Genomic DNA, 114,030 nt, shown 5'->3' with positions numbered 1-114,030 from the left:
GATTCGGCGGACTCGGGGCGGCCGTCCGGCTCCGGCGCGAGGGGGTCACGGACTTCGTGGTCCTGGAGCGCGCGGACTCGGTGGGCGGGACCTGGCGCGACAACGACTACCCGGGGTGCGCGTGCGACGTGCCGTCGCACCTCTACTCCTTCTCCTTCGCCCCCAACCCCGACTGGCCGCGCACCTTCTCCGGCCAGCCGCACATCCGCGCCTACCTGGAGCACGTCGCCGACACCTTCGGCCTGCGCCCGCACCTCCGGCTGAACACCGAGGTCGAGATGATGCGCTGGGACGCCGACGAGCTGCGCTGGGAGATCGAGACCTCCCGGGGCTCCTTCACCGCCGACATGGTCGTCTCCGCGACCGGGCCGCTGTCCGACCCGAAGATGCCGGAGATCCCCGGGCTCGCCTCCTTCCCCGGCAAGGTCTTCCACTCCGCGCGCTGGGAACACGACTACGACCTGCGCGGCAAGCGCGTCGCGATGATCGGGACCGGCGCCTCGGCCATCCAGATCGTGCCCGCCATCGCGCCCGACGTGGAGCGGCTGACCCTCTTCCAGCGCACCCCGCCGTGGGTGATGCCGCGCACCGACCGCGCCATCAGCGCAGGGGAGCGCTGGCTGCACCGCCAGCTGCCCTTCACCCGCGCCGCGCGCCGCGGGCTGCTCTGGGGCATCCGCGAACTCCAGGTCGGCGCCTTCACCAAGCACCCGGGCCGGCTCGGCCTGATCGAATCCCTGGCCAAGGCCAATATGGCCCGTTCCATCAAGGACCCGGCGCTGCGGGCCAAGCTGACGCCGTCGTACCGCATCGGCTGCAAGCGGATCCTGCTCTCCAGCGAGTACTACCCGGCGCTCGCCCGGCCGAACGTGGACCTCGTGGCCTCCGGGCTGAAGGAGATCCGCGGCTCGGTGCTGGTCGCCGCCGACGGTACGGAGACCGAGGCCGACGCGATCGTCTTCGGTACGGGCTTCCACGTCACGGACATGCCGATCGCGGACCGCGTGGTGGGCGACGGGGGCAGGACCCTCGCGGAGGAGTGGAAGGACGGGATGCAGTCCCTGCGCGGGGCCACCGCCGCGGGCTTCCCGAACTGGATGACGATCATCGGGCCGAACACCGGGCTCGGGAACAGCTCGATGATCCTGATGATCGAGTCGCAGCTGAGCTACATGGCCGACTACGTCCGCCAGCTCGGCCTCCTCACGACGAACCGGCCCGGCGGGCGCACGGCGCTCGCCGCGCGCCCCTCCGCCGTGCACGCCTGGAACCGGCGCGTGCAGGACCGGATGAAGCGGACCGTCTGGAACACCGGCGGCTGCACCAGCTGGTACCTCGACGCGAACGGGCGCAACACCACCGTGTGGCCGGGGACGACCGCGGAGTTCCGGCGCGAGACCCGGTCGGTGGACCTCGCCGAGTACGAGGTCCTGCGCGGCCGGGAGAAGGGCCGGGAGCCCGCCCCCGCACCCGAAGCCGCCGGAGTCCCCGAAGTGGTCACCGGAGCGGTCTCCGTCGGCGCCGAGGACGGCGCCGCGTGAGCGCCCGGCGCACGCCCCACGTCACCACCGGTGCCTACGCGCCCCCTCCCGCGCGCCGCACCCTGGAGGCCGTCTCCGCCGACGGCTCCCGGCTCCACGTGGAGGTGCACGGGGCCGAGGACGCCCCGGCCGTGGTCCTGGCCCACGGCTGGACCTGTTCCACCGCGTTCTGGGCCGCGCAGATCCGTGACCTGGCCGTCACCCACCGGGTGATCGCCTACGACCAGCGTGGCCACGGCCGCAGCCCGGCCGCCCGCAGCTACACCGCCGACGCCCTCGCCGACGATCTGATCGCGGTCCTCGCGGCCACCCTGGCCCCCGGGGAGCGCGCGGTGGTCGCCGGGCACTCCATGGGCGGGATGACGGTCATGGCCGCCGCCGGGCGGCCCGGCTTCGACGAGCGGGTCGCCGCCGCGCTGCTGTGCAGCACGGGCAGCTCCCGGCTGGTCGCGGAGGCACGGGTGGTGCCCCTGCGCGCCGGGCGCGCACGGACCCGGATGACCGGCGCGGTCCTCGGCTCGCGCGCCCCCCTGGGGCCGGTCACGCCGGTGGCCAGGGCGATGCTGAAGTACGCCACGATGGGCCCCGGTTCGGCTCCCGACCGGGTCGAGGCCTGCGCCCGTATCGTGCACGGCTGCCCGACCGCGGTACGGCACGGGTGGTCGCAGGTGCTCGCCGGGCTGGACCTGGACGACCGGCTCGCCCGGCTCACCGTGCCCACCGCCGTCATCGGCGGCACCGCGGACCGGCTCACCCCGGTCGGGCACGCCCGCGCCCTCGCCGCCGCGCTGCCGCACTGCGTCGGGCTCACCGAGCTGACCGGCATGGGGCACATGACCCCAATCGAGGCCCCCGAGGCCGTCACCCGGGTCATCCGCGAACTGGCCGCGATCGCGGCCACCCCGACCACGACCCCCACGAAGGAGAAGACGCCGTGAGCGAGCGCAGGAGTCTGGAAGGCCAGGTCGCCGTCGTCACCGGCGCCGCCCGCGGCGTCGGCGAGCTGCTCGCCCGCAAGCTGTCCGCGCGCGGGGCCAGGGTCGCCCTGGTGGGCCTGGAGCCGGAGGCCCTCAAGGAGGTCTCCGAGCGGCTGCACACCGACAGCGACCACTGGTACGCCGACGTCACCGACCACGAGGCGATGGCCCGGGTGGCCCAGGAGGTCAAGCAGCGCTTCGGCAAGGTGGACATCGTCGTCGCCAACGCCGGGGTCGCGGCGGGCGGTCCGTTCGCCGACTCCGACCCGGACGCCTGGCGCCGGGTGATCGAGGTCAACCTGATCGGAGGGGCGGTCACCGCCCGCGCGTTCCTGCCGGTGCTGAGGGAGAGCCGGGGGTACTTCCTCCAGATCGCCTCGCTCGCCGCGATCACCCCGGCGCCGATGATGACGGCGTACTGCGCCTCCAAGTCCGGGGTGGAGGCCTTCGCGCACTGTCTGCGCGCCGAGGTCGGTTACCAGGGCGTCAAGGTGGGCGTCGGCTACCTGTCCTGGACCGACACCGACATGGTGCGCGGGGCCGACGAGAACGAGGTCATGCGGGAACTGCGCCAGCGGCTGCCGTGGCCGTCGAACCGTACGTACCCGCTCGGGCCCGCCGTGGACCGGATCGTCGCCGGGATCGAGCGGCGCTCGGCGCACGTGTACGCGCAGTGGTGGCTGCGCGGGATGCAGGGCGTGCGCGGCTACCTGCCGGGGATGATCGCGGCGGTCGGGCAGCGCGAGATGAAGCGGTTCGAGCCGCGGCTGGCCGGTGTGTCCAAGGGGCTCGTGGGCGCGGGCGGGGCGGCGGACGAGCAGGAGCGGTCCCGGCGGGCGTGAGCATGCCGAAGGGGCGTGACCGGGGGAGGGCCGGGTCGCGCCCCTTCGGGCTCAGCCGGTGACGGCTGTTCTATCTCTCGGAGGCTTCGTCGAAGGGCTGGTCGAAGGTGGCGCGCGCCCGTTCCTTCGCCCGCTCGGAGACCTGCGGCGCCTGCTCGGAGGCCTTGTCCCGCTGCCTCTCCGCGGCCGCCTTGGTCTTCTCGGCCAGCTCCTTCGCCTTGTCCTGGAACTGCTCTCTTATTCCCATGCGAACAGACTTCCATGAGCGGATAAACCGCGCATTTCGATCAGTTTTCGATCAATCTCCGGACCGGGGCGGCAGCTTCGGGCGGCGCCGGTCCGGTACGTCCGCGTAGCCGGGCGGTACGGCCGCCGGGTCCTGTTCCAGCAGCTCCAGCGCCAGGTGCACCGCGTCGTCGAGCTCCGCGTACCGCCCCTCCGCCCAGTCGAGCGGGGTGCGCAGCATCGCCAGGTCCGGCTCGACGCCGTGGTTCTCCACGGACCAGCCGTACTCGGGGAACCAGGCGGCGTTCATCGGGACCGTGATCACCGTGCCGTCGCCGAGGGTGTGACGGCCGGTCATGCCGACCACCCCGCCCCAGGTGCGCTGGCCGACCACCGGTCCCAGCCCCAGGAGCTTGAAGGCCGCGGTGATCATGTCCCCGTCGGAGGAGGTGGCTTCGTCGGCCAGGGCCACGATTGGGCCGCGCGGCGCGTTCGAGGCGTACGAGACGGGCTGGGCGTTGCGGGTCAGGTCCCAGCCCAGGATGGATCGGGTCAGCTTCTCCACCACCAGTTCGCTGATGTGCCCGCCCGCATTGCCGCGGACGTCCACGATCAGGGCGGGCCGTGACACCTCCAGGCGCAGGTCCCGGTTGAACTGGGCCCATCCGGAGCCGCCCATGTCGGGGATGTGCAGGTACCCGCACCGGCCGCCGCTCAGCTCGCGGACGACCGTGCGCCGCTTGGCCACCCAGTCCTGGTAGCGCAGCGGCCGCTCGTCGATGAGGGGGACGATCGCGACCCGGCGGGAGCGGCCCTCGCCCTCGGCGGGCTGGAAGGTCAGCTCCACGGTGGTGCCGCCCGCCGCCGACAGCAGGGGGTAGGGGCCGGTCACCGGGTCCACCGGCCGCCCGTCGACATGGGTGAGCACCGCGCCGTCGCGGATCCCGGTGCCCGCCAGGGGGGAGCGGGCCTTGGAGTCGGAGGAGTCGCCGGGCAGGATCCGGGTGACCACCCAGGCGCCGTCCCGGGGCACGAGGTTGGCGCCCAGCAGCCCGATCGCGCGCTGGTAGTGCGGGGGGCCCTCGTTGCGGCGCGCGGGGGAGACGTAGGCGTGGGAGGTGCCCAGTTCGCCGAGGACCTCGCGCATCAGGTCGGCGAACTCGTCGGGGGACGCGACCCGTTCGACCAGGGAGCGGTACTGGCGCAGGATGCCGTCCCAGTCGATCCCGCACATCTTCGGTTCCCAGAAGTAGGCGCGGATGATCCGCCCGGCCTCCTCGAAGGCCTGGCGCCACTCGGCCGCCGGGTCCACCTCGTGGTGGATCCGGCGCAGGTCGAGGTAGACCGTCGAGTCGCTGTCGCCCGATTCGGTCGCCGGTACGGCGCGCAGGTCCCCGTCGTCATTGACGACGAGGCGGGTCCCGTCGCCGCTGACTGCGAACCAGTCCAGCCCGGAGGCCAGTTCGGTCTTGCGCGCCTTGGTGATGTCGAAGTACTCCAGCGTCGGCTTCCCGCTGGTGTCGGCGGGATTGGCGAAGGTCTCGCCGAGCGCGCCGGAGATGGGCCAGCGCAGCCACACCAGCCCGCCACCGCTCACCGGGTACAGGGCGGAGTACTTGGAGGCGGTCACCGGGAAGGGCGTGACCCGGCTCTCCAAGCCTTCCACCTCCACCGTCACGGCCCCGTCACCCGCATCGGCGTCCCCCTCCACCGGGTCGAGTCCGCCCGCCGCGGGGCGTCCGTCCGGCGACAGCGCGAAGGGCGAGGGGGTCGCCGAGGACAGCGGCACCAGGTAGGGGCGGCAGCCCAGCGGGAAGGACAGGTCCCCGGTGTGCACGTCGTAGACCGGGTCGAAACCGCGCCACGACAGGAACGCGAGGTAGCGCCCGTCCCGGGTGAAGACCGGGTTCTCGTCCTCGAAGCGGCCGTTGGTGACGTCGACGATGGTCCGCCCGCCGGGCCCGGAGATCCGGGCCATCTTGATCTGCCGCAGCGAGCGCCCGATCCCCGGGTGCGACCAGGTCAGCCAGCACCCGTCGGGGGAGAAGGCCAGGTCGGTGACCGGCCCGTTGACCGACTGGATCAGCTCGGTGACCTCCCCGTTCGACCCGTTCGACCCGTCCGACCCGTTCGGCTCCTCCGTGCCCGCGGCGGCAGCCGCTTCTTCGGACACCGTGATGAGCAGGACCCGGCCGTCGTTCGAGGCGATCGCGAGCCGCTCCCCGTCCGGGTCCGAGACCATCTCCAGTACGCGCCCCAGCGCGCCCGAGGCGAGCCGCCGCGGCTCCCGCTCCCCGCTGGCCCGGGGCAGGTAGGCGATCTCGACCGCGTCCTCGCCCTCGGCGTCCGTGACGTAGGCGACCTGGCCGCCGCTGCCCAGCATCTCCGGCATCCGCACCCGCACGCCCGGGGTGTCGGCGATGGTCCGCGCGGGCCCGTCCCGGTGGGTGAGCCAGTACAGGCTGCCGCGCACCACGACGGCGCTGGCCCGCCCGGTGGCGTCCACGGAGAGGGAGTCCACGTGGCTGGCGGCCGGGACCTGGTACGTACGCCGCCCCGCGCGCGGCCCGCCGAGGCGCACCTCCAGCTTGCGCGGTACGGATCCGGGCGCGAGGGAGTCGACGAGCCACAGGTCGCCCGCGCACTGGTAGACCACGCGGGTCCCGTCGCTGGAGGCGTGGCGCGCGTAGAACTCCGCGTGGTCGGTGTGCCGGCGCAGTCCGGTGCCGTCGGGCAGGCAGGAGTACAGGTTGCCGATGCCCTCGTGGTCGGAGAGGAAGGCGATCCGGCCGTCCACGAACATCGGGGAGTCGAGGTGGCCCTCGATGCCCTCCAGCAGCCGCTCGCCGTGCAGCCAGAGCCGTCCGGTGGCGCCGCCGCGGTAGCGCTTCCAGGCGGCGGGCTCGTGCGGCGGTTTGCCGGTCAGCAGCAGGGTCCGGCGCTCGCCGCCGTCCGCCTCGTGGACGGCGATGTCGGAGACCGGGCCCCAGGGCAGCCGGCCGCCGGGGCTGCCGTCGGTGGGCAGGCTGTAGGCCCAGGAGAAGTAGGAGAAGGGCTGGCCGTGCGAGGAGACGGCCAGGATGTCGCTGCGGCCGTCCTTGTCGGGCGGGGTCCAGCCGCAGACCCGGGTGTCGGTGGAACCCCAGTGGGTCAGGCGGCGCCCGGGGCCGCCCTCGACGGGGGCGAGGTGGATCTCGGGGTCGAGGCTGCGCCAGGTGGTGTAGGCGATGTGGCGGCCGTCCGGGGAGAAGCGCGGATGGCCGACCCGGGTCCGGTCGACAGTGATCCGCCAGGCCCGGCCGACCGGTTCTCCAGGAGGAACCAAGGGCGCCACCCAAAGATCGTCCTCAGTGGCGAAACACAGCATGTCGTCGTGCAGGTGCGGGAACCGGAGGTACGCGACGTCGTGACTCACCCCCCAATGCTTTCCGCGCCGAGGGGGCCTGGCAACTCGTACAACTGATCCACGCGTGACACACGCCACTGCCGCGATCGAAACGGAACGGTTTCGTTTCGTTAGGCTCGCGGGTATCGTCTGTGGAGTACGAGCTGTATCCGTTCGGGACGCGACCGGTGGAAGGGGCGTGGAAATGACCGAAGAGGTCTTGTCACGACGCAGCCGGATCACCCCCGAGCGGGAGGCCGAACTGCACGGAGCGGTCCTGGACCTGCTCCGCGAGGTCGGCTATGAAGCACTCACGATGGACGCGGTCGCGGCCCGCACCAAGTCCAGCAAGGCCACCCTCTACCGCCAGTGGGGGAGCAAGCCGGAGCTGGTCGCCAAGGCACTGCGATGTACCCAGCCGGTCTCGCTGCGGGACATCGACACGGGCAGCCTGCGCGGCGATTTCGCGCTGATGGTCGAACACTCCGACGACGCCCAGATGGCGAAGGACACCGCACTGATGCGGGGCCTGGCACACGCCGTCCACGAGAGTCCCGAACTCCACAAGGCGCTGCGCGACCTGCTGGTCGACCCGGAGATCAACGGTCTCCAGACGATGCTGCAGCGCTCGGTGGAACGGGGCGAGATCGCCGCCGACTGTCCCGCGCTCGACTTCGTACCGCACATGCTCATCGGGGCGTTCATCGCGCTCCCGCTGATCGAGGACCGCTCGGTCGACCGGACCTTCCTCGCCGACTTCATCGATGCCGTGGTCTTCCCCGCCCTCGGCGTTTGAGGCACTTCCCCAGGCCCTCACGACCCCTTCCTGCTGCTCCTGACACGCCGCTCTCGTCGTCGGGCCGGCTCATCACGCCCTGATCCATCCCGGATCCATCCCACGACCCGAACGGGAGAACCGCCGACGTGGCCACCTTCCTCTACCGGCTCGGCCGGGGCGCCTTCCGGCGCCGCCGCTATGTCGCCCTCGCCTGGGTGGCGCTGCTGTGCGCCGCCATCTTCGGCGCGGCGACCGCTGCCGCGCCCACCTCCGGATCCTTCTCGATACCCGGCACGGAGGCCCAGAAGGCCTTCGACCTGCTCGACCAGCGCTTCCCGGGGATGGCCGCCGACGGCGCCACCGCCCGCATCGTGATCAAGGCCCCGGCGGGCAAGAAGGTCACCGACCCGGCCGTCAAGACCGAGGTCGAGAAGATCGTCTCGGGCCTGAAGACCGGTCCCGGCGAGGCCCAGATCGCCTCGGTCACCGACCCGTACCAGGCGCAGGCCACCAGCCAGGACGGCTCCACCGCCTACATCAGCACGAAGTACAAGGTCAGCGGCATGGAGCTGACCGACAAGACCCGTGACGCGCTGAAGGAGTCCGGCAAGGACGCCCAGGCCCACGGGCTGACCGTCGAGATCGGCGGCGACGCGCTGATGACGGCGCCCGAGACCGGCTCCGGCGAGATCATCGGCATCGCCATCGCGGCGATCGTCCTGGTCATCACCTTCGGCTCGCTGATCGCGGCCGGACTGCCGCTGCTGACCGCGCTGATCGGCGTCGGCATCGGGGTCTCCTCGATCACCGCGCTCGCCAACGTGCTCGACCTCGGCTCCACCACCTCCACGCTCGCGATGATGATCGGCCTCGCGGTCGGCATCGACTACGCGCTCTTCATCGTCTCCCGCTACCGCGCGGAACTGGCCGAGGGCCACGCGCGGGACGAGGCCGCCGGACGGGCCGCCGGAACCGCGGGCTCCGCGGTCGTCTTCGCCGGTCTGACCGTGGTCATCGCCCTCGTGGGCCTGGCCGTCGTCAACATCCCGATGCTCACCAAGATGGGCTTCGCCGCCGCCGGAACCGTGGTCATCGCGGTCCTGGTCGCCCTCACCCTGGTCCCCGCCATCCTCGGCTTCGCGGGCCGCAAGGTGCTGCCCGCCGGTACGAAGAGCAAGCTCTTCGGCAAGGGCAAGCCGGTCCGCACGGACAAGGACGGCAAGCCTGAGGAGCGCCCGAACGGCGGCACCCGCTGGGCCCGCTTCGTCCTGCGCCGCCCGGTCATGGTGCTGCTGGTCGGCGTGATCGGCCTCGGCGCGATCGCGATCCCGGCGAGCAGCCTGCAGATGGGCCTGCCGGACGACGGCGCCCAGCCGGTCTCCACCACCCAGCGCAAGGCCTACGACATGCTGTCCGACGGCTTCGGGCCGGGCTTCAACGGCCCGCTGATGGTCGTCGTCAACGGCGGGCAGAGCCTCGCCGACAGCACGGTCGAGCGGATCAAGAAGCTCGACGGGGTCGTCGCGGTCATGAAGCCGACCCTCAACGAGGCCGGCGACGCCGCGGTGATCACGGTGATCCCGGAGGACCGCCCGTCCTCCAAGAAGACCGAGGACCTGGTCCACGAGATCCGCGCGGGCAACGGCGACAACGTCTACGTCACCGGCGCGACCGCCATGAACATCGACTTCTCGCAGCGGATGAACGACGCGCTGCTGCCGTACCTGGCGCTGGTCGTCGGCCTCGCCTTCCTGCTGCTGATGCTCGTCTTCCGCTCGATCCTGGTCCCGCTCAAGGCGGCCCTCGGCTTCCTGCTCTCCGTCGTCGCCGCCCTCGGCGCGGTCGTCGCGGTCTTCCAGTGGGGCTGGCTCGGCTCGCTCTTCGGGGTGGAGCAGACCGGTCCGATCATGTCGATGATGCCGATCTTCATGGTGGGCGTGGTCTTCGGTCTGGCCATGGACTACGAGGTCTTCCTGGTCACCCGGATGCGCGAGGCGTACGTCCACGGCGAGCGCCCCGGACAGGCGGTCGTGACCGGCTTCCAGTACAGCGCGCGGGTCGTCGTGGCCGCCGCCGTCATCATGATCGCGGTGTTCTCCGGCTTCATCGGGGCCAGCGAGCAGATGATCAAGATGATCGGCTTCGGCCTCGCGATCGCGGTGTTCTTCGACGCCTTCGTGGTCCGCATGGCGATCGTCCCGGCCGTACTGGCGCTGCTCGGCCACAAGGCCTGGTGGCTGCCGGCCTGGCTGGACCGGATCCTGCCCAACGTGGACGTGGAGGGCGAGAGCCTGCGCAAGCACCTCGCCACGACCGGCGCCGGTGCCGAGGGTCCGGACGCGGACCGCGAGCTGGTCAAGGTCTGAGTTCCGCGACGCGGCTTCGACGGCCCGGCCCCGCACCCCTGAACGAGGGGGTGCGGGGCCGGGCCGTTTCCGTCGGGCCCGGGTACGCCTACCGGGTGAGGGGTCCGTACGTACGGCGCAGGAAGCGGCGCAGTCCCGCGATGTCGAACTGGACCACCGCGACCCCTTCGGGCGAGTGGAACTCGACGACCGCCTGCACCCGTCCGCACGGCCACACGCGGACGTCGCCGGTGCCGGTCGGGGCCTGGAGGCCCGCCTCCAGCAGGGCGCGCGGGAAGACCCACTCGTTGTCGGTGCCCTCGGGGGAGAGGTCCGCGGGGAAGACGATCCGCACGGCCAGGGGCTCGTCGGGGGTGAAGCGCAGCGCGACCGGGATCTTCCGGTAGAGGGGATCGTCGGTGATCACGCGTGCGGTGACCCGGACCTCGACGGCGGTCGCGACGGCGGTCGCGCGGGGATTCTCGGCGGTGGCAGACATCGACCGGTCTCCTCAAAAGCGGAACAAATGCGTCCGTATTTACCCCAGCCTCGCATATTCCGACGAACATGCGAGACGCCTTTTGTGTCTCACACGCTCTTGCCAATGATTCGCAACTGGGCACTATTCTTGAACGGCTCAAGAGTTCGACGGCTTCACCGCCTTCGGCCGATCACCGCAGGATCACCGCAGGAAGCGGAGCAACGCCCATGCATGTGCCCGACGGCTTCATCAACGCCCCCGTCTCGATGGCCGCCGGAGTCGCCGCCGCGGGCGCCGTCGCCATCAGCCTGCGGGGCGCCCGCCGGGAACTCGACGAACGCACCGCGCCGCTCGCCGGCCTCGTCGCCGCCTTCATCTTCTCCGTCCAGATGCTCAACTTCCCGGTCGCCGCCGGCACCAGCGGTCACCTCCTGGGCGGGGCGCTCGCCGCGGTCCTCGTCGGGCCCTACACCGGGGTGCTGTGCGTCTCGGTGGTCCTGCTCATGCAGGGGCTGCTCTTCGCCGACGGCGGCCTGACCGCCCTCGGCGTGAACGTCATGAACATGGCCGTGGTCACCGTGATCGTCGCCTACGCCGTCTTCCGCGGGCTGCTCAAGGTGCTCCCGGACACCCGCCGCTCGGTGACCGCCGCCGCCTTCACCGGCGCGCTCCTCTCGGTCCCCGCCGCCGCCGGCATGTTCACCCTGCTCTACGCGCTGGGCGGCACCACCGACGTGCCCGTCGGCAAGGTCTTCACCGCGATGGTCGGCGTCCACGTCCTGATCGGCCTCGGCGAGGCCGCGATCACCGCCCTCACCGTCGGCGCCGTGCTCGCCGTCCGCCCCGACCTCGTCCACGGCGCGACCGGCCTGGTCACCCCGCTCAAGCTGCGCGTGGACGGGCGACTCGTGGACGCGCCGGTCGCGCCCGCCGCGGCCAAGGCCCCCGCCGCCGTGCCCCTCGCCGCCCGCTCCACCAGGAAGGTGTGGGCGACCGGCCTGGTCACCGCCCTGCTGCTGGCCGGGTTCGTCTCCTACTACGCCTCCTCCAGCCCCGACGGCCTGGAGAAGGTCGCCGCCGACCAGGGCATCGACCAGAAGGCCGAGCCGCACGCCGCCGCCGACTCCCCGCTCGCCGACTACGGCGTCAAGGACGTCAGCGACGCCCGCCTGTCCGGCGGCCTCGCCGGGGTCATCGGCGTCGGCGCGACCATCGCGGTCGGCTCCGGCGTCTTCTGGGCGGTCCGCCGCCGCCGCGGCGCCGACGACCGTACGCCCGTGTCCACCGCCACGGCGCTCTGACGTGGGCGCGGGTCACGCCCACAAGCTCTACCGGCAGGGGCACACCGCCGTCCACGCGCTGCCCCCGCACTGCAAGCTCGCCGCCGCGTTCTGCTTCGTCGTGGTCGTCGTGTCCACCCCGCGCGAGGCGGTGTGGGCCTTCGGCCTCTACGCCGTCCTGCTCGCGGTGGTGGCCGCCGCGGCCCGGATCCCCGCCGGGTTCCTCCTCAAGCGGATGCTGATCGAGGTCCCCTTCGTCGCCTTCGCCGTCCTGATGCCCTTCGTGGCGCGGGGCGAGCGGGTCGACGTGCTCGGGATGTCGCTCAGCGTCTCCGGCCTGTGGGGCGCATGGAACGTACTGGCCAAGGGCACCCTCGGGGTCGCCGCGTCCGTCCTGCTCGCCTCCACCACCGAACTGCGGGCGCTGCTGCTGGGCCTCCAGCGGCTCAGGATGCCGCCCCTGCTCGTCCAGATCGCCTCGTTCATGCTCCGGTACGGCGATGTGATCAGCGACGAACTGCGCCGGATGTCCATCGCCCGCCGCTCGCGCGGCTTCGAGGCGCGCGGGATCCGGCACTGGGGCGTCCTCGCCAAGACCGCGGGCGCGCTCTTCATCCGCTCCTACGAACGCGGCGAGCGCGTGTACCTGGCGATGGTCAGCCGCGGCTACGCCGGTTCCATGCCGGTGATCGACGAGGTGACCGCCACCCGCGCCCAGTGGGCGTACGCGGCCGTGCTCCCGGTGACGGCCCTTGCCGTCTGCCTGATGGGATGGACCCTGTGACCGACTCTGCTTCCTCCGCCGCTTCCGCCCCGTCCCTCGCGGTGTCCGGGCTCGCCTACGCCTATCCCGACGGGCACCAGGCCCTCTTCGGGGTCGACCTCACCGTCGGACGCGGCGAGCGCGTCGCGCTGCTCGGGCCCAACGGTGCGGGCAAGACCACGCTCGTCCTGCACCTCAACGGGATCCTGACCGGCGGCGTCGGCTCCGTCACCGTCGCCGGGCTGCCCGTGGAGAAGCGGAACTTCGCCGAGATCCGGCGCCGGGTCGGCATCGTCTTCCAGGACCCCGACGACCAGCTCTTCATGCCGACCGTCCGCGAGGACGTCGCCTTCGGCCCGGCCGCCGCCGGGATGCGCGGCGCCGAGCTGGAGGCCCGGGTGCGGGGCGCCCTGGAGCGGGTCGGGATGGCCGACTTCGCCGACCGGCCGCCGCACCACCTCTCCTTCGGGCAGCGCCGCCGGGTCGCCGTCGCGACCGTACTGGCCATGGAGCCGGAGATCCTGGTCCTGGACGAGCCCTCGTCCAACCTGGACCCGGCCTCGCGGCGCGAACTCGCCGACATCCTGCGCTCGCTCGACGTCACCGTGCTGATGGTCACCCACGACCTGCCGTACGCCCTCGAACTCTGCTCCCGCGCCGTGATCCTCAGCGAGGGCGTCATCGCGGCCGACGGACGCACCCAGGACCTGCTGTGCGACGACGCGCTGATGCGGGCGCACCGGCTGGAGCTGCCGTTCGGCTTCGATCCGCGTTCGGTGTCCGTGGGATAGGTGTCCGTGGCATAAGCACGGATCCGTTGACGTTGGACCGCTCGTGGACATTCAGGGTGAGGTGGCGGACGGCTTCGAGCCGGTCCGGGACGCTTTCGTACGCAACTTCGAGGTGCTCGGGGACCGGGGCGCGGCCGTCGCCGTCTACCGTGACGGCCGCAAGGTCGTCGACCTGTGGGGCGGCGTCCGGGACGCCGATGCCACCGGCGCCGACGCGGCCCCCTGGGAACGGGACACCGCGCAGATCGTCCGCTCCGCCACCAAGGGCGTCGCCGCCGCCGTCCCGCTGCTCCTGCACCAGCGGGGGCTGCTCGACCTCGACGCGCCGGTGGCGGAGTACTGGCCCGAGTTCAAGGCGGGCGGCAAGGAAGGCGCCCTGGTCCGCGACGTCCTCGCGCACCGCGCCGGGATACCGGCCCTGGACCGGCCGCTGACCCCCGCGCAGGCCGCCGACGGGATCTCCGGGCCGCGCGCCGTCGCCGAACAGGCCGCCTTCTGGGCGCCCGGCACCGCGCACGGCTACCACCCGCACACCTTCAGCTGGCTGCTGGGCGAACTGGTGCTGCGGGTCACCGGGGCCTCGCTCGGCAAGTGGCTGGCCGAGGAGGTCACCGGTCCGCTCGGGCTGGACTTCTGGATCGGGCTGCCGGATTCCGTGGCGGGGCGGGTGGGTCGGAGCGCGGCGGCCGAACCGCCGCGGACTTCCAACGGGCTGAAGACCCGGCCCAGGCGGGAGGTCTCCGAGGCCTACGCCGACCCCGGCTCCCTCACCCGGCGCGCCTTCGCCGCGATCAGCCCGCTGCCCGACGAGAACGACCCCGGCTACCGGGCCGCCGAGCTGCCCGGCTCCACCGGGATCGGCACCGCGCGCGCCCTGGCCGGGTTCTACGCCGCCACGCTCGGCGACGTGGAGGGCGGCGGGCGGCGGCTGTACACCCCGGAGACGGTGGCCCTGGCGGGCCGCGAGCTGTCCTCCGGGGCGGACCGGGTGCTGGTCGTCAACACGCGCTTCGGGCCCGGCTACATGCTGCACGGGCCGGCCTCGCCGCTCCTCTCTCCGGCCTCCTTCGGGCACCCCGGGCGCGGCGGATCCCTCGGCTTCGCGGACCCCGAGGCCGGGATCGCCTTCGGCTACGTCACCAACACCCTGGCCCCCTCGGTCACCGCCGACCCCCGAGCCCAGGCCCTGGTCCGGGCCCTGAGGTCCACCACGCCCTGACCCGGGCCGGGCCTAAACCGCTGGCGCGGCTGGGGAGCCATTCCAGCCTGCCCGGCGCTTGAGGGCCCGCCGGAGGCCCCACCGGGCGCTGCCCGCCCCCGCGCCTCAAGTGCCGGCGGGGCTGGGAATGCCCCGGGCCGGAGGGTGCCCGCCGGGCCGGGTTCGGGCGCTGCCCGCGCCCGCGCCTCAAACGCCGGCGGGGCTGGGAATGCCCCGGGCCGGAGGGTGCCCGCCGGGCCGGGTTCGGGCGCAGCCCGCGCCCGCGCCTCAAACGCCGGCGGGGCTGGATGTGCCGGCCCGGGGCCGGAGGCGCGACCCGGCGGGGCTGGGAATGCCCCGGGTCGGAGGGTGCCCGCCGGGCCGGGTTCGGGCGCCGCCCGCGCCCGCGCCTCAAACGCCGGCGGGGCTGAAATGCCGCCCCCGGGCCAGGAAGGCGGCCCCCGGGCCCCGGAGGGGTCAGCCGGTGGTCAGGATCTGGGCGACGAGGGGGCCCGCCGCGTCGGTGCCGTGGCCGCCGGACTGGACCAGGGCCGCGGCGGCCAGGTCGTCGCTGTAGGCGGTGAACCAGCTGTCGGGGCTGGCCGCGCCGTCGACCTCCGCCGACCCGGTCTTCGCCCCCTTGTCACCGCCGACCGAGGACATCACCCGGGCCGCCGTGCCACTGGTCGCGGTCTGCCGCATCATCTGGGTCAGCTGGCGGGAGGTCCCGGGCTTCATCTGGCGCTCGGCCCGGGCCAGGACGCGTTCCCCGACGCCCTCCTCGATGATCACCGGCTGGCGGAAGACCCCCGTCTTCGCCGTCGCCGTGACGGAGGCGATGTTCAGCGGGCTCATCCGGATCCGCCCCTGCCCGATGTACTCCGCGGCCGCCTCCGGGCCCGAGGCCGCCGGGACGTCACCGTCGAAGACCGGGATGCCCGCCTTCCACTCCAGCCCGAGACCGAACACCCGCCGCGCCTCGTCCGCCATCGCCGACTCGTCGCCGACGGCCTTCATCTGCCCGATGAAGGCCGTGTTGCAGGACTTGGCGAAGCTGGTCGCGAAGTTCGCGCCCTTCAGTTCCATGTTCTCCAGGTTGTGGAAGGACCGCCCGCCGCCCGACACCGTCTTCGGGCACTCCACCACCTTGTCCGCGCTCACCACGCCCCGGCCGATCAGCATGGACGCCGTCACGATCTTCATCGTGGAGCCCGGCGCCCGGGTGCCCTGCACCGCCGCGTTGAAGCCGTCCGCGCGGTGGTTGGCGATCGCCAGGATGTGCCCCGTGCTGGGCTGGAGCGCGACCACCGAGGACTCCGGGTACGCGGCGACCGCCTTCTCCGCGGCCGCCTGCACGTCCGCGTCGAGCACGGTCTTCAGCAGGCCCGGCCTGCCCTCGGCCAGGGTCAGCAGGACCCGCTTGGGGGCGTCCGGCGCGGCCGGTTCGATCCAGGTCTCGGCGCCGGCGGTGCCGCCCGAGGTCTGCCCGTAGGTCTTGCGCAGCTGTTCCAGGACCGGCCTCAGCGAGGGGTACTTCTCCGGCGTCAGCTCCGCGCCGTTGCGGTCGACCGCCTTGACCGGCGGGGCCGCGGGCGTGCCCGTGCGCAGCTTCTCGTCCTTCTGCAGCTGCGGGTGCAGGATCGTGGGCTGCCAGTCGACGAGCGCCTTGCCGCTGGTGAGGCCGCGGACCACGGTCAGTTGGGACTCGTAGGCCAGGGGCTTGGTGACCCCCTCGTAGGTCACCTCCGCGGCGACCGTGAAGGGCACGGTGGTCCCGCTCGGCGTACCGGGCGTGATGACGGCCTTCGACACGTACGCCTTCGTCTTGAAGTCGCCCACCGCGCCCTGCGTGACCGCCGGATTGTTCGTCAGGTCGGCCGCGGCCCGCGCGTCCCCGGCGGCCCAGGCCGCCAGGAACGCCTTGGCGGTCTCGGCGGTCTCCTTCGCGTCGGGCGGCCCGGTCCGTTTCTCCGACCGGGCCGTGGTCCCGCTGCCGCCCCCGCTCCCGCCCGTACTCCCCGATTCCTCGCCGACCAGCGAGTACACCCCGTATCCGGCCGCACCGACCATCGTGAGGAACACCCCGCCGACGATGGCACCCTTCGCCGCCCCGTTCATACGTCCCCTCCCCAGGAGTCACATGTCTGAACATTCGTCTGAACATGTTCAGTACGTGTTCAGACCCATGGTCCGGGGGCTACACCCAGGTGTCCAGCCACATCCGGCCTCTCCAGGAGTCCAGGGGGATCGACTGGCCGGTATAGAGGGGCCAGAAGTAGATGAAGTTCCACACGATGAGGAGGACGAGGACCCCCGCTCCGATGGCCCCCACCGCGCGCCGTCTCTCCGATGATCCGGCGGGCCCGAGCAGCGCCCCGATCATCATGGCCACCGCCAGGCACAGGTACGGGACGAAGACCACCGCGTAGAAGTAGAAGATCGTCCGCTCCTGGTAGTTGAACCAGGGCAGCAGACCCGCCGCCAGCGCGCAGGCGATCGCGCCGGCCCGCCAGTCGCGCCGGAACAGCCAGCGCCACAGCACGTAGAGGAGCGCGAAGCAGCCCGCCCACCACAGCAGCGGGGTGCCCATCGCCAGGACCTCGCGGGCGCACTTGCCCGCCGCGGTCGACGGGCAGCCGTCGGTGCCGGGCGCGGGGGACTCGTAGTAGAAGGAGACCGGGCGGCCCAGGACCAGCCAGCTCCAGGGGTTCGACTGGTAGGTGTGGCCCGAGGTCAGGCCCACGTGGAACTTGTAGACCTCCGTCTCGTAGTGCCACAGGCTGCGCAGCCACTCCGGCAGGAACGACAGCGAGCTGCCCTGGTCCTGCGTCCGCGCCCAGTCGCGGAAGTAGCCGCCCTTGCCGTTGTCCGGGCTCAGGATCCAGCCCGTCCAGGAGGCCAGGTACACGGCGACCGCCACCGGCACGGTGGAGAGGAAACCGGGCAGCGCGTCCCGGCGAAGCATCGCCGCGTACGGGGCGCCCGCGCCCGCGACGCGGCGCGCGGCGGCGTCCCACAGCACGGTCATGACGCCGAAGAAGGCGAGGACGATCAGCCCGTTCCACTTGGTGCCGAAGGCGAGGCCGAGGCAGACGCCCGCGAGGAGCCGGTACGGGCGCCAGCCCAGCCGCAGCGTCTCCGCGACCAGCGGATCCGGCCGGCTACGGCCCTCGTCGTCCACGGGCAGCGCCGCCGCGAGTCTGGCCCGGGCCTTGTCCCGGTCGATCAGCAGCGCCCCGAAGGCCCCGAGCACGAAGAACATCAGCACCAGGTCGAGGAGCGCGTTGCGGCTCATCACCAGGTGCAGGCCGTCCACCGCCAGCAGCGCGCCCGCCAGGCAGCCGAGGAAGGTGGAGCGGAAGAGGCGCCGCCCGATCCGGCACAGCATCAGCACCGACAGGGTGCCGAGCAGCGCGGTCATGAACCGCCAGCCGAAGGGGTCGAAGCCGAACATCCACTCGCCGAGCCCGATGACCCACTTGCCGACGGGCGGGTGCACGACGTACCCCGGGTCGGAGGGCAGCACGACCCCGTCGGGGTTCGCGAGGATCGCCTTGTCGATGTCCTTGGGCCAGCTGGCCTCGTAGCCCTGCTGGATGGTGGCCCAGGCGTCCTTCGCGTAGTACGTCTCGTCAAATATCACCGCCTTCGGGCTGCCCAGGTGCGCGAACCGCAGCACCCCGGCCACCAGCGCCACCAGCAGCGGCCCGGCCCAGGACAGCACCCGCAGCACCATGTCGTTCGCGGAGGGCGGCACCCCGAGCGCCGTCCACAGCGCCTGCGAGGGCTTCGCGTACGGCGGCACCAGGCGGTCGCGGACATCGGCGCCCGGCGCCGCGGACCGCGGACCCCACCCGCCCCCCGGACTCCCCGCGCCCGGCGGCGCGTAGCCGAAGCCGCGCAGGCGGCGCAGCCAGGTCGGCGGCTCGTTCTCGCCGTCGCCGGGCGGCGCGGGCGGGGCCCCCGCGGGGCTGGGTTGCGGCGTCGCGGTACTGGTCACCGGGTCATCGTAGGGAACAGCCCTGTGGGAACCCCAGCACCGGGGGCCGCCGGGCCTGGCCGGGAAGCCCGCCCGGGCCCGGCCGGGACCGGGCGGGCGGCGGCGCCGAGAGGACGCGGCCGTGGTGCTGAGAGGATGTGCGGGTGACCACTGCGCAGCCCCGAGCCACCGAAGCCGCCCACCCGACCACCGACCCGGCGGGTGTCCTCGTCCTCGCCGGGACCCCGATCGGGGATCTCGCGGACGCACCGCCCCGGCTCGCCACCGAACTGGAACGCGCCGACGTGATCGCCGCCGAGGACACCCGGCGGCTGCGCCGCCTCACCCAGGGCCTCGGCGTGCACACCACCGGGCGCGTCCTGTCGTACTTCGAGGGCAACGAGTCCGCGCGCACCCCCGAGCTGGTCGAGGCGCTGCTCGCCGGGTCCCGGGTGCTGCTGGTCACCGACGCGGGCATGCCCTCGGTGTCCGACCCCGGCTACCGGCTGGTCGCCGCCGCCGTGGAGAAGGACATCAAGGTGACGGCCGTACCCGGCCCGTCCGCCGTGCTCACCGCGCTCGCCATGTCCGGGCTGCCCGTGGACCGGTTCTGCTTCGAGGGCTTCCTGCCGCGCAAGGCGGGCGAGCGCCTCAGCCGGCTGCGCGAGGTCGAGGGCGAGCGCCGCACCCTCGTCTACTTCGAGGCCCCGCACCGCCTCGACGACACCCTCGCCGCGATGGCCGAGGTCTTCGGCCCCGACCGCCGGGCCGCCGTCTGCCGCGAGCTGACCAAGACCTACGAAGAGGTCAAGCGCGGCGGACTGGCCGCGCTCGCCGAGTGGGCCGCCGAGGGCGTACGTGGCGAAATCACGGTGGTCGTCGAAGGCGCGCCGGACGCGGCGCCGGGCGACATCGACGCCGACGAGCTGGTGCGCAGGGTGCAGGTGAGGGAGGAGGCGGGGGAGCGGCGCAAGGAGGCCATCGCGGCGGTCGCCGCCGAGGCCGGCGTACCCAAGCGCGAGGTCTTCGACGCGGTGGTGGCGGCAAAGAATGCGGCACAAAAGGTGCCGTCAGTCGGTAAAGAGCTAGGCTGAAAAGCAAAGCTCAGACCGCGCACAGGGCGCTTTGGGCATGCTTGGCCCAAAGGCCGTCCAACACTGGACAGGGCCTGATGCGCTCCCGCCGGAACAGGCGTCCACTGGCTAATGAAACACCAGCGGACAAGAGGAGCTGGCATGAGTGAGATCGCAGACACCCCGGTTCCCGCGGCCCCGCCGGTCGCGCCCGCACCGCCGACCGTCGCCGCCGCCAGAACCGCCACTCCGACCGCCACACCCGTGACGACCGTGCGCGAGGCCTACTCCTTCGCGTGCATGAAGTGCGGGTACGGCTGGGAGCAGGCGTACGAGATCGAACACCACGTGGACGGCAAGGGCCATCCGTTCATCGTGTACACCGTCAAGGGTGGCGAACGGGTCCCGTCCCCGCTGTCCAACCCCACCTGTCTGAACTGTGGCGGGCACGTCGTGCGGATCATGCGGGAGGGGCAGGTCTCCTCGGTACTCGGCATGCTCGACCAGCTCTACCACCACCGGGTCGCGCCCGGCATCGCCGGACCCGTCCCTGCCGGGGCCAACGTCCCGCGCCACGCGAAGGAGCCGAAGGAGCCGAAGGAGCCGAAGGCGTCGCGGATGGCGAAGCCGCACGAGACGGGCCGGGCGCACGACGCACACGACGTACCCGGGCCGGTCGCGATCGACCCGCAGGCGCGGGACGCGAGCGAGGGCAGGGGCCTGCTGGGCCTGCTGGCACGGCTCTGGCGGCGGATCCGCGGGGCCTGAGGCCCCGGCGGCACCCGGTCACCCGGTCATAAGATCGACCGTATGAGTGCCAGCCCCGCCAGCCCTTCTCCTGCCAGCCCTTCGTCCCGTTCCGACCGTTCCGACCGGGACACCCCGCCGCCGCTCCCGGAGCCCCTCCGGGTGGCGGTGGCGGACTCCCACACCCACCTCGACATGCAGAGCGGCACCGTCGAGGAGGCCCTGCGCAAGGCCGCCTCGGTGGGCGTCACCACCGTCGTCCAGGTCGGCTGCGACGTGAAGGGATCCCGCTGGGCGGCCGAGACCGCCGCCGCGTACGAGAACATCCACGCGGCCGTCGCCCTTCACCCGAACGAAGCCCCCCGGATCGTGCACGGAGACCCCGACGGCTGGTCCCGCCAGGGAGCCCGGCCCGGCGGCGGCGAGGCGGCCCTGGACGAGGCCCTCGCCGAGATCGAGGCGCTGGCCGCCCTGGACCACGTGAAGGCGGTCGGCGAGACCGGACTCGACTACTTCCGCACCGGCCCCGAGGGCATGGCCGCGCAGGAGCGTTCCTTCCGTGCCCACATCGAGATCGCCAAGCGCCAGGGCAAGGCCCTGGTCATCCACGACCGCGAGGCCCACGCCGACGTCCTGCGCGTGCTGCGCGAGGAGGGCGCGCCCGAGCGGACCGTCTTCCACTGCTACTCCGGCGACGCCGAGATGGCGCGCGAGTGCGCGGCCGCCGGGTACTTCATGTCCTTCGCCGGGACGGTCACCTTCAAGAACGCGGCGGCGCTGCGCGAGGCGGTGGCGGTGGCCCCGGCCGAGCTGCTGCTCGTCGAGACGGACGCGCCGTACCTGACCCCCGCGCCGTACCGCGGACGGCCCAACGCGCCGTACCTGATCCCGCTCACCGTCCGCGCGATGGCCGCCGCCCGTGGCATCGACGAGGACACCATGGCCAAGGCCCTGGCAACGAACACGGCCCGCGCCTTCGGGTACTGACCCGGGCCGCCCTTGCGCCCGCCCCTGCACCCACTGGCCCACCTGGCCGGGGCCTTCGCCGACTGCCCCACCCGGCCGGGCCGTTCCCCGGGCTGCGCCCCTGTCCCTTGGGGCGAGCAAACCCAGCCGTGCCCGGGGGCCATTTCAGCCTCGCCGGCGTTTGAGGCGCGGGCTGCGCGCTGGGCCGCTGGTGCGGCAAATCCAGCCTCGCCGGCGTTTGAGGCGCAGGGTCTGGGGCGGAGCCCCAGTGGGCGACCTGCGGCGCCGCCTCTCAGGGCTCCGCCCCGAACCCCGCGCCTCAAACGCCGGCGAGGCTGAGGGTGGCGGCGCCGCCTCTCAGGGCGGGGCTGAGGGTGGCGGCGTCGCCTCTCAGGGCTCCGCCCCGAACCCCGCGCCTCAAACGCCGGCGAGGCTGGGATGCCCCGGCCGGGACGCGCCCCCGGGCGAGGCTGGATTGGCGCCGGCCGGGACGTGCCCCCGGCGACACGCTGTGTGTTCGACTGACTTTGTTGCGTGACGGGCGCTCCGCTAGGGTGCCGTGCCCGAACCAACGGGACCGGACCAGTGGAGCGAGCGTCGTGAGCGATACCCAGGGCAGCCACCGCCGTGGCGGCAGGGACGAGCCGGATGCCGCCGCGCCGACGGGCTGGCTCGACTCGGCCCTGTCCGCCGACCCGGCCCCCGGGCCCGTCCCGGCCCCCCGTACCGGCGACCGCAGGGCCGCGCGCCGCCGCAAGGCGGACGGTCCCGGCGGGCGCCGGGCCCGCGGCCGCTCCCCCCTCCCCGCGGCACCCGGCGTCCCGGCGGGAGCCGTCGCCACGGCCTGGCCGGACGCCGAAACCGTCCTCGACGACCTCGACCTGGACGTCGACCTCGACCTCGACCTGGACCTGGAACTCGACCTCGATTTCGGCCCCGCCTCCGCCCCCGGCACGGACGCCGCCCCCCGCCCGGAACCCGGAGGCACCGCCACTCGGGCCCGCCGGGGCAGGGGCAGCAAGGCCGGGCGCGGCACCGCCAGCTGGCGCCGGATCGTCCCGCAGGCCCTGGTCGTCGCCTTCCTCGCGGGCGGCACCACCGCCTTCGTCGCCGCCGACAAGGCGGTCCGCCTCACCGTGGACGGCGTACCCCGCACCCTGCACACCTTCGCCGACGACGTCGACGAGCTGCTCCAGGCCGAGGGGCTGGGCGTCGGCGCCCACGACCTCGTCGCCCCCGCCCCGGCCACCGCGCTGGACGACGGCGACGAGGTCGTCGTCCGCTACGGCCGCCCCCTCCAGCTCACCCTCGACGGGCAGCGCCGCCAGGTGTGGACCACCGCCGCCACCGTGGACGGCGCGCTGCGCCAGCTCGGCGTCCGCGCGGAGGGCGCGTACCTCTCCGCACCCCGCACCACCCCCGTACCGCGCCGCGGCCTCACCCTGAACGTCCGCACCGAGCGCAGCGTCACCTTCATGGCCGACGGCCGCGAACGCACCATCCGCACCAACGCCGCCACCGTCCAGGAGGCCCTCGACCAGGCCGGGATCACCCTGCACGCGCAGGACACCACCTCCGTGCCGCCCGCCTCCTTCCCGCGCGACGGCCAGACCGTCACCGTGCTGCGCATCACCGGCACCCGCGAGGTCCGCGAGGAGCGCATCCCGTTCGAGATCGAGCGGGTCAAGGACCCGGACGGCTTCGCCGGGACGGAGGTGGTCGAGCGGGTCGGCCGCCCGGGTGCCCGCCGGGTCACCTACACCCTGCGCACCGTCAACGGGGTCCGCCAGAAGCCCCGCCGGATCGCCGAGGAGACCCTCCGCGAGCCCGTCTCGCAGCTGGTCAAGGTCGGCACCCGCCCGCTGCCCGACTCGGTCGCCGGGGCGGACGGCCTGGACTGGGGAGCGCTGGCCCAGTGCGAGTCCGGCGGCCGCGCCGCGGCCACCGACGCCTCCGGCACCTACGGCGGCCTCTACCAGTTCGACGTCCAGACCTGGCAGACCCTCGGCGGCTCCGGCCGGCCGCAGGAGGCGCCGGGTGCGGAGCAGACGTACCGGGCCAAGAAGCTCTACGTGCAGCGGGGGGCGAGTCCGTGGCCGCACTGCGGCCGTAGGCTTTACCGGTGAGCACCGCAGAGCACGACACCGCAGAGCACGGCAACGAGCAGCAGGACGACAGCACCGGGCAGCAGGACGACGGCGCCGTGAAGCAGGCCGGCGCCCCGGCGCAGGGGGCCGACGCGCTGTTCGGCGCGGCCGACATCCGGGAGCTGGCGGCCGTACTCGGCGTGCGGCCGACGAAGCAGAAGGGCCAGAACTTCGTCATCGACGCCAACACCGTGCGCCGGATCGTGCGCACGGCCGAGGTGCGCCCCGATGACGTGGTCGTCGAGGTCGGTCCGGGCCTGGGCTCGCTGACGCTGGCGCTGCTGGAGGCCGCGGACCGGGTGACCGCCGTCGAGATCGACGACGTACTGGCCGCCGCGCTGCCCGCGACCATCGAGGCGCGGATGCCCGCGCGCGCCGACCGGTTCGCGCTGGTGCACTCCGACGCGATGCTCGTGAAGGAGCTGCCCGGCCCGGCGCCGACCGCGCTGGTCGCCAACCTGCCGTACAACGTGGCCGTGCCGGTGCTGCTGACCATGCTCGACCGGTTCCCGAGCATCGAGCGGACGCTGGTCATGGTGCAGGCGGAGGTCGCCGACCGGCTCGCCGCCAAGCCCGGCAACAAGGTCTACGGCGTGCCCTCGGTGAAGGCCGCCTGGTACTGCGACGTCAAGCGCGCCGGATCGATCGGCCGCAACGTCTTCTGGCCCGCGCCGAACGTCGACTCCGGGCTCGTCTCCCTGGTGCGGCGGGCCGAGCCGGTCAAGACGACCGCCACCAAGCGGGAGGTCTTCGCGGTCGTCGACGCCGCCTTCGCGCAGCGCCGCAAGACGCTGCGCGCCGCGCTGTCCGGCTGGGCCGGGTCGGCCGCGGGCGCCGAGAACGCGCTGGTCGCGGCCGGGATCTCGCCGCAGGCCCGCGGCGAGGGGCTGACGGTCGAGGAGTTCGCGCGGATCGCCGAGAACAAGCCGGTGGCGGAGAGGGCGGCCCTCTGATGAGTACCCGTGGAGTCCGTGCCCACGCCGTCACCGTTCGCGTGCCCGCCAAGGTCAATGTGCAGCTGGCGGTGGGCGCGGCCCGCCCGGACGGCTTCCACGACCTCGCCAACGTCTTCCTGGCGGTCTCGCTCTACGACGAGGTGACGGTCACCCCGGCCGACACCCTCACGGTGACCTGCTCCGGCGCCGACGCCGACCAGGTCCCCCTCGACCGTACGAACCTGGTCGCGCGGGCGGCCGAGCTGCTGGCCGCCCGGCACGGCCTGGACCCGGCGGTCCACATCCACATCGCGAAGCACATCCCCGTCGCGGGCGGCATGGCGGGCGGCAGTGCGGACGGCGCGGGCGCGCTGCTCGCCTGCGACCTGCTGTGGGGCCTTCAGAGCACGCCCGCCGAGCTGCTGGAGATCTGCGCCGAGCTGGGCAGCGACGTCCCGTTCAGCCTGGTCGGCGGGGCCGCGCTCGGCACCGGGCGCGGCGAGCAGCTCGCCCCGCTGGAGTCGGGGATCTTCCACTGGGTGTTCGCCGTGGCCGACGGGGGACTGTCGACCCCGGCGGTCTTCCGCGAGTTCGACCGGCTCGCGGCCGAAGCCGGTACGGACATCCCCGTGCCCGAGGCTTCGCCCGCGCTGCTGGCCGCGCTGGCCGCCGGGGACCCGGACGCGCTGGCCGCGACCCTGGCCAATGACCTCCAGCCCGCGGCGCTCTCGCTGCGCCCGCAGCTGCGGCAGACGCTGGACGCGGGCCTGGGGGCCGGGGCGCTGGCCGCCCTCGTCTCGGGCTCCGGCCCGACGACGGCCTTCCTGGTCCGGGACCCCGAGTCCGCGGTGAAGGTCGCCGAGGCGCTGGCCGCCTCCGGCACCTGCCGGACCACCCGGGTGGCCACCTCCCCGGCCCCGGGCGCCACCCGCCACTAGGGCGTGTTTTAAAAGTAGCGCCGGGCGCCCGGAGGGCGCGGCCCGCGGCGTCTGGTGCCGTGCATCGCAAGGCGGAGGATCGCCCGCCTACTGGACGTAATCGGGCGTTCCGACAACGCAGCGAGGCGCGGTGCCAGGCGTCGCGGGCCAGGCGGGACTTTTAAAACACGCCCTAGGCACCACACCAGGGCAGGGCACCCGCCCGGCCGCTCGCGCAGCGGTCGGGCCGGGCGGGGAAGGTTAGGGTAAGGGGCTGATCCACCCCTTTCCCTGGAGCGCGTCTGATGGCCGTCAATCTGGTCAATGTCGAGGCAGTCAGCAAGGTGTACGGAACCCGTACCCTGCTCGACGGCATCTCCCTCGGCGTATCCGAGGGGGACCGGATCGGTGTCGTCGGACGCAACGGCGACGGCAAGACCACCCTCATCCGGATGCTCGCCAAGCTGGAGGAACCCGACACCGGCCGGGTCACCCAGAACGGCGGACTGCGGATGGGCGTGCTCACGCAGCACGACTCCCTGGACCCCGCCGCCACCGTCCGCCACGAGATCATCGGCGACATGGCCGACCACGAGTGGGCGGGCAACGCGAAGATCCGCGATGTGCTGACCGGCCTCTTCGGCGGCCTGGACCTGCCCGGCTTCGAACAGGGCCTGGACACCGTCATCGGCCCGCTCTCCGGTGGCGAGCGCCGCCGGATCGCGCTCGCGCAGCTGCTGATCGCCGACCAGGACCTGCTCGTCCTCGACGAGCCCACCAACCACCTCGACGTCGAAGGCATCTCCTGGCTGGCCAAGCACCTCCAGGAGCGCCGCTCCGCGCTCGTCTGCGTCACCCACGACCGCTGGTTCCTCGACCAGGTCTGCACCCGCATGTGGGACGTGCAGCGCGGTGACGTCCACGAGTACGAGGGCGGCTACAGCGACTACGTCTTCGCCCGCGCCGAGCGCGACCGGATCGCCGCCACGGAGGAGTCCAAGCGGCAGAACCTGATGCGCAAGGAGCTGGCCTGGCTGCGCCGCGGCGCCCCGGCCCGCACCTCCAAGCCGCGCTACCGCATCGAGGCGGCCAATGAGCTGATCGCCGACGTGCCGCCGCCGCGCGACAAGTCCGAGCTGATGAAGTTCGCCAACGCGCGCCTGGGCAAGACGGTCTTCGACCTGGAGGACGTGACCGTCCAGGCCGGGCCCAAGACCCTGCTCCAGCACCTGACCTGGCACCTCGGCCCCGGCGACCGCGTCGGCCTGGTCGGCGTCAACGGCGCGGGCAAGACCTCGCTGCTGCGCGCGCTGGCCGAGGCCAACCGCACCCAGGGTGACGTACAGCCCGCGGCGGGCAAGGTGACCGTCGGCAAGACCGTCCGCCTCGCCTACCTCTCGCAGGAGGTCGGCGAACTCGACCCGTCCCTGCGGGTCCTGGAGGCCGTACAGCGCGTGCGCGACCGGGTCGACCTCGGCCAGGGCCGCGAGATGACGGCGGGCCAGCTGTGCGAGCAGTTCGGCTTCACCAAGGAGAAGCAGTGGACGCCGGTCGGCGACCTCTCCGGTGGTGAGCGCCGCCGCCTGCAGATCCTGCGCCTGCTGATGGACGAGCCCAACGTCCTCTTCCTCGACGAGCCCACCAACGACCTCGACATCGAGACCCTCACGCAGCTGGAGGACCTCCTCGACGGCTGGCCCGGGTCGATGGTCGTGATCTCCCACGACCGGTTCTTCATCGAGCGCACCACGGACACCGTGATGGCGCTGCTCGGCGACAAGAGCCTGCGGATGCTGCCGCGCGGTCTGGACGAGTACCTGGAGCGCCGGCAGCGGATGATCGCCGAGGCGTCGCCCGCGCCCGCCCCGGCCGCGGCCGCGGCGAAGTCGACCTCCTCCGGCGATTCGCGCGCCGCGAAGAAGGAGCTCCAGAAGATCGAGCGCCAGCTCAACAAGATGTCGGACCGCGAGACGAACCTGCACGCGCAGATCGCCGAGAACGCCACCGACTTCGACAAGGTCGCCAAGCTCGACGCGGAGCTGCGCGAACTCATCTCAGACCGGGACGAGTTGGAAATGCGCTGGCTGGAGCTGGCGGAGGACGCGTAGGTTCCGCCGCCTCCGCGCACCAACTGGCCGGATAACGACGGAGTCACGGGCCGGTCCTCCCTTGGGCACAGGGGCTGGACCGGCCCGTCCGTCGTGCGCCCGCAGTGATACAAAGGTCATCCCCCGCGCCCGACCGACCCCGAAGGTACAGCTGATGACCGAGCCGCCGAGTCCGCCGACGCCGCCGAACCAGCCACCTGTACCTCCCGGTTACGGACACCTGCCCGGGCCCCCGCCGCCCTCCGCCCACGGTTTCCCGCCACAGGGCGACAATCCGTACGCGCAGCCGGTGGGTCAGCAGGCCCCGCAGGCCCCGTACGGGCAGCAGCCGCAGCCCGGATACGGATATCCGCCGCCCCCGGCCACGGTGCCGATGGCGGCCCCCGGCGCGCCCGCCGCACCCCGGGGCCGGATGCACCTCCTCGTCACGGCCTCCGTGGTCGTCACGCTCGTGCTCGGCACCGGCGCGTACTTCACCTTCGCGGGCGACGACGGCGGGAAGGGCGACGGCGGCAAGAAGCCGGTCGCGGGCGGCGGCTCCGCGCCCGTGGCCCAGCCCTCCGGCTCGGCGTCCGTCGACCAGGGCGACGGCAAGGGCACCGGCATGAGCGACGCCGACCTGAACTCCGGCCGCAAGCCCGGCGAGAGCAAGGTCCTGTGGCTGAGGACCAACTCCACCCAGCTGCCGGGCGGCGGCGGGGACGCGACGGGCCAGTGGATCGTGGGCGACACCGTCGTCAAGTCCTTCTACAAGTCGCTCACCGGCTTCGGCGTGAGCGACGGCAAAGAGAAGTGGAAGGTCACCTTCCCCACCAAGGTGTGCAGCACGCCCCCGCAGACCACCACCGACGGCAAGGTCGTCGTGGGCATCATGGACGGCGAGTCCGACTCCGCGACCTGCAACCAGCTGAAGCTGGTCGACCTCAAGACGGGCAAGGAGGGCTGGACGAAGGAGATCCCCAAGGAGGGGATGTTCGACATCATGGTCACCCCCAGCCTCGCCATCACCGGTGACACCGTCACCGCCAGCCGCGTCGGCGCCGCCAGCGCCTTCAAGGTGAGCACCGGGGACCGGCTCTTCGGCTCCAACGTCCCCGAGGGCTGCACGCCCGGCTCCTACGCGGCCGGCCAGGGCAAGATCGTCGCCGTCGCCACCTGCGCAGACGGCATCGAGGAACTCCAGGGCACCGACCCGGTCAGCGGCCAGAAGAGCTGGACCTACCGCTTCCCGCAGGGCTGGAAGGTCAGCAAGGTCTACTCCGTGGACCCGCTCGTCGTCGACGTCAAGCAGCGCGACAAGAACCAGCGCTCCATCATGGTCCTCGGCCCCGACGGCAAGCAGCGCTCGCAGCTCAGCGGCGAGGGCCAGTTCACGCCCCGCTGCGACGACCCCATCCTCGACCGGCCGCTCCAGGACTGCTGGGGCGTCGTCGTCGACGCGGGCTCCGACACCATCGTCCTGCCCACCGAAGGCGCCTCCAACGAACTGGTCGCCTTCGACCTCGGCACCGGAAAGCCCAAGTGGCGCACCCCGGCGGGCGACAAGCGCGCCCTGGTCCCGCTGAAGGCCGAGGGCGGCAAGCTGTACGCCTACAACTCCGCGGCGGACCGCGCGACCGGCGGCGAGGTCATCTCCCTCCCGATCGGCGCCGGAGGCAAGCCCACGACGGTCCTGCACAATCCGTCCGGGCCCGCCGCGCCGCTGGAGAACTCCTTCTACACCCCGCAGATCGCCTATGTGGACGGGCGGCTCTTCATGTCCTCCACGCACATCACCGGCGAGGGCAAGGACGAGAAGTTCCTGATGGTCTTCGGCAAATGAATCCTCCTCAAGTGACCGTGTCCGCCGCCCCGTCGTCCCCCAGGCCGCCCATGAGAGGCAGAAGCACCCGATGAGTACCCCGCCGCCCCCGAACCAGCCCCCGTCGGGCGGCTTCGGCGCGCCCCAGGACCCGCCGCCGGGCGGCTTCGCGCCGCCGCCGGCCGCACCGCCCGTACCGCCCGCGCCCCCGCAGCAGCCGCCCCACCAGCCGGGCGCCGCCTACGGCTACCCGCAGCAGCAGCCCGCCTACGGCTACCCGCAGGCCCCGCAGCCGCCGCAGACCGTGCCCGCGCCCGCCTACGTCCCGCCTGCGAGCGGCGGCGGGAGCGGCACCGGTGGCACCGGCGGCGGGAGCAACGACCTGCGCAACCAGATCCTCATCGTCGTCGCCGCGATCGTGGCCATCGCCCTGATCGTGGGCGGCGGCTTCTGGTACGTCGGTGACGACGGCGGCAAGCAGGACGTCAGCAAGAGCCCCACCGACGGCAAGAGCCCCGGCGCGACCGGCGACGGCGACAAGCCCGGCGGCGGGCCCGCCACCGAGAAGGCCCCGGCGAACACCAAGGCCAAGACCCTGGTCAACCTGGATCAGCCGAAGGTCGCCGACATCACGCACGTCGAGGGCTCCTGGGTCACCGACACCGTCTACGTGAAGTCCGATGTGGCCAAGATCGTCGGCTACGACCTGAACACCGGCGCCCAGAAGTGGTCCATCCCGCTCCCGGCCGAGATCTGCGGAGCCAGCCGGCACGCCAGCGGCGGCAAGACGGCGGTCCTCTTCCAGGAAGCGCTGGCCAGCGACGCCAACAAGTACCCCCGCTGCAACCAGGTCGGCGCCATCGACCTGAACACGGGCAAGCTGCTCTGGTCCACCTCCATCAAGGCCGCCACCAGCGGTGACAAGCCGGTGGAGTTCAAGGAGGTCACGGTCAGCGGGACCACCGTCGCCGCGGGCGGCCTCCAGGGCGGCGCGGGCTGGAACATCGCCGACGGCAAGAACCTCTGGCCCGCCAAGGTCGACGGCGAAGGCTGCTACGACGTCGGCTACGGCGGCGGCGAAGCCCTCGCGGTCATCCGCAAGTGCGGCCCGTACGGCAGCCAGTACCTGATCGCCCAGAGCCTCGACCCGGCGACGGGCGCGCCGAAGTCCTCGTACAAGATGTCGCAGGGCATCGAGTACGCGCACATCGTCTCCACCAAGCCGCTGGTCGTCGGCGCCGACATCGGTGACGTGGCCAAGGGCGGCAGCAGCGTCAGCGACCTCTTCGTCCTCGACGACGCGGGCGCGCTGAAGTCCCGTATCCCGGTCTCGTCCGGCAACTACGACGTCGATTGCGGGGCCACCGAGGTGGAGACCTGCAAGAAGATGGTCGTCGGCAACGGCAAGGTCTACGTGCCGGCCGCGCAGCACCAGGGCAAGGACACCTACGGCAAGACCAACGAGCTGCTGTCCTTCGACCTCAGCACCGGCAAGCAGACCACCGACCGCGCCGACGCGGGCGAGCAGTACACGATCATGCCGCTGCGCATGGACGGGCCGAACGTCATCGCCTACAAGCTGCCCCCCTACAACAAGGGCGGACAGATCGTCAGCATCGACGGCACGACCATGAAGGAAACCCTCCTCATGGAGATGCCGGAGGACAAGAACATCCGGCGCCCGGAGACCAGCTTCTCGTCCCTCGGAGCCGAGTACTGCTACCACAACGGGCGGTTCTTCATCTCCCAGACGCTGATCAGCAAGCCCTACTCGGACACCGCCGAAAAGTCGTACCTGTTCGTCTCGTTCACGACGGGCTGAGCGCGTACTGCGTAGCGCGAACCGCAAGCAGTGAACCAGAGCCCCCCGGAGGAAGCCTCTTCCTCCGGGGGGCTCTGGCGTGCCGCCTCGGACAAGCGGACCGGGGCGGGGCTAGCGTGGGGGAGGTGACGGGAAGCGATGCCGATCGGCTGTGGTCCGAGTCCATGCCGGAGGCCTACGAGCGGTACCTCGTGCCGGTGCTCTTCCGGCCCTTCGCCGTCGATCTGGCCGCGCGGGCGGCTGCGCTGCGGCCGCGGCGGGTCCTCGAACTGGCCGCCGGTACGGGTGTGGTGACGGCAGAGCTGCTCGCCGCGGCCCCGTGGGCCGAGGTGACGGCCACCGACCTGAACGACGCCATGGTCGCCTTCGGGGCGGCCCGGGCCCCCGGCGCGGTGTGGCGGCAGGCCGACGCGCAGCGGCTGCCGTTCCCGGATGCGGGCTTCGACCTGGTGGTCTGCCAGTTCGGCGTGATGTTCTTCCCCGACCGGGTCGCCGCCTTCGCCGAGGTCCGCCGGATGCTGGCCCCGGAGGGCCGCTTCCTCTTCAGCACCTGGGGCCCGATCGCCGCGCACGCCTTCGACGCCGCGACGCAGGCCGGGCTGGAGCGGGCCTTCCCGGCCGACCCGCCGCGCTTCCTCGCCACGGTCCCGCACGGCTACGCCGACCCCGCCCTCGTGACCGCCGACCTGATGGCCGCCGGGTTCACCGTCGAGGAGCAGCGGGAGCTGACCCTGGAGGGCCGCGCCGCCTCCGCCGCCGACGTCGCCACCGGATTCCTCACCGGGAGCCCGGTCCGCGCGGCCGTCGCGGAGCGCGGCGGTGGTTCGGCCGAGCGGGCTGTCATCATCGAGGAAATGACCGCCCGGCTCGGCCCCGGCCCGGTCACCGCCCCGATGACGGCGTACGTCTTCACCTGCGCGGCCTGACCGCGCGCGGACCGCTGTCACACGGGCCAGGATCCCGCCGGATCGTCCAGCCAGACGGCCTGCCCGGCCGCCGTGAGGGTGAGGCCGAAGCGCTCGTGACCGGGCCTGCCCATCTCCGTCCACCAGGCGTACGCCGATGCGGCCTCGTCCCACAGCCGACGGGGGCCGGACTGCCAGACCGTCGCCGTGGCTCCGTCGCGGAACAGTACGCAGGCCCACGACCGGTCGCCGAGCCCGTAGAACCACACGGGCCGGGCGCCGTCGCGCTTCTCGGCGACCACGTGCACGCAGTCACGGACCCTGAGCCCCAGGGCGAACCGCTGGGGGCTGAAGCGCTCTCCCAGGAACTCCTCCTCGGTGCAACCGGTGGACGACTTGTCGTGGCCGTCCACCCCGTCCGTGACGTAGTCGGAGTGCGCGACGGGCGGTAGCCGTTGGGCGCGCGCCTTCATGAACTCGACCGGCCCGGTGAACCCGCCGCAGGCACTCGCGCCGTCGTCCGCGACCGTGAGCCGGGCCACGGCGTCGCCGTTGCCGTAGTGGGTTCCCCACGGCGCCACGATGACCCCGCCCGGCTCGCACTGCCCGACCCAAGCGAAGGGGAGTTCCCGGAGGCCGCAGGTCGCGATGATCCGCTCGTACGGGCCTCCCTCGGGGTGGCCCTTGAGCCCGTCGCCGGTCACGACCCGGACGGACGCCCCGAACGCGGTGAGCGCGGTACGTGCCCCGGCCGCCACGGCGGGATCGAGCTCCACGGTGACGACGTTCCCGGCGCCCACCCGGTGCGCCAGCAGCGCGGCGTTCCATCCGGTGCCCGTACCGATCTCCAGCACCCGGGTGCCGGGCCGCGCGTCCAGGTCCCGGAGCATCCGGAGGACCACGCTCGGCATGGACGCCGAACTGGTGGAGACCTGCCCGGGCTCCGGCCCGGTGTGCGCTCCGTCGTCCCACTGCGTGACGACGGGCACGTCCGCGTCCGCGTAGCCGTACCAGGCCTCCGGCTCCGCCGCCCGCGAGACGGCGACGCTCTGACCCGTCCCCATGTCGAAGGGCCAGATGAGATCCGGCAGGAACGCCGAACGCGGGACGGCGGCGAAGGCGGGTTCCCAATCCATGGTCATGACCTCTCCTCGTCCTTGGAGCCTTCAGCGGAGTGTGGTGGCCGTCGTGGACCAGCGCTCGTGGTCGGGGTCGGTGAGCTGCCAGGTGTGCCCGCCGGGGTGGAACCGGAACTCCGCGCATCCGGCCCCGGTCCCGCCGCTGCCGGTGTCTCCGACGGGGCAGTCGGGGCGGACGAACACCGCGTGGCAGCTCCTGCCCTCCGGCCAGCGGGCCCACAGCGCCGTCGGCGCCTGGTTGTCCACGAGTAGGGCCCAGTGCGGGCCCGTGGTGTGTTCGAGGGTGCACCGGATCGGCAGTGGTGTGGGGATGAGGTCGCGGTACGGCTCGTGCCCGGGGCCGAGGGCGTCGAGGGCGGCGATCAGGGCGGGGCCGAGCAGGAGGGTCTGTGCGCCGCAGACGCGGCGTTCATGGGGCATGGCTGATGCCTCTCCGTAGTTGAAGCGCAACCGAGGAGAGTCACGGTGGCCTAAAGTCAGAAAGTCTTCAACGTGTCAACTTGTCAGAAGCGAAGGAAGGGTTGGTACGAGCCTGTGAACGTCAAGGAGTTGAACCCGGGCAGCTCGCAGCAGGCCGCGTTCGGAGCGCGGTTACGCAGCGCTCGGGAAGCGCGGGGCTGGACTCAGGACCACTTGGCCCAGCGGACCGGGTACTCCAGCCAGCACATTTCAGCGGTCGAAACTGGTCGCAAGTCTCCAACCCTGCGGTTTTCGCGCAGTGCGGACCGCGCGCTCGACGCCGATGACACGTTCGAACGCGCATGGCGCGAGATTCGGCACGGTTCGCTGCTGGAGGGCTTCCAGGAGTACGTCGACTACGAGAGCCGGGCCGTGGAGATCCGGAAGTTCGAGATCGGCATCATCCCCGGCCTGTTGCAGACGCCCGAGTACGCGCATGCGCTGGCGGACAGCGATGTGCAGCGGGGCGCCATCACCGCCGAACGCGCGGCCGCGCGGGTCGCGTTGGTGGCGAAGCGGCAAGCGGCGCTGGAGCGGGCCCGGCCGCCCATGATGTTCACGGTGATGGACGAGAGCTGTCTCCATTGGCTCGTCGGCGGCCCCAAGGTCATGGCCGCCCAGCTCGAACGCTTGAAGGAGTTCGCCGCCCGCCCGAACACGGTGCTCCAGGTGGCCCCGTTCAGCATGGGCAAGCGTCGCTCGATCGGCCTGCCGGTCGTCTTGCTGACGCTGCCCGACCGGTCCGTGGTCGGCTATGCCGAGTCCTGGTTCCGGGGATGGGTGGACCGGGAAAGCACCACGGTGCTGCCCGTGCTGACGGCGTTCCACCAGCTGCAGGCCGAGGCGCTCTCGCAGGCGGAGTCCGTGGCCTTGATCGACGACCTGCGAAAAGGGCACATGTGACGACCTCTGACGTCAAGGCCGGGCGGGCCCGGACCCCCTGACGGGGGCTTCTGCGCGGTATCCACCTCGCGGCGTCGAACAAGCGTGTAGCTTGCCGGGGCAGAAGGGTCGGGGGTGAGTGCCGCAATGGGCGTACGGGTCATGGTCGTTGACGATCACCGGCTGCTGGCCGAGGCGCTCGCCTCGGCGTTGAAGCTGCGGGGGCACCGGGTGCTGGCCGCGGCCGCGCCGGCGGCCGGGGCGGCCGAGCTGGTGATCAGCCGTGCCCCGGAGGTGTGTCTGCTGGGCACCGCCACGCCCGCCGAGCCGGGGATCTTCGAGCCCATCACGCGGATCCGGCGCGAGCGCCCGCAGATCGCCGTCGTCGTGCTGGGCCCGGTGCCCAGCCCGCGGGGGATCGCCGCCGCCTTCGCCGCGGGCGCGTGCGGGTACGTACGCCAGGACGAGCGGATTGAGGGAGTAGAGCGGGCGCTGGCCAAGGCGCGGGCCGGGGAGGCGGCGGTGTCGCCGCAGTTGCTCCAGGGCGCCTTCGCGGAACTCCTCAACCCCACCGCCCAGCCGGACGACGAGGGCAGCAGGCTGCTGCGGCTGCTCACCCCGCGCGAGGTGGAGGTCCTGGTCCGGGTCGCCGAGGGCGAGGACACCCGGCTGATCGCGGCGGGCATGGCGATCGCCCCGAGCACCGCGCGCACGCACGTCCAGCGGGTGCTGATGAAGCTCGGCGTGGGCTCGCGGCTGGAGGCGGCCGCGCTGGCCGCCCGTACCGGTCTGCTGGACCGCGCGGCCCACACGTAAGTGCTCGCGATTTCCCCGGGGGCGCGGAATCGGGTAAGCCAGGGGGGAACGGGTCGCGCGGGCGTGCGGCCGTGCGACTTCGAGAGGTAGTAGGCGAGTGAGCAAGTACCTGGTCACCGGTGGCGCCGGATACGTGGGCAGCGTCGTCGCGGCCCATCTCCTGGAGGCCGGACACGAGGTCACCATCCTCGACGACCTCTCCACCGGCTTCGAGGCGGGCGTCCCGCAGGGCGCCACCTTCATCAACGGCGGGATCCAGGACGCCGCCGAGCACCTCGACGCCTCCTTCGACGCGGTGCTGCACTTCGCGGCCTTCTCGCAGGTCGGCGAGTCCGTCGTGAACCCGACCAAGTACTGGCACAACAACGTCGGCGGCACCCTCGCGCTGCTCACCGCGATGCGCGAGGCCGGGGTGAAGAAGCTCGTCTTCTCGTCCACCGCCGCGACCTACGGGGAGCCCACGGAAGGGCTGCTGACGGAGGAGTCGGTGACCAAGCCGACCAACCCGTACGGCGCTTCGAAGCTGGCCGTCGACCACATGATCAGCGGCGAGTGCGCGGCGCACGGGCTGACGGCGGTCTCGCTGCGCTACTTCAACGTGGCGGGCGCCTACAAGGAGTTCGGCGAGCGCCACGACCCCGAGACCCACCTGATCCCGCTGGTGCTCCAGGTCGCCCTCGGGCAGCGGGAGTCGATCTCGGTGTTCGGCGAGAACTACCCGACCCCGGACGGCACCTGCGTGCGCGACTACATCCACGTCGCCGACCTGGCCGAGGCGCACCTGGCCGCGGTGGCCGTGCCCGCCACCGGGGAGCACCTGATCTGCAACCTGGGCAACGGCAGCGGCTTCTCGGTCCGCCAGGTCATCGAGACCGTCCGCAAGGTGACCGGGCACCCGATCCCGGAGGTCCTGGCCCCGCGCCGGGCCGGCGACCCGGCGTTCCTGGTCGCCTCCGCGGCCACCGCCAAGGCCCGCCTCGGCTGGACCCCCTCCCGCCCGGACCTCGCGGGCATCGTCGCGGACGCCTGGGCCTTCGCCCAGCGCTGACCCGGGGCACGAGAGACATACGAGAGCCGCCACCGCACCCGCCGGTGGCGGCTTTCGCGTATCCGTACTAGGGAGCGTGGGGGAGCGTGGGGGAGAGGCCCGTGCGCCGGGCCAATGCATCGTGCGCGGGCGCCCGGCGTGCGCACGCTGCGTGAAATGCCCCCCGCGCATCTGCCCGTGGCACAGGCATAAGCGGAAACGGGATTCCGGCCCGAACCCACGGGCGATATCAAGCCACACACAGCCGTCTCACAGGGCGGCGCACCGGAAAATGCCTCGGAAAACTTCTGCTATTCGGCCAACCACCCACCGCCCCCGGCCCTACGCTGATGCGTGACACCGGTGGGGGCCGGTGTTGATTCAGGGGTCGAGACGAGTCGGGTACGACGTCCGCTCCGGGGTAGTGCAGAGGTGTCACGGCGGCGGCCGCGGCAGCTGCGGATCACCCGGTCCGGGCGCCGTACCCGCAGTTGTCCGTTCCCCGACCCTTGGGGGTTCTGTGGTTCGTATCCGGGTTCTCGTGGTGGACGATCACCGCATCTTCGCCGAGTCGCTCGCCGCCGCGCTCGCGGCCGAGCCGGACGTGGACGTGTCCGCGGCCGGCAGCGGCCCCGCCGCGCTGCGCTGCCTCGAACGGGGCGCCAACGAAGGGCGCCGCTTCGACGTGCTGCTCGTCGACTCCGATCTCAGTGGCGCCCCCGGCCTGCCGGGCGGCGTCGGCGGCGGGTTCCCCGCGCAGCGGGAAGCGGGGTCCGGCGCGCCGCCGGGCGACGGGATCGCGCTGGTCGCGGCCGTCCGCACGGCCCACCCGGGAGTGCGTACGGTCGTCCTCGCCGAGCGCGACGAACCGCGCCGGGCCGCCCTCGCGCTCCAGGCCGGGGCCTCGGGCTGGGTGGCCAAGGACTGCTCGCTGTCCCGGCTGCTGGCCGTGGTCCGGGGGGTGCTGCGCGAGGAGACCCACCTGCCGCCCGCCCTGCTCACGGGCGTGCTGCGGGAGCTGACCCAGGCCCGCAAGCACCGCACCGACAGCGAGCGCCTGGTGGAGTCCCTGACCCCGCGCGAGCACGAGGTGCTGCGCTGCATGGTGGCGGGACTGGGCCGCAAGGACGTTGCGGCGCGGCTGTTCCTGTCCCCGCACACGGTGCGCACCCACATGCAGAACGTGCTGGGCAAGCTCGGGGTGCACTCCACCCTGGCCGCCGTGGCACTGGCCCGGCGGGCGGGCGTACGACCGGCGGACCTAGCCGGGGATGTTGTCGAACGGAGCGGTCAACTGGCGTAGCAGCGACGCCAGGTCGCCGCGCTCGGACCGGGAGAGCTGGGCGAGGATCGCCCGCTCCTGGGCGAGCAGCCCGGCGAGTGCCTGGTCGGCGCGGTCGCGCCCCTCGGGGGTCAGCCGGACCAGCACGCCGCGCCGGTCGTTGGGGTCGGGCAGCCGCTCGACCAGGCCCTTCTTCGCGAGCCGGTCGATCCGGTTGGTCATGGTGCCCGAGGTGACCAGGGTCTGCGTCAGCAGCTGCCCGGGGGAGAGCTGGTAGGGCGCTCCGGCCCGGCGCAGCGACGTCAGGACGTCGAACTCCCAGGGCTCCAGGCTGTGCTCGGCGAAGGCGAGCCTGCGGGCCCGGTCCAGGTGGCGTGCGAGCCTGCTGACGCGGCTGAGCACCTCAAGCGGTTCCACGTCGAGGTCAGGGCGCTCGCGCCGCCATGCCGCGACCAATCGGTCGACCTCGTCCTCCATGCGGATCAGTGTAAGGGGTATGTCGACGTGAAGTCTCTTGATGTGGAGTCTCTCGACATCGAGGCTCTTGATATCGAGTCTCTCGTCTTCAAGTCTCTTGACATCAAGATATATTTCGCGTGACCATGGGGCATGGAGGGGCCGGAACCCCTTGAACGCTTCCACCCGTACCACCCGCAGGGAGGCTCGACCATGCATTCCCACACCGCTCCGGCCGACGAGCAGGCGGCGAAGGCCACCACGCCCGCCCCCACCTGGGACCCGCAGCAGTACCTGCGGCACGCGGACCACCGGGCGCGGCCCTTCCTGGACCTGCTCGCCCGGATAGCGGCACTGCCCACCGAGCCGGGCCGCCCCGCCCGCATCGCCGACCTCGGCTGCGGCCCCGGCAATGTCACCACCCTGATCGCCGACCGCTGGCCCGACGCCCGGATCACCGGCTTCGACCTCTCCCCGGAGATGCTCCAGCGCGCCACCGAGGAGTACGCGGGCCCCACCCCCGGCGGCGGCTCCCTCGACTTCGCCCACGCCGACCTCGGCGCATGGGTCCCCGAGGAGACCTACGACCTGATCGTCTCCAACGCCGCCCTGCAATGGGTCCCCGGCCACCCCGGCTCCTTCGCCGCCTGGATCAACGGCCTGCGCCCCGGCGGCACCTTCGCCTTCCAGATCCCCGGCAACTTCACCGCGCCCAGCCACGCCCTGCTGCACGCCCTGTGCGACACCCCGCGCTGGCGCTCCCGCCTCGCCGGGCTCGGCGCCCGCTACATCCACATCCTGGAGCCGGCCGAGTACATGGACCGGTTCACCGGCCTGGGCTGCGCCGTCGACGTCTGGGAGACCACCTACTACCAGCTGCTCACCGGCCCCGACCCCGTCCTCGACTGGGTCAAGGGCACCGCGCTGCGGCCCGTGCTCACCGCGCTGGGCGACGACCGGGTCGCCGTCGAGGCGTTCCTCGCCGAATACCGCGACCTGCTGCGCGGGGCCTACCCGGCCGGGCCGCACGGCACCGTCTTCCCGTTCCGCCGCATCTTCGCCATCGCCCGCAAGGAGAAGTAAGGCCGTGCTCAGCGCCGTCGACCACGTCCAGCTCGCCGCGCCGCCCGGCTCCGAGGACGCGCTGCGCGCGTACTACGGGAGCGTGCTCGGCATGACGGAGATCCCCAAGCCGCCCGTCCTGGCCGCGCGCGGCGGCTGCTGGTTCGCCGCCGGGCCCGTCCAGCTGCACCTGGGCGTCGAGGAGGACTTCCGCCCGGCCCGCAAGGCCCATCCGGGGCTGCGCGTCACCGGCATCGAGGCCTACGCCGAGCGGCTCACCGCCCGTGGCGCCCTGGTCGTCTGGGACGGCAACCTCCCCGGGCACCGGCGCTTCTACTCGGAGGACCCGGTCGGCAACCGGCTGGAATTCCTGGAGCCCGACCCGGCGGTCTGAGCACGGCCGTATGGACATACAGCGGCGCCCCGCCACCGGATCACCGGTGACGGGGCGCCGACGTATGCCCGTACGGCCGTACGCACTCAGCTCTTGCGGTGGCCCACCAGGCGCGGCTTCGACTCCAGCCGGTCCAGCCCGTGCCAGGCCAGGTTCACCAGGTGCGCGGCGACCTCCGCCTTCTTGGGCTTGCGCACGTCCAGCCACCACTGGCCGGTCAGCGCGACCATCCCGACCAGCGCCTGCGCGTACAGCGGGGCCAGCTTCGGGTCGAAGCCGCGCGCCTTGAACTCCAGCCCGAGGATGTCCTCGACCTGCGTCGCGATATCGCTGATCAGCGAGGCGAAGGTGCCCGTCGACTGGGCCACCGGCGAATCGCGGACCAGGATCCGGAAACCGTCCGTGTACGACTCGATGTAGTCCAGCAGGGCGAAGGCGGCCTGTTCCAGCAGCTCCCGGGGGTGCCCGGCCGTCAGCGCGCCCGTCACCCCGTCCAGCAGCTGGCGCATCTCGCGGTCCACGACGACCGCGTACAGGCCCTCCTTGCCGCCGAAGTGCTCGTAGACCACCGGCTTGGACACCCCGGCCTTGGCCGCGATCTCCTCCACCGACGTGCCCTCGAAGCCCTTCTCCGCGAACAGGGTGCGACCGATGTCCAGCAGTTGCTGGCGCCGCTCGGCGCCCGTCATCCGGACCCGGCGGATGCGCCGGGGCTTGTCGCTGCTGGAAGTACCGCCGTCGATCGCCACGTCACCCATCATGCCGCGCTCGTGGCCTTTTCCTTGCGCCGGGCATCGATCCTGGACGCCGAGGGCCAGCGGACGTCGCTCGCCCAGCCCGCCAGCTCGAACCAGCGGATCAGCCGGGCACTGGAGTCGATCTGCCCGCGCAGCACGCCGTGGCGCGCCGAGGTCGGGTCGGCGTGGTGCAGGTTGTGCCAGGACTCGCCGCAGGAGAGGACGGCCAGCCACCAGACGTTGCCCGAGCGGTCGCGGGACTTGAAGGGGCGCTTGCCCACCGCGTGACAGATCGAGTTGATGGACCACGTCACGTGGTGCAGCAGCGCCACGCGGACCAGGGAGCCCCAGAAGAACGCGGTGAAGGCGCCCCACCAGGACATCGTGACCAGCCCGCCCACCAGCGGCGGGATCGCCAGCGACAGCATCGTCCAGTAGATGAAGTCGCGCGAGATCCGCCGGATCGCCGGGTCCTTGATCAGGTCCGGGGCGTACTTCTCCTGGTTGGTCTGCTCCTCATCGAACAGCCATCCGATGTGGGCCCACCAGAGGCCCTTCATCAGGGCCGGGAGCGTCTCGCCGAACCGCCACGGCGAATGCGGGTCGCCCTCGTGGTCGGAGTACTTGTGGTGCTTGCGGTGATCGGCCACCCAGCGCACCAGCGGACCCTCCACCGCCATCGAGCCCATGATGGCCACGGCGATCCGCAGCGGCCGCTTGGCCTTGAAGGATCCGTGCGTGAAGTACCGGTGGAAGCCGATGGTGATCCCGTGGCAGGCCAGGAAGTACATGAACACCATCAGGCCCAGGTCCAGCCAGCTCACTCCGCCCCAGGCGAAGGCCAGCGGGATCGCCGCCAGCACGGCCAGGAACGGCACGGTGATGAACAGCAGCAGTGCGATCTGTTCGACGGACCTCTTCTTCTCACCGCCCAGGGTCGCGGACGGCTGCGATGCTCCGGAGTCCGCCGAGGCGTCCTCGAAGAGATCGGGGCTTACGGTCATGGGGTCCCCTGGGGGGTGAAGGAGTCGGCAGGAGCCCGGCTACGGACCCGTAACCTACGGCATCGTAAGTATGGCAAAGGTCAGCCCTGCGGCAAGAGCGGCACCACGCCCGTCCCCCGGGACGGGGCACGGGACGAGACCGCATCGCGAGACGGGCTCAAGCGGCGAACCGGACACCTCGGCCGGACACCTATCCTGGTCTCGTCGGACAGCGCGGTCCGCACGCCCAGTAGCGCTCGAAACACTGCAAGGAGCCGCACCTGTGAGCAGTGCTGCAGACATGGCCAACGCGGAGCTGCGCGCGGACATCCGCCGCCTCGGCGACCTCCTCGGCGAAACCCTCGTACGCCAGGAAGGCCAGGACCTCCTCGACCTGGTCGAGCGCGTCCGCGCGCTGACCCGCACCGACGGCGAGGCCGCCGCCGCCCTCCTCGGTGACACCGACCTGGAGACCGCCGCCAAGCTGGTGCGCGCCTTCTCCACCTACTTCCACCTCGCCAACGTCACCGAGCAGGTGCACCGCGGCAAGGAACTGCGCGCCCACCGCGCCGCCGAGGGCAGCCTCCTGGCCCGTACGGCGGACATGCTCAAGGACGCCGACCCCGAACACCTGCGCGAGACGGTCAAGAACCTCAACGTCCGCCCCGTCTTCACCGCGCACCCCACCGAAGCCGCGCGCCGCAGCGTCCTCAACAAGCTGCGCCGCATCGCCGCCCTGCTGGAAGAGCCCGTCGCGGGCGCCGGTGAGCGCCGCCGCCACGATCTGCGCCTCGCCGAGAACATCGACCTCGTCTGGCAGACCGACGAGCTGCGCGTCGTGCGTCCCGAGCCCGCCGACGAAGCCCGCAACGCGATCTACTACCTCGACGAACTCCACGCCGGAGCCGTCGGCGACGTCCTCGAAGACCTCGCCGCCGAACTCCAGCGCGTCGGCGTGGAACTCCCCCCGGGCACCCGGCCGCTCACCTTCGGCACCTGGATCGGAGGCGACCGCGACGGCAACCCCAACGTCACCCCCGACGTCACCCGCGACGTCCTGATCCTCCAGCACGAACACGGCATCACCGACGCCCTCGAACTCATCGACTTCCTGCGCGGACTCCTCTCCAACTCCATCCGCTACACCGGAGCCACCGAGGAGCTCCTGATCTCCCTCCAGGCCGACCTCGAACGCCTGCCCGAGATCAGCCCCCGCTACAAGCGCCTGAACGCGGAAGAGCCCTACCGGCTCAAGGCCACCTGCATCCGGCAGAAGCTCGTCAACACCCGCGAGCGCCTCGCCAAGGGCATCGCGCACGAGGAAGGCCGCGACTACCTCGGCACCGCCGAGCTGCTCACCGACCTCACCCTCATCCAGACCTCGCTGCGCGAACACCGCGGCGCGCTCTTCGCCGACGGCCGCATGGACCGTACGATCCGCACGCTGGCCGCCTTCGGGCTCCAGCTCGCCACCATGGACGTACGCGAACACGCCGACGCCCACCACCACGCGCTCGGCCAGCTCTTCGACCGGCTCGGCGAGGAATCCTGGCGCTACGCCGACATGCCGCGCGAATACCGCCAGAAGCTCCTCGCCAAGGAACTGCGCTCCCGGCGCCCGCTCGCCCCCACCCCCGCGCCGCTCGACGCCGCGGGCCACAAGACCCTCGGCGTCTTCGGCGCCATCAAGGACGCCTTCGAGAAGTTCGGCCCCGAGGTCATCGAGTCCTACATCATCTCGATGTGCCAGGGCGCCGACGACGTCTTCGCCGCCGCCGTCCTCGCCCGCGAAGCCGGACTCGTCGACCTCCACGCGGGCTGGGCCAAGATCGGCATCGTCCCGCTCCTGGAGACCACCGACGAGCTGCGCGCCGCCGACGTCATCCTCGACGAGATGCTCGCCGACCCCTCCTACCGGCGCCTCGTCTCGCTGCGCGGCGAGGTCCAGGAGGTCATGCTCGGCTACTCCGACTCCTCCAAGTTCGGCGGCATCACCACCAGCCAGTGGGAGATCCACCGCGCCCAGCGCCGGCTGCGCGACGTCGCCCACCGCTACGGCGTCCGGCTGCGCCTCTTCCACGGCCGCGGCGGCACCGTCGGCCGCGGCGGCGGCCCCTCGCACGACGCGATCCTCGCCCAGCCCTGGGGCACCCTCGAAGGCGAGATCAAGGTCACCGAGCAGGGCGAGGTCATCTCCGACAAGTACCTCGTCCCCTCCCTGGCCCGCGAGAACCTCGAACTGACCGTCGCCGCGACCCTGCAGGCCTCCGCCCTGCACACCGCGCCGCGCCAGTCCGACGAGTCCCTCGCCCGCTGGGACGCGGCCATGGACACCGTCTCCGACGCCGCCCACGGCGCCTACCGGCGGCTCGTCGAAGACCCCGACCTCCCGTCGTACTTCTTCGCCGCCACCCCCGTCGACCAGCTCGCCGACCTCCACCTCGGCTCCCGGCCCTCCCGCCGCCCCGACTCCGGTGCGGGCCTCGACGGCCTGCGCGCCATCCCGTGGGTGTTCGGCTGGACCCAGTCCCGCCAGATCGTCCCCGGCTGGTTCGGCGTCGGCTCCGGCCTCAAGGCCCTGCGCGAGGCCGGGCAGGACGAGGTCCTCGCGGAGATGGGCCAGAAGTGGCACTTCTTCCGCAACTTCCTCTCCAACGTCGAGATGACGCTGGCCAAGACCGACCTGCGGATCGCCCGCCACTACGTCGACACCCTCGTCCCCGAGCACCTCAAGCACGTCTTCGACCAGATCGAGGCCGAGCACGAGCTGACCGTCCGCGAGGTCCTGCGCGTCACCGGAGGCGACAAGCTGCTGGCCTCCCAGCCCGTCCTCCAGCAGACCTTCGCCGTCCGCGACGCCTACCTGGACCCGATCTCCTACCTCCAGGTCTCGCTGCTGGCCCGCCAGCGCGCCGCCGCCGAACGCGGCGAGCCCGCCGACCCGCTGCTCGCCCGCGCCCTGCTGCTCACGGTCAACGGCGTCGCCGCGGGCCTGCGCAACACCGGCTGAGTACGCCCGTACACGCGTGAGGGCCCCTGCCGGATCCGGCAGGGGCCCTCATGTACGTCTGGCCGTTACGAGTTGTACGCCGACTGCGCGCGCTCCAGGCCCTCCTGGAGCAGGCACTCCACCGCGTCCGCCGACCGGTCCACGAACCAGTCCAGCTCCTTGCGCTCCGTGGAGGAGAAGTCCTTCAGCACGAAGTCCGCCACCTGCATCCGCCCCGGCGGACGGCCGATGCCGCAGCGCACCCGGTGGTAGTCCGGGCCCATCGACTTCGTCATCGACTTCAGACCGTTGTGCCCGTTGTCCCCGCCGCCCAGCTTGAGCCGCAGCGTCGGGTAGTCGATGTCCAGCTCGTCGTGGACCGCCACGATCCTGTCCAGCGGCACCTTGTAGAAGTCGCGCAGCGCCGTCACCGGACCGCCCGACAGGTTCATGAACGACATCGGCTTCGCCAGCACGACCCGCCGGTTCAGCGGCCCCGGCGGCCCGATCCGGCCCTCCACGACCTGCGCCCGCGCCTTGTGCGCCTTGAACTTCCCGCGCATCCGCTCCGCGAGGAGGTCGACCACCATGAACCCGATGTTGTGCCGGTTGCCCGCGTACTCGGCGCCCGGGTTGCCCAGACCCACGATCAGCCAGGGCGCCGTGTCGTCCGACATCAAAAGCTCCTTCAACGAAACGACCGCCGTCCCGCTCCAGTGGAGCCGGACGGCGGTCGGTCAGCAACTGATGAGCGGGGAGGCTCAGGCCTCGGTGCCCTCGGCGGCCGGCTCCTCGGCCTGCGCGCCGATGACCTGCAGGACGGCGATGTCGCCGTCGACGGCCAGGGTGGTGCCCGCCGGGAGGACCAGGTCCTTGGCGTGGATGGTGGCACCGGCCTCCAGGCCCGCGATCGAGACGGTGACCTCGGTCGGGATGTGGGTGGCCTCGGCCTCGACGGAGATGGTGTTCTGGAGGGTCTCCAGCATGTTGCCGCCCGCGGCCAGGTCGCCCTCGGTGACGATCGCGACGTCGACGGTGACCTTCTCGCCCTTCTTGACGATCAGGAAGTCGACGTGCGAGATCGAGCGCTTCAGCGGGTGCTTCTGCACGGCCTTCGGGATGACCAGCTCGGTGCCGCCGCCCGCGATGTCCAGGGAGAGCAGGACGTTCGGGGTGCGCAGCGCCAGCTGAAGGGCGTGGGCGTCGACGTTGACGTGCTTCGGCTCGGTGCCGTGGCCGTAGATGACCGCGGGGGTCAGGGCGTCGCGACGGGCCTGGCGGGCGGAGCCCTTGCCGAAGTTTTCGCGGACCTGCGCGGCAAGCTTGATCTCGGACATGCTCACTCCTCGTGGGGTGACGGAAATGGACGGCAGTCACCCGGCCGGAACACGGCCTGCTACGAAGAGCGCGTCGATAACGGAGCACCGGATACCCGCGCGAACACGTCGCGAACAGGTACGGCCTCCCTCGCCGAGCAACTCAAGGAGTGTACCCGGCGGGGAGGCCGTACCCAAAAAGGATCTAGCTCACAGCGGACGTGCTCACTGCTGCTCTTCGAACAGGCTGGTGACCGAGCCGTCCTCGAAGACCTCGCGCACCGCGCGGGCGATCATCGGGGCGATCGACAGCACCGTGATCTTGTCCAGCTCCAGGTCCGAGGGGTCCGGCAGCGTGTTCGTGAACACGAACTCGCTGACCTTGGAGTTCTTCAGACGGTCCGCGGCCGGGCCCGACAGGATGCCGTGCGTGGCCGTCACGATGACGTCCTCCGCGCCGTGCGCGAACAGCGCGTCGGCGGCGGCGCAGATGGTGCCACCCGTGTCGATCATGTCGTCGACCAGGACGCAGACACGGCCCTTGACCTCACCGACGACCTCGTGGACGGTCACCTGGTTGGCGACGTCCTTGTCGCGGCGCTTGTGCACGATCGCCAGCGGCGCGTCCAGACGGTCGCACCAGCGGTCGGCGACGCGCACGCGGCCGGCGTCCGGGGACACGATGGTCAGCTTGGAACGGTCCACCTTGGCGCCGACGTAGTCCGCGAGGACCGACAGGGCGGAGAGGTGGTCGACCGGGCCGTCGAAGAAGCCCTGGATCTGGTCGGTGTGCAGGTCGACCGTCAGGATGCGGTCGGCGCCCGCGGTCTTCAGCAGGTCCGCGACCAGACGGGCCGAGATCGGCTCGCGGCCCTTGTGCTTCTTGTCCTGGCGGGCGTAGCCGTAGGACGGCACGATCACGGTGATGGAGCGGGCCGACGCGCGCTTCAGCGCGTCGATCATGATCAGCTGCTCCATGATCCACTTGTTGATCGGAGCCGTGTGGCTCTGGATCAGGAAGCAGTCCGCGCCACGAGCCGACTCCTGGAAGCGGACGTAGATCTCGCCGTTCGCGAAGTCGAAAGCCTTGGTCGGCACGAGGCCGACACCGAGCTGGTGCGCGACCTCCTCGGCCAGCTCGGGGTGGGCGCGGCCGGAGAAGAGCATCAGCTTCTTCTCGCCGGTCGTCTTGATCCCGGTCACAGCACAGTCTCCTCAGACGTGTTGAAAGCTGCTCGCCCCCGTGTGCGTCCGTCCCGCACACGGTCAGCCAGCCGAATTGCGTGCACCTATCACGGTACGCCGTCGCGGGCGTACCTGTTTCCGGTCAGTTCACCCTCAGGCCTTGTCGGGGCCCTCCGTGGACCCCGACTGAGCCGCCTGAGCCGCGGCGCTTCCCGGACGCTTGCGGGCCACCCAGCCCTCGATATTCCGCTGCTGACCACGGGCCACGGCCAGCGCGCCGGGCGGAACGTCCTTCGTGATCACCGATCCGGCCGCCGTGTAGGCGCCGTCCCCGATGGTGATGGGAGCCACAAACATGTTGTCGGAGCCCGTCTTGCAGTGTGAGCCGACGAACGTGTGGTGCTTGTGCTCGCCGTCGTAGTTCACGAAGACGCTCGCCGCGCCGATGTTCGTGTACTCGCCGATGGTCGCGTCGCCCACGTAGGACAGGTGGGGCACCTTGGTGCCCTCGCCGATCGTCGCGTTCTTCATCTCGACGTACGTACCGGCCTTGGACTTCACCCCGAGGTTCGTGCCCGGCCGCAGGTACGCGAACGGGCCCACCGTCGCCGACGCCCCGATGACGGCCGTGTCAGCCACCGTGTTGTCCACGCGGGCGCCCGCGCCCACCCGGGTGTCCTTCAGCCGGGTGTTCGGGCCGACCTCGGCGTTCTCCGCGATGTGCGTCGCGCCGAGCAGCTGCGTCCCGGGGTGCACGATCGCGTCCTGCCCGAAGGTCACCGTCACGTCGACCAGCGTGGAGGCCGGGTCGACCACCGTCACGCCCGCGAGCATGGCCCGCTCCAGCAGGCGCGCGTTCAGCAGGGTGCGGGCCTGGGCCAGCTGCACCCGGTTGTTGATCCCGAGGATCTCGCGGTGGTCCCCGCCGACGGCCGCGCCCACCCGGTGGCCGCTCTTGCGCAGGATCTCCAGCACGTCGGTGAGGTACTCCTCGCCCTGGCTGTTGTCGGTGCGGACCTTGCCGAGGGCGTCGCTCAGCAGCGCCCCGTCGAAGGCGAAGACCCCGGAGTTGATCTCCAGGATCGCGCGCTGCGCGTCGGTGGCGTCCTTGTGCTCGACGATCGCCGTGACGGAGCCGGTGGCCGCGTCGCGGATGATCCGCCCGTAGCCGGTGGAGTCGGGGACCTCGGCCGTCAGCACGGTGACGGCATTGCCGTCGGCCTCGTGCGTGGCGGTGAGCTGCGCCAGGGTTTCGCCGGTCAGCAGCGGGGTGTCGCCGCAGACGACGACCACCGTGCCGGTGATCTCCCCGCCCAGCTCTTCGAGCCCCATCCGGACGGCGTGCCCGGTGCCGTTCTGCTCGTACTGGACGGCGGTACGGACACCCGCGTCGATACCGGCGAGGTGCGCGGTGACCTGCTCGCGGGCGTGGCCGACGACCACGACGAGGTGCGCGGGGTCCAGCTCGCGCGAGGCGGCGACGACGTGACCCACGAGCGTGCGCCCGCAGATCTCGTGCAGAACCTTGGGGGTCGCCGACTTCATGCGGGTGCCTTCCCCCGCTGCGAGTACGACGACGGCTGCCGGGCGATTGGCGCTCACGGATGGGCCCTTCGGCTTCGGGTGCTGGACGCACGAAGGATACCGGGGGGTGGGGGGCCGTAAACGAACGCGGGTCCCGACCGCGATGGTCAGGACCCGAACGTCTCAAGCTCCCCCGCCAGGACTCGAACCCGGACTTAAGGCACCAAAAGCCTCAGTGCTGCCAATTACACCACAGGGGATGGTGAATCAACTCAAACCAGACATTCCAGCTCTTCGGTCCGATCTGCGCCGCACCTACTATGCCGCACCGAGCGCCCTGCGTGCGACGGTAAATGTCGGCGCTTCGGCGCCGGTTCGCGTCGAAGGGATTTACGGCGCGTGCGCGCCGGAGGCCGTGCGTAGGCTGGCCGTATGACCTTGACGGGGGAAGAGCGGGGCGGGGCCGGGCGGGACGGGCCGTGGTGGTGGGAGCGGCGGCGGGAGGCCGCGCTGGACGTGGGGCTCGGCGCGGTGTCGGCCGTCGAGTGCGGGTTCGAGGGGGTGGTGTTCGCCCGCGACGTCGGGATGCCTTCGGTGCTCGGGGTGCTGTTCGGGGTGTTCGTCGGGGGTGCGCTCGTGGCGCGGCGGCGGTGGCCCGTCGCCGTGGTGCTGCTCGGGATCGCGATCACGCCCGCGGCCATGGGGTTCGTGCTGGGCGTGGTGGGCCTGTACACGCTGGCCGCCTCCGAGGCGCCGAAGCGGGTCACGGCCGTGCTCGGGTCGATGTCGCTCGTGGGGACCTTCGTTGTCACGTATCTGCGCACGCGCGGGGACATCGAGGGCGAACGGTTCCTCGTGATCGTGCTGTCCGTGTTCATGGCGGTGGCGCTGACCGTGCCCCCGGTGCTCTTCGGCCTGTACATCGGGGCCCGGCGGCGGCTGATGGAGAGCCTCCAGGAGCGCGCCGACTCGCTGGAGCGGGAGCTGTCGCTGCTGGCCGACCGGGCGGAGGAGCGGGCCGAGTGGGCCCGTACCGAGGAGCGGACCCGGATCGCGCGGGAGATGCACGACGTGGTGGCCCACCGGGTGTCGCTGATGGTGGTGCACGCGGCGGCCCTGGAGGCGGTGGCCGTGAAGGATCCGGCGAAGGCGGTACGCAACGCCGCGCTGGTGGGTGACATGGGGCGCCAGGCGCTGACGGAGCTGCGGGAGATGCTCGGGGTGCTGCGGGCGTCCTCGTCGGCCCCCGCGCCCGCACCGGCCGTGGTGGCGCTGGTGGGGACGGTGGGGACGGTGGAGGACGGGCCCTCGCTCGCGGAGCTGGAGGCGCTGGTCGGGCAGTCCCGGGCGGCCGGGATGGCGGTGGAGTTCGAGGTGCACGGGGAGCCGCCGCGCGAAGGGGGCGCGGTCGGGTACGCGGCCGAGGTGGAGCAGACGGCGTACCGCGTGGTGCAGGAGGCGCTGACCAACTGCCACAAGCACGCGCCGGGCGCGCGGGTCGTCGTACGGCTCGCGCACCGGGCGGGGGAGGTGGCCATGCAGGTGGAGAACGGCCCGTGCGACGGCGAGGCCGCCGAGCCGGGGCTGCCCAGTGGGGGGAACGGGCTGGTCGGCATGCGCGAGCGGGTGCTCGGGCTCGGCGGGGTGTTCGTGTCGGGGCCGGTGGACGGCGGCGGGTTCAGGGTGTCGGCGGTGCTGCCGGACACCCGCTAGTGCTGTGGCCGGCTTTCCGGTCACAGCACTAGGGGTGAGGGGGCGCGGTCCTGAGGCGGGTCGGCTGGAGGCCGGTGAGGAGGGCGGTGAGGGCTTCGTCGATGCTCGCGCCGAGGTACCAGTCGCCGGTGTGGTCGATGGAGTAGACGCGGCCCTCGGCGTCGACGGCGAGGTGGGAGGCGCCGTCCGCCTCGGTGCCCAGCGGGCAGAGCCGGGTGGACAGGGCGCGCCCCAGGTCGGCGAAGGTACGGGCGAGGTGCAGGCCGGTCAGCGGGTCGATGCGGACGGGCGTCGGGGCTATCTGGCGCCCGGGCCCGGGGGCGGTGACGGTGAGCCCGCCGAATTCGGCCCAGGCCTCGACGGCGGCGGGGAAGACGGTGTGCCGGTGCCCGGCCGGGGTGGTGTGGTCGCGCAGGGAGTCGGCCCAGTACTCGGCCTGTTTGATGTCCCAGCGGCCGGGCTGCCAGCCGGCGGTGCGCAGCGCGGTGTCGACGGCCTGCGGGAAGCGGGTCGCCGAGGAGCGGTCGTAGGAGGCTGAGGCGGTCATCGGCGTGGGGTCAGGCCTTCTCGGTGGCGGACGCGGTGGCGGTGAGGTCGACGGCCCGGACGCCGAAGTGGGCGAGCATGGCGTCGCAGGAGCGGCAGGGGGGTGCGTAGCTGCCGTGCAGGGGGTCGCCCGCTTCGCGGATGCGGCTGGCGGTGATCTTGGCGTGCTTGAGGGACCGGCGGGCTTCGTTCGGCGTGAGGGGTTTGCGGGAGGCGCGCCTGCTGCGGCCCTCCTCGACGGCGGCGAGGTGGCGGGAGAGCAGGATCGCCTCGGGGCAGCGGCCGGTGAAGCGTTCCCGCTGGCCGCTGGTGAGGGTGTCGAGGAAGTCCTTGACCAGGGGGTGCAGGACGGGCGGCTGGTCGGCCTTGCCCGCAGTGCCGGTGAGGGTCTCGCCGCGTACGGACAGGGCCGCGGCGATGGTGGGGAGGATGCCGTCGCGGCGGAAGCGGAGCACCGGGACGGCGGGGCCGTCGGTGCTGCTCCAGCGCAGTCTGGGGTCGCCCGCGGTGCCGGTGGCGTGGGCGGTGGCGCCGTCGGGCGCATCGCCCACCGGCCCCGGCTGCGGACCCTGCTGAGGGCCTGGCTGCGGGCCCGTCCGCGGGTCATTGCGGGCCGGTGTGCTGGCAATCGTGTTCCGCATGTGGCGCTTTCCCTCCCGTGGCCGCGGCGCCGACCGCTGTCGGGCCGCTGTCGCGCACGCCCCCGTGCTGCGGGGACAGCCTGTCAAATGTCCCCTGTGGTGCGGAAGCGGGGTCGAATATTCGTATCAATTCGGATGTTCCCCGGATGTTCCCGGCCGGGGGCCGCGGGCGTCCGTCAGGGTCCCGGCCGGGGAAGGGTGCCGGTCTTGCCGCACCGCATAGGCTGTGGTGAACCAGCCAGATCCAGCAGGGGGCTACCGCCATGACGACAGGTCGGCTCGGGCAGCAGGCCGCGCCACCCAACGCCGCGTACTCGGGGCAGGTCGTGCATTTCCCGGACCCCGTCCGGGCCGCGCGCCATCCCCACGGAGTGCGGATCAGCGGGGACGGGCATCCCGACTTCTCGCGGTACGCGCGGGCGGCGGTGGAGATCGCCGAACCGCCGGAGGGCTTCGGTGTCGACGAACTGCGGCTGACGGACATCGTCTCCGCGAACGCCGCCATGCGCGCCGCCGGGCACGAGCTGTGGGACACGGTGGGGCCGGTGGCGACCCCGCACGGCTGGACCTGGCACCACGTGGCGGGTTCCCGGCGCCTGGAGCTGGTCCCGGTCGAGGTGAAGGCGCTGCTGCGGCACCACGCCGGGCTCGCGACGGCTCCCGTGGACCACGAGAAGCGCGGGACGCGGGCGTTGCAGGAGGTGCGTCCGGTGCACCTGGGACTGCCGAAGACGGTGGTCTCGGTGGGCGAGGCGCAGGTGCAGGGCGTCGAGGAGGACCTCGGCTACCGGCTGCCGGAGGCCTACCGCTCGTTCCTGAAGGCGGCGGGCGGCTGCGCGCCGGTCGGCGCCGGGCTGGACGTGGACCTGGGTCTGCTGGTCGACCAGCCGTTCTTCACGGTGCGTGAGGAAGCGGCGGTCAACGACCTGGTGTACGTCAACAAGTGTCTGCGGGACCACCTGACGAAGGACTACCTGTGCGTGGCCTTCGCGCAGGGCGGTCTGATCGCGGTGAAGGTCAAGGGCGAGGCGAACGGGGCGATCGGGTCGGTGTGGTTCTCGCCGTACGACGACGCGCGCGACCGGGACGGCTGGTCGGTCCAGGAGCGCGTGGAGCGTCTGTTGCTGCCGTGCGGTACCGATTTCGACGCCTTTCTCGAACGGTTGGCGGGCAACCCGCCGGAGCTGGAGTCGGTGGCCGGTCTGATGGTGGACGGCGGATTCGCGCGTTCGGTTCCGGTAGCGGTGGAGGGGTGACGGCGCAGTGGTGACGTTTGCGCAGGCGCAGGAGCGCGCCGAGGAATGGATCAACGGGGACGTACCCGGATATCAGCACCGGGAGGTGCGGGTACGGGAGTTCGGCCTCGGCTTCGTGGTGTGGGCGGAGGACCGGGCCGCCGGTCCGGTGTCCCAGGGCGGCCGCCAGCGGCTGGTGATCGCGCGGGACAGCGGCGAGGCGACGCTGTGGCCGGGCCTGCCGGTGGGCGAGGTCATCCGGCGCTACGAGGAGGAGTACGGGGTGTCGGCGGCGTCGCCGGAGCCGTCCGTGCCGTCGCCGCGGATCGACGCGGAGCAGACGTCGTTCATCCTGAGCCCGCCGGAATGGCTCCAGGAGGCGGCGGACAGGGCAGGCATCGCGCCGAGGCCTGCGGCGGCTGCGGGTGGGGGTTCGGCTTCGGGCCCCGGCCCGGGGGCGGGCTCGGGCTCGGGCCCCGGGGCAGGGTCGAGCTCCGGCCTGGGGTCCGGCTCGGGCTCGCGTGAGCCGGAGCCGGCCGCTCCGGCCGGTGTTCCGGCTGCGCCCGTGGCTCCCGTGGGGGCGACCCCGTGGGCCGGGACGGATGTGAACGAGGGCGCGGACGACGTGTCCGTGCCGCTGCCCGCGACGGTGTTCGCGCCGCCGCTGTCCGGGGCGGACCTGGAGGGCCCCGCGCGGCCCGCCGTTTCGGCGGAGGCGAAGACGCAGCTCATCTCAGGCGGCAGCCAGCTCCCGGCCACCGCGATCGCCCCGGCGCTGGGGCCGTTGACGGGTTCGGCTGCCGGTGCGGCTGCGCCTGGGGCTTCCGGTGGGCAGGGTGTGCCCGCTGGGCCCGGTGGGCCTGGTGGCCCCGGCGGGCCCGGGGTCTCCGGTGGTCACGGTGGCCCGGGTGCGGCTGGGGCCCCTGGCGGCCAGGGTGCTGCTGGTGCGGCTGGTGGTTATGGGTATCCGGGTGCCCCCGGGGGCTCGGCTGCGCCCAGCGGGCACGGTGGGCCGGGCGGCCCTGGTGGCGCTGGTGCGCCGGGTGGTTACGGGTACCCCGGTGCGCCCGGTGGTCCGGGTGCGCCCGGGGCCTCCGGCGGCTCGGGTGCGCCCGGGGCCCCTGGTGGCCCGGGTGTGCCCGGTGGGCACGGTGGTCCCGGTTCCGCCGGTGCGCCCGGCGCTCCGGGTGCGCCCGGTGGGCACGTGGCCCCCGGCTCCGCTGGTGGTCCCGGTGCGTCTGGTGGCCATGGTGCTCCTGGTGCCGGTGCGTCCGGTGCGTCCGGTGCTCCTGGTGGCGCTGGTGCGCCCGGTGGTTACGGGTATCCCGGTGCGCCCGGTGCGCCCGGTGCGCCCGGTGGCCCGGGTGGGCCCGGGGCTGGTGTGCCCGGTGGTCACGCCGTTCCCGGTGTTCCCGGCGGCCCCGGCGCGTCCGGTGTGCCCGTCGCTCCCGTCGGGCCCGGAGGGTCTGGGGCGGGTTCGGCGCGGGGGAGTGATATTGCCGATGCGCCTACGAGCAAGGCTCGGGTGAACCGGCCCGCGGCTTCGGTGCCGCCGGGGCCGCCCGGGGTGCCCGGGGCCGGGCGTCCGGGGGCCGGGCAGCCGCCTGCGCCTCCCGGGCCGCCGGGGGCGCCCGGTGCCGGTGCCGGTGGTGGGCAGTACGCGGCCACGATGCTGGCCGGTCCGGCTGTCGTTCAGCCGCCCGGTCAGCCGCCCGTGCCTCCTGGTCCGCCGGGGGCTCCCGGTGGCAGTGGGGGTGGCGGGGTGCCGTACGCCGCCACGATGCTGGCCGGTCCGGCCGTGGTTCAGCCGCCGGCGCCTCCCGGTCCGCCGGGTGCGCCGGGGGCGGGTCAGCCGCCCGCGCCTCCTGGTCCGCCCGGGGCGCCCGGTGCCGGTGCCGGTGGTGCGCAGTATGCGGCCACGATGCTCGCCGGTCCGGCTGTCATCCAGCCGCCCGGGCAGCCGCCCGCGCCGCCCGGTCCGCCGGGTGCGCCCGGGGGCGGTGCCGGTGGTGTGCAGCACGCCGCGACGATGCTGGCCGGGCCCGCCGTGGTTCAGCCGCCCGCGCCTCCCGGTCAGCCGGGCAGGCCTCCGGGCGCGCCCGGGCCCGTACCGCAGGCGCCGCAGCAGCCGCAGCCGCAGGCGACCGGGGTGCCGACCGTCGGCCCCGGCTACCAGGCCGTGCTGCGCTACCGCGGCCAGGACGGTTCCGAGCAGCAGCTCATCCGCCGCTCGGCGCCCGGCACTCCGCACCCGGAGTGGCAGATCCTGCACGAGCTGCGCGCCATGGGCGTGCCCCCGCAGCAGGTGCTGGAGCTGCACACGGAGCTGGAGTCCTGTGAGCTGCCCGGCGGTTACTGCGCGCGGATGATCCGCGAGACCTGGCCGCAGGTGCGGATCACGAGCGTGGCGCCGTACGGCACGGATCACGCGGGCCGTCAGCAGGGCATGCGGCACCTGCTCACCCATCAGGGTGAGCTGCACCAGGTGGCGGACGGTCCGGCGCGCCCCGCGCCGGTACGGGCGCCGCTGCCGCAGGTACCGCTGGAGCCCGCGATCCCGCTGGAGGCGATCGCCTCCGAGCTGACGCAGGCCTTCGGTCCGCAGGGCGTGTTCCGCTTCGAGCAGCGCGCGGTGTCCCGCCAGGGCGTGCCGGAGATCGTCGCGCAGACGCTGGTGTGGTCGGGTCTGCCGGTGGACTTCGGTCCGTTCTTCTGGGCGCAGGCCGTACCGGGGCAGCCGGTGCCGACGCTGGCGGAGCTGGCGGCGCAGCGGCAGGTGCAGCCCGCGCCGGACGCGGGTTCGTACCTGGTCGTGGGCAGTGACTTCGGCAAGGCCATCTGTGTCCAGTACGGGACGGCGCACATCGTGGCGGTTCCGGTGGAGGCGGGGCCGGGCGGTGGCCCGGTGCCGCCGCAGTTCGTGAATTCGAGCCTGCCGCAGTTCGCGCGCTGCATGGCGATGCTGGGCTACATGTGGCGGCTGCGCACGCACCTGACGCCCGAGCAGGCGGGGCGCTGGACGGCCGACTTCCAGATGAAGCTGGCGGCGCTCGACAGCGCGGCGCTGGCATCGCCGGAGAACTGGTGGTCGGTGCTGCTGGAACAGATGTGGGACGGACTGCTCTGATCCTTTTCGGACGGCAATGGCCGGGGCGGGACCCTCGAACGGGGTCCCGGCCCGGCCATTGCCGCTTCTGGTCTGAAATGACGCATCCTTGGCAGGAATCCACGCGAGAGAGGCCCTTTCAGGATGAGTGCACCCATGTCACCGCGACCTCAGGGTTTCGAGACCGTGCGCGGTCGGGGCTACCGGACGGACGAGGTGGACCGCCATCTCGCCCGGCTCTCCGGCAGCCGTGACGAGGCCTGGGAGCGGGTGGCCCGGCTGACGGCGCTGGCGCGGCGGTTGGAGGAGGAGTCGCAGCGCCTGGGCGCGGTGGTGGCTTCGCTGGCGCCCCAGACGTACGACGAACTGAGCGAGCGGGCGCGGCGGATCCTCGGGCTGGTGGAGGAGGAGGCCGACAGCGTACGGGCCGACGCGCGGGCCGACGTGTCCGCGATCCTGGGCGCCGCCGAGGCGCACGCGGACCGGGCGGCGGAGCTGGCCCGGCACGACGCGGAGGCGGTGCGGGACCAGACGGAGGTACGGGCCCGGCAGGGGCTGGCGCGCGCCCAGCGGGAGGCGGACGAGGCGTACGCGGAGGCGCGCGAGGACGCCACGGGCCGGCGGACGCAGGCCCAGACGGCCCTGACGGAGACGCGCCGCCGGTGCGAGGCGCTGCTGGCGGACCGCGAACAGGAGCACGCGGAGCGGTGGGACGCGGCGGAGCGGGAGCTTTCCGCGCGCGGGGCCGAGCAGGACGCCCGTTACGCGGAGCTGGAGCGGCACGCGGAGGGGCGGCTCGCGGAGGCCCGGCGGGACTTCGCGGAGCTGGAGGAAGCGGCGCGGCACGGGCAGGAGGACGCGGAGGCGCGGGCGGCGGAGCTGTTGGCGGAGGCGGGGGTGCGGGAGGAGCGGGCGGGGCGGGAGACGGAGCGGATCCTGCGGGAGCACGAGGCGGCGCAGGAGGAGATGCGGGCCCACATGAACCACGTCCGCTCCAGCCTCGCCGCCCTAACGGGCCGCGCCCCAGCCGAGGGCTGACGCCTTCAGCGCCGCCGGCCATTCCAGCCTCGCCGGCGTTTGAGGCGCCCCCGGAGGGCCAACCGAGCGGCACCCGCCCGCCGCCTCCGCCGGTTACCGCTGGGGTCTGACGCCGGGTGCGGCTGCGCCTGCCCTCTGGGGGCGCCTCAAACGCCGGCGAGGCTGGATGGGGCGCGTCCGAGCCCGCCGTGGCCCTCCGGGGGCGCCTCAAACGCCGGCGGGGCTGGAATGGCGGGGTCGGCCGCCAGCTGGGGCGGAGTGGGCCCGCCTAGTTCGTGGGCAGGCCGCTCAGGAAGTCGGCGATCAGGGGGGCGATTTCCGGGAGGTGGGATTCCAGGGCGAAGTGGGCCGCGCCCTCGAAGAGGTGGATTTCGGCGTCGGGGAGGTCACGGGCGTAAGCCTTCGCACCGGCCGGGAGGAAGAAGGGGTCGCCGGTGCCCCACAGGACGAGGGTCGGCGGGCGGTGGGCGCGCAGCCATTCCTGCCAGGCCGGGTACAGCGTGAGGTTGTTGGCGTAGTCGAAGGCCAGGTCGGCCTGGGCGTCGGCGCGGCCGGGCAGGTCCAGGAAGTGCTGGTCCAGGGTCCAGCTGTCGGGGGAGACGAGCGTGGTGTCGGCGACGCCGGTCTCGTACTGGAAGCGGGTGCCGTCGAGGGTGAACAGGCCCCGTACGGTCTCCTCGCTGCCCGGCACCTCGCGCCGCAGCCCCGCGAACTCGCGGGCCATGTCGGAGAGTCCGTCCTCGTAGGCGTTGCCGTTCTGCACGATGAGCCCGGTGATCCGCCCGGGCGCGCGGGTGGCGAGCCGCAGGCCGACCGGGGCCCCGAAGTCGAAGACGTAGAGGGCGTAGCGGTCGAGGCCGAGGGCCTCGGTGAAGCCTTCGACGATGTCGGCGAGCCGGTCGAAGGTGTACGTGAACCCGTCCGGCGCCTCGGTGTGGCCGAAGCCGGGGTAGTCCGGCGCGATCAGCCGGTGCGTGGTGCCGAGCGCGTCCATCAGCCGCCGGAACTGGTGCGAGGCGGTCGGGAAGCCGTGCAGCAGGAGGAGGACGGGTCCGTCGGCGGGGCCGGTCTCGCGGTAGAAGACGCGGACGCCCTGGACGTCGGCGTACCGGTGGTGGACCTGCGGAACCGAAACGGCCGAAACGGTGAGCGGAGTGCTCATCACATGCCTCCCCTTGGCTTGGTGGCATTAGTCTTGCCGAGAGTGAGTAATGGGTCAAGGGGTGTTCTGTGCATTAGGCAGGGTAGGGTGAGGGGGTGACCGTGACCTTTCCGCTCCTCGGCGAGCCGCTCGCGCTGGACCTGCTCAACACCCGCTCCCCGGCCTTCGGCGACCTGATCGCCACTCCGGCGGGCCTCGCCGACTGGCTGGCCGCGCAGCCCGGCCGGCTGACCCCGCTCGCCCGCGTGACCGGGGACGGGCTGACCCGCGTGCACGCGGTACGGGAGGCCGCGCACGCGGCGCTCGAAGCGGCCCGCCGGGGGCAGCGCCCGCCCGCCGGACCGCTGCGCGCCTTGAACGAGGCCCTGGCCGCCGCCCCGGCCCACCGCGAACTGGCCTGGACGGAGGGCGAGGGGCTCACCGCCCCGGCGCACCGGCGGGGCGCGGACCCCGCCCGGCGGCTCGCGGCGGAGCTGGCCGAGGCGGCGGCGGAGCTGCTGACCGACCCCCGGGTGGCGGACGTACGCGGCTGCGAGGGCGCGGAGTGCGCGATGCTCTTCCTGCCCGCGAACGCCCGGCGGCGCTGGTGCGTGGCGGGGATCTGCGGCAACCGGGCCCGGGTGGCCCGGTATTACGCCCGGCACACCAAGGGTGAGACCCCGTAACCCCCCAACCGCCCTACGGCTGCTTGCTCTCCGGGGTCGGCTGGTCCGTCGGCGCGGGGCGCTGGGTGACGACCGGGGCCGCGGCCGGGGCCCGGTACACGTACGGGTCGCTGCGCAGGCCGCGGGCCGTCACGTACACCGTGAACGGCGCCTCGGGCCCGTCGGCGGGGGCCGGGCGGGTGAGGGTCAGCACCCCGTCGGCGCCCAGGTCGGCGTCCTGCTGGGGTTCCGCGTTGATGGTGACCTTGGCCCGGCCGTGGGTGGCGTCGTCGGCGAAGCCGCCGCCCTCGATGCGCAGTTGGTCGCCCGCGCGGGTGACGCGGGTGATGACCGGGTTGGGGCGGGTGGCCACCTTGTTGAGCAGGTAGGCCGCGGCCGGGGCGCCGGTGAGCGCCCAGATCTCGGTGGGGAGCTTCGGCAGGCCCGCGCCCACGTCGGCCACGAAGAAGGCGGCGACGTAGAGCATCGTGACGATGCTGAAGGTGACGTACTGGAGGTCCATCAGGTCGGTCTGGCCCGAGTCGTTGGAGACGAGTTCGCCCATCGGCAGCTGCTCCGGTCCCGCCGCCGGTCCCGCCGCTGCCGGTGCGGGCTTCTTCTCCGGCTTGAACAGGCGGCCGTTCTGGACGCGTACGCCGACCACGCCCTTGGCCCCGATGAGGGCGAGGTACGGTCCGCCGAGCAGTGGCAGGTAGACGCCGGTCAGCGGGCCGAGGGGGTTGTCCGGGCCGTGGAACCATCCGATGCCCTGGGTCAGTCCGTAGCCGAGCAGGACGACCAGCATCCACACGAGCAGCCCGGTCCAGGCGGCGGCGAGCGTCTTGGACGTGGACAGCCGGCCGTCGCGGCCGGTCACCAGGCCGGGGTGGGCGCGCAGGGCCCAGTACCCCAGGCACAGTGCGGCGAGCAGTGTCAGCAGAGCGGGCAGCCAGGCCATGTGTCGTTCCCCCAGTCAGGTCCCCGGTTCGGTTCCCACCGTGGTGTACCGCGTAGCCGAGGCCATGACAAGTCCGGGACGCGGGAAGGCCGTTCGCGCACAAGGGTGGCGGCCAGGGGCTCAGCCCTCCCGGTCCTCCCGGTCCTGGGCCTCCGTCAGCACCGGGAAGCGGCGCGGCGCGAGCAGGAGCAGGACCAGTACGGCCGCCACCGCGGCCGCCGTCGCCCCCAGGTAGATGTGGTCCACGGCGGTGGCCACCGCGCCCCGCAGGTAGTCGGCGGCCGCCGCGGGCAGCGCGCCCGGCTCCGCCAGGGCCTTGGAGACGTCGTCGAGGTGGGCGGGCAGCCCGTCCATCGGGGCGTCGGCCAGCCGGGCCGCGATGGTGGCGTTGGCGACGGCCCCCAGCAGCGCCGCGCCGATGCTCTGGCCGACCTGCCGGGAGAAGAGGACGGAGGCGGTGGTGGTGCCGCGTTCGGCCCAGCCCACGGTGGACTGGACGCCGATCATCAGCGGCAGCTGGAACAGCCCGAGCGCGCAGCCGAGCAGCAGCATGACCAGCGCGGGCTGCCAGGGCCGGGCGTGCGCGGGGAGCAGGGTGAAGGAGAAGAGGACGGCGGCGGCCAGGGACATGCCGATGACGGCGCTGTCGCGGAAGCCGATGCGGCGGTAGACGTGCTGGCTGAAGGCCGCGGATATCGGCCAGCTCAGGGTCATGGCCGACATGACGAACCCGGCGCCGATCGGGCCGAGGCCGAGGACGGACTGGGCGTACGTCGGCATGAACACCATCGGGGCCACCATCAGCAGGCCCAGCGCGGCCATCGCGAGGTTGACGGCGGCGATGGTGCGCCGGCGCCAGACCCAGCCCGGCAGGATCGGTTCCGCGGCCCGGCGTTCCACCCGGACCACCACCGCGGCCAGCACCGCGCTCCCGGCCAGCAGTCCGAGCGACGGCGCGGACAGCCAGGGCCAGGCCACCCCGCCCTGGACCAGCGCGAAGAGCAGCAGCCCGCCGCAGGCGAACACGCCCAGCGCGCCCGCCCAGTCGATGGGGCCGCGGGCCCCGCGGGCCCGTACCGGCTCGGCCAGGTGCCGGACGATCAGCCACAGCGCCAGCCCGCCCAGCGGCAGGTTGATCAGGAAGATCCAGCGCCAGTCGGCGTAGGCGGCGAGCAGCCCGCCGACCGCGGGTCCGGCGACGGAGGAGGTGGCCCAGACGGTGGACATCCGGGACTGTATCCGCGGTCGTTCCTTCAGCGGGTACAGGTCGGCGGCCAGGGTCTGCACCGTGCCCTGGAGGGCTCCGCCGCCCAGTCCCTGGACGATGCGGAAGGCGATCAGGGCGGCCATGTTCCAGGCGGCCGCGCACAGCAGCGAGCCGACCAGGAAGAGGGCGACGCCGAAGAGGAGCACGGGCTTGCGGCCGAAGGTGTCGGACAGCTTCCCGTACACGGGCAGCGAGACGGTGACGGCGAGCAGGTAGCCGGAGAAGAGCCAGGAGAAGACGGAGAAGCCGCCGAGGTCGCCGACGATCTGCGGGACGGCGGTGGCCACGATGGTGCTGTCGAGGGCGACCAGTCCCATCGTGAGCATCAGCGCGGCGACGACGGCGGTACGGGGTCTCGCGCGCGCCCCGTCGGTCCCGGCCGCGTCCGTACTCGTACCCGTACCCGTACTGCCTGTGCCCGTACTGGCGCCTGTTCCCGCTTCCCCCGTACCCACCAAGATCCTTTCACTGTGCACGCATTGGCGGAGAACACCATCTCACCGCGGCCCTACCGGCGGTATCCCCCAGGCCTCCTCACCCGGACGGGGGAGATCCCCTAGGGGGCGTCTCCGCAGTAAGGAGCAGGGGTCTTTCGTCCCGGCGGAGGAGGCCGGAAGTCCCCCCGTCTTCTTAACTGGTTCCTACGGGCCGCTGGGGGGCGGCTCCCACGGGGGTGGGGCTGGCCCCCGGTCGGATCCGGCCACTGGCACCAGGGCGCCGCCCGTCCCCGCCGCGCAGACTTCGACGCGGGCCGGGAACCAGCGGACCAGCAGCGAAAACCAACCGAGGAGAACGCCGTGACAACCGCAATGACCGATACCCGGCACGGGGGCGCTGGAGGGCATGTGGCCGTCGCGGCGCGAGCGCGGCAGGTTGTCAAGGCCTACGGCACGGGCGAGACCCGTGTGGTGGCCCTCGACGGCGTCGACGTGGACATCCACCGCAGCCGTTTCACCGCGATCATGGGGCCGTCCGGCTCCGGCAAGTCCACGCTGATGCACTGCCTCGCGGGTCTCGACACGGTGAGCAGCGGTCAGATCCACCTCGCCGACACCGAGATCACCGGGCTCAAGGACAAGAAGCTCACCCAGCTGCGCCGGGACCGGATCGGCTTCATCTTCCAGGCCTTCAACCTGCTCCCGACGCTGAACGCGCTGGAGAACATCACGCTCCCGATGGACATCGCGGGCCGAAAGCCCGACGCGGAGTGGCTGAACCGGGTCGTGGAGACGGTCGGTCTCGCGGGCCGCCTCAAGCACCGCCCGACCCAGCTGTCCGGCGGCCAGCAGCAGCGCGTGGCGGTGGCCCGCGCCCTGGCCGCGCGCCCCGAGATCATCTTCGGCGACGAGCCGACCGGAAACCTGGACTCGCGGGCGGGTGCCGAGGTGCTCGGCTTCCTGCGCCGCTCGGTCGACGAGCTGGGCCAGACCATCGTGATGGTCACCCACGACCCGGTCGCCGCGTCCTACGCGGACCGGGTGCTCTACCTGGCCGACGGCCGGATCGTGGACGAGATGTTCGACCCGACCGCCGAGCTGGTCCTGGACCGCATGAAGGACTTCGACGCGCGCGGGCGGACGTCATGACCGTCCTGAAGACCTCGCTGCGCAACTTCGCCGCGCACAAGGGCCGGATGGCGCTCTCGGCGATAGCCGTGCTGCTCTCCGTCGCCTTCGTCAGCGGCACACTCGTCTTCACCGACACCATGAACACGACCTTCGACAAGCTGTTCGCGGTGACCAGCGCCAATGTCACCGTCAGCCCGAAGGAGTCCGGGGACGGCGGCGGGGAGAGCCAGCAGCGCGGCCGCCCCGAGGCGCTGGCCGGTTCGGTGGTCGACCAGGTCAAGAAGGCGGAGGGCGTCAAGTCCGCCGAGGGCGGCGTCGTCTCGACGGCCGTGACCGTGGTCAACGCCAAGAACGAGAACATGGGCTCGACGACCGGCGCCCCGACCATCGCGGGCAGCTGGAACGACAACGAGCTCAAGTCCATGAAGATCACCTCCGGGCACGCGCCGCGCGGGCCCACCGAGGTGATGGTCGACGCCGACACGGCGAAGAAGCACCACCTGGCCCTCGGGGACGAGCTGCGCACCATCGCCCTCAGCGGCGACCTGCGCGCGAAGATCAGCGGTATCGCCACCTTCACGGTGACCAACCCGGGCGCGGCGATCGTCTACTTCGACACCGTCACCGCCCAGCAGGGACTGATCGGCACCCCGGGCGCCTTCACCCACATCAACGTCACCGCCAAGGACGGCGTGAGTGACGACCAGCTGAAGAAGAACATCGCCACCGCCGTCGGCGCGGGCACCTACAAGCTGCAGACCGCCAAGGAGTCCGCGGACGCGGGCCGCAAGGACGTCGGTTCCTTCCTCGACGTCATGAAGTACGCGATGCTCGCCTTCGCCGGGATCGCGTTCCTCGTCGGCATCTTCCTGATCTTCAACACCTTCTCGATGCTGGTCGCCCAGCGCACCCGCGAGATCGGCCTGATGCGTGCCATCGGCGCCGACCGCTCGCAGATCAACCGCTCCGTCCTGATCGAGGCACTGCTGCTCGGTGTGGTCGGCTCGGTGTTCGGCGTCGGCGCGGGCGTCGGCCTGGCCGTCGGCCTGATGAAGCTCATGGGCGCGGTGGGCATGCACCTGTCCACCGATGACCTGACCGTGCTGTGGACCACCCCGGTCCTCGGCATCCTGCTCGGGGTCGTCGTCACCGTCGTCTCCGCCTACCTCCCGGCCCGCCGCGCGGGCAAGGTCTCCCCGATGGCCGCCCTGCGCGACGCCGGCACCCCCGGCGACCGCAAGGCGGGCGTGGTCCGCGCCGTCATCGGCCTGGTCCTCACGGGCATCGGCGGCGCCGCCCTGTTCGCCGCCGCGGGCGCCGACAAGGCGGCCACCGGATCGCTGTGGCTCGGCCTCGGCGTGGTCCTCAGCCTGATCGGCTTCATCGTGATCGGCCCGCTGCTGGCGGGCGTCGTGGTCCGGGTGCTCTCCGGCCCGGTGCTGCGGCCCTTCGGTTCGGTCGGCCGGCTCGCCGAGCGCAACGCGCTGCGCAACCCGCGGCGTACGGGCGCCACCGCGGCCGCGCTGATGATCGGCCTGGCCCTGGTCGCCTGCCTGTCGGTGGTCGGCTCCTCGATGGTGGCCTCCGCCACCGACGAACTCGACCGCTCGGTCGGCGCGGACTTCATCATCCAGTCGCAGAACGGCCAGCCGGTGCTCCCGCAGGCCGAGAAGGCGCTGCGGTCCGTCCCCGACATCGACCACGTGACCTCGTACAAGATCCTCGACGCGAAGATCACCACCCCGGACGGCAAGGCCGAGGACAAGACCCTGTCCGCCGCGGATCCGACGTACGCCGAGGACCTGCGCAAGAAGACCGTCTCCGGTGACCTCAAGGCCGCGTACGGCAAGAACGCGATGTCGGTCGGCGAGGGCTATGCGAAGGACCACGGCGTCAAACTCGGTGACGAGCTGACGGTCGCCTTCAAGGAGGGGTCCGCCGCCAAGCTGAAGGTCGCGGCGATCACCTCGGACGCCGGCACCATCGACAAGGGCGCGATGTACACGGCCGTCACGACGGCCGCGCAGTACGTCCCGGCCGACAAGATGCCGCAGAACCTGATCATGTTCGCCAAGGCCAAGGACGGCAAGCAGCAGGCCGCCTACACGGCGATGAAGGACGCGATGGCCGCGTACCCCCAGTACGACGTGCGCAACCAGACCGACTTCAAGAAGAGCCTCAAGGACCAGGTCGGTCAGCTGCTCAACATCGTCTACGGCCTGCTCGCCCTAGCGATCATCGTGGCGGTCCTGGGCGTCGTGAACACCCTCGCCCTCTCGGTGGTCGAGCGGACCCGCGAGATCGGCCTGATGCGCGCCATCGGTCTCTCCCGCCGCCAGCTGCGCCGCATGATCCGCCTGGAGTCGGTGGTCATCGCCCTCTTCGGCGCCCTGCTCGGCCTCGGCCTGGGCATGGGCTGGGGCGTCGCCGGCCAGCAACTGCTGGCCCTCCAGGGCCTGAAGGTCCTGGAGATCCCGTGGCCGACGATCCTCGGCGTCTTCGCCGGATCGGCCTTCGTGGGCCTCTTCGCCGCCCTGGTCCCGGCCTTCCGCGCGGGCCGGATGAACATCCTGAACGCCATCGGCAGCGAGTAGCCACTCCCACGCCCGCCCCGGCCCCGGCCCGCCCCACAGGCGGCCCGGGGCCGGGGCGTTCCCGCAGGCGCACCCGCCCGAGTGACGGCAATCCCTCGCGCGAGTTGCCGGGGGTCGCCGTAAGGTGGGGAGCCCCGGCCCGTGTGACGTGTCGGGTCCTTCGCGTTGCCGCCCCACGGCACCTCACCGGACGGAAAGCCGCCTTCATGAGCCTGTACGGACTGCTCGACGCCGTCACCCGGGATCCCGCGCTCAGCGAGGCGGTCCAGGCGGCCGCGGACGGTAACCGGATGCACGTCGACCTCGTCGGTCCGGCGGCGGCGCGGCCCTTCGCCATCGCCGCGCTGGCCCGTAAGACGGAGCGGACCGTGCTCGCGGTCACCGCGACCGGGCGCGAGGCCGAGGACCTGGCGGCGGCGCTGCGTTCGCTGATGCCGCCCGAGCAGGCGAGCACCGTCGTGGACTACCCGTCCTGGGAGACCCTGCCGCACGAGCGGCTCTCGCCCCGCAGCGACACCGTCGGCCGCCGCCTCGCCGTGCTGCGCCGGCTCGCGCACCCGAGCAAGGACGACCCGGCCGCCGGGCCCGTCTCCATCGTCGTCGCGCCCATCCGCTCCGTGCTCCAGCCGCAGGTCAAGGGGCTGGGGGACCTGGTGCCGGTGGCCCTGCGCGGTGGCGAGAGCGCCGACCTCGGCGAGGTCACCGAGGCGCTCGCCGCGGCCGCGTACGCCCGGGTGGAGCTGGTGGAGAAGCGCGGCGAGTTCGCCGTCCGCGGCGGCATCCTGGACGTGTTCCCGCCCACCGAGGAACACCCGCTGCGCGTGGAGTTCTGGGGCGACGAGGTCGAGGAGATCCGTTACTTCAAGGTCGCCGACCAGCGGTCCCTGGAGATCGCCGAGCACGGGCTGTGGGCCCCGCCGTGCCGGGAACTGCTGCTCACCGACGAGGTGCGCGAGCGCGCCGCCGCGCTCGCCGTGGAGCACCCCGAGCTGGGCGAGCTGCTCCACAAGATCGCCGAGGGGATCGCGGTCGAGGGCATGGAGTCCCTCGCCCCGGTCCTGGTCGACGACATGGAACTGCTGCTGGACGTGCTGCCCGCCGGGGCGATGGCCGTGGTGTGCGACCCGGAGCGGGTCCGTACCCGGGCCGCCGACCTGGTCGCCACCAGCCAGGAGTTCCTCCAGGCGTCCTGGGCGGCGACCGCGGGCGGCGGAGAGGCCCCGATCGACCTGAACGCGGCCTCCCTCTGGGGGATCGCGGACGTACGCGACCGGGCCCGCGAGCTGGGCACCATGTGGTGGTCCGTCTCGCCCTTCGCGGCGGACGCGGACCTGGGGGACGACACGCTCACCCTGGGCATGCACGCCCCCGAGGCCTACCGCGGCGACACCGCCCGGGCGCTGGCCGACACCAAGGGCTGGATCGCCGACGGCTGGCACACCGTCTACGTCACCGAGGGCCACGGCCCGGCCGCCCGCACCGTCGAGGTGCTCGGCGGCGAGGGCATCGCGGCCCGCCTGGAGGCCGACCTCGCGCAGCTCGAACCCTCCCTGGTCCATGTCGCCTGCGGCTCCCTCGACAACGGGTTCATCGACCCCGCCCTCAAGATCGCCGTCCTCACCGAGACCGACCTGACCGGGCAGCGCACCGCCACCAAGGACCTCGGCCGGATGCCGACCCGGCGCCGCAAGACCATCGACCCGCTGACCCTCCAGGCCGGCGACTACATCGTGCACGAGCAGCACGGCGTCGGCCGCTACGTCGAGATGGTCCAGCGCACCGTGCAGGGCGCCACCCGCGAGTACCTCCTCGTCGAGTACGCCCCCGCCAAGCGCGGCCAGCCCGGCGACCGCCTCTACATCCCCACCGACCAGCTGGAACAGGTCACCAAGTACGTCGGCGGCGAGGCTCCGACCCTGCACCGGCTCGGCGGCGCCGACTGGACCAAGACCAAGGCGAAGGCGAAGAAGGCGGTCAAGGAGATCGCCGCCGACCTGATCAAGCTGTACAGCGCGCGGATGGCGGCCCCCGGCCACACCTTCGGCCCCGACACGCCCTGGCAGCGGGAGCTGGAGGACGCGTTCCCGTACGCGGAGACGCCCGACCAGCTGACCACGATCGCCGAGGTCAAGGAGGACATGGAGAAGTCGGTCCCGATGGACCGGCTGATCTGCGGCGACGTCGGCTACGGCAAGACCGAGATCGCGGTCCGCGCCGCCTTCAAGGCAGTCCAGGACGGCAAGCAGGTCGCCGTCCTCGTCCCGACCACCCTGCTCGTGCAGCAGCACTTCGGCACCTTCTCCGAGCGCTACTCCCAGTTCCCCGTCAAGGTGCGGGCGCTGTCCCGCTTCCAGAGCGACACCGAGGCGAAGGCCACCCTGGAGGGTCTCAAGGAGGGCTCGGTGGACATCGTCATCGGTACCCACCGCCTGTTCTCGCAGGAGACCAAGTTCAAGGACCTGGGTCTGGTCATCGTCGACGAGGAGCAGCGCTTCGGCGTCGAGCACAAGGAGCAGCTGAAGAAGCTGCGCGCCAACGTCGACGTGCTGACGATGTCCGCGACCCCGATCCCGCGCACCCTGGAGATGGCGGTCACCGGCATCCGCGAGATGTCGACGATCACCACCCCGCCGGAGGAGCGGCACCCGGTGCTGACCTTCGTCGGACCGTACGAGACGAAGCAGATCGGCGCCGCGATCCGCCGCGAACTCCTGCGCGAGGGCCAGGTCTTCTACATCCACAACCGGGTCGAGTCCATCGACCGGGCCGCCGCCAAGCTGCGCGAGATCGTGCCCGAGGCGCGGATCGCGACCGCGCACGGACAGATGGGCGAGAGCCAGCTGGAGCAGGTCGTCGTCGACTTCTGGGAGAAGAAGTTCGACGTCCTCGTCTCCACGACGATCGTCGAGTCCGGCATCGACATCTCCAACGCCAACACCCTGATCGTCGAGCGCGGCGACAACTTCGGCCTCTCGCAGCTGCACCAGCTGCGCGGCCGCGTCGGCCGTGGCCGCGAGCGCGGTTACGCCTACTTCCTGTACCCGCCGGAGAAGCCGCTGACCGAGACCGCGCACGAGCGGCTCGCGACGATCGCCCAGCACACCGAGATGGGCGCGGGCATGTACGTCGCCATGAAGGACCTGGAGATCCGCGGCGCGGGCAATCTGCTCGGCGGCGAGCAGTCCGGTCACATCGCGGGCGTCGGCTTCGACCTGTACATCCGGATGGTCGGCGAAGCCGTCGCCGACTTCCGGTCCCTGGTCGAGGGCGGCGAGGAGGAAGAGGCGCCGCTCGACGTCAAGATCGAGCTGCCGGTCGACGCGCACGTCCCGCACGACTACGCCCCGGGCGAGGGCCTGCGCCTGCAGGCCTACCGCTCGATCGCCGCCGCCAGCTCGGAGGCCGACATCAAGGCGGTACGGGAGGAACTCACCGACCGCTACGGCAAGTTGCCGGAACCGGTGGAGAACCTGCTGCTGGTGGCCGGGCTGCGGATGCTGGCCCGCGCCTGTGGGGTCGGTGACATCACCCTGGCGGGCACCAACATCCGCTTCGGCCCGGTGGAGCTGCGCGAATCGCAGGAACTGCGGCTCAAGCGGCTCTACCCGGGCACGGTCCTCAAGCCGGCCACCTCACAGATCCTGATCCCCCGCCCGAAGACCGCCCGGGTCGGCGGCAAGCCCCTGGTCGGGCGGGAACTCCTCGCCTGGACGGGGGAGTTCCTCACCACGATCCTGGGCTCGTGAGGGCCTGAGGGCCTGAGGGCCTGAGGGCCTGAGGGCAGCGGATGGCAGGGGCCGTCCTCCCGGCAACGTGTCGATCCACCCGCCCGGGGAGATGGGCAGCGCCCCTGTTATCGTGCGCCGATGTCAACGATCAAGCAGTTCCAAGTGACCTTCGACTGCGCGGAACCCGCGCGCCTCGCCGCCTTCTGGTGCGAGGTGCTGGGGTACGTCGTACCGGCAGTCCCGGAGGGCTTTGCCACGTGGGAGGAGTACCACCACTCGCTGCCGCCTGAGGACGAGGTCTACTTCGCGTGCGCTGATCCCTCGGGTGTGGGCCCGCGCGTGCTCTTCCAGCGAGTTCCCGAAGGCAAGGCCGTCAAGAACCGGGTGCATCTCGATGTGCGGGTCGGCACAGGGCTCGTGGGCGACGAGCGCCTGGCCACACTTGAGGCCGAATGCGCACGGCTGATGGCGCTCGGCGCGAAACACGTGCTGACGCAGCGCGCCGATGGCGTCAACGAGTCGTGCATCACGATGCAGGACATCGAGGGCAACGAGTTCTGCCTCGACTGATTCTCCTCCGGGACTGCGCAGCAGGATTGTTGTCACCTGGACTGTCGGCAGGACCTACGGTGACGGGATGAGCGACGATCCCGTGATACTGCGTCCAGTGGTCGAGGATGACCTGTCGGTGCTTGAGCGGTTTCTGACGGATCCGGAGGCGACCGGGCCGTTCCAATGGCTGGGTTGGTCGGATCCGGGGCGCTGGCGACGCCGCTGGGCGCAGGATGGCTTGCTGAGCGATGACGGCGGCCAGCTGATGGTGGTGACCGGCGCCGACCGGCTCGGCTTCGTGGCATGGCGCAAGGTCGTGACCTCGCGGAGCTCGTACTGCTGGAATATCGGGACCCAGTTGCTGCCGGGTGGTCGGGGCCGTGGCGTCGGCACGCAGGCACAGCGGTTGCTGGCGCGCTATCTGTTCGCGCACACTCCCGTGGTCAGACTCGAGGCGGACACCGAGACGGAGAACATCGCCGAGCAGCGCGCACTGGAGAAGTCCGGCTTCGCCCGCGAGGGCGTGCTGCGCAGCACCGTTTTTCGGGACGGGCAGTGGCGGGACGTCGTGCGCTACAGCATGCTCCGCGACGACATCGCCTCGGACGGGGCCCCGGAACAGTCCAGCACCAGAGGCGGGCAACCGGCCTGACCCGGGACCGGGCCGGCGCGCCAGACGCGAAGAGAGGGCAGGGTCTGGTGCAGCGAACGCGTCGACCCGGCGGAGCGGTTACTGGGGGGAGCAGCGATGGTGGCAGGAGACAGGGCAGTGGGCCAGGCCTGGTTCGGCGTGGCGGCGCTGGCCTCGGGGGCGTTCTCCGTCGTGTTCGTGGAAGCGGCGCGGGTCGCGAACTGGAATGTGGAACATCCGGTGCCCGTTCCGGGCGACGACTCACCCGGCGGCGGGAACATGGGGGCCGTGTTCGCCGTGCCCCTCTTCGCCCTCCTCGCAATCGTCTGCCTGCTCTTCCCGCTGCTGTGGGGAATCACCGCGATCCGCAGGCGGAGGGGCCGGCCAGTGCAGGAGCTGGTGGTGACCTCCACCGTCCTGCAGGGGGTCGCTCTGCTACTGGCCCTGCCGGTCGCGTCGAGCCTGCCGTTCGGCTGGCTCGGCGCCACGGCCCTCACCGCCGCGGTACTGCTCGCCCTCGGCATCGCCCTGGAACCGCTCTGGTCACGGCATCGGGCTGCGACCGCCCCGTAGTCGGCTGCGGCCACCGGTGATCATCGCAGTTTGTGAAGACACCGAACGATCAAGCGGTGGCCGCAGGTCACAGCGTGGACCCGGCCCGATGGCATGACGCATTCGAGGCCATGACGGGCCGGATTGCGGGCCGGATTGCGGGCCGGGGAGGCCACTCCGGACGCCATGCAGCATCTGCTCAGCCGGGCCAAGTGGGATGCCGATGCCGTCCGCGACGACCTGCGGGCCTACATGGTGGAGTATCTGCACGAGCGGGCGGTGCTGGTGGTCGACGAGACCGGCGATGTGAAGAAGGGCACCAGCACGGTCGGCGTCCAGCGCCAGTACACCGGCACCGCCGGCCGGATCGAAAACGCCCAGGTCGCTGTCTACTCGGTCTATGCCAGCCTCCCGTCACACAGCCCACTCACGATGCTACTCATTGGCTCCGCTGGTCCGACTGGCGACGCCGCCACCAGGCCCGATCCAAAGCCAGCCACTACCGGCGGCAACCCGCACAAGCGTGAAGATCACCATCTACAGCTGGAGTATTAGGCCGGAAGGGGCGGCTCGGAGTCGGCGCAAGGAACGATCGCTTCCCAGTCCTTCGCCGAGTCTCCCGTCAGAAGGAATTCACTCAGGTACATGTCCGTCTTGTCGTGCACGTCCTCTTCCTTCAGCCACAGGGACTCACACTCCGGGCACATGAAGAAGACCTGACCGGAATCCTTGCGCTTGTAGCACCGCACCCAGTCCTGACCGCAATGGACGCATGTCGCCGTATTCGTCAATGGTCAATCCTCTCACTCGCCCTGCGCAAGCGACCAGGAACAACTTGCCGGAATTTGAAACGAAGCTGCGATGGACTCGTCAAAGATGACCGCCGGTGAATCCGGCATCACGTCGGAGAATATTCGATCAACGCAGGCATGGTGCGGTGATCGGTCCCCTCCATCGTCACCACGACATTCCTGTGAGTCGAATCTCCGAGCCGTCGAACAAACGCTTCCAGGTGGGCGAAAGATGCAGGGTCCTCGACCTCGGCGGGGTCGAACGTGAACTCGATCTCATCGATATCGAAGAAATAGCAGGTAAACCAAATATCGCCTACCTGCACAGACAGGCTCGCCGATTCCTCCGGATCGCTCTTCAGTCGATCAAACAAACTGCGGGCATCAGGAATCGCCCCATCGATCGATTCGAAAAGGGTCCAAGCGAACTGGGCGGGCCAATTCGCAAGTGCCAGCCCTGCAAGGAGGTTCTGCCAGTCATTGATTGAGGCGTCCAGAATGCACACGTCGCGAAGTGCCCCGTCGACCTCGAAGTCCTCTCTGCGATACCGCATGTCAACGCCATCCAATCCGCTCATTACAGGAACCCTTCAAACGTGAGCTGGTTATTGCGCCAGCTCCATCGGGCGCCCCATCCACCCGGCACCCGGAAATCGCGAGTGATGCCACCATACTGAGCGATGGCCGAGGTGTTCACCGTTTCCACGACATTGGGATCCGTTAGGATGTCGCGGATCATCTCATTTGCAATCTCAGTCCTCTCGGTATTTGTTACTTTACCGAAATCGTAATTGTCCACATGGTCCTGACCCCGCTTCTTAATGTTCCCTGGACTCGGATCGCCGTGCTTTTGCAGTGCTCTGCCGGCGGGCGACAGCTGGCCCTTCTTTATGTCGGCGGCCGACTTGTACAGGTCATCCGTGCCGTAGTTGCAGGGCGAGAGGCCCAGCGGGTCCGTCCACGACTGGGGAGCATGCACATACGCATGGTGATTGTCTGCCGGTTCCAGGCCCAGCGGGTCCGGGCTGATGTACCGGGCGGTTTCGGGATCGTAGTACCGGAAGTAGTTGTAGTGCAGACCGGTTTCCGAGTCGGCGTACTGGCCGGGGAAGCGGAGCGGGCAGTCTACGGATGTGGTGTCCGTCGGGGCGGGGAAGTGCGTGCCCCACAGCGTGGTGCGGCGCTGCCAGGTCAGTTCACCGTCAGGGGTGACCAGCTCGGTCGGCGTGCCGACCGCGTCCGTGATGATGGCGTGGAACCGGGTGGCGTAGTCCGCCGAGGCGTCCTGGGCCAGTTGGGCCAGCAGGGACGCGCCCTGCTCCCGGACCAGCGGTCTGTGGTCGGTCTGGGTGAGGGGGCGGTGGGTGCCGGGGGCGTAGTCCCAGGTGGTGACCTGGCCGTCGGACGTGTTCTGTTCGGCCAGGCGGGTGTCGTCCCAGATGAAGTCCGTGCGGTCGGTGGTCGAGCCGTCTTCTGCCAGGCGCTGCTTGGATATTCGGCGGCCCAGTGGGTCGTACGTGTACTGCCAGCGGTCGCCGGCAGGTGTCACGGCCTCCGTCAGGCGGTCTTCCGCGTTCCACGCGTATGTCCAGGTGTGCCGCTGTCCGTTGAGGAGCTTGCGGGTCTTGCGGATCAGACGGCCCTGGGCGTCGTGCTCGTACGAGGTACGGTCGGCGCTGCGGATGAGGGTGCCGTTGAATGCGCGGCCGCCAGAGGATTCGTGCGCCGGGGCCGTGGCATGGGTGAGGTTGCCTGCCGCGTCGTAGGCGTACGTCTCGGTCCAGCCGTGGGCCCGGACCCCGGCGACCCGGCCCAGTTGGTCGAGGTCGAACCGACGGGTGCCCGAGGTCAGTTCGCGGATCTCGGTGAGATAGCCGTCCTCGCGATAAGCGTACGTGCGGTGTTGGAGTAGGCGGTCGGTCTCGTTCGAACGGCCCGAAAGGGTCTGCTCGACGAGGCGGTGGGTGACGTCCCAGGTCTGGGTGAGCGTGACGCCGTCGCCGAGGCGACGCTCGGTCTCGCGGCCCGCGGCGTCGTACGCGAAGGTCAGCGAGCCGGCTTCGGTGCCGAGTCCAGCCGGGCGGCCTGTCGGGTCGTAGGTCCAGTGCGAGCTAAGCCCGGACGGGGTGGTTCGCCGGATGACACGGCCGAGGGCGTCGTACGCGTAGGCGGTCGTGCGCCCATTGACGATTTCCGTCAGCGTACGACCGAGCGCATCCCGCTGGACGGAGACCTCCGCGTCCGCGTTGGCCGTGTGGATCAGATCGCCGGATGCGCCGTAGGCGTACGTGGTGACGGCGCCCGCGTCGGTGCGCTGCTCGATGACGCGGCCGAGCGCGTCCCTGGTGAAGCTCAGCGTTTCGCCCGCGCCGTTGGTGCGGGATGTCAGTGCGCCCGAAGCGTCGTGCGTGTACGTCAGCGTCCGGCCGTTGAAGTCGGTCTCGGCGGCCAGTCGGCCCGCGTCGTCGTACGCGTACGACCAGGTCAGACCCTGCGGGTTGGTGACTCCGGTCAGCCGGAGCTCGGTGTCGTACGCGAAGGCGTATGCCGTGCCGTCCGGGTCCGTGCGGGTGGCGGGGACGTCGAAGTGCGTGGCGGTGCGGCGGGTGACGTTGCCCGCGGGGTCGGTGTGGGTGAGTGGGTTGCCCTCGCCGTCCCAGGTCCAGGACTCCCGGCTGCCGTCCGCGTACTCCCGCCACGTCGGCTTGCCTTCGGTCGTCCAGGCCGTGCGGGTGGTCCCGCCCAGGGGGTCGACCACTTCGACGACGCGGCCGAAGGCGTCCCTGCGCGCCACCGTGGTGTGTCCGAGTTCGTCGGTGACGGCGACGGGCAGCCCGGCCGCGTCCGATGCCACCGTGCGGGTGTGGCCCAGGGCGTCGGTGACTGTGACCAGATGGCCCGACTCGTCGTAGGCGCAGTGCGTTTCGGCGCCGAGCGGGTCGGTCGTGGTGAGGAGGTTGCCGCGTTCGTCGTAGGTGTGCCGCCAGGTGGAACCACCGGGTTCGACGACCTCGGTCGGTTGGCCGAGGGCGTTGTACGTGGCCTGGGCGGCGGAGCCGTCCGGCAGGGTGACGGCGGTGAGATTGCCCGCGCCGTCATACTCGTACCGCTTCGTACGGCCCAGCGGGTCCGTGACCGACAGGGGCTTGTCGCCCCTCGGTTCCCACTGCGTCAGGGTGGTGTGGCCGAGAGCGTCGGTCTCCTCGATGACCATGCCCGAGGAGTTGTACCGGTGCGTGGACCGGCGGCCGAGGGAGTCCGTGTACGTGGTGGTGCGCGCCGTGTCGTCGTAGGCGAGCGCACCGGAAAGGAAGCCGTCGCTGCCCTCGGTGCGCTCGACCCGGCCGCGGGCGTCGTAGAAGTACGCGAACGAGGTGCCGTTGCGGTCGGTCCACGAGGTGACCCGCCCTTCGGCGTCGTACGTGAACCGCAGCGGGTCCCCGCTGGAGTTGACGACCTCGGTGAGGTTGCCCGCCTCGTCGTAGCCGTACCGCACGACGACCGTCCCGGCAGCGGCGTCATCGGGCGGCGACTGCTCGTACCGCGACGGGGCCCGGTCCAGCAGGCGCAGGGCGGTGATGCGCGGCCCCTGGGTGTCGACGGCGAGGTAGTAGCCGCCGGAGTGGCGGAGCGCGGTGGGGATGCCGTCGGCCGTGCGCTCGATGTCGACGCGGGCGCCGTTGCGGTCGTGCCAGCTGTCCAGGGGGAGGTGGAGGACACCGAAGGTGCCGGAGGGGAGGGGGGTGCTGAAGGTGCGCACGACACCGGAGTCCGGGTCGGTGACGGTCATGACGCCGTCGGGCTTGCCGTCCCATTCGAGCGGCCAGGGTGCGCCCTTGACCGGCAGGACGGGCTCGCCGGGCCGCGGCACCGGGTAGATGAGGCGCATGCCGTCGGAGGCGGCGAACACCACTCCTTCCCCGTCGATCTGGAGGCACTCGTCCAGGGTGGAGACCCAGGTGGGGCCGAAGCACACTCCACCGCGGTACGAGGACAGGTGGGTGCGCTCGAAGACCAGGGGGAGGCCCGCGGGGAGCGTGAGGTCGGTCTGCGTCATCAGCATGGCGCCGGTCGCCACGTCGATGGGTTCCCCCACGCACGGGGTGCCCTTGCACGTCCGGGCGGCAGGCCCGATCTCCACCAGGTTGGGGCGGAGCGAGGGCGGTCGCAGCATGAGCGGGACGTCGTTCCTGGCGAACAGGCTGCCCTCGATACCGGCCTTCGTCACACCGCCGGCGGCGCCGAACACCCCGCCGTAGATCATTCCGTCCCTGGCCGCGGCGTTGATCTCGTCGAGGCTGAAGCCCTTCTGCATGCCCGTGGCGATCTTCATGGGCTGGGCGACCGCGAGGTCGATGGTCACCGACTCCATGCTGCCGAAGGCCGCCGCGACCAGGGTGCCCGCGGCGATCTCGGCGACGGTGGTGGTGACGGCGATGCCCATCGTGGCGCCGAATTCGATGAGGGCCTCGGTGGCCAATGCAGCGGCGCCCGCGGCGATGCCCGCCGTGAAGAAGGCCAGCGCGATGCCGCCCACGATGACCGCGGCGTCGATGCCGATCTGCGTCCAGAGCTTGTTGATGGCGTCGTCGATGGCCCCGGCGAACTTGTCGAGTGCCGAGGCCATCTCGCGGGCTGCTTTGGCGAGGTCGCTGAGCCACCCCGCGTCGTTGCCCTTGGCGTACCGTCCCCAGAAGGTCCCGAACGCCTCTATTGCCTCACCCTTGTTGTTGGTGATCAGCGAGGAGGCCGCGTTGTTGACGGGCGTGCGGACACCGTCGACGGCGTCCGCGAAGGTCCGCCAGGCATCGGCGGCGTGCCGCAGGGTGCCGGAATTGGCGTCCGGCCACCACAGGCCCATCGAGAGCAGGAGGTCCTTGGCCTCGTCCTCAATGCTCACTTGGCTTCACCGTCGGAGCCTTCGCCAACCTTCGGCTGGATCTTCGTGAACATCCCGGCGATCAGCTCGTCGTTGTCGATGTGCCCGTCCGCCATGTCGGTCATCGCCTCGTGAATGCTGACCAGACCGAGGACGAGGGTGCCCGCCGCCTTCTCGATGGCCTTCTGCTGGGGGGTGTAGGCATCGCCGAACGCCTTGCCCTGCTCGTCGTCACCCCACGGCTTGCCGAGCCCGTCGAGGGTCTTGACGAGCGTCGTGAGCGCCTTGCTCAGGTTCTTGCCCTGCGTATGGAAGATCGGTGCCGTTGACTTGATGTCGGCGGTCTTGATGTCCAGGACCTTGCCGCTGTCGTTGCCGTCGCCCATGCGAAGCCTCCCCCGTTGCCGACTGCGAAGAACGACCCTACACAGGCGGGCAGGACCGTCGGCAGGAGAGGGTTTAGAGGAAGTTCTTCTCGACCAGGAGGCGGACGATGTCCGGGTAGAAGTCGGGGAAGTCCATCGGGACGATGCCGAAGTGGGTCTTCTGGGTCTTCCTGGCGTCCAGGTACTTGAGGACGTCCGGAAGCGTCGAGTAGGCGTTCTGCTGGGGCCAGTTGCCGCCGGAGTAGCTCGTGAAGTTCACGAACATCGCGTAGGCGCCCTGGTTGCGCCAGGCCTCGTCGAACTGCTTCACGATGAAGCCGGTCTTCGTGAACGCGGTTTCGTTCCACGCGTCCTGGATGTTGAAGTGCCCGGAGCTGTTCCAGTTGAGGATGCCCCAGGGGTTCGTGAAGTCCGCCGCGATGATGATCTTGCCGCGTACCTGGCCCAGCTTGGGCCAGGACGGGGCGGTCCACACCAGGCTCCGGTACCCGAGGTTGTCCAGGTAGTAGTTGAAGCGGCGCATGAACTCGTCGTCCGAGAGGGCCTGGCCGCCCGAGTTCTCGTTTTTCACCCGCATGATGACGGTTTCGCCCGGGTACTTCCTGAAGTGGCTGCGGCAGGCTTCCAGGACGTCCTGGAAGCGGTGCCCCTGGTACGCGGACCCGTGGTAGAGGCCGAATTCGTTCGGTGCGCCCTGGAGCCCGTTCAGGCGGATGTCGAGGAAGCGGATCCCGCGCTCCAGCTGCTCGGGGATGCCCCAGTTCTGGCACTGGGCCCACTTGGTCCCGTTGGCGGGGTCGGTGCACCACGAGTCGTGGGTCCCGGGGATCGTCAGCGAGGTGACGGGCAGACTGCCGGACATCTTGCCCATCCAGTCGGGCGCGTAGAAACCGGCGGCCTGGGCGGTGCCCGGAAGGCCGAGGGTGACAGCCGCTGCCGCGCCGGCGCCGACTCCCCACTTCAAGACGTCACGACGGGTAGGGCTCATGCCTGTTCTCCAAACGTTCGCGGACTCCGAGGCGCCGACGGTAGGCAGGACCGCTGACGTTTCCCTTACGCGCCGCTGGCGTGGGGGAAGGCCCCGCTCTCGCTACAGCAGGTGGAGCTTCTCCTCGATCCACGCGACGAATCCGGCGGCGCCGAGGAACCCGGAGGCGGACGCGCCGATGCCCGTCAGCGGCGCGCCCCCGTAGTGCCGGGTGAGGAGGAAGGCGACCGGCGCGGCGACCATCCCGCTGAGGACGCTGATGACGACGGCCATGACCTTCACGGTCTTCGGCATGCGGTCGGCGGCGGGCGCGGGCTCCGGCGCGGGCATGGGATCGGGCGCGGCGGGCGGGGTGCTGGTGGCCATGATCGACGGTCCGTCCTCTGGTCCTCGTCCGCCCTGTCCGGGCGGGTGCCACTCGGTGAGCGGCGTGTTCCGAGGACAGCGCGGCTGCCGCCGTTCACTCCATGCCAGAACCGTCCTTGAATGATTCAGTCGCGCCGCGGCATGACGGTGTACGAACCACTGAACCGCGGGGTCCGCCGATGCGGGATCCTGTGCTCCTCTTCCGGGTCACGAAGGAGCGGCGTAGATGAACACGTGGCGGGAACGCTTGGCCGGGGCGGGCGACTGGCAGGAGTACAGAGGCGCGTTGCGCGCCCTCCGGGAAGGCGGACCCGCCTTCAGCAAGCTGCCCGGGCGCAGCAGGGAGATGGCCGAGCGCAAGATCCGGGGGCTGAGGCCGTACGGCAGCGTCGCGACCTTCACCACGCTCGTCGATGCCACGTCGGGCAAGCAGCCGAAGTGGGACCAGGTCGAGATGCTGGTCCGCATCTGCGCCGAGGACCAGGGGGAACCCGACGTCGAGGCGGTCGTCGCCGAATGGGCTGCGGCGTACCATCGCCGCGGGGGAGATCCCGGCCCGAGGTTCACCCTGACACCGGCGGGCGCGGGGCCGACGGGCGAGACGGTGGGGCGCGCGGACAGCGGTGGCCCGCTCCCCGGTGCGGCGCGGACGAGCCGCACGGTGAAGGCGGCCTCGATCGCCGCGCTCGCTCTCGTCCTGCTCGGCCTGGGCATCTGGGGAATCGGCGGAATCGGCGGCGACGGCGGCGGCGGCGAGGGCAAGGCCGCGGACAAAGGCCCGCTGTATCTCACCTCGTCGTGGCCCACGTTCCCTGAATGCGACGGTTCCACGTCAGTCGCCATGCCGGCCGGAGGCCCGGCCGTGAACTCGTTCCAGAGCCAGGACGTGGACTTCCGCAAGAACGTGACCGCCAAGGGTGGTGCCACCTGGGGAGACGGGCACCTCTACCTGACACTCAGTGCGCAGGAGGGCAAGACCGTCATCGTGCAGGACATCCGCCCGTCCACTCCGCGCCCCACCCCCATCGGTCCGCCCGCCTGGATCGCGCTCACGCAAGGAGGCTGCGGCGACACCTACGGGAGGGTCTTCGCGTACGACCTGGACAAGGCCTCCCTGGTGGACAAGGGCGTCATCGGGAATCCCGTGATGGCGGAGAAGACGGCCAAGGCCAACCCCCTCGGCTCCAGCTTCACCGTGAGCGCCGCGGACCCCGCCACCATCCGCGTCGACGTGACGGCCTGTCAGGGCAACTACGCGTGGGGCCTGCTCGTCGACTACGTCTACGCGGGCCGCACCTACCGGGAGCAGGTGGGCCCCTTCCGCTCCATGGGGACTCCGGGCAAGGACACCGTCACCTACGTACGCGACCAGACGACCCACGGGTACAGCGCGGCGAATACACCACCATCGAAGGCCGTGCCGTGCGGCTGAACGCTCTGCGCGCGCACAGGGCCGGGGCGGTGGCCGCCCGCCGGCGCGAAGGTTCACGCGGCGGGCGGCCGAGTCCCGGGCGGGCCACTACGCCGGGGTCGCCGCCTTGATGACGGAGAAAGCGCCGCCCTGCGGGTCGGAGAGGACGGCCATGCGGCCCGCCGCCATGTCGAAGGGCGGGGCGAGGACGTTGCCGCCGGCGCGGGTCGCGGCCGCCACGATCTCGTCGACGTCATCGACGGCGAAGTACGGCTGCCAGTGCGGCGGGACGCCGTCCGGCAGCGCGGAGAGGTCCATCATGCCGCCGACCGCGCGGCCGTCCACCTTGAACTCGATGTACCCCTCGGCGCCCGGCATTTCGGTCGGGGCCGTGGTGACCGGCAGGACGGCCGAGTAGAACGCGGTGGCGGCGGGGAGGTCGCCGGTGGTCAGCTCGTTCCAGACCAGCGCGCCGTGCTCGTTGACGATGCCCGCGCCGTCGAAGGTGCCGGGCTGCCAGAGGCCGACGACGGCGCCCGTCGGGTCGGTGATGACGGCCATCCGCCCGAGCTCCATGACGTCCATCGGGCCCATCATGACGCTGCCGCCCGCGTCGGTGACCGACTTCAGGGTGCCGTCGATGGCGTCGGTGGACAGGTACGTCGTCCAGACGGTCGGCGGCATCGGGTCCGGCACCGTCCCGTCGGGGTTGCTCGCCTTCATGATCCCGGCGACCGGCTTGCCCTTGAGGGTGCAGACGGAGTACCCGCCTTGCTCGGCCGGGCCGACCTCGCCCTGCCAGCCGAAGAGGTCGCGGTAGAAGTCGAGGGCCGCCTGCTGGTCGGGCACCATCAGGTCGATCCAACAGGGGGTGCCGGGCTTGTAGGGGCCGTTCATGTCGGGCACGAGTGCCTCCGGGGTGCGTGCGGGGATGGACGGGCCGTCCCCTACCCACCGCCTCCGGCCTGAACCGGGCCGAACGGGTGAACGGTGTCCGGCCGTGTGCCCTCAATCGCCGGGCGGGCTGGGATTGGCTGGGGCTGCCGACCCCTGGGGCAGTTTCAGCCTCGCCGGGCGGGCTGGGGTTGCCGACCCCGGGCACATTCAGCCCGTCCGGCGTTTGAGGCGCGGGTCCGGGCGGAGCCCGGGAGGCCCAGCCGCAGGCCGATTCCGGCTGGGGTTGCCTCCGGTGGGCCCTCAAACGCCGGGCAGGCTGGGGTTGGCGGGCCTCGGCCGCGCCGGGTGGGCTGGGGTTGCCGCCCCTGGCCAGTTTCAGCCTCGCCGGCGTTTGAGGCGCGGGTCCGGGCGGAGCCCGGGGCGACGAGTTGCAGGCCGAGTGCGGCTGGTGTTGCCTCCGGCGGGCCCTCAAACGCCGGGCAGGCTGGTTTGGCGGGCCTCGGCCTTGCCGGGCGGGCTGGGGTTGGCGGGTCTCGGCCTTGCCGGGCGGGCTGGGGTTGGCGGGTCTCGGCCTTGCCGGGCGGGCCGGGGTTGGCGGGCCTCGGCCGCGCCGGGCAGGCTGGTTTGGCGGGCCTCGGCCTTGCCGGGCGGGCTGGTTTGGCGGGCCGGGGCGTTACAGGCGGGCCCAGACCGTTTTGCCCGGGGCGCCGGTTCCGCGCGGGCGGACGCCCCACTCGTGGGCCACGGCCTGTACGAGCGCCAGCCCGCGCCCGCTCTCCGCCCAGCAGGGATCCGCGTACGGGAGCACGTCCGGCGGGGCCTCGTCGCCCCGGGCGTCGCTCACCTCCACCCGGACCCGCAGCCCGTCGTAACCGAGCCGGACCTCGAAGTCCCGCCCCGGCACCCGTCCGTGCAGCACCGCGTTCGCGGCCAGCTCCCCGACCACCAGCTCCACGTCCTCGGCGAGCGCGCACCCGTACGGGATCCCCCAGGCGGCCAGTTGCGCCCCGGCGAGCCGCCGGGCCAGCCGGGCGCCGAGCGGGGTGGCGGAGAGGAGCTGCCGGAATTCGGGTGCCATGTCACCCTTTTCATTCGTCACCTCACCGAGCGTGGCCGGACCGCCGTACGCTTTCCAGGAACGGCGGCGCTACGGAGAACTTCCGTAGGGCTGGCTGTGGTTGCGTGTACGTGCTGTACGGGCGAGGGCGGATCAGCGTATGAACGACCTGTCGGAACGCGAAGAAGAGCCGGAACGACCCGTGGAGGTCGATGGCACAGCCCACCTCTTCAGGGCGCTCGGCAAAATCATCAAGGTGCTACGGGAACGGGCGGGCCTCCAGCAGAAGGAACTCGCCGCGCGCGTGCACGTCGGCGAGGACCTGGTGTCCGCCATCGAGCGGGGCGTACGGACGCCCCAGCCGGACTTCCTGGAGAACGCGGACCCGGTGCTGGGGGCCGGGGGCGTCCTGCTCGCGGCGATCCCGGATGTGAGGGACGCCCTTAAGCGGTCGCGGACGCGGCATCCCGACTGGTTCCGGAAGTTCGCCGACGCGGAGGCGGCGGCGGTCGCGCTGCATTACTACGCCGTCCAGGCCATCCCGGGGCTGTTGCAGACCGAGGCGTACGCCCGGGCCTTGTTCCGGCATCGCCGACCAGTGCTGAGCGAAGAGACCATCGAGAAGCGGGTGGCGGACCGGCTCGCCCGCCAGGTGATCCTGGAGCGGTGGCCCACTCCCACCATCAGCTTCGTGCTGGAGGAGTCCATCCTGCTGCGCCCGACGGGCGGTAGGGAGGTCCACCGCGCGCAGCTGCGACGCCTGCTCGAAGTGGGCAACCTGCGCACGGTGCAGCTGCAGATCATGCCGCTGGAGCGGGACGAACACCCGGCCCTGGACAGTGCGTTCACGCTTCTCCGCCTCAAGGGCCGCAACGAGGTCGCCTACACCGAGAGCTACGGTCGCGCGAACCTCATCACTGATCCGGAACAGGTAAGGATCTACAGCGAGCGCTATGGGATCATCCGGGCACAGGCACTCACGCCCCACGAGTCCCTTGCCCTGATCGAGAAGATGCTGGGAGAAGAGCGATGAACACCACGGACTTGGCCTGGTTCAAGAGCAGCTACAGCTCCGGCGAGGGCGGCGAGTGCCTCGAAGTCGCCTTCGACTGGCGGAAGTCCAGCTACAGCAGTGGCGAAGGCGGCAACTGCGTCGAGGTCGCCGGCTGTGACACGGCCGTGCACATCCGGGATTCCAAGGTCCCGGCAGGGCCCCGGCTGGCCGTCGCGCCCCGCGCATGGGCCGCGTTCCTCGGCGGGGTTGCCGGGGCGTAAGGCGGCGGCCGCGGTGGGGGACCTGTCGGTCCACCCGCCGCGGCCGGTGCGTGGTTACTTCTTCGGGTCGTCGTCAATGCCCAGCTTCTGTTCCGCTTGCTGCTGGGCCTTGTCGATCTGATCCGTGAACTTGTTGCCGGTCTTTTCGTTGGCCTCTTGTTCGAGGTTGTCGGAGATGTCCTTGCCCTTGGCTTTCGCCTGGTCCCTGAACTTGTCGAAAATCCCCATACGAGGCTCCTTCCGTCATCCCGTTTGTGACGGTACGCGCCTTTGATCCCTCTCGCGCGCTGAGGGGTGATGGCCGTGGAGGCCCCGGCGCGCCCGGGAGCTGCCCTCCCCTGCGAGGCGGCTACCGGGCGCGACGGGAGCGGGGGGCCGGGTTCAGCCGTCGCCGTCGATGACGCCGCTGGTGGGCGACTTGGCGTCGACGGGCTGGTTGAAGCCGGAGAAGGAGACGTCGGAGGCGTCGGTGCCGGTTTCGACGGCCTTGAGGAGGTACGGCTCGCCGGTGGTGGCGACGTACAGGTTCTCGGTGCCGTCGGTGGTCTTCGTCGTGATCTTCTGCGCGCTCTGGCCCGACAGCTGGACGACGCCGTCCTTCTTGGCGCCCTCGCTCTTGTCGAACTGCTTGAGCAGTTCGCTCAAGTCGCACATCGCGGCGAGTTCCTTGGAGTCGGGCGCCGACGCCTTGGTCTTCACCCAGTGGCCGGGCAGCTGCTGGAGCGCCGCGTCCTGCTGGTCCTTCGGGAGGTCCTTCAACTGGGTGCGGTAGAAGGCGGCGTCGGCCTTCATGAAGACGAACTGAGAGTTGCGGATCAGCTCGAACGAGCCCTCGCCCTCCACCGACATCGAGCCCTTGCAGTCCCCGGCCTTGCTGATCGCCATGTCGAGCTTGATCGGCTTGCCCTTGTCGCGGACCGTGCCGGTCATGGTGAGGGTGGACGCCCCGCGCAGGGTGTCGAGGGACTTGTTCGCCACCTGTGAACCGGACTGGCCGGGGAAGGGGCCGCCGGCGTCGGGGTCGCTGCCGAAGGGGAAGCAGCCGGTGAGGGTGAACAGGGCGGTGGTCGCGACGATCGCGGCGGCGGTGATGCGGGCAGGGCGCACGGGGGCTCTCTTTACAGGCAGGGGGGAGGGGGGTGCATGTGGTGCGGGGGTGGTGCGGGGGGTGGTGCGACGGGGGTAATCACAACAGAGACTGTGAACCGAGTCAACACGCACCCATGGATTGATTCCGTTCACGCTGTGAAGTGATCTCTCAACTGTGTACGGGTTATGCTCTGTCCATGCCGGATAACCCCACAGAGGTGACCGCTGCCGAGATCGCCCGCCTCGCCGGGGTCGGCCGCGCCGCGGTGAGCAACTGGCGCCGCCGCCATGCCGACTTCCCCCGGCCCGTCGGCGGCACCGAGACCAGCCCCTCCTTCGCCCTCCCCGAGGTCGAGGACTGGCTGCGGGCCCAGGGCAAGCTCGCCGAGGTCCCCCCGCGCGAGCGCGTCTGGCAGCAGATCACCGCCCACCCCGCCGGAGCCGTCGCCGGGCTCGTCGAAGCGGGCTGCGCGCTGCTCGTCGTACACGACCGGCCCACGGACTGGCTGGAGTTGAGCGCCGTCTCCGACGAGCGGATGGCCGCACTGCTGCGGCCCGTCCTCGCCCAGGTGCTCACCGCCCGCCTCGGCCACGGGCACGCCCTGGCCGACCAGGCAGTGCCCCCCACCGCCTCCATGCCGCTGCTGCGCGCCGCCGCCGGGCTGGCGGCCGAACTCGGCGCCCGCAACGCCTTCGAGTTCCTGCTGGGCCGTCACCTCGACGCGAACCCCCGCCAGTACACGCTGACTCCGCCCGGCCCCGCCGAGCTGATGGCCGCCCTGGCCGGGACCGGCGCCCGCAGCGTCCTCGACCCCGCCTGCGGCACCGGCGGCCTGCTGCGCGCCGTCGCCGCGCCGACCGCCCTGTACGGGCAGGACACCGCGCCCGAACTGGCCGCGCTCACCGCGCTCCGGCTCGCCCTGCACGGCACCGCCGAGGTCCGCGCCGCCGCCGCCGACAGCCTGCGCGCCGATGCCTTCCCGCGGCCCGCCGTCGATGCCGTGCTCTGCCACCCGCCCTTCAACGAACGCAACTGGGGCCACGAGGAACTCGCCTACGACCCGCGCTGGGAGTACGGATTCCCCGCCCGCACCGAATCCGAACTCGCCTGGGTCCAGCACGCCCTGGCCCATCTGCGCGAGGGCGGCACCGCCGTCCTGCTGATGCCCCCGGCCGTCGCCGCCCGCCGCTCCGGCCGCCGCATCCGCGCCGACCTGCTGCGCCGCGGCGCGCTGCGGGCCGTCATCGCGCTCCCGGCCGGCGCCGCGCCCCCGTACGGCATCCCCCTGCACCTGTGGGTGCTGCGCAAACCCGCCGCGCATGCCCAGGTCCCGCCCGGGCTGCTGCTCGTCGACACCGCCGACCTCGGCGGCGGCGAGGGGCGCGAGCGGGCCGCGTGGCCCGCCGTGCACGACGCGGTACTGGCCGCCTGGACGGCGTACGACGGCGCGAGTGGCCCGGACGAGGTCCCCGGCACGCCGGGCCTGAGCCGCTGCGTGCCCGTCATCGAACTCCTCGACGACGACGTGGACCTGACCCCCGCCCGCCATCTGCCCCCCGCCGCCGCGGGCGGCGGACCGGCCGCGCTGAGCGCCGTACGGGCCCGGCTCGACGAGACCCTCCAGCGCGTCACCCGGCTCACCCCGCCCCCCGCCGAACCCGCCGCGGACCCCGCCCGGCTGCCCGGCACCACCATCGGCGAACTCGCCCGCGCGGGCGCCCTGGTGCTGCGCACCGGCACCGGCAGCGGGCCCGTCGGCAAGGACGCCGTGCCCGTCCCCGTCCTCACCGAACACGACGTGTACGCGGGCACCGCCCCCTCGGGCACCCTCGCCGACTCCGCCGACGAGCCCGTCCTGACCGAGCCCGGCGACATCGTCGTCCCCGTCGTCGGCGCCGCCGCCGTCGCCCGGGTCGTCGGCCCGGCCGACGCGGGCGCCGCGCTCGGCCGCAACCTCCAGCTGCTGCGCCCCGACCCGGCCGCCATCGACCCCTGGTTCCTGGCCGGATTCCTGCGCGGCACCGCCAACAACCGGCAGGCCTCCAGCTACGCCTCCACCGCCACCCGGCTCGACGTGCGCCGCCTCCAGCTGCCCCGGCTGCCGCTCGCCGACCAGCGCGGCTACGGCGAGCGCTTCCGGGCGCTCGCCGAGTTCGAGGACGCGCTCCGGCTCGCCGGACGGCTCGGCGAGCAGCTGGTGCAGGGGCTCTACGACGGGCTGGCGGACGGCACGGTCAGGGTGGACCCGGAGGCCGGGTGAGCCGCCGCACAACGGTTGTGCGCATCCCCTGACCGGCCGGACGGATCGGTGTATACGCTCACACCCGAGCACGTCCGAGAAGCGTCCCCCACAGCGCGCCCAGCCCGTCAGGAGCAGCGATGCACGGCCCCGGCCTCCCGCCGCCGCCTCAGCGGTACGGAAACCAGCGCAGCCAGGCCTTCGCGGTGGCGCTGCGCGTGCTCTTCGCGCTGGTGCCGCTGCTCAGCTTCGGGTTCCTGAGCTGGGTCACCATGCTGCGGCTCGCGATCGTCACCCGGGCCGGGCGGGACTGGGGGCTCTTCGTGCTCTCCGCCGTGTGCGGTGTCGTCGGCTTCGGGCTGATCGGCTCCGACTCGGTTCCCGACGCCAAGGGCACGCAGACCGACGTCGGGATGGTGCTGTCGCTGGCGACCGGCGTGGCCACCCTGGCCTACTTCCTCTACGCCGACCTGCGCCACCAGGAGCGGACCGCGCCCACCGCGCCCACCGCTTGGTCCCCGCCGCCGATGCCGCACCAGCCTCAGCCCCAGCCGTACGGGTACGGCTACGCGCCGCAGCCCGCCACGCCCGTCCCGGCGCAGCCGCACCCGCCCCAGCCCCCGCCCCCGCAGACCCCGCCGCCCGCGCGGATCGGCCAGGTCCGCGCCGAACTCGACGAGCTGAGCGAGCTGCTGCGCAAGCAGGAGGCCGAGCAGCGCGACGGCCGGGAGCCCGGCCCGTGGGAGTCCGGCCGGTGACCGAGCGCATCATCGGCGAGCGCTACCAGCTCGCCACCGTCCTCGGCCAGGGCGGCATGGGCCAGGTCTGGACGGCGTACGACCGGCGCCTCGACCGCCGGGTGGCCGTCAAACTGCTGCGCCCCGACAAGGTGGCCGGCCCCGGGACCGTCGCCGAGGAGCTGCGCCGCCGCTTCGTGCGCGAGTGCCGGGTCACGGCCCAGGTCGACCACCCAAACCTGGTCACCGTCCACGACGCGGGCAGCGACGGCGACGAGCTGTACCTGGTCATGCAGTACGTCGAGGGCGCCGACCTCGCCGACCACCTGGCCGAGCACGATCCGTACCCCTGGCCGTGGGCGGTCTCCGTGGTCGCGCAGCTGTGCTCGGTGCTGTCCGCCGTGCACGCGGTGCCGATCGTGCACCGCGACCTCAAGCCGCGCAATGTGATGGTGCGCCCCGACGGCACGATCACCGTCCTCGACCTCGGCGTCGCCTCCGTCCTGGACACCGACACCACCCGCCTCACCCACACCGGCTCGCCGATCGGCAGCCCCGCCTACATGGCCCCCGAGCAGGCCATGGGCGGCGCCGTCGGCCCGTACACCGACCTGTACGCGCTCGGCGTGCTGCTCTACGAACTCCTCAGCGGCAACGTCCCCTTCGCCGGGTCCACCGCCCTCGGCGTGCTCCACCGGCACCTCTACGAGCCCCCGCTCCCGGTGCGCCAGCTGCGCCCCGAGGTGCCGCCCCGCCTCGAAGCGGTCCTGATGCACCTGCTGGCCAAGGACCCGCAGGACCGGCCCGCCTCCGCGCAGGAGGTGTACGAGGCGCTCGTGCCGCTGCTGCCCTCGCAGGGCAGCCCCACGGGCCCCCTGGACCCCACCCGCCCCTTCCTGCGCCCGCAGGCCCCCTGGCCCGACCGGGTCACCGTCCCCGCGCCGCGCCCCGAGGCCCCGCCCGCCGCCCCGGTGCGCCGGGACGTCCCGGCCGCCGTCGACGAGGCCAGGAAGCTGCTGGACGAGGGCCGCCTCACCCAGGCCGGGGACATCCTCGGCGAGATCCTCCCGGCCGCCGTCGCCCAGCACGGGGAGCGCTCGCCCGTCGTCCGGTCCCTGCGCAAGCAGTACGCGGCCACGCTGATGGACGACGGCCAGTACCGCCGTGCCCTGCCCGAACTGCGGCGCCTGGCCGAGGAGTTCCCGGCGGGCGACCCGCAGTCCCTGAGCTTCCGCTACGACGCCGCCCAGTGCCTGGAGCAGCTCGGCGAACCGGCCGCCGCGCTGGCCGAGTACCGCGCGCTGCTCCCGCTCTTCGAGAACCACTACGCCAACCCGGACCCCGGCCTGCCGCTGGAGGTCCGCCGCCGCATCGCGCAGCTGCTGCTGTCGCTGGGCGACCGGGCGGCGGCCCACGACGCCCTGGTCCGGCTGCTGTTCGACGCGGAACACCTGCACGGCCCGGCGCACCCCTTCCCGACCGAGGTCCGCCGCACCCTCCAGTGGCTGGGTCAGGTCCGCTGAGTCAGGTCCTGGGTCGTGTCGCCCCGTCCGCGGGCCCGCCTCCCCTCTGGGGGCGCCTCAATCGCCGGCGGGGCTGGATTTCGCCCGCCCGCGGCCGCAGCACCGCCGAACGGGCCAGTAGTACCAGCAGGAGCAGCGCCGCCGGGGCCGCCGCCGCGAGGCCCGGGGTCAGGCCCGGGGGCCAGAAGGCGCAGGACACGGTGGTGCGGCCCGGGGGCACCGGGACAGCGACCAGGCCCATATAGGCGCCGGCCGCTCGCCCGTCGCAGGTCCAGCCGGGGACGGCCGGGACCGACAGGACCGCCGTGCCGGTGCTCCCCGGCGCCAGGGTGGCCCGTACCGCGTGGGCGCCCACCGTCACCGAGACCGCCCCCGTGTCCCGCAGCCCCCGGGCCGCCGCGTCCAGCAGCGGCCGGTCCAGGCAGGCCAGGGTCCACGCGGCGGGCGCCCCCTGGTCGAAGACCAGCGCCGAGCCCGCGCCCCGGGAGGCCCCGAGCGGCTGGACGGCGGCCCGGTTGCGCGGGGCGTTCCCGTTCAGCCGGAAGGGGACGCCGTCGGCGAGGCGGGCCGTGCCGTTGTAGGCGGGCGCCCACAGGAAGGCCTCCGTGCCCGCCCGGCAGACCCCGGGCGCCACCGGATCCTCGTACACCCGGGCCCCCAGCAGGAGTTCCTGGTTGCGGAAGGGCGAGGGCCCGAAGGCGGGCGGCGGTCCGTCCGGGCGCAGCGTCACCAGCGGGGGCACCACGGCCGCGCGCACCACCGCCGCGTGCCCGCCCGCGCCGTCCGGGCGCAGCCGCGCGCCCACCGCGAACACGGCGTCCGTCACCGGGCTGTCCAGGCTCTGCACGCTGCGCCCGCGCGAGGTCCAGCCCGCGCCGAGGGCCGCCATCGTGCGGGTGAGGACGTCCGGGGTGTGGCTGCTGTAGTAGGAGCCGCCCTCCCCGCCGAGCAACAGCGGGTCGTTGCCGGTCAGGGCGGGGCGGCCCGGGTCCGTGCGGTAGGCGGGCCAGCCGTCGGCGGCGGCGAGGGCGTCGGCGCGCGCGGTGTGCGCGGCGCCCCAGGACGGGTAGTCGTCGAGGCCGCCGAGCGTGCCCTTGTGCCCCCACGCGGTGGTCGCGGCGGCCTGGACGACGAGCGTGAGGGTGAGCAGGCCCGCCGCGAGGACCCGCCGCGCGCGGCGGCCGGAAGCCAGCCACCAGCCCGCCGCGGCGGCCGCGATTCCGGCGGCGCCGAGCCCGTAGGCCACCGGACCGGCCAGCGCGCTGCCCGTCGCCGCGAGCAGCAGCACCACGAGGAGCCCGGCCCCGGCGGCCAGCGCGCGCGGGTCCGGGCGCCCGGCGGCAAGCGCCGTCCAGGCGGCCATGACCAGGATTCCGGCCAGCACGAAGGTCTGCCGGTACGGGCTGCCGTTCGGGGTGGCGAAGACGTGCCAGGCCAGATGGGTGGGCGTCCACTGGAAGGACAGCAGCACCGCCACGACCAGCCCCGACCACCACCAGCGCGCCCGCCGCGGCACCCCCCGGTGCAGCGGCAGCGCGGCGGCCAGCAGCAGGGTCGCGCCGCTCACGAAGAGGGCGGGGGAGGAGAAGCTGTAGGTCGCGGGCAGCAGCCGGGCGAAGACGTCCTGCCAGGGCGCGGGCGCGAACTGCCGGGTCCACCCCGGGTAGGCCTGCTTGGAGCTGAGGAACAGCGGCAGCAGCACCGGCAGCGCCAGCGCGAGCCCCAGCGCGGTGCTCCCGGCCGCCCGCAGCGCCACCAGACACCCCCGTAGGCCCTCGCGGGTCAGCGCGAGGCGCACCAGCAGCACCAGGGCCGCGCCGAGGGTGGCCATGTAGGCGGTGTAGAAGTTCGCGGTCCAGCAGAGCGCGACGACCAGCGGGGCGGCGACCGGGCGGCGCCCGCGCAGCGCCCATTCACCCGTCAGACAGAGAAGCGGAAACGCGATCAGGCCGTCCAGCCACATCGTGTTGTAGGAGGCCTCGATGACCGACCACCCGCACAGCGCGTACGAGGCCCCCAGGAGCCCGGCCGCCCACCACGGCCCGCGCCGCTGCGTGCGCAGCAGCCAGGCCATGGCCGCCGCCGCGACCGCCATTTTCAGCACGGTGACCACATACACGGCGAGGTCGATGTCGGCGCGCGGGAACAGCGCGACCAGCGGGGCGAAGGGGCTGCTCAGATAGGTCCCGAAGTCGGGCAGGAAGGCGGTCCCGAAGCCGGACTGCCAGTTGAACAGCAGGTCCCCGGCCGCCCGCCCGTGCAGCAGGTCCCACAGGTGGGCGTGGAAGGGGACGAACTGATTGCCCAGGTCATTGACGCTGCGGTGACGATGCCCGTACGGGAAGACGCGCGCGGCGGCGTCCCCGGCGCAGACGGCCACGGTGGCGAGCAGCCCCGCGAGCGCCGCGCCGGCCAGGCTGCGGGAGCGTTGGAGGCGTGGAGAGTGCGGTGTCGGCATGGTGGGCCGACCCTCGCAGCGACGGGAGACCGCCGGATGGCCGAGGAGTGAACGCGCACCCCAACACCCTTGGAATCGTTGGTCGAAGCGGTAGCTGGGACGCCCCGGACTGCATACTATCGATCACCGCAAGGCCCTTGTGCACCAAAGCACAATCCAGCCCGGCCCGGGAGGCTCCTTTGCACCGTCGCACAGCGCTCTCCGTATCCGCCGCCCTGCTCGTGGCGGCCCCCCTCCTGTCCGCCTGCTCCTCCGCCGAGGTGCGCCCCGGCACGGCGGCCGTGGTCGGCGGCGAACGGATCACCACCGCGGCGCTCCAGGCGCAGGTCAAGGACGTCCGCACGGCCCAGAGCCACGCCGAGCAGCCGGAGCGGCTGATCGAGGCCAGCCCCGGCCTGGAGCGGATCAAGCTCGGCAAGATGATCCAGCTGCGCGTCCTGGAGAAGGCCGCCGACGACGCCGGACTGTCGGTCAGCACCAAGGACGTCGAGGACGCCCGCAAGGCCGAGATCGACCGGGCCAAGGGCCTCGACCAGCTGGAACAGGTGGCCCTGCAGGACCGGGTCCCGCTCGCGCCCGACCAGATCGACGGCGAACTCCGCTTCCGGCTGCTCCTCGGCAAGCTCAGCGAACGCTTCGGCCAGGACAAGGTCCTCGGCGTGCTGGGCAAGGCCGCCCAGGACCTGCACATCGACGTCAACCCGCGCTACGGCTCCTGGGACGCCAAACAGATCGCCCTCGGCGACGCCGAGACCCCTTGGGTGAACCAGAAGAGCAAGGCCGAACAGGCCCCCGCGGGAGCCTGAGCCGCCACCGGAGGTAGGTTCGGAAGAGTGAACGACGACCACGCTTCCGCGCCCGCCGAGCCCGCTTCCGAGCCCACCGGCCGGATCGTCCTGCTGACCGCCAGCCACCGGGTCGCGCCCGGCCTGCTGTCCTGGTCCGCCTGGCAGACCCTGCACGCGGCCGACCGGGTGCTGTGCGCCGACCCCGCGCACCCGCAGCTGCCGTACCTGCGGGAGGCGGGCGTCGAGGTCGAGGCGGCGGTCCCGGACGCCCACGCGCTGGTCGAGGCCTGCGCGGGCGGCCGCACCGTGGTGATCCTGCCGAGCGGCGAGGGCGACCAGCGGCTCACCGACGGACTGGCCCGGCTGGCCGGCTCGGGCCGCGTCTCCATGCCCGACCTGGAACTGCTGCCCGGCTCCTACGACCTGCCCGGCGCCCGGCTGCTCGATCTGGTCCAGGTCATGGACCGGGTCCGGCGCGCCTGCCCCTGGACCTCGACGCAGACCCACGAGGGCCTGGCGAAGTACGGCATCGAGGAAGCGTACGAACTCGTCGAGGCCATCGAGGACGGCGACCGCGACGCGCTGCGGGAAGAGCTGGGCGACGTACTCCTCCAGGTGGTCTTCCACGCGCGGATCGCCGAAGAAGGAGGGGAGGGGGAAGACGGGGAAGACGGCGGGCCCTTCTCCATCGACGACGTGGCCGGGAGCCTGGTCGAGAAGCTCATCCACCGGCACCCGCACGTCTTCGGCGACGAGGTGGCCACCACCGCGCAGGACGTCAAGGAGATCTGGGAGCGCACCAAGGCCGTCGAGAAGCAGCGGGAATCGGTGACCGACGGGGTACCGGTCGGACAGCCCGGGCTGGCGCTCGCGGCGAAGCTCGCGGGCCGGGTCCGCGCGGGCGGCCTGGACGTGCCGCTGCCGTCGGGCGAGGGCATCGGGTACGAACTGCTGGCGCTGGCGGCGCGCGCCGAGGCGGCGGGCACCGACCCGGAGACGGCACTGCGCGCGGCGGCCCGGGTCTACCGGGACGCGATCCGCGCGGCCGAGGGAGTCCCTCCCCTTTAACCCTGTCTCTTCTATGGGTGCTCCTCTACTACGTGCGGCCGCCGGGGTCGTGCCAGTGCGGGTCGGGGCGGTTCAGGAACCACTCGCCGAAGCCCACGGGCCGGTCGTGGCCCGGCCCGGAGACGGCGGGCACCGCGTCGTGGAAGATCCGGGCCGGCTGGGCGCCCAGGCCCTGGAGCAGGCCGGTGGTCTCGCCGACGAACTGCGGCGGGCCGCTCAGGTAGACGTCCTGGTCGGGCCAGAGCCCCCGGTGGCCGAGCGCGGTCGCGAGCCGCGCCGTGGCCTCGTTGCGGTGGCGGCCGGGCGCGGGGGTGATGTAGGTGACGGCGAGCCACGGGTGCGCCGCCTCGTACGCGTCGATCAGGGGCCGGTCGTAGAGGTGCGCCCCGTCGCGCGCGACCACGAAGAGCCGTACGTCGTGCTCGGGCGGCCGGGTCATCAGCTCCTCCAGCATGGCGCGCACCGGAGCCCAGCCCGTCCCGGCCGCGATGAAGGTGGCGGGGCGGTCCGCGCGGCGCAGGACGGCCCGGCCGCCCGCCGCGCCGAGCCGCAGCACCTCGCCGGGCGCGACGTCCTCGACCAGGGCGGTGCTGAGGCGGCCGCCGTCGATCCGGCTGACGTGGAGGTCGACGGTGTGGTCGGCGCGCGGGGCGTTGCCGAGGGAGTAGGTGCGCCAGGTGGTCGGCACCCGGGCGCTGCTCACGCTGACGTACTGGCCGGGTAGATAGGGGAGCGGCAGGTGCGGCCGCAGGGTCAGGACGGCGATGTCCGTGCCGTAGCGGAGGTGGCGCACCACCTCCGCGTCCCACCACGGCGGATCCTGGCTCGCGGCGGCGGCCGCGGTCATCACATCGGCGATGGCCCGGTAGGCCTCGCTCCAGGCCTTCTCGACGATGGGGGTCCAGGCGGGCCCGCTGGCCTGGGCGAGCGCGGCGAGCAGGCTGGCGCCGACGGCGTCGTAGTGCTCGGGGGCCGCGAGGAACTTGCGGTGGTCGCGGCCGAGGTCCCGGAGATAGGGGATGAGGCCTTCGTCGTCGATGTGCGCGATGACGTGGGTGAGCGCGGCGAAGAGCCGGTCGCGCTGGCGTTCCATGTCGCGGGCGGCGGCCGGGAAGAGGTCCCGGATGCCGGGGTTGTGCCAGAACAGGTGGGTGTAGAAGTACTTGACCGCGTGTTCGGCCCGTCTCTCCACCACGGCGAAGCTGCTCTTCAAGATCTTCACGTCCACAAGAGCGACAGTAGGAGTGGCCGCGAACCCGGGGTCAAGGGAAGGGTGATCTACGGCCAGCCCCGGAAAACCAGTCATATGGGATGTGCGGGCGCGGCCGGGGTACCGTCGCGTGGTGCACGAACAGACCCCCGCCCAGCCCCTCGCCGGATGCCCCGTCACCGGGAGCGACGCCGGACCCGAACTCTTCACCTGGGAGTTCGCGACCGACCCCTACCCGGCCTACGCCTGGCTGCGCGAGCACGCGCCCGTGCACCGCACCACGCTCCCCAGCGGGGTCGAGGCCTGGCTGGTCACCCGGTACGCCGACGCCCGCCAGGCCCTCGCCGACCAGCGGCTCAGCAAGAATCCGGTGCACCACGCCGAGCCCGGGAAGACGGGCATCCCCGGGGAGCGCAGCGCGGGCCTGATGACCCACCTGCTCAACATCGACCCGCCGGACCACACCAGGCTGCGGCGGCTGGTGTCGAAGGCGTTCACCCCGCGCAGGGTCGCCGAGTTCACCCCGAGGGTGCAGGAACTGACCGACCACCTCATCGACGCCTTCGCGGAGAAGGGGGAGGCCGACCTGATCCACGAGTTCGCCTTCCCGCTCCCCATCTACGCCATCTGCGAGATGCTCGGTGTACCGCGAGAGGACCAGGACGACTTCCGCGACTGGGCCGGGATGATGATCCGGCACGGCGGCGGGCCGCGCGGCGGGGTCGCCCGTTCCGTGAAGAAGATCCGCGCCTATCTCGGGGAACTGATCCACCGGAAGCGCGACGACCTGGGCGACGACCTCATCTCGGACCTGATCCGGGCGAGCGACCACGGCGACCACCTGACGGAGGCCGAGGCCACCGCCATGTGCTTCGTGCTGTTGTTCGCGGGGTTCGAGACCACCATCAACCTGATCGGCAACGGCACCTACGCGCTGCTGCGGAACCCGGATCAGCGCGCGCTCCTCCAGGAGTCCCTCGCCGCCGCCGGGGAGTCCGCCGGTGGGTCCGCCGGTGGGTCCGCCCGTGATTCCGCTCTGCTGGCGACCGGGATCGAGGAGCTGCTCCGCTACGACGGTCCCGTGGAGCTGGCGACCTGGCGCTATGCGACCGAGCCGCTGACCCTGGGCGGCCAGGACATCCCGGCGGGCGATCCGGTGCTCGTCGTCCTCGCGGCGGCCGACCGCGACCCGGCGCGGTTCGACGACCCGGACACGCTGGACCTCGCGCGGAGCGACAATCAGCACCTCGGATACGGGCATGGAATCCACTACTGCCTGGGCGCTCCGCTGGCGCGGCTGGAGGGCCAGACGGCGCTCGCGACTTTGCTGACGCGTCTGCCGGATCTGGAACTCGCCGTTCCCCCCGAGGAGCTGCGCTGGCGCGGCGGACTGATCATGCGTGGCCTGCGCACGCTTCCGGTCCGCTTCACAACCCCAAACGTTCCGGAAGCGGAGGAAGCCTCTCCGGAGCGCCCCAACTGACGCAAAGTCAACTCTGTGACCTTGACGTGATCTGCGCATCATCGACTTGTGACATGCGTTCGAACCCGGCTAGGTTCGCGTCGCCCCCCGCCGCCACGCGAAAGGTCCACCCTCATGCGTTCCGGGAACGGCCGTCACAGACGCCCCCGCCAGGTCCCCGCACTCGTCGTCACCGCCGGAGTCGCCGGCTCCGCACTCGCTCTGCCCCTGTTCGCCGCCACCGGCGCGAACGCGGCGGAGACCACCACCTGGGACAAGGTGGCCGAGTGTGAGAGCGGCGGAACCTGGAGCGCCGACTTCGGCAGCGGGTCCTACGGCGGACTCCAGTTCACCCAGGAGCAGTGGAAGAACGCGGGCGGGCTGGAGTTCGCCGCGCGCCCCGACCTCGCCAGCCGCTCGCAGCAGATAGCGATCGGCGAGCGGGTGCTCGCCTCGCAGGGGCCGCAGGCCTGGCCGCTGTGCGGGGAGTCCTCCGGGCTTACCCGGGGCGGGCCCAAGGCCACCGTCGACCCGGGCTCGCCCGGACATTCCGGTTCCGTCGCGCCGAGCCCGGTACGGCCCGAGGAGTCGCCCGCGCCCGGTTCGCTCGCCGGTGCGCCCGCCCCCGGCTCGACGCCGACCTCGACGGGACACATCCCCGGGGCGACCACCACGCCCACCGCGCCGCCGAAGACGCTCCCGCCGGTGCCGGAGACCCCGCTGACGTCCGGACTGCCCGTCATGCCGCCCCCGGCGCCGGAGACCGGCGGCCCGGGCACCCCGACCGGGTCCACGGGCACGACCGCTCCGTCCGTACCCGGCGGCTCCACGCTCCCGTCCGGTCCGACGACTTCCCCGTCGGGCATCCCGGCCCCCGTGAACCCGGCGGCGCCCTCGGGCTCCACGGCCGCCGCGCAGGGCGAAACGGCCGGAGCCGGTGGAAAGCACCGCGGAACGCCCGCCGCCGAGGCGCCCGTCACCTCTGACACCGCGTCGGAGCCGACGTACACCGTCAAGTCCGGCGACAACCTGACGGCCATCGCGAAGGCCACGGGAGTCAAGGGTGGCTGGAATGCCCTTTACGAGGCCAATTCGCAGGTCATCGGCCATGACGCCGACCTCATCACCCCGGGGCAGAATCTCGATCTAAGCCAGAAATAGGGGCACTTCGGGCGTGGAGATCGCCTTGTATGTCCCATTCGTGCAAGTGAGACATGCATCTCTTCCGTCCAACTGGCGTGTCCTGGTCGGTGACTGTCCAAAACCCCGCTCTCACCTGGGCAAACACCCCTCCCGAGAGCGCAAGTAGGGCCCGTTTCTCCCCGATGTCCCGCGCTTGAACATCGGGGAGAGACCTGTCTACCTTCTGAATCGCCCGCCACCGCGGGCTCCTTCGACCGCATCGCCGAATCCTGCCGGCGGACGGAGGGAACACGTCGCGCAAGCGCCGAAGGCAGGAGCGGGGGAACCAAGGTAAGTGCCGGAACCGGCCATTGAGAGATGGTCACGACCGGCTTGGGGTTAAGACGCGCACCTCGGTGCGCGGCCGGGCAACTCATCCGCCCGAACCCGACAGCTCACTTCGCAGGCGTCGGTGAGGAGAAAACCATGCTGCTTTCCGGCAAGGGCAAGCACCGTCGCGCCTCCAAGGCCACCCGTGTCGTCACCCTCGTCGGTGTCGCCGGTGTCGCCGTGGCGGCTCCGCTGATGACCGCGGGCGCCGCGAGCGCCGCGACCGTCTCCCAGTGGGACGCCGTCGCCGCCTGCGAGTCCGGCGGTGACTGGTCCATCAACACGGGCAACGGCTACTACGGCGGCGTGCAGTTCTCGTCCTCCACGTGGGCCGCGTACGGCGGCAAGGCGTACGCCGCGCAGGCCAACCAGGCCTCCAAGTCGCAGCAGATAGCCATCGCCGAGAAGGTCCTCAAGGGCCAGGGCAAGGGCGCGTGGCCGTCCTGTGGCGTGGGCCTGTCGAACGCCGCCTACAACGGCGGCTCGGCCGAGACCCCCAAGCAGACCAAGCCGGAGAAGAAGGTCGAGAAGAAGGCCGAGCCGAAGCAGGAGACCAAGCGCGCCGAGGCGCCGGTCACCCGCTCCGAGCGCGCCGAGACCCCGGCCCCCACCAAGCAGGCCCCGTCGGCCGAGGCCCCCAAGACGGGCAACGGCTCCTACGAGGTCAAGTCCGGTGACACGCTCGGCACCATCGCCCAGGCGAACGGCGTCAAGGGCGGCTGGCAGCAGCTGTTCGAGCTGAACAAGGACATCGTCAAGGACGCGGACCTGATCTTCCCGGGGCAGAAGCTGAAGCTCAGCTGAATCCCGCGGTAACACTCGCTCCTCCCACCGCCCGGCGCGTATCCCCTCACGCGCCGGGCGGTGGTGCGTGCCGGGCCCGTTGACGGCCGCCGGCCTCGCCGTATGTCCCGCAAGCCGTGCCCCATGTCCCGTAAACCCTGTCCTATGTCCCGTAAGAGGGGTATTCCGACCCTTTTTCGTCCCACGGACCGGTTGGTCGGCTGGCCGAGCGCCCGGAGCCGGTTAGGCTCTAAGCGGCAAGGCCATCCCACGGCCTGACACGCCACCGCACACCCAGCACACTCAGCGTCACATCCCAGAAGGAGATGCTCGTGCCGTCCATCGACGTCGTCGTAGCCCGGGAAATCCTGGACTCCCGAGGCAATCCCACGGTCGAGGTCGAGGTTGGCCTCGACGACGGCAGCACCGGCCGTGCTGCTGTTCCGTCCGGCGCCTCCACCGGTGCCTTCGAGGCCATCGAGCTCCGTGACGGTGACCCCAACCGTTACCTGGGCAAGGGCGTCGAGAAGGCCGTCCTCGCCGTGATCGAGCAGATCGGCCCGGAGCTCGTCGGCTACGACGCCACCGAGCAGCGCCTCATCGACCAGGCCATGTTCGACCTGGACGGCACCGACAACAAGGGCTCCCTGGGCGCCAACGCGATCCTCGGCGTCTCCCTGGCCGTGGCCCACGCCGCGTCCGAGGCCTCGGACCTCCCGCTCTTCCGCTACCTCGGCGGACCGAACGCGCACCTGCTGCCCGTTCCGATGATGAACATCCTCAACGGTGGGTCGCACGCCGACTCCAACGTCGACATCCAGGAGTTCATGATCGCCCCGATCGGCGCGGAGTCCTTCTCCGAAGCCCTTCGCTGGGGTGCCGAGGTCTACCACACCCTCAAGAAGGTCCTGCACACCAAGGGCCTCTCCACGGGTCTGGGCGACGAGGGCGGCTTCGCCCCGAACCTGGAGTCCAACCGCGCCGCGCTCGACCTCATCGTCGAGGCCATCAAGCAGGCCGGTTACGTCCCGGGCAAGGACATCGCGCTCGCGCTCGACGTCGCCGCGTCCGAGTTCTACAAGGACGGCAAGTACGAGTTCGAGGGCCAGTCCCGCTCGGCCGCCGAGATGACCGAGTACTACGAGGAGCTCGTCTCCGCGTACCCGATGGTCTCCATCGAGGACCCGCTGTACGAGGACGACTGGGCCGGCTGGAAGACCCTCACCGACAAGCTGGGCACCAAGGTCCAGATCGTCGGCGACGACCTCTTCGTCACCAACCCCGAGCGCCTCGCCCGCGGCATCGAAGAGGGCTCGGCCAACGCCCTGCTCGTCAAGGTGAACCAGATCGGCTCGCTGACCGAGACCCTGGACGCCGTCGAGATGGCCCAGCGCAACGGCTTCAAGTGCATGATGTCGCACCGCTCCGGCGAGACCGAGGACGTCACCATCGCCGACCTCGCCGTCGCCGTGAACTGCGGTCAGATCAAGACCGGCGCCCCGGCCCGCTCGGACCGCGTCGCCAAGTACAACCAGCTGCTGCGCATCGAGGAGATCCTCGACGACGCCGCGGTGTACGCGGGCCGTTCCGCCTTCCCGCGCTTCAAGGGCTGATCACCGCTCAGCCTCCGTACGTCCCCGCGCTCGGTCCCGTACCGTGTGCGGGGACGTATTGCTGTGCGCGCTCAAGGGGAGGCGGAGTCAATGGCCGGGAACCGGGACCGGTTCTCCACCTTCTCGACCGCGACCAGGCTCAAACAGCTCGGTGAGCGGACCGCCGCCCACGTCTACCGCTCGCAGTCGCGGCGTCAGGTCCGGCGCAGCCGGCTGACCGGCCGGGCCGCGCTGCTGGTGCTCGTCCTCTGTACGCTGGTCGTCGCCCTCGCGTACCCGATGCGCCAGTACGTCTCGCAGCGCTCGGAGATCTCCGACCAGCAGCAGGCCGCCGACCGGGCGCGCAAGCGGCTGGACGAACTCCGCGACGAGAAGGCCCGCTGGCAGGACCGCGCCTACGCGGAGCAGCAGGCGCGCAGACACCTGCACTACGTGCGCCCCGGGGAGATCGGCTTCACCATGGTCGACTCCGAGGCCGCGGAGCACCGCCGCACCGGTACGGCGACGGCCGACCGGCCCTGGTACTCGAACGTCTGGGACGGCATCGACAAGGCCGACCGCCCCGCCGACTGACGTTCACCGACCGACCTCTTTACTGACTGACTGACTGAAAGACGCATCCCAGGCATGCAGACGCCCCCGCCCCAGACCGCACGGACCGAGCCGACGGACGCGGACATCGCCGCGTTCGAGCAGCAGCTCGGCCGCCCGCCGCGCGGACTGCGCGCCATCGCGCACCGCTGTCCCTGCGGGCAGCCCGACGTGGTCGAGACCGCCCCGCGGCTGCCCGACGGCACGCCGTTCCCCACGCTGTACTACTTGACCTGCCCGCGTGCCGCCGGTGCCATCGGCACGCTGGAGGCCAACGGCGTCATGAAGGAGATGCAGGCCCGGCTCGCCACGGACCCGGAGCTGGCCGCCGCCTACCGGGCCGCGCACGAGGACTACATCACCCGGCGCGACGCGATCGAGGTCCTGGAGGGCTTCCCGAGCGCGGGCGGCATGCCCGACCGGGTGAAGTGCCTGCACGTGCTGGTGGGCCACTCGCTGGCCGCCGGACCGGGCGTGAACCCCTTCGGCGACGAGGCCCTCGCGATGCTCCCCGAGTGGTGGGCCAAGGGCGCCTGCGTCACCCCGTGCGCGGAGAAGACCGAGCAGCAGCCGCAGGACGCCTCGTGACCCGGGTCGCGGGCATCGACTGCGGTACGAACTCCATCCGCCTGCTGGTCGCCGACTGCACCCCGGAGACCGGCGAGCTGATCGAGCTGGACCGGCGGATGACCATCGTCCGGCTCGGCCAGGGCGTGGACAAGACCGGCCGGCTGGCCCCGGAGGCCCTGGAGCGCACCTTCGCGGCCTGCCGCGAGTACGCCGCCGTGATCAAGGAGCTGGGCGCCGAGCGGATCCGTTTCGTGGCCACCTCGGCCTCGCGCGACGCGGAGAACCGGGACGACTTCGTCCGCGGCGTCCTGGACATCCTGGGCGTGGAGCCCGAGGTGATCAGCGGCGACCAGGAGGCGGAGTTCTCCTTCACCGGCGCCACCAAGGAGCTGACGGGCCGCGACGACCTCGCGAAGCCGTACCTCGTGGTGGACATCGGCGGCGGCTCCACCGAGTTCGTGGTCGGCGAGGAGCACGTGCGCGCCGCCCGCTCGGTCGATGTGGGCTGCGTCCGGATGACCGAGCGCCACCTGGTCGTCGACGGGGTCGTCACCGACCCGCCGACCAAGGAGCAGGTGGCCGCCATACGGGCCGACATCGAGGCCGCGCTGGACCTGGCGGCCGAGACGGTGCCGCTGGCCGAGGCGCGGACCCTGGTGGGCCTGGCGGGCTCGGTGACCACGGTCGCGGGCATCGCGCTGGGCCTTGCGGAGTACGACTCGCAGGCGATCCACCACAGCCGGATCCCGTACGAGCAGGTCCGGGAGATCAGCGAGCGGATGCTGACCCTGACGCACGCGGAGCGCGCGCGGATCGGCGTGATGCACCCGGGCCGGGTCGACGTCATCGGTGCGGGCGCCCTCGTCCTGCTCGCCATCATGGAGCGCACCGGCGCCCACGAGGTCGTCGTCTCGGAACACGACATCCTCGACGGGATCTGCTGGTCGGCGGCCTGAGGGGCCTCTTCGGGGAGCCTTCCGGGGGCCCTTGGGGGGCCCTTCGGGGGGTGTTCGGGGGGCGAAAGGCCCGTCGTCCACACGAAGTTCGTGAAGTTCTTCACAAGGAAAAGAAGGCCGACGGGCCGGGTGAAGGGCGTTTGGACAGGTTTTCGAGGCCGTCAGACCCGTTTCGTGGGGGTGTTCGTTTGAATCGTGGACGCTCCCACGCTCGGTCCGTAGGTATCCACGAGAGGCGTGGTCTACCCCGTCGATAGGCCTGAGGGCCAGTTCAGAGCGGGTGGACAACGTCTCCCGACACGCGGTGGTTCCCCCTTCGTGACATGACCTCCGTCACGTGGGCCGCGCAGTGTAACAGAGGGGTCTGAGCACCTTGTGAAGGGGCTCACGAGCGTCCCCCCTGTGGGTGCTGGATACTCGTTCCATGAGCACCACGGAGCGTCCCAGGATCCTCGTTGTAGGCGGTGGGTACGTAGGTCTGTATGCAGCCAAGCGCATTCTGAAGAAGATGCGCTACGGCGAGGCGACCGTCACGGTCGTCGACCCGCGCTCGTACATGACCTACCAGCCCTTCCTCCCCGAAGTGGCCGCAGGCAGCATCTCGCCTCGGCACGTCGTCGTCCCGCTGCGACGCGTGCTGCCCAAGGCAGAGGTTCTCACCGGCCGGGTCACCAGCATCGACCAGGACCGCAAGGTCGCCGTCGTCACGCCGCTCGTGGGCGAGGCGTACGAGCTGCCTTTCGACTACCTGGTGATCGCGCTCGGCGCCGTTTCCCGCACCTTCCCGATCCCCGGCCTGGCCGAACAGGGCATCGGCATGAAGGGTGTGGAAGAGGGCATCGGCCTGCGCAACCACGTCCTTGAACAGCTCGACAAGGCCGAGTCCACGACGGACGAGGACGTCCGCCGCAAGGCCCTCACCTTCGTCTTCGTCGGCGGCGGCTTCGCCGGCGCGGAGACCATAGGCGAGGTCGAGGACATGGCCCGCGACGCCGCGAAGTACTACTCCACGATCAAGCGCGAGGACATGCGCTTCATCCTGGTCGACGCGGCCGACAAGATCCTCCCCGAGGTCGGGCCCAAGCTCGGCACCTGGGGCAAGGAGCACCTCGAGTCGCGCGGCATCGAGATCTACCTGAACACGTCGATGGACTCCTGCGTCGACGGCCACGTGGTGCTGAAGAACGGCCTCGAGGTCGACTCCAACACCCTGGTGTGGACCGCGGGCGTCAAGCCCAACCCGGTGCTGGCCCGCTACGGCCTGCCGCTGGGCCCGCGCGGCCACGTCGACGCCGGCGCCGACCTCCAGGTCACCGGCACCGACTACATCTGGGCCGCGGGCGACAACGCCCAGGTCCCGGACATGGCGGCCCGCAAGGCCGGCGTCGAGAACGCCTGGTGCCCGCCGAACGCCCAGCACGCGCTGCGCCAGTCCAAGGTCCTCGCGGACAACGTCATCTCGGGCATGCGGGGCTTCCCGCAGGGCGAGTACGCGCACGCCAACAAGGGTGCGGTGGCGGGCCTCGGCCTCCACAAGGGCGTCGCGATGATCGTCATGGGCAAGATGAAGATCAAGCTCAAGGGCCGGCTCGCCTGGTACATGCACCGTGGCTACCACGGCATGGCCATGCCGACCTGGAACCGCAAGATCCGCGTCTTCGCGGACTGGACCCTCGCGATGTTCCTCAAGCGCGAGGTCGTCTCCCTCGGTGCGCTGGAGACCCCGCGCGAGGAGTTCTACGAGGCCGCCAAGCCGGCCCCGGCTCCGGCCGCCGTGACGGCTCCCGCCGCAGAGAAGGCCAAGGCCTCCTGACCCGGGCCTGACCGGAGCATCCCAGCACGACCCCGAAGGGGCCTCCCGCCATCCGTGGTGCGGGCAGGCCCCTTCGGCGTGTCCGCGCCCGCTTACCGCGCGTGCGCGGTGGGTAGAGGCAAGGGTCGGAGCCTTACTGGAGGTGTGCGCCATGACCGACGCCGCGCCGCGGCTGGCCGCTCTTGCCGAGACCCTGCTGGGTGCCCCGCTGCCCGTCAGGATCCGTGCCTGGGACGGCAGTGAGGCGGGCCCGCCCGCCGGTCCCGCCCTCGTGATCCACCACCGCCGCGCCCTGCGCCGGATGCTCTGGAAGCCCGGTGAAGTGGGCCTGGCCCGAGCCTGGGTGAGCGGGGACCTGACCGTCGAGGGCGATCTCTACGACCTGCTGGACCGGGTGTCGGGGCTGCTCTGGCAGCGCTCGCCCGACCCGGACGACGAGCCCGGCGCTCCGCCCGACGGACGGCCCCAGGGTCCGCCCGGCGCCCCGCCCGAGGGCTGGGCCGCCGGGGCACTGGCGGCAGCCGCCGGCGCGCTGGAGTTCGTACGCGATCCCGGCAGGCGGGCCGCGCTGCGCGAGCTGACCGCGCTCGCCGGGCCGCTGCCGCCGCCCGCGCCGCCCGGCGAGGAGGTCCCGCGGCGCGCCGGGCCCCGCCACACCAAGGTCCGCGACCGGCAGGCCATCAGCCACCACTACGACGTCGGCAACGACTTCTACGCCCTGGTGCTCGGCCCGTCCATGGTCTACTCCTGCGCCTACTGGAGCCCCGGGGGCGACCTGGAAGGCGCCCAGCGCGACAAGCTGGACCTGGTCTGCCGCAAGCTCGGGCTGCGCCCCGGCGACCGGCTGCTCGACGTGGGCTGCGGCTGGGGCTCGATGGTGCTGCACGCGGCCCGCGAGTACGGCGTGCGCGCCACCGGCATCACGCTCTCGCGCGAGCAGGCCGCCTTCGCCCGCAAACGGATCGCGGAGGAGGGCCTGACCGACCGGATCGAGATCCGGGTCCAGGACTACCGGGACGTGGTGGACGGACCGTACGACGCGATCTCCTCCATCGGGATGGCCGAACACGTCGGCTCCGCCCGCTACCGCCAGTACGCGGGCTCCCTGTACGCCCTGCTGCGCCCCGGCGGGCGGCTGCTGAACCACCAGATCGCGCGCCGCCCCGAAGCCGACGCGGCGCGCGAGGCGGCGTACCGGATCGACCCGTTCATCGACGCCTACGTCTTCCCCGACGGGGAGCTGTCCCCGGTCGGCACCACCGTCGGCGAGCTGGAGCGGGCGGGCTTCGAGGTCCGCGACGTCGAGGCGCTGCGCGAGCACTACGCGCTGACCCTGCGGGCCTGGGTCACCCGGCTGGAGGAGCACTGGGAGGAGGCGGTCCGGCTCACCTCGCCCGGCCGGGCGAGGGTCTGGCTGCTGTACATGGCCGCCTCCGCGCTGGGCTTCGAGCAGAACCGGCTCGGGGTGAACCAGGTACTGGCGGTGCGCACGCCCGGGGACGGGGCCGCCGGGCTGGCGCCGCGCACCCGGGAGTGGCTGGGGTAGCGCCCGGGGGCACGCATGCCGAAGGCCCCGCGACCGGGTGGTCGCGGGGCCTTCGGCGGTCCCTGCCGGAGCCGGGCTACTCGGTCTTGATGGCGGTCAGCATGTTCAGCCGGGCCGCGCTGCGCGCGGGCCACATGGCGGCCAGTACGCCGACCACACCGGCGAGCAGGAGGAAGATGCCGATCCGGTCCCAGGGCAGGACCAGCGCGTAGCCGGGGACGGTGTCGCTGAGGGTCGAGCCGACCGCCCAGGCGAGGAAGACGCCGATGCCGACGCCGAGGAGCGCCCCGAAGAGCGAGATCACGACGGCCTCCAGGCGGATCATGTTCTTGACCCGGCCGCGGTCCAGGCCGATCGCCCGCAGCATGCCGATCTCCTGGGTCCGCTCGAAGACGGACATCGCGAGGGTGTTGACGACACCGAGCACCGAGATGATCAGCGCCATGCCGAGCAGGCCGTACATGATGTTCAGGGCGATGTTGATGATGCCGCCCAGTTCGTCGCGCATGTCCTGCTGGGTGGCGACGGTCATCGCCGGGTTCTTGCCGAGCGCGTCGACGACCGCCTGCTGGCCCGCGGTGGAGGCACCGGCGCTGGTGTTGACGTACACGTAGCGGACGTACAGCTCGTCGGCGTGGGCGCTCAGCAGCTTGGTGTCGGCGAGGTACGGGGAGACCAGCTCGTCGAGGCTCTTGAAGACCGCGCCGACCTTCAGCGGGCCCGTCTTGCCGTCGTCGAACTTCGCGTCGAGGGTGGAGCCGACCGAGAGCTGCTGCTTCGTGGCCTCCTTGTCGGAGACCGCGATCTCGCCCTTGCCCAGGCTGCTCAGCGAACCGCTGGTGACTTCGAGGTTCAGCAGGTCGCCGATGGTCGCCGGGTTGACGCCGGAGGTGGACCGGTAGTCGCCCTTGACCTGGAACGAGCCCTCCGAGACCGCGGAGACCTCCTTGACGCCCTGCGCCTTCGCCAGGGTCTCGGGCACCGACTTGTCCAGGCCGCCGCCGCGCACGCCCTCGGACATGGAGACCCGGTAGTCGGCCTTGATGTTGTCCGTGCTCAGCCGGTCGATGGCCTTGCCCATGGTGATGCCGAGCACCGACAGGGTGGTGACCAGCGTCAGGCCGATGGCCAGGGACGCGGCGGTGACGGCGGTGCGGCGCGGGTTGCGCACGGCGTTCTGCGCGGCCAGCTTGCCGGGCACCCCGAAGATCTTCTGGAGCGGCGGGCGGAGCGCGCCGATCACCGGCAGGGACAGCAGCGGGAGCAGCACGATCAGGCCGATGAGCAGGAAGAAAGCGCCCGCGGCGATGAGCATCCGGCCGTCGCTGCCGCCCGTCGACACACCGAGCAGGGTGCCGCCGACACCGAGGGCGCCGAGGATGCAGCCGATGACGTTGCGGACGACCAGGGACTTCGAGGAGGCCGGCAGGTGGGCGCTGCCCATCGCGGCGACCGGGGCGATCCGGCCGGTGCGCCAGGCGGGCAGCACCGCGGCGATCACGGTGACGACGACGCCGATGACCAGGGCCCAGACGATGGTGGCCGGGGAGATGACGAGGTCGCCGCCCGGCACCTTCGCACCGAAGGAGCTCATCGCGGAGCGCATGCCGACCGCCAGGCCGATGCCCGTGACCAGACCGATCGCGGCCGAGATGAGGCCGACGACCAGGGCCTCGCTGAGCACCGAGCGCATGACCTGGCCGCGGGCGGCGCCGACGGCGCGCAGCAGGGCCAGTTCCTTGGTGCGCTGGCTGACCAGCATGGTGAAGGTGTTGTAGATGAGGAAGACACCGACGAAGAGGGAGATGCCGGCGAAGGCCAGCAGCATGTTGCTCATGCCGCTCAGGCCCTGCTGGATGTCCTTGGCCTGCTGCGCGGCGAGCGCGGTGCCCGTCTGCGCCGTGGCGTTCTTGCCCAGCAGCGGCGTGAGGTCCGCGAGCAGCTTGTCGGGGGAGGTGCCGGCCTTCGCGGCGACGGTCAGCTCCTGGTAGAAGCCGGGCTTGAGGAACATCTCCTGCGCGACGGGGGTGGTGAACAGCACCAGGCTGCCGCCCGCCTTGACCGCGCCGTCCTCGGTGGTGAAGACACCGCTGAGGGTGTACTCCTTCACCGGGCCCTTGGTCGCCACCCGGACCTTGTCACCGACCTTGTAGTTGCCCGCGGCGGCGCTGTCCTTGTCGAGGGCGATCTGATCGGCCTTCACCGGGCCGGAGCCGTCGGTGAAGGTGGAGCGCGGGTCCTTGCCGTCCTTGCCGGGGGCGAAGTTGGAGCCCGCGTTCTGCCAGCCCTGGCCGATGAGCTTGCCGTTCTCGTCGCCGATGCCGGCGAAGCCGGTGACCCGGCCGGTGACCGAGGCGACGCCGGCGCTCTGGGCGACCTTGTCGAGGGTCGCCTGGCCGATGCCGGGGTCGCCCTCCCGCTGGCCGTTCTCGCCGCGGGTCTGGCCGTGGGAGGAGACCGAGACGGCGACGCCGTCGTAGCTCTTCGCGGACTGGCTGCTCAGGGACTTCTGGAGGGTGTCGGTGAAGACGAGGGTGCCGGAGACGAACGCGACGCCGAGGGTGACGGCGAGCACCGTCATCAACAGCCTGGCCTTGTGCGCGAGGACGTTGCGCAGGGCGGTACGGAACATGGGGTGTCAGTCCTGGTGCTGGAAGTCTGGGAGGTGGCTTCGGGAGGCCCCGCGGGGGGCCTGCGACCGGGTCAGCTCGTGCGGCCCTTGGCGTCGAAGGCCTTCATGCGGTCCAGCACGCCGTCGGCGCTGGGGCTGATCATCTCGTCCACGATCCGGCCGTCGGCGAGGAAGATGACGCGGTCCGCGTAGGAGGCGGCGACCGGGTCGTGGGTGACCATCACGACGGTCTGGCCCAGCTCGCGGACGGAGTTGCGCAGGAAGCCGAGGACCTCGGCGCCGGAGCGGGAGTCCAGGTTTCCGGTCGGCTCGTCACCGAAGATGATCTCGGGGCGGGAGGCCAGGGCGCGGGCCACGGCCACGCGCTGCTGCTGGCCGCCGGAGAGCTGGGTGGGGCGGTGGCCGAGGCGGTCGGCGAGGCCGACCATGCGGATGACCGTGTCGAGCCACTGCTTGTCGGGCTTGCGGCCCGCGATGTCCATGGGGAGGGTGATGTTCTCCAGGGCCGTCAGCGTCGGCAGCAGGTTGAACGCCTGGAAGATGAAGCCGATCTTGTCCCGGCGCAGCTGGGTGAGCTGCTTGTCCTTGAGGCTGCCCAGCTCGGTCTCGCCTATCCGCACCGAACCGCCGGAGAAGGTGTCCAGGCCCGCGACGCAGTGCATCAGCGTGGACTTGCCGGAACCGGAGGGGCCCATGATCGCCGTGAACTGGCCCTGGCCGAAGTCCACCGAGACGTTGTCGAGGGCGACCACCTGGGTCTCGCCCTGGCCGTACACCTTGGAGAGCTGCGTGGCGCGGGCGGCCACGGCCTGCGTGGTGTGCGGCGCGTAGTTCATGGTGGTCACGGGGGCTCCTCCGAGCGGCGATCTGACGGACTGGCGGGACGTTCTCCATCTTCTCCGCGCCCATGGGGCCCCGGGATCAGCCGCCGTGCCTGTTCGTGGGGCCACCGGAGGCTGACCACCGGACCTCCGGGGTCCTCCTCTGGTATGACAATGGCCCTGACCGATCGGTCGCCGGGGCGGTGACGCGGGCGGTGGCGGGGCGGTGACGGGGGTGGGGTGGTGCGGGGTGGCGTCCGCGGTGGCGAGGGGGGTGGCGCGGGCCGTCGAAATCCCGTCAATCCCACGGTGGGGGTGATCGTCCTCCGCAGGGCACCGACCGCGCGTTCTTGTGTCTGACGACCCCTCAAGCGCCAATAAAATCAGACAACATCGGAAAGAACGCCATCCGGTGGGCAGGGGGTTCCGGGTTACGCTCGCCACTGCGCTCAGGTGCTTCTCACGGGGGACCGCAGGCCCCGCCCGGATGGTGGAATGCAGACACGGCGAGCTTAAACCTCGCTGGCCTTAGGGCCGTGCCGGTTCAAGTCCGGCTCCGGGCACTTCCGGTCCTCCCCGTTTCTTGCCCGTTTCTTAACTCCTGCGCTTCGCCATGCCTTCTCCTAAGATCCTCCTTCAGCAGTAGGGTGATTTTTTTGCGAACGCATTACTCTTGACGCAATAGGCCGCGCACCGTGGCCACGGAGGAGTGAGATGAGGAGCAGTAACCCGGTCTTCTCGCGACGGGGGTTCAGCCGCGACAACGGCGGCTACGCGGGCTTTGACGCGCAGCAGGCCGGGACCGCGACCAACCCGTACGCGACGAACCCGTATGCGACCGACCCCCAGACCGGCATGCCCCAGGCGTCGGCCAACCGCAACGCGATGACCATCGACGACGTCGTGAGCCGTACGGCCATGACGCTCGGCACGGTCGTCGTGACGGCGGTCCTCGCCTGGATCGCCCTCCCGGTCGACCCGGCGAACGTGAACAAGTCGTACGGCATCGCCGTCGGGGCGGCGCTCATCGCGTTCGTCCTCGCGATGGTCCAGTCGTTCAAGCGCAAGCCGGTACCCGCGCTGATCCTGGCCTACGCGGCGTTCGAGGGCGTCTTCCTCGGCGTCATCAGCTCGGCCACGAGCACCTACATCAGCCCGGGCGTGGTCATCCAGGCCGTGCTCGGCACGATGTGCGTCTTCGCAGGCGTCCTGTTCGCGTACAAGATGCGCTGGATCCGCGTCACCCGCCGCTTCTACGGCTTCGTGATGGCCGCCGCGATGGGCTTCATGCTCCTCATGGTCGTCAACCTGCTGTTCTCGGTCTTCGGCGGCGGCGACGGCCTCGGCTTCCGGTCCGGCGGCCTCGGCATCCTCTTCGGTGTCATCGGCATCATCCTGGGCGCCTGCTTCCTCGCCCTCGACTTCAAGCAGGTCGAGGACGGCGTGCAGTACGGCGCTCCCCGCGAGGAGTCCTGGCTGGCGGCCTTCGGCCTCACCATGACCCTGGTGTGGATCTACCTGGAGCTGCTGCGCCTGCTGTCGATCCTCAAGGGCGACTAGCACCACGGGTGTGTACGGAAGGCCCCGCGAGCACGGCTCGCGGGGCCTTCCCGCATGTCGGGGGCCTGTGGGGGATCGGGGGCAGAAGTCGGGGACGGGGGTGCAGGGGGAGTGCTCAGCCGAACTTCCTGGCGGCCCTGCGCAGGTCGTACTCGTGGATGATCGCCTTGGCCTGGCCGTACGACAGCTCGTGCGCGCCGAGCAGCCAGCTGACCTTCTCCTCGAACCGGATGAGGGAGGGGCCCTCGTCGACGGTGCGGAGCCAGTCGGAAAGATCACGACCGGTGGTCTGGGGGATTCTGGAGATCATGTTCCGGTGGGTGGGCTCGGAGAACTCTACGGACATGGGCGCCTCCGGAGGTATCGCCGTGCTGTTCTCTTCACGTCACCGTGCCTGACCGTTCGCCCGTTGGCAATGGTGCCGGGACGGCGCGTAAGGTCGGCCGGGTGCTTGATACGTCGCCCTTGACCGCCGTCGTGGAACGTTTCGCCGACCGGCTCCGCTCCGCTCCGCAGAGCCGCCTCCAGCGCGGCGCCGCCGCCGAGGGCCTGGCCCTCGCCCGCGAGCTGTCCGTACGGGCGCAGCGCCTGGAAGGCCTCACCGGCGGGGCCGCGCCGCACGAGATGCCCGACGACGGGATCTTCGTCGTCGGCGACCAGCTGGCCGTGGCCGGCCTGGACCTGGCCGAAGCCCTGCGCACAGCGAAGGCCCCGTCCGAGGTGCTGGACGAGGCCGTACGACTGGTGGAGCAGGCGGAAGTCAGAGCGATGCGATGACCCGGTCGGCCAGGATGTAGACGTTGTCGTCGGGGTCCCCGGCATCACCGCAGGAGAAGGTCAGCGCGTAGGCGCCGGAGATGCCCGAGCCGCCCAGCAGGACCGGCGCGGTGCCCGAGCGCAGCGCCTCGGCCAGGCGCTCCGCGGTCTCCCGGTGGCCCGGGGTCATGCACAGCGTGGTGCCGTCGGTGAAGACGTACACGTCGAGGGTGCCCAGCGGGCCGGGGCGGACGTCGGCCAGTGCCGTACGGGCCTCCGCCAGCTCTTCCAGCCGGTTGACGGTGCGCTCGTGGTCGGCGCCCGGCGCGGAGGCCTGGACCGGCACGAAGTCGGGGTGCGAGGGGTGGCGGCGGCGGGCCGCGGCCAGCTCGGCGGAGTCCTCGGGGTAGGCGTAGTCGTCGGCCTCGTCGCCCAGGACGGGCTCCAGGCCCACCAGGTCCGCCTGCCGGGGCAGGAAGACGGGGCTCTCGTCGCCGACCTCACCGAGCCCGGGCAGACCGCCCAGCAGCGACGGGGCGTCGGCGGCGTCACGGGCCTCCTGCGCGGCCCAGAAGGCACGCGCCTCGGCCAGCTCGCGCTCGCGCTCCTCGGCGAGGGCCTCGGCCACGGCGGCCCGTATCTCCGAGGCCGGAGACACGACGGCGCTGCGGGCGTGCGGCACGGTCATGGCACGGGGGTGCGCCGGAACCGCCAGCTCGGCGCGCAGGGCCGTGACCTGCTTGCGCAGGCCGTGGACTGCGTGCAGCGCGGCGGCGCCCACGGCCGTGGCAGCGGCCGTGGTCAGCAGCAGGGCAAGAGACATGGCGCTCACTGACTAACTCCTGATGTATTCGATCCCCCGACTTCCTACATCAGCATGTCCTCCCCTGGGAATGGGGTGCAGTGCATTACGTCATGAATTGGACAGGTCTTTCGTCCCGGACCCTGTGGTCGGATGTGCTCTGACCTGCGGAAATGCCGAACCCCCAGGACATAGGTCACATCCTGGGGGAGATTCGGTCACAGGTCGGCCGCGACGGGATTAGATCCGGTGTCAGTACGACGTAAGGATCTGCGGGTTTTCCTTGGGGCGTCTGGGCCCCGAGGAGAGTGATCTAGCTGTAGGTCAGCTCAGGCGCTCGATGACCATGGCCATGCCCTGGCCGCCGCCCACGCACATCGTCTCCAGGCCGAACTGCTTGTCGTGGAACTGGAGGCTGTTGATCAGGGTGCCGGTGATCCGCGCACCGGTCATCCCGAACGGGTGACCGACGGCGATGGCTCCGCCGTTGACGTTCAGCTTGTCCAGGTCCACGCCGAGGTCGCGGTAGGACGGGATCACCTGGGCCGCGAAGGCCTCGTTGATCTCGACGAGGTCGATGTCGTCGATGGTCAGACCGGCGCGCCGCAGGGCCTGCTTCGACGCCTCGACCGGGCCGAGGCCCATGATCTCGGGGGAGAGGCCGGTGACGCCGGTGGAGACGATCCGGGCCAGCGGGGTCAGGCCCAGCTCCCGCGCCTTGGTGTCGCTCATGATGACCAGCGCGGCCGCGCCGTCGTTCAGCGGGCAGCAGTTGCCGGCCGTGACCAGGCCGTCGGGGCGGAAGACGGGCTTGAGGCCCTGCACGCCCTCCAGGGTGACCCCGGCGCGCGGGCCGTCGTCCGCGCTGACCACGGTGCCGTCCGGCGTCGTCACCGGGGTGATCTCGCGCTCCCAGAAGCCGTTCTTGATGGCGGCCTCGGCGAGGTTCTGCGAACGGACGCCGAACTCGTCCATGTCCTGGCGGGTCACGCCCTTGAGGCGGGCCAGGTTCTCGGCCGTCTGCCCCATCGCGATGTACGCGTCCGGGATCAGGCCGTCCTCGCGCGGGTCGTGCCAGGACGCGCCCTCACTCGCGGCGACCTCGGCCGTACGGGCCTCGGCGTCGGCGAAGAGCGGGTTGTGGGTCTCGCGGATGTCCGAGGAGCCGTGGATGGACCGGGAGACCATCTCCACGCCCGCCGAGATGAAGACGTCGCCCTCGCCCGCCTTGATGGCGTGCAGGGCCATGCGGGAGGTCTGGAGGGAGGAGGAGCAGTAACGGGTGAGGGTGAGGCCCGGCAGGTGGTCCATGCCCATCTGCACGGCGACGATCCGGCCCAGGTTGCTGCCCTGCTCGCCGCCCGGGAGACCACAGCCGAGCATCAGGTCGTCGATGTCGCGCGGGTCCAGCTCCGGGACCTTCGCGAGGGCGGCCTGGATGATCGTCGCGGTCAGGTCGTCCGGGCGGAGGTCCTTGAGGGAGCCCTTGAAGGCCCGGCCGATGGGAGAGCGGGCGGTGGAAACGATGACGGCTTCGGGCATCGGGACTCCAAGGGGTGGGTTGCGGTTGTGCCGGGACCGCAAGTGAAGTTACCGGCCCGTACCGTCGAGGTCACCGACCTTGCCATGTGACGAGCACCGCACCGGGGCGGAATTTCAGCCCCGCCGGCGTTTGAGGCGCCCCCGGAGGGCAGTCAGGCCCGCAGGCACGCTTCGAGGCCGGGGTACGGGAGCCGGGTGCGGCTCGGTCGGGCCTCCGGCGGGTCCTCAAACTCCCCCAGCTACCGCTGGGAGGGGCCCCCTGACGGGCTTGAGGGGGCGCCCGGGGCCGCCCGGTCGACGTCCGGCTGCGAGGCGGCCTCCGGCAGCCGCCGGCGCCGCCGGTGCTTGAGCAGGGCCCAGGGCGCGCGGGCGGCCGTGACCTCGGTGCCCGCCTGGTTCGCGGCGGCCGAGGCCGCCTTGGCCACCGGGAGCATGTCCTCGTCGCGGGAGACGTCGAGGCGGTCGGATTCGGGCCAGAGCGAGAGCGTCGCGCACAGGGTCGGCAGCACGGCCATCGCGGCGGTCGCGTACCCCTCGGCGGACGGGTGGTAGGAGTCCGGGCCGAACATCTCGCGCGGATTCGCGGCGAACTCCGGGCCCAGCAGGTCCCCCATCGAGACCGTACGGCCGCCCTGGGCCACCACCCCGATGGTCTGCGCGGCGGCCAGCTGCCGGGACACCCGGCGGGCCACCCAGCGCAGCGGCTGGTACACCGGCTCGATCGTGCCCAGGTCGGGACAGGTGCCCACCACGACCTCGGTCCCCGCCAGCCGCAGCCGCTTCACCGCGGCCGTCAGCAGCCGCACCGACTGGGTCGGCGGCATCCTGCGGGTCACGTCATTGGCCCCGATCATCACGACGGCCACATCGGGGGCCTTCTCGCCGTGGTCCAGCAGCAGCGACACCTGCCGGTCGAGGTCGTCCGACATGGCCCCCGACAGCGCCACGTTCCGCAGCCGCACCGGGCGCTCCGCCACCGCGGCCAGCCCCGAGGCCAGCAGCGCCGCCGGGGTCTGCCGGGCCCGCCGCACGCCGAGCCCCGCCGCCGTGGAATCGCCGAGCATGGCGAGGCGCAGCGGGCCGGGACTCAGCTCAGGGCCGCCGAACTCGCTCCCGTACAGCCCGTCCGCGCGCGGCGGATCCGGCAGGCCGACGCCCACGGTCCGCTTCGCCAGCTGGACCTCCGCCACGACCAGCCCGACAGCGGCGGCCCCGAGCAGACCGAGCCCGCCGCCGCCGTACGCCGCGCCCGCCGCGATCCGGCGGGCCGTTCTCGCCCTCGACACTTCAGGTCACCCTCCTTGCCTCTGCTGGCTTACCTGCCCCGTAGTGCCGCTGCTCCAATCCCTTTCCGCTTAGTCTGACCAGACCTCCCGGAGAACCCGTGGAGTCCCCTCCTTGGAGAACATGGTGCAATTCCACGACTCGATGATCAGCCTCGTCGGCAACACCCCGCTGGTGAAGCTCAACCGTGTGACCGAAGGCATCCAGGCCACCGTCCTGGCCAAGGTCGAGTACTTCAATCCGGGCGGGTCCGTGAAGGACCGCATCGCCGTTCGCATGATCGAGGCGGCCGAGCAGAGCGGAGCGCTCAAGCCCGGTGGCACCATCGTGGAGCCGACCAGCGGCAACACCGGTGTAGGACTCGCCATCGTGGCCCAGCAGAAGGGCTACAAGTGCATCTTCGTCTGTCCTGACAAGGTCTCGATGGACAAG

The 114,030-nt window shown here is 71.9% G+C and carries 94 protein-coding genes, 2 tRNA genes, 1 pseudogene and 1 riboswitch (2 of these 98 only partly in view); of the genes and pseudogenes, 59 read left to right on the top strand and 38 right to left on the bottom strand.

Features of this window, described 5'->3' with window-relative positions; genetic code table 11:
- The 3 genes in view from OHS33_RS14900 to OHS33_RS14890 are tightly spaced (each overlapping or abutting the next) and all read left to right on the top strand, a layout consistent with a single transcriptional unit that may run on beyond the window.
- A protein-coding gene (locus OHS33_RS14900; protein ID WP_330335061.1) for a flavin-containing monooxygenase crosses the window boundary here: on the top strand, positions 1–1,541 show its 3' portion. 64 nt of this gene lie to the left of the window's left edge; the window shows 1,541 of its 1,605 coding nt (coding positions 65–1,605); its start codon lies beyond the left edge, outside the window; its stop codon occupies positions 1,539–1,541.
- A complete protein-coding gene (locus OHS33_RS14895) occupies positions 1,538–2,479 on the top strand; it encodes an alpha/beta fold hydrolase (RefSeq protein WP_330330879.1) in 942 nt (313 codons plus the stop codon). The genes OHS33_RS14900 and OHS33_RS14895 overlap by 4 nt, the downstream gene beginning before the upstream one ends.
- Positions 2,476–3,360: an SDR family oxidoreductase gene (locus OHS33_RS14890; protein ID WP_330330878.1), complete on the top strand. Its 885-nt coding sequence runs from the start codon at positions 2,476–2,478 to the stop codon at positions 3,358–3,360. The genes OHS33_RS14895 and OHS33_RS14890 overlap by 4 nt, the downstream gene beginning before the upstream one ends.
- 70 nt (positions 3,361–3,430) lie before the next feature.
- Here OHS33_RS14890 and OHS33_RS14885 read toward each other — a convergent pair whose 3' ends face one another.
- Both OHS33_RS14885 and OHS33_RS14880 read right to left on the bottom strand, forming a co-directional pair.
- Positions 3,431–3,607, bottom strand: a complete 177-nt coding sequence (locus tag OHS33_RS14885) for a hypothetical protein (RefSeq protein WP_330330877.1) — start codon at positions 3,605–3,607, stop codon at positions 3,431–3,433.
- Positions 3,608–3,658: 51 nt separating this feature from the next.
- Positions 3,659–7,000 carry a S41 family peptidase gene (locus OHS33_RS14880; RefSeq protein ID WP_330330876.1) on the bottom strand — a complete coding sequence of 1,114 codons (3,342 nt, stop codon included), beginning with the start codon at positions 6,998–7,000 and terminating at the stop codon, positions 3,659–3,661.
- A 175-nt stretch (positions 7,001–7,175) separates the two neighbouring features.
- On the opposite strand from OHS33_RS14880, the gene OHS33_RS14875 reads away from it, so the two are divergent.
- Both OHS33_RS14875 and OHS33_RS14870 read left to right on the top strand, forming a co-directional pair.
- The gene (locus OHS33_RS14875; RefSeq protein ID WP_330330875.1) at positions 7,176–7,766 is read left to right on the top strand and encodes a TetR/AcrR family transcriptional regulator; all 591 of its coding nucleotides are present in this window, start codon (positions 7,176–7,178) and stop codon (positions 7,764–7,766) included.
- Positions 7,767–7,894: 128 nt separating this feature from the next.
- Complete coding sequence (locus tag OHS33_RS14870; RefSeq protein WP_330330874.1) at positions 7,895–10,114, top strand: MMPL family transporter; 2,220 nt, start codon at positions 7,895–7,897, stop codon at positions 10,112–10,114.
- Between the two features lie 88 nt (positions 10,115–10,202).
- Here OHS33_RS14870 and OHS33_RS14865 read toward each other — a convergent pair whose 3' ends face one another.
- The gene (locus tag OHS33_RS14865) at positions 10,203–10,592 is read right to left on the bottom strand and encodes an SsgA family sporulation/cell division regulator (RefSeq protein WP_330330873.1); all 390 of its coding nucleotides are present in this window, start codon (positions 10,590–10,592) and stop codon (positions 10,203–10,205) included.
- A gap of 209 nt (positions 10,593–10,801) precedes the next feature.
- On the opposite strand from OHS33_RS14865, the gene OHS33_RS14860 reads away from it, so the two are divergent.
- The 4 genes from OHS33_RS14860 to OHS33_RS14845 are packed head-to-tail and all read left to right on the top strand — an operon-like array spanning position 10,802 to position 14,627.
- Complete coding sequence (locus OHS33_RS14860; RefSeq protein ID WP_330330872.1) at positions 10,802–11,875, top strand: energy-coupling factor ABC transporter permease; 1,074 nt, start codon at positions 10,802–10,804, stop codon at positions 11,873–11,875.
- A 1-nt stretch (position 11,876) separates the two neighbouring features.
- Positions 11,877–12,638: a cobalt ECF transporter T component CbiQ gene (gene cbiQ, locus OHS33_RS14855; protein ID WP_330330871.1), complete on the top strand. Its 762-nt coding sequence runs from the start codon at positions 11,877–11,879 to the stop codon at positions 12,636–12,638.
- Positions 12,626–13,408: an energy-coupling factor ABC transporter ATP-binding protein gene (locus OHS33_RS14850; protein ID WP_330330870.1), complete on the top strand. Its 783-nt coding sequence runs from the start codon at positions 12,626–12,628 to the stop codon at positions 13,406–13,408. The genes cbiQ and OHS33_RS14850 overlap by 13 nt, the downstream gene beginning before the upstream one ends.
- A gap of 43 nt (positions 13,409–13,451) precedes the next feature.
- Positions 13,452–14,627 carry a serine hydrolase domain-containing protein gene (locus OHS33_RS14845; RefSeq protein WP_330330869.1) on the top strand — a complete coding sequence of 392 codons (1,176 nt, stop codon included), beginning with the start codon at positions 13,452–13,454 and terminating at the stop codon, positions 14,625–14,627.
- 456 nt (positions 14,628–15,083) lie between these two features.
- On the opposite strand, the gene OHS33_RS14840 is transcribed toward OHS33_RS14845, so the two are convergent.
- Both OHS33_RS14840 and OHS33_RS14835 read right to left on the bottom strand, forming a co-directional pair.
- Positions 15,084–16,724, bottom strand: coding sequence for a penicillin-binding transpeptidase domain-containing protein (locus tag OHS33_RS14840; RefSeq protein ID WP_330330868.1), 1,641 nt, complete (start codon positions 16,722–16,724; stop codon positions 15,084–15,086).
- A 79-nt stretch (positions 16,725–16,803) separates the two neighbouring features.
- On the bottom strand, positions 16,804–18,606 hold the full coding sequence (locus OHS33_RS14835) for a dolichyl-phosphate-mannose--protein mannosyltransferase (protein ID WP_330330867.1): 1,803 nt from the start codon (positions 18,604–18,606) through the stop codon (positions 16,804–16,806).
- A 143-nt stretch (positions 18,607–18,749) separates the two neighbouring features.
- Here OHS33_RS14835 and rsmI point away from each other — a divergent pair, with 143 nt between their 5' ends.
- The 10 genes from rsmI to OHS33_RS14785 all read left to right on the top strand — a co-directional run bounded on the left by rsmI (position 18,750) and on the right by OHS33_RS14785 (position 32,027).
- Positions 18,750–19,679: a 16S rRNA (cytidine(1402)-2'-O)-methyltransferase gene (gene rsmI / locus OHS33_RS14830; protein ID WP_330330866.1), complete on the top strand. Its 930-nt coding sequence runs from the start codon at positions 18,750–18,752 to the stop codon at positions 19,677–19,679.
- Between the two features lie 141 nt (positions 19,680–19,820).
- A complete protein-coding gene (locus tag OHS33_RS14825) occupies positions 19,821–20,426 on the top strand; it encodes a hypothetical protein (RefSeq protein WP_443065303.1) in 606 nt (201 codons plus the stop codon).
- Positions 20,427–20,468: 42 nt separating this feature from the next.
- The gene (locus tag OHS33_RS14820; protein WP_330330865.1) at positions 20,469–21,392 is read left to right on the top strand and encodes a TatD family hydrolase; all 924 of its coding nucleotides are present in this window, start codon (positions 20,469–20,471) and stop codon (positions 21,390–21,392) included.
- An 884-nt stretch (positions 21,393–22,276) separates the two neighbouring features.
- Complete coding sequence (locus OHS33_RS14815) at positions 22,277–23,497, top strand: ubiquitin-like domain-containing protein (RefSeq protein ID WP_443065446.1); 1,221 nt, start codon at positions 22,277–22,279, stop codon at positions 23,495–23,497.
- 77 nt (positions 23,498–23,574) lie between these two features.
- Positions 23,575–24,471, top strand: coding sequence for a 16S rRNA (adenine(1518)-N(6)/adenine(1519)-N(6))-dimethyltransferase RsmA (rsmA, locus tag OHS33_RS14810; RefSeq protein ID WP_330335059.1), 897 nt, complete (start codon positions 23,575–23,577; stop codon positions 24,469–24,471).
- The gene (locus OHS33_RS14805) at positions 24,471–25,391 is read left to right on the top strand and encodes a 4-(cytidine 5'-diphospho)-2-C-methyl-D-erythritol kinase (protein WP_330330863.1); all 921 of its coding nucleotides are present in this window, start codon (positions 24,471–24,473) and stop codon (positions 25,389–25,391) included. The genes rsmA and OHS33_RS14805 overlap by 1 nt, the downstream gene beginning before the upstream one ends.
- Before the next feature lie 284 nt (positions 25,392–25,675).
- On the top strand, positions 25,676–27,478 hold the full coding sequence (locus tag OHS33_RS14800; protein ID WP_330330862.1) for an ABC-F family ATP-binding cassette domain-containing protein: 1,803 nt from the start codon (positions 25,676–25,678) through the stop codon (positions 27,476–27,478).
- Between the two features lie 154 nt (positions 27,479–27,632).
- Positions 27,633–29,300 (top strand): outer membrane protein assembly factor BamB family protein, encoded by a 1,668-nt coding sequence (locus OHS33_RS14795; RefSeq protein ID WP_330330861.1) that lies wholly within the window; start codon positions 27,633–27,635, stop codon positions 29,298–29,300.
- A gap of 70 nt (positions 29,301–29,370) precedes the next feature.
- Positions 29,371–31,101: an outer membrane protein assembly factor BamB family protein gene (locus tag OHS33_RS14790; protein ID WP_330330860.1), complete on the top strand. Its 1,731-nt coding sequence runs from the start codon at positions 29,371–29,373 to the stop codon at positions 31,099–31,101.
- 164 nt (positions 31,102–31,265) lie between these two features.
- Positions 31,266–32,027, top strand: coding sequence for a class I SAM-dependent methyltransferase (locus OHS33_RS14785; RefSeq protein WP_330335058.1), 762 nt, complete (start codon positions 31,266–31,268; stop codon positions 32,025–32,027).
- A 17-nt stretch (positions 32,028–32,044) separates the two neighbouring features.
- Here OHS33_RS14785 and OHS33_RS14780 read toward each other — a convergent pair whose 3' ends face one another.
- Together OHS33_RS14780 and OHS33_RS14775 are read right to left on the bottom strand one after the other, a co-directional pair.
- Positions 32,045–33,148, bottom strand: coding sequence for a methyltransferase domain-containing protein (locus tag OHS33_RS14780; protein WP_330330859.1), 1,104 nt, complete (start codon positions 33,146–33,148; stop codon positions 32,045–32,047).
- A gap of 24 nt (positions 33,149–33,172) precedes the next feature.
- Positions 33,173–33,565: a hypothetical protein gene (locus OHS33_RS14775; protein WP_330330858.1), complete on the bottom strand. Its 393-nt coding sequence runs from the start codon at positions 33,563–33,565 to the stop codon at positions 33,173–33,175.
- A 114-nt stretch (positions 33,566–33,679) separates the two neighbouring features.
- Here OHS33_RS14775 and OHS33_RS14770 point away from each other — a divergent pair, with 114 nt between their 5' ends.
- The 4 genes from OHS33_RS14770 to OHS33_RS14755 all read left to right on the top strand — a co-directional run bounded on the left by OHS33_RS14770 (position 33,680) and on the right by OHS33_RS14755 (position 37,632).
- On the top strand, positions 33,680–34,507 hold the full coding sequence (locus OHS33_RS14770; protein ID WP_330330857.1) for a helix-turn-helix domain-containing protein: 828 nt from the start codon (positions 33,680–33,682) through the stop codon (positions 34,505–34,507).
- A gap of 126 nt (positions 34,508–34,633) precedes the next feature.
- A complete protein-coding gene (locus tag OHS33_RS14765; RefSeq protein WP_330335057.1) occupies positions 34,634–35,302 on the top strand; it encodes a response regulator transcription factor in 669 nt (222 codons plus the stop codon).
- 97 nt (positions 35,303–35,399) lie between these two features.
- Positions 35,400–36,350 carry a UDP-glucose 4-epimerase GalE gene (galE, locus tag OHS33_RS14760; protein WP_330330856.1) on the top strand — a complete coding sequence of 317 codons (951 nt, stop codon included), beginning with the start codon at positions 35,400–35,402 and terminating at the stop codon, positions 36,348–36,350.
- Positions 36,351–36,849: 499 nt separating this feature from the next.
- Positions 36,850–37,632, top strand: a complete 783-nt coding sequence (locus OHS33_RS14755; RefSeq protein ID WP_330330855.1) for a response regulator transcription factor — start codon at positions 36,850–36,852, stop codon at positions 37,630–37,632.
- Here the strand turns inward: OHS33_RS14755 and OHS33_RS14750 are convergent.
- On the bottom strand, positions 37,591–38,088 hold the full coding sequence (locus tag OHS33_RS14750; protein WP_330330854.1) for a MarR family winged helix-turn-helix transcriptional regulator: 498 nt from the start codon (positions 38,086–38,088) through the stop codon (positions 37,591–37,593). The two genes, OHS33_RS14755 and OHS33_RS14750, sit on opposite strands and share 42 nt — an antisense overlap.
- A 192-nt stretch (positions 38,089–38,280) precedes the next feature.
- Here OHS33_RS14750 and OHS33_RS14745 point away from each other — a divergent pair, with 192 nt between their 5' ends.
- Positions 38,281–39,150 carry a trans-aconitate 2-methyltransferase gene (locus OHS33_RS14745; RefSeq protein WP_330330853.1) on the top strand — a complete coding sequence of 290 codons (870 nt, stop codon included), beginning with the start codon at positions 38,281–38,283 and terminating at the stop codon, positions 39,148–39,150.
- 4 nt (positions 39,151–39,154) lie between these two features.
- Entirely contained in the window at positions 39,155–39,523 is a 369-nt protein-coding gene (locus OHS33_RS14740; RefSeq protein WP_330330852.1) for a VOC family protein, read from the top strand.
- 86 nt (positions 39,524–39,609) lie between these two features.
- Here the strand turns inward: OHS33_RS14740 and OHS33_RS14735 are convergent, their stop codons facing one another.
- Together OHS33_RS14735 and OHS33_RS14730 are read right to left on the bottom strand one after the other, a co-directional pair.
- Positions 39,610–40,284 carry a TetR/AcrR family transcriptional regulator gene (locus OHS33_RS14735; RefSeq protein WP_330330851.1) on the bottom strand — a complete coding sequence of 225 codons (675 nt, stop codon included), beginning with the start codon at positions 40,282–40,284 and terminating at the stop codon, positions 39,610–39,612.
- On the bottom strand, positions 40,281–41,264 hold the full coding sequence (locus OHS33_RS14730; RefSeq protein ID WP_330330850.1) for an acyl-CoA desaturase: 984 nt from the start codon (positions 41,262–41,264) through the stop codon (positions 40,281–40,283). Before OHS33_RS14730 ends, OHS33_RS14735 begins: the two co-directional genes overlap by 4 nt.
- A gap of 280 nt (positions 41,265–41,544) precedes the next feature.
- Between OHS33_RS14730 and ppc the strand changes: the two genes are divergently transcribed.
- A complete protein-coding gene (gene ppc / locus OHS33_RS14725; protein ID WP_330335056.1) occupies positions 41,545–44,253 on the top strand; it encodes a phosphoenolpyruvate carboxylase in 2,709 nt (902 codons plus the stop codon).
- A gap of 65 nt (positions 44,254–44,318) precedes the next feature.
- On the opposite strand, the gene pth is transcribed toward ppc, so the two are convergent.
- The 5 genes from pth to OHS33_RS14700 form a co-directional block, all read right to left on the bottom strand.
- Positions 44,319–44,909 (bottom strand): aminoacyl-tRNA hydrolase, encoded by a 591-nt coding sequence (gene pth, locus OHS33_RS14720; RefSeq protein WP_330330849.1) that lies wholly within the window; start codon positions 44,907–44,909, stop codon positions 44,319–44,321.
- Positions 44,910–44,993: 84 nt separating this feature from the next.
- Positions 44,994–45,569, bottom strand: a complete 576-nt coding sequence (locus OHS33_RS14715; RefSeq protein WP_330330848.1) for a 50S ribosomal protein L25/general stress protein Ctc — start codon at positions 45,567–45,569, stop codon at positions 44,994–44,996.
- A 204-nt stretch (positions 45,570–45,773) separates the two neighbouring features.
- On the bottom strand, positions 45,774–46,751 hold the full coding sequence (locus OHS33_RS14710; RefSeq protein ID WP_112451977.1) for a ribose-phosphate diphosphokinase: 978 nt from the start codon (positions 46,749–46,751) through the stop codon (positions 45,774–45,776).
- Positions 46,752–46,886: 135 nt separating this feature from the next.
- On the bottom strand, positions 46,887–48,335 hold the full coding sequence (gene glmU / locus OHS33_RS14705; protein ID WP_330330847.1) for a bifunctional UDP-N-acetylglucosamine diphosphorylase/glucosamine-1-phosphate N-acetyltransferase GlmU: 1,449 nt from the start codon (positions 48,333–48,335) through the stop codon (positions 46,887–46,889).
- 110 nt (positions 48,336–48,445) lie between these two features.
- Positions 48,446–48,517 (bottom strand) — tRNA-Gln (locus OHS33_RS14700).
- Between the two features lie 172 nt (positions 48,518–48,689).
- On the opposite strand from OHS33_RS14700, the gene OHS33_RS14695 reads away from it, so the two are divergent.
- Positions 48,690–49,970: a sensor histidine kinase gene (locus tag OHS33_RS14695; RefSeq protein ID WP_330330846.1), complete on the top strand. Its 1,281-nt coding sequence runs from the start codon at positions 48,690–48,692 to the stop codon at positions 49,968–49,970.
- A 28-nt stretch (positions 49,971–49,998) separates the two neighbouring features.
- Here OHS33_RS14695 and OHS33_RS14690 read toward each other — a convergent pair whose 3' ends face one another.
- The gene (locus OHS33_RS14690; RefSeq protein ID WP_330330845.1) at positions 49,999–50,517 is read right to left on the bottom strand and encodes an SUKH-3 domain-containing protein; all 519 of its coding nucleotides are present in this window, start codon (positions 50,515–50,517) and stop codon (positions 49,999–50,001) included.
- Between the two features lie 10 nt (positions 50,518–50,527).
- Positions 50,528–51,157 carry a YwqJ-related putative deaminase gene (locus OHS33_RS14685; RefSeq protein WP_330330844.1) on the bottom strand — a complete coding sequence of 210 codons (630 nt, stop codon included), beginning with the start codon at positions 51,155–51,157 and terminating at the stop codon, positions 50,528–50,530.
- Between the two features lie 263 nt (positions 51,158–51,420).
- Here OHS33_RS14685 and OHS33_RS14680 point away from each other — a divergent pair, with 263 nt between their 5' ends.
- Positions 51,421–52,413: an SMI1/KNR4 family protein gene (locus OHS33_RS14680; protein WP_330330843.1), complete on the top strand. Its 993-nt coding sequence runs from the start codon at positions 51,421–51,423 to the stop codon at positions 52,411–52,413.
- A 72-nt stretch (positions 52,414–52,485) separates the two neighbouring features.
- Here the strand turns inward: OHS33_RS14680 and OHS33_RS14675 are convergent, their stop codons facing one another.
- The gene (locus tag OHS33_RS14675; protein ID WP_330335349.1) at positions 52,486–52,650 is read right to left on the bottom strand and encodes a hypothetical protein; all 165 of its coding nucleotides are present in this window, start codon (positions 52,648–52,650) and stop codon (positions 52,486–52,488) included.
- Between OHS33_RS14675 and OHS33_RS14665 the strand changes: the two genes are divergently transcribed.
- Entirely contained in the window at positions 52,589–55,519 is a 2,931-nt protein-coding gene (locus OHS33_RS14665; RefSeq protein WP_443065445.1) for an SUKH-4 family immunity protein, read from the top strand. The genes OHS33_RS14675 and OHS33_RS14665 overlap by 62 nt on opposite strands.
- Before the next feature lie 135 nt (positions 55,520–55,654).
- Positions 55,655–56,536 carry a cellulose-binding protein gene (locus OHS33_RS14660; protein ID WP_330330842.1) on the top strand — a complete coding sequence of 294 codons (882 nt, stop codon included), beginning with the start codon at positions 55,655–55,657 and terminating at the stop codon, positions 56,534–56,536.
- 268 nt (positions 56,537–56,804) lie between these two features.
- On the opposite strand, the gene OHS33_RS14655 is transcribed toward OHS33_RS14660, so the two are convergent.
- Positions 56,805–57,698: an alpha/beta fold hydrolase gene (locus OHS33_RS14655; protein ID WP_330330841.1), complete on the bottom strand. Its 894-nt coding sequence runs from the start codon at positions 57,696–57,698 to the stop codon at positions 56,805–56,807.
- A 95-nt stretch (positions 57,699–57,793) separates the two neighbouring features.
- On the opposite strand from OHS33_RS14655, the gene OHS33_RS14650 reads away from it, so the two are divergent.
- Complete coding sequence (locus tag OHS33_RS14650; protein WP_330330840.1) at positions 57,794–58,363, top strand: CGNR zinc finger domain-containing protein; 570 nt, start codon at positions 57,794–57,796, stop codon at positions 58,361–58,363.
- Between the two features lie 13 nt (positions 58,364–58,376).
- Here the strand turns inward: OHS33_RS14650 and OHS33_RS14645 are convergent, their stop codons facing one another.
- On the bottom strand, positions 58,377–59,300 hold the full coding sequence (locus OHS33_RS14645) for a hypothetical protein (RefSeq protein ID WP_330330839.1): 924 nt from the start codon (positions 59,298–59,300) through the stop codon (positions 58,377–58,379).
- A 120-nt stretch (positions 59,301–59,420) separates the two neighbouring features.
- On the bottom strand, positions 59,421–61,022 hold the full coding sequence (locus tag OHS33_RS14640) for an MDR family MFS transporter (RefSeq protein WP_330330838.1): 1,602 nt from the start codon (positions 61,020–61,022) through the stop codon (positions 59,421–59,423).
- A gap of 354 nt (positions 61,023–61,376) precedes the next feature.
- On the opposite strand from OHS33_RS14640, the gene OHS33_RS14635 reads away from it, so the two are divergent.
- The 7 genes and pseudogenes from OHS33_RS14635 to OHS33_RS14605 form a co-directional block, all read left to right on the top strand.
- A complete protein-coding gene (locus tag OHS33_RS14635; protein ID WP_443065444.1) occupies positions 61,377–62,153 on the top strand; it encodes an ABC transporter ATP-binding protein in 777 nt (258 codons plus the stop codon).
- A complete protein-coding gene (locus tag OHS33_RS14630) occupies positions 62,150–64,729 on the top strand; it encodes an ABC transporter permease (RefSeq protein ID WP_330330836.1) in 2,580 nt (859 codons plus the stop codon). Before OHS33_RS14635 ends, OHS33_RS14630 begins: the two co-directional genes overlap by 4 nt.
- A gap of 206 nt (positions 64,730–64,935) precedes the next feature.
- Positions 64,936–68,475, top strand: coding sequence for a transcription-repair coupling factor (gene mfd, locus OHS33_RS14625; RefSeq protein ID WP_330330835.1), 3,540 nt, complete (start codon positions 64,936–64,938; stop codon positions 68,473–68,475).
- 120 nt (positions 68,476–68,595) lie between these two features.
- Positions 68,596–69,027: a VOC family protein gene (locus OHS33_RS14620; RefSeq protein WP_330330834.1), complete on the top strand. Its 432-nt coding sequence runs from the start codon at positions 68,596–68,598 to the stop codon at positions 69,025–69,027.
- A 67-nt stretch (positions 69,028–69,094) separates the two neighbouring features.
- The gene (locus OHS33_RS14615) at positions 69,095–69,661 is read left to right on the top strand and encodes a GNAT family N-acetyltransferase (RefSeq protein WP_330330833.1); all 567 of its coding nucleotides are present in this window, start codon (positions 69,095–69,097) and stop codon (positions 69,659–69,661) included.
- 96 nt (positions 69,662–69,757) lie between these two features.
- Positions 69,758–70,213, top strand: a complete 456-nt coding sequence (locus OHS33_RS14610; RefSeq protein ID WP_330330832.1) for a hypothetical protein — start codon at positions 69,758–69,760, stop codon at positions 70,211–70,213.
- A 141-nt stretch (positions 70,214–70,354) separates the two neighbouring features.
- Positions 70,355–70,615, top strand: a pseudogene (locus OHS33_RS14605) (transposase); the annotation flags it as partial.
- A gap of 475 nt (positions 70,616–71,090) precedes the next feature.
- Here OHS33_RS14605 and OHS33_RS14600 read toward each other — a convergent pair.
- The 5 genes from OHS33_RS14600 to OHS33_RS14580 form a co-directional block, all read right to left on the bottom strand.
- The gene (locus OHS33_RS14600) at positions 71,091–71,561 is read right to left on the bottom strand and encodes a hypothetical protein (RefSeq protein ID WP_330330831.1); all 471 of its coding nucleotides are present in this window, start codon (positions 71,559–71,561) and stop codon (positions 71,091–71,093) included.
- On the bottom strand, positions 71,561–75,883 hold the full coding sequence (locus OHS33_RS14595) for a DUF6531 domain-containing protein (RefSeq protein ID WP_443065302.1): 4,323 nt from the start codon (positions 75,881–75,883) through the stop codon (positions 71,561–71,563). Before OHS33_RS14595 ends, OHS33_RS14600 begins: the two co-directional genes overlap by 1 nt.
- The gene (locus OHS33_RS14590; RefSeq protein ID WP_330330830.1) at positions 75,880–76,248 is read right to left on the bottom strand and encodes a hypothetical protein; all 369 of its coding nucleotides are present in this window, start codon (positions 76,246–76,248) and stop codon (positions 75,880–75,882) included. Before OHS33_RS14590 ends, OHS33_RS14595 begins: the two co-directional genes overlap by 4 nt.
- 73 nt (positions 76,249–76,321) lie before the next feature.
- Positions 76,322–77,236 carry a phosphatidylinositol-specific phospholipase C gene (locus OHS33_RS14585; RefSeq protein ID WP_330330829.1) on the bottom strand — a complete coding sequence of 305 codons (915 nt, stop codon included), beginning with the start codon at positions 77,234–77,236 and terminating at the stop codon, positions 76,322–76,324.
- Positions 77,237–77,338: 102 nt separating this feature from the next.
- Complete coding sequence (locus OHS33_RS14580; RefSeq protein WP_330330828.1) at positions 77,339–77,602, bottom strand: hypothetical protein; 264 nt, start codon at positions 77,600–77,602, stop codon at positions 77,339–77,341.
- 226 nt (positions 77,603–77,828) lie between these two features.
- Here OHS33_RS14580 and OHS33_RS14575 point away from each other — a divergent pair, with 226 nt between their 5' ends.
- Positions 77,829–79,034, top strand: coding sequence for a hypothetical protein (locus tag OHS33_RS14575; protein WP_330330827.1), 1,206 nt, complete (start codon positions 77,829–77,831; stop codon positions 79,032–79,034).
- Positions 79,035–79,121: 87 nt separating this feature from the next.
- On the opposite strand, the gene OHS33_RS14570 is transcribed toward OHS33_RS14575, so the two are convergent.
- Together OHS33_RS14570 and OHS33_RS14565 are read right to left on the bottom strand one after the other, a co-directional pair.
- The gene (locus OHS33_RS14570; RefSeq protein WP_330335053.1) at positions 79,122–79,910 is read right to left on the bottom strand and encodes a VOC family protein; all 789 of its coding nucleotides are present in this window, start codon (positions 79,908–79,910) and stop codon (positions 79,122–79,124) included.
- Positions 79,911–80,583: 673 nt separating this feature from the next.
- On the bottom strand, positions 80,584–81,009 hold the full coding sequence (locus OHS33_RS14565) for an ATP-binding protein (RefSeq protein ID WP_330330826.1): 426 nt from the start codon (positions 81,007–81,009) through the stop codon (positions 80,584–80,586).
- 118 nt (positions 81,010–81,127) lie between these two features.
- Between OHS33_RS14565 and OHS33_RS14560 the strand changes: the two genes are divergently transcribed.
- Together OHS33_RS14560 and OHS33_RS14555 are read left to right on the top strand one after the other, a co-directional pair.
- The gene (locus tag OHS33_RS14560) at positions 81,128–82,000 is read left to right on the top strand and encodes a helix-turn-helix domain-containing protein (protein WP_330330825.1); all 873 of its coding nucleotides are present in this window, start codon (positions 81,128–81,130) and stop codon (positions 81,998–82,000) included.
- On the top strand, positions 81,997–82,242 hold the full coding sequence (locus tag OHS33_RS14555) for a DUF397 domain-containing protein (RefSeq protein ID WP_330330824.1): 246 nt from the start codon (positions 81,997–81,999) through the stop codon (positions 82,240–82,242). The genes OHS33_RS14560 and OHS33_RS14555 overlap by 4 nt, the downstream gene beginning before the upstream one ends.
- A gap of 54 nt (positions 82,243–82,296) precedes the next feature.
- On the opposite strand, the gene OHS33_RS14550 is transcribed toward OHS33_RS14555, so the two are convergent.
- Positions 82,297–82,470: an antitoxin gene (locus tag OHS33_RS14550; protein ID WP_330330823.1), complete on the bottom strand. Its 174-nt coding sequence runs from the start codon at positions 82,468–82,470 to the stop codon at positions 82,297–82,299.
- A gap of 153 nt (positions 82,471–82,623) precedes the next feature.
- Positions 82,624–83,349 carry a hypothetical protein gene (locus OHS33_RS14545; protein WP_330330822.1) on the bottom strand — a complete coding sequence of 242 codons (726 nt, stop codon included), beginning with the start codon at positions 83,347–83,349 and terminating at the stop codon, positions 82,624–82,626.
- A 179-nt stretch (positions 83,350–83,528) separates the two neighbouring features.
- Here OHS33_RS14545 and OHS33_RS14540 point away from each other — a divergent pair, with 179 nt between their 5' ends.
- From OHS33_RS14540 to OHS33_RS14530, 3 genes are all read left to right on the top strand, one after another.
- Positions 83,529–85,592 (top strand): N-6 DNA methylase, encoded by a 2,064-nt coding sequence (locus OHS33_RS14540; protein WP_330330821.1) that lies wholly within the window; start codon positions 83,529–83,531, stop codon positions 85,590–85,592.
- A gap of 119 nt (positions 85,593–85,711) precedes the next feature.
- Entirely contained in the window at positions 85,712–86,329 is a 618-nt protein-coding gene (locus tag OHS33_RS14535) for a hypothetical protein (RefSeq protein ID WP_330330820.1), read from the top strand.
- Positions 86,326–87,831, top strand: a complete 1,506-nt coding sequence (locus OHS33_RS14530; protein WP_330330819.1) for a serine/threonine-protein kinase — start codon at positions 86,326–86,328, stop codon at positions 87,829–87,831. The genes OHS33_RS14535 and OHS33_RS14530 overlap by 4 nt, the downstream gene beginning before the upstream one ends.
- 1 nt (position 87,832) lies before the next feature.
- Here the strand turns inward: OHS33_RS14530 and OHS33_RS14525 are convergent, their stop codons facing one another.
- Entirely contained in the window at positions 87,833–90,289 is a 2,457-nt protein-coding gene (locus tag OHS33_RS14525; protein ID WP_330330818.1) for a YfhO family protein, read from the bottom strand.
- Between the two features lie 179 nt (positions 90,290–90,468).
- Between OHS33_RS14525 and OHS33_RS14520 the strand changes: the two genes are divergently transcribed.
- Positions 90,469–91,095: a SurA N-terminal domain-containing protein gene (locus OHS33_RS14520; protein ID WP_330330817.1), complete on the top strand. Its 627-nt coding sequence runs from the start codon at positions 90,469–90,471 to the stop codon at positions 91,093–91,095.
- A 27-nt stretch (positions 91,096–91,122) separates the two neighbouring features.
- A complete protein-coding gene (locus OHS33_RS14515; RefSeq protein WP_330330816.1) occupies positions 91,123–92,145 on the top strand; it encodes a nucleoside triphosphate pyrophosphohydrolase in 1,023 nt (340 codons plus the stop codon).
- Between the two features lie 28 nt (positions 92,146–92,173).
- On the opposite strand, the gene OHS33_RS14510 is transcribed toward OHS33_RS14515, so the two are convergent.
- Positions 92,174–93,373, bottom strand: a complete 1,200-nt coding sequence (locus OHS33_RS14510) for a globin domain-containing protein (RefSeq protein WP_330330815.1) — start codon at positions 93,371–93,373, stop codon at positions 92,174–92,176.
- 115 nt (positions 93,374–93,488) lie between these two features.
- Between OHS33_RS14510 and OHS33_RS14505 the strand changes: the two genes are divergently transcribed.
- The 9 genes from OHS33_RS14505 (at position 93,489) to OHS33_RS14465 (ending at position 104,201) form a co-directional block, all read left to right on the top strand.
- Positions 93,489–94,838, top strand: coding sequence for a cytochrome P450 family protein (locus OHS33_RS14505; RefSeq protein ID WP_330330814.1), 1,350 nt, complete (start codon positions 93,489–93,491; stop codon positions 94,836–94,838).
- Between the two features lie 114 nt (positions 94,839–94,952).
- Positions 94,953–95,978, top strand: a complete 1,026-nt coding sequence (locus tag OHS33_RS14500) for a transglycosylase family protein (RefSeq protein ID WP_330330813.1) — start codon at positions 94,953–94,955, stop codon at positions 95,976–95,978.
- Positions 95,979–96,252: 274 nt separating this feature from the next.
- A riboswitch (cyclic di-AMP (ydaO/yuaA leader) is annotated at positions 96,253–96,423 on the top strand.
- Between the two features lie 2 nt (positions 96,424–96,425).
- Entirely contained in the window at positions 96,426–97,133 is a 708-nt protein-coding gene (locus tag OHS33_RS14495; protein ID WP_330330812.1) for a transglycosylase family protein, read from the top strand.
- Positions 97,134–97,438: 305 nt separating this feature from the next.
- Positions 97,439–98,725 (top strand): phosphopyruvate hydratase, encoded by a 1,287-nt coding sequence (gene eno / locus OHS33_RS14490; RefSeq protein ID WP_330330811.1) that lies wholly within the window; start codon positions 97,439–97,441, stop codon positions 98,723–98,725.
- 90 nt (positions 98,726–98,815) lie between these two features.
- Positions 98,816–99,298 carry an FtsB family cell division protein gene (locus OHS33_RS14485; RefSeq protein WP_330330810.1) on the top strand — a complete coding sequence of 161 codons (483 nt, stop codon included), beginning with the start codon at positions 98,816–98,818 and terminating at the stop codon, positions 99,296–99,298.
- A 54-nt stretch (positions 99,299–99,352) separates the two neighbouring features.
- A complete protein-coding gene (locus OHS33_RS14480; RefSeq protein WP_330330809.1) occupies positions 99,353–99,904 on the top strand; it encodes a DUF501 domain-containing protein in 552 nt (183 codons plus the stop codon).
- Positions 99,901–100,842, top strand: a complete 942-nt coding sequence (locus OHS33_RS14475; RefSeq protein WP_330330808.1) for a Ppx/GppA phosphatase family protein — start codon at positions 99,901–99,903, stop codon at positions 100,840–100,842. The genes OHS33_RS14480 and OHS33_RS14475 overlap by 4 nt, the downstream gene beginning before the upstream one ends.
- Before the next feature lie 424 nt (positions 100,843–101,266).
- Positions 101,267–102,655 carry an NAD(P)/FAD-dependent oxidoreductase gene (locus tag OHS33_RS14470; protein WP_330330807.1) on the top strand — a complete coding sequence of 463 codons (1,389 nt, stop codon included), beginning with the start codon at positions 101,267–101,269 and terminating at the stop codon, positions 102,653–102,655.
- A gap of 151 nt (positions 102,656–102,806) precedes the next feature.
- On the top strand, positions 102,807–104,201 hold the full coding sequence (locus OHS33_RS14465) for a cyclopropane-fatty-acyl-phospholipid synthase family protein (protein ID WP_330330806.1): 1,395 nt from the start codon (positions 102,807–102,809) through the stop codon (positions 104,199–104,201).
- Between the two features lie 76 nt (positions 104,202–104,277).
- Here the strand turns inward: OHS33_RS14465 and OHS33_RS14460 are convergent, their stop codons facing one another.
- Together OHS33_RS14460 and OHS33_RS14455 are read right to left on the bottom strand one after the other, a co-directional pair.
- Positions 104,278–106,833, bottom strand: a complete 2,556-nt coding sequence (locus tag OHS33_RS14460; RefSeq protein WP_330330805.1) for an ABC transporter permease — start codon at positions 106,831–106,833, stop codon at positions 104,278–104,280.
- 71 nt (positions 106,834–106,904) lie between these two features.
- The gene (locus OHS33_RS14455) at positions 106,905–107,669 is read right to left on the bottom strand and encodes an ABC transporter ATP-binding protein (protein WP_330335052.1); all 765 of its coding nucleotides are present in this window, start codon (positions 107,667–107,669) and stop codon (positions 106,905–106,907) included.
- Positions 107,670–108,135: 466 nt separating this feature from the next.
- On the opposite strand from OHS33_RS14455, the gene OHS33_RS14450 reads away from it, so the two are divergent.
- Positions 108,136–108,217 (top strand) — tRNA-Leu (locus tag OHS33_RS14450).
- Between the two features lie 151 nt (positions 108,218–108,368).
- Positions 108,369–109,214: a Bax inhibitor-1/YccA family protein gene (locus OHS33_RS14445; RefSeq protein WP_330330804.1), complete on the top strand. Its 846-nt coding sequence runs from the start codon at positions 108,369–108,371 to the stop codon at positions 109,212–109,214.
- A 115-nt stretch (positions 109,215–109,329) separates the two neighbouring features.
- On the opposite strand, the gene OHS33_RS14440 is transcribed toward OHS33_RS14445, so the two are convergent.
- A complete protein-coding gene (locus OHS33_RS14440) occupies positions 109,330–109,560 on the bottom strand; it encodes a DUF4287 domain-containing protein (RefSeq protein ID WP_330330803.1) in 231 nt (76 codons plus the stop codon).
- Positions 109,561–109,661: 101 nt separating this feature from the next.
- Between OHS33_RS14440 and OHS33_RS14435 the strand changes: the two genes are divergently transcribed.
- Entirely contained in the window at positions 109,662–109,991 is a 330-nt protein-coding gene (locus OHS33_RS14435) for a hypothetical protein (RefSeq protein ID WP_330330802.1), read from the top strand.
- On the opposite strand, the gene OHS33_RS14430 is transcribed toward OHS33_RS14435, so the two are convergent.
- The 3 genes from OHS33_RS14430 to OHS33_RS14420 form a co-directional block, all read right to left on the bottom strand.
- Complete coding sequence (locus OHS33_RS14430; RefSeq protein ID WP_330335051.1) at positions 109,975–110,793, bottom strand: hypothetical protein; 819 nt, start codon at positions 110,791–110,793, stop codon at positions 109,975–109,977. The genes OHS33_RS14435 and OHS33_RS14430 overlap by 17 nt on opposite strands.
- A 303-nt stretch (positions 110,794–111,096) precedes the next feature.
- Positions 111,097–112,314, bottom strand: a complete 1,218-nt coding sequence (locus OHS33_RS14425) for an acetyl-CoA C-acetyltransferase (protein ID WP_330330801.1) — start codon at positions 112,312–112,314, stop codon at positions 111,097–111,099.
- A gap of 239 nt (positions 112,315–112,553) precedes the next feature.
- Complete coding sequence (locus OHS33_RS14420; protein WP_330330800.1) at positions 112,554–113,600, bottom strand: SGNH/GDSL hydrolase family protein; 1,047 nt, start codon at positions 113,598–113,600, stop codon at positions 112,554–112,556.
- A 124-nt stretch (positions 113,601–113,724) separates the two neighbouring features.
- Here OHS33_RS14420 and OHS33_RS14415 point away from each other — a divergent pair, with 124 nt between their 5' ends.
- Positions 113,725–114,030, top strand: partial view of a cystathionine beta-synthase gene (locus tag OHS33_RS14415; RefSeq protein ID WP_330335050.1) — the 5' portion only. The gene runs 1,077 nt beyond the window's last position; 306 of the gene's 1,383 nt are visible here — the first part of the coding sequence; its start codon is at positions 113,725–113,727; its stop codon lies off the right edge, out of view.

The sequence above is a fragment of the Streptomyces sp. NBC_00536 genome (assembly GCF_036346295.1).
GTDB lineage: Bacteria > Actinomycetota > Actinomycetes > Streptomycetales > Streptomycetaceae > Streptomyces.
Note: the sequence above shows the minus strand (reverse complement) of the source record. Positions and strands in the feature narration are given on the sequence as shown.

Excerpts from the sequence above, each read along its gene's own strand:
- OHS33_RS14885 (WP_330330877.1), bottom strand. The coding sequence starts at position 3,607 with ATGGGAATAAGAGAGCAGTTCCAGGACAAGGCGAAGGAGCTGGCCGAG.
- OHS33_RS14875 (WP_330330875.1), top strand. The coding sequence starts at position 7,176 with ATGACCGAAGAGGTCTTGTCACGACGCAGCCGGATCACCCCCGAGCGG.
- OHS33_RS14865 (WP_330330873.1), bottom strand. The coding sequence starts at position 10,592 with ATGTCTGCCACCGCCGAGAATCCCCGCGCGACCGCCGTCGCGACCGCC.
- OHS33_RS14860 (WP_330330872.1), top strand. The coding sequence starts at position 10,802 with ATGCATGTGCCCGACGGCTTCATCAACGCCCCCGTCTCGATGGCCGCC.
- OHS33_RS14850 (WP_330330870.1), top strand. The coding sequence starts at position 12,626 with ATGGACCCTGTGACCGACTCTGCTTCCTCCGCCGCTTCCGCCCCGTCC.
- OHS33_RS14840 (WP_330330868.1), bottom strand. The coding sequence starts at position 16,724 with ATGAACGGGGCGGCGAAGGGTGCCATCGTCGGCGGGGTGTTCCTCACG.
- OHS33_RS14825 (WP_443065303.1), top strand. The coding sequence starts at position 19,821 with ATGAGTGAGATCGCAGACACCCCGGTTCCCGCGGCCCCGCCGGTCGCG.
- OHS33_RS14820 (WP_330330865.1), top strand. The coding sequence starts at position 20,469 with ATGAGTGCCAGCCCCGCCAGCCCTTCTCCTGCCAGCCCTTCGTCCCGT.
- OHS33_RS14805 (WP_330330863.1), top strand. The coding sequence starts at position 24,471 with ATGAGTACCCGTGGAGTCCGTGCCCACGCCGTCACCGTTCGCGTGCCC.
- OHS33_RS14800 (WP_330330862.1), top strand. The coding sequence starts at position 25,676 with ATGGCCGTCAATCTGGTCAATGTCGAGGCAGTCAGCAAGGTGTACGGA.
- OHS33_RS14795 (WP_330330861.1), top strand. The coding sequence starts at position 27,633 with ATGACCGAGCCGCCGAGTCCGCCGACGCCGCCGAACCAGCCACCTGTA.
- OHS33_RS14790 (WP_330330860.1), top strand. The coding sequence starts at position 29,371 with ATGAGTACCCCGCCGCCCCCGAACCAGCCCCCGTCGGGCGGCTTCGGC.
- OHS33_RS14785 (WP_330335058.1), top strand. The coding sequence starts at position 31,266 with ATGCCGGAGGCCTACGAGCGGTACCTCGTGCCGGTGCTCTTCCGGCCC.
- OHS33_RS14780 (WP_330330859.1), bottom strand. The coding sequence starts at position 33,148 with ATGACCATGGATTGGGAACCCGCCTTCGCCGCCGTCCCGCGTTCGGCG.
- OHS33_RS14775 (WP_330330858.1), bottom strand. The coding sequence starts at position 33,565 with ATGCCCCATGAACGCCGCGTCTGCGGCGCACAGACCCTCCTGCTCGGC.
- OHS33_RS14765 (WP_330335057.1), top strand. The coding sequence starts at position 34,634 with ATGGGCGTACGGGTCATGGTCGTTGACGATCACCGGCTGCTGGCCGAG.
- OHS33_RS14750 (WP_330330854.1), bottom strand. The coding sequence starts at position 38,088 with ATGGAGGACGAGGTCGACCGATTGGTCGCGGCATGGCGGCGCGAGCGC.
- OHS33_RS14745 (WP_330330853.1), top strand. The coding sequence starts at position 38,281 with ATGCATTCCCACACCGCTCCGGCCGACGAGCAGGCGGCGAAGGCCACC.
- OHS33_RS14735 (WP_330330851.1), bottom strand. The coding sequence starts at position 40,284 with ATGATGGGTGACGTGGCGATCGACGGCGGTACTTCCAGCAGCGACAAG.
- OHS33_RS14730 (WP_330330850.1), bottom strand. The coding sequence starts at position 41,264 with ATGACCGTAAGCCCCGATCTCTTCGAGGACGCCTCGGCGGACTCCGGA.
- ppc (WP_330335056.1), top strand. The coding sequence starts at position 41,545 with ATGGCCAACGCGGAGCTGCGCGCGGACATCCGCCGCCTCGGCGACCTC.
- pth (WP_330330849.1), bottom strand. The coding sequence starts at position 44,909 with ATGTCGGACGACACGGCGCCCTGGCTGATCGTGGGTCTGGGCAACCCG.
- OHS33_RS14715 (WP_330330848.1), bottom strand. The coding sequence starts at position 45,569 with ATGTCCGAGATCAAGCTTGCCGCGCAGGTCCGCGAAAACTTCGGCAAG.
- OHS33_RS14695 (WP_330330846.1), top strand. The coding sequence starts at position 48,690 with ATGACCTTGACGGGGGAAGAGCGGGGCGGGGCCGGGCGGGACGGGCCG.
- OHS33_RS14690 (WP_330330845.1), bottom strand. The coding sequence starts at position 50,517 with ATGACCGCCTCAGCCTCCTACGACCGCTCCTCGGCGACCCGCTTCCCG.
- OHS33_RS14685 (WP_330330844.1), bottom strand. The coding sequence starts at position 51,157 with ATGCGGAACACGATTGCCAGCACACCGGCCCGCAATGACCCGCGGACG.
- OHS33_RS14680 (WP_330330843.1), top strand. The coding sequence starts at position 51,421 with ATGACGACAGGTCGGCTCGGGCAGCAGGCCGCGCCACCCAACGCCGCG.
- OHS33_RS14675 (WP_330335349.1), bottom strand. The coding sequence starts at position 52,650 with ATGACCTCGCCCACCGGCAGGCCCGGCCACAGCGTCGCCTCGCCGCTG.
- OHS33_RS14660 (WP_330330842.1), top strand. The coding sequence starts at position 55,655 with ATGTCACCGCGACCTCAGGGTTTCGAGACCGTGCGCGGTCGGGGCTAC.
- OHS33_RS14655 (WP_330330841.1), bottom strand. The coding sequence starts at position 57,698 with ATGAGCACTCCGCTCACCGTTTCGGCCGTTTCGGTTCCGCAGGTCCAC.
- OHS33_RS14645 (WP_330330839.1), bottom strand. The coding sequence starts at position 59,300 with ATGGCCTGGCTGCCCGCTCTGCTGACACTGCTCGCCGCACTGTGCCTG.
- OHS33_RS14635 (WP_443065444.1), top strand. The coding sequence starts at position 61,377 with ATGACCGATACCCGGCACGGGGGCGCTGGAGGGCATGTGGCCGTCGCG.
- OHS33_RS14630 (WP_330330836.1), top strand. The coding sequence starts at position 62,150 with ATGACCGTCCTGAAGACCTCGCTGCGCAACTTCGCCGCGCACAAGGGC.
- mfd (WP_330330835.1), top strand. The coding sequence starts at position 64,936 with ATGAGCCTGTACGGACTGCTCGACGCCGTCACCCGGGATCCCGCGCTC.
- OHS33_RS14620 (WP_330330834.1), top strand. The coding sequence starts at position 68,596 with ATGTCAACGATCAAGCAGTTCCAAGTGACCTTCGACTGCGCGGAACCC.
- OHS33_RS14615 (WP_330330833.1), top strand. The coding sequence starts at position 69,095 with ATGAGCGACGATCCCGTGATACTGCGTCCAGTGGTCGAGGATGACCTG.
- OHS33_RS14610 (WP_330330832.1), top strand. The coding sequence starts at position 69,758 with ATGGTGGCAGGAGACAGGGCAGTGGGCCAGGCCTGGTTCGGCGTGGCG.
- OHS33_RS14600 (WP_330330831.1), bottom strand. The coding sequence starts at position 71,561 with ATGAGCGGATTGGATGGCGTTGACATGCGGTATCGCAGAGAGGACTTC.
- OHS33_RS14590 (WP_330330830.1), bottom strand. The coding sequence starts at position 76,248 with ATGGGCGACGGCAACGACAGCGGCAAGGTCCTGGACATCAAGACCGCC.
- OHS33_RS14585 (WP_330330829.1), bottom strand. The coding sequence starts at position 77,236 with ATGAGCCCTACCCGTCGTGACGTCTTGAAGTGGGGAGTCGGCGCCGGC.
- OHS33_RS14580 (WP_330330828.1), bottom strand. The coding sequence starts at position 77,602 with ATGGCCACCAGCACCCCGCCCGCCGCGCCCGATCCCATGCCCGCGCCG.
- OHS33_RS14575 (WP_330330827.1), top strand. The coding sequence starts at position 77,829 with ATGAACACGTGGCGGGAACGCTTGGCCGGGGCGGGCGACTGGCAGGAG.
- OHS33_RS14570 (WP_330335053.1), bottom strand. The coding sequence starts at position 79,910 with ATGAACGGCCCCTACAAGCCCGGCACCCCCTGTTGGATCGACCTGATG.
- OHS33_RS14560 (WP_330330825.1), top strand. The coding sequence starts at position 81,128 with ATGAACGACCTGTCGGAACGCGAAGAAGAGCCGGAACGACCCGTGGAG.
- OHS33_RS14555 (WP_330330824.1), top strand. The coding sequence starts at position 81,997 with ATGAACACCACGGACTTGGCCTGGTTCAAGAGCAGCTACAGCTCCGGC.
- OHS33_RS14550 (WP_330330823.1), bottom strand. The coding sequence starts at position 82,470 with ATGGGGATTTTCGACAAGTTCAGGGACCAGGCGAAAGCCAAGGGCAAG.
- OHS33_RS14540 (WP_330330821.1), top strand. The coding sequence starts at position 83,529 with ATGCCGGATAACCCCACAGAGGTGACCGCTGCCGAGATCGCCCGCCTC.
- OHS33_RS14535 (WP_330330820.1), top strand. The coding sequence starts at position 85,712 with ATGCACGGCCCCGGCCTCCCGCCGCCGCCTCAGCGGTACGGAAACCAG.
- OHS33_RS14525 (WP_330330818.1), bottom strand. The coding sequence starts at position 90,289 with ATGCCGACACCGCACTCTCCACGCCTCCAACGCTCCCGCAGCCTGGCC.
- OHS33_RS14500 (WP_330330813.1), top strand. The coding sequence starts at position 94,953 with ATGCGTTCCGGGAACGGCCGTCACAGACGCCCCCGCCAGGTCCCCGCA.
- OHS33_RS14495 (WP_330330812.1), top strand. The coding sequence starts at position 96,426 with ATGCTGCTTTCCGGCAAGGGCAAGCACCGTCGCGCCTCCAAGGCCACC.
- eno (WP_330330811.1), top strand. The coding sequence starts at position 97,439 with ATGCTCGTGCCGTCCATCGACGTCGTCGTAGCCCGGGAAATCCTGGAC.
- OHS33_RS14485 (WP_330330810.1), top strand. The coding sequence starts at position 98,816 with ATGGCCGGGAACCGGGACCGGTTCTCCACCTTCTCGACCGCGACCAGG.
- OHS33_RS14480 (WP_330330809.1), top strand. The coding sequence starts at position 99,353 with ATGCAGACGCCCCCGCCCCAGACCGCACGGACCGAGCCGACGGACGCG.
- OHS33_RS14470 (WP_330330807.1), top strand. The coding sequence starts at position 101,267 with ATGAGCACCACGGAGCGTCCCAGGATCCTCGTTGTAGGCGGTGGGTAC.
- OHS33_RS14465 (WP_330330806.1), top strand. The coding sequence starts at position 102,807 with ATGACCGACGCCGCGCCGCGGCTGGCCGCTCTTGCCGAGACCCTGCTG.
- OHS33_RS14460 (WP_330330805.1), bottom strand. The coding sequence starts at position 106,833 with ATGTTCCGTACCGCCCTGCGCAACGTCCTCGCGCACAAGGCCAGGCTG.
- OHS33_RS14455 (WP_330335052.1), bottom strand. The coding sequence starts at position 107,669 with ATGAACTACGCGCCGCACACCACGCAGGCCGTGGCCGCCCGCGCCACG.
- OHS33_RS14445 (WP_330330804.1), top strand. The coding sequence starts at position 108,369 with ATGAGGAGCAGTAACCCGGTCTTCTCGCGACGGGGGTTCAGCCGCGAC.
- OHS33_RS14440 (WP_330330803.1), bottom strand. The coding sequence starts at position 109,560 with ATGTCCGTAGAGTTCTCCGAGCCCACCCACCGGAACATGATCTCCAGA.
- OHS33_RS14430 (WP_330335051.1), bottom strand. The coding sequence starts at position 110,793 with ATGTCTCTTGCCCTGCTGCTGACCACGGCCGCTGCCACGGCCGTGGGC.
- OHS33_RS14425 (WP_330330801.1), bottom strand. The coding sequence starts at position 112,314 with ATGCCCGAAGCCGTCATCGTTTCCACCGCCCGCTCTCCCATCGGCCGG.